The organism is Paraglaciecola sp. L3A3, assembly GCF_009796765.1.
Lineage (GTDB): Bacteria > Pseudomonadota > Gammaproteobacteria > Enterobacterales > Alteromonadaceae > Paraglaciecola.
Genome location: NZ_CP047023.1, coordinates 3,380,388 through 3,495,730, shown reverse-complemented (window position 1 = coordinate 3,495,730; position 115,343 = coordinate 3,380,388). Strand labels below are relative to the sequence as shown.

General features: G+C 38.7%; 99 protein-coding genes and 1 pseudogene (2 of these 100 cut by a window edge). 52 read left to right on the top strand and 48 right to left on the bottom strand.

Features of this window, described 5'->3' with window-relative positions; translation table 11 throughout:
• Nucleotides 1-838: the 3' portion of a serine hydrolase gene (locus tag GQR87_RS14510; RefSeq protein WP_158970521.1), read on the top strand. Its footprint begins 218 nt before the window's first position; the window shows 838 of its 1,056 coding nt (coding positions 219-1,056); its start codon lies beyond the left edge, outside the window; it ends in the stop codon at nt 836-838.
• 177 nt (nt 839-1,015) lie between these two features.
• Here the strand turns inward: GQR87_RS14510 and GQR87_RS14505 are convergent, their stop codons facing one another.
• From GQR87_RS14505 to GQR87_RS14475, 7 genes are all read right to left on the bottom strand, one after another.
• Nucleotides 1,016-2,179: a glutathionylspermidine synthase family protein gene (locus GQR87_RS14505; RefSeq protein WP_158970519.1), complete on the bottom strand. Its 1,164-nt coding sequence runs from the start codon at nt 2,177-2,179 to the stop codon at nt 1,016-1,018.
• A gap of 45 nt (nt 2,180-2,224) precedes the next feature.
• A complete protein-coding gene (locus GQR87_RS14500; RefSeq protein WP_158970517.1) occupies nt 2,225-2,839 on the bottom strand; it encodes a DUF1190 family protein in 615 nt (204 codons plus the stop codon).
• 8 nt (nt 2,840-2,847) lie between these two features.
• On the bottom strand, nt 2,848-3,264 hold the full coding sequence (locus GQR87_RS14495; RefSeq protein ID WP_158970515.1) for a DUF350 domain-containing protein: 417 nt from the start codon (nt 3,262-3,264) through the stop codon (nt 2,848-2,850).
• Nucleotides 3,265-3,306: 42 nt separating this feature from the next.
• Complete coding sequence (locus GQR87_RS14490) at nt 3,307-3,954, bottom strand: YjfK family protein (RefSeq protein WP_158970513.1); 648 nt, start codon at nt 3,952-3,954, stop codon at nt 3,307-3,309.
• Nucleotides 3,955-3,974: 20 nt separating this feature from the next.
• Nucleotides 3,975-4,979, bottom strand: a complete 1,005-nt coding sequence (locus GQR87_RS14485) for a potassium channel family protein (RefSeq protein WP_158973030.1) — start codon at nt 4,977-4,979, stop codon at nt 3,975-3,977.
• 85 nt (nt 4,980-5,064) lie between these two features.
• Nucleotides 5,065-5,745: a PspA/IM30 family protein gene (locus GQR87_RS14480; protein ID WP_158970511.1), complete on the bottom strand. Its 681-nt coding sequence runs from the start codon at nt 5,743-5,745 to the stop codon at nt 5,065-5,067.
• 29 nt (nt 5,746-5,774) lie between these two features.
• The gene (locus tag GQR87_RS14475; protein ID WP_158970509.1) at nt 5,775-6,164 is read right to left on the bottom strand and encodes a YjfI family protein; all 390 of its coding nucleotides are present in this window, start codon (nt 6,162-6,164) and stop codon (nt 5,775-5,777) included.
• Nucleotides 6,165-6,354: 190 nt separating this feature from the next.
• Between GQR87_RS14475 and GQR87_RS14470 the strand changes: the two genes are divergently transcribed.
• The 6 genes from GQR87_RS14470 (at nt 6,355) to GQR87_RS14445 (ending at nt 11,374) form a co-directional block, all read left to right on the top strand.
• Nucleotides 6,355-6,660 carry a DUF6471 domain-containing protein gene (locus GQR87_RS14470; protein WP_158970507.1) on the top strand — a complete coding sequence of 102 codons (306 nt, stop codon included), beginning with the start codon at nt 6,355-6,357 and terminating at the stop codon, nt 6,658-6,660.
• Nucleotides 6,661-6,885: 225 nt separating this feature from the next.
• Entirely contained in the window at nt 6,886-7,938 is a 1,053-nt protein-coding gene (queA, locus tag GQR87_RS14465) for a tRNA preQ1(34) S-adenosylmethionine ribosyltransferase-isomerase QueA (RefSeq protein WP_158970505.1), read from the top strand.
• Nucleotides 7,939-7,941: 3 nt separating this feature from the next.
• Nucleotides 7,942-8,148, top strand: coding sequence for a DUF1289 domain-containing protein (locus GQR87_RS22555; RefSeq protein WP_158970503.1), 207 nt, complete (start codon nt 7,942-7,944; stop codon nt 8,146-8,148).
• Between the two features lie 64 nt (nt 8,149-8,212).
• Entirely contained in the window at nt 8,213-9,139 is a 927-nt protein-coding gene (locus tag GQR87_RS14455) for a tRNA-dihydrouridine synthase (RefSeq protein WP_158970501.1), read from the top strand.
• A gap of 39 nt (nt 9,140-9,178) precedes the next feature.
• Nucleotides 9,179-9,625 (top strand): hypothetical protein, encoded by a 447-nt coding sequence (locus GQR87_RS14450; protein WP_158970499.1) that lies wholly within the window; start codon nt 9,179-9,181, stop codon nt 9,623-9,625.
• A gap of 117 nt (nt 9,626-9,742) precedes the next feature.
• Nucleotides 9,743-11,374 carry a DUF5060 domain-containing protein gene (locus GQR87_RS14445; protein WP_158970497.1) on the top strand — a complete coding sequence of 544 codons (1,632 nt, stop codon included), beginning with the start codon at nt 9,743-9,745 and terminating at the stop codon, nt 11,372-11,374.
• Between the two features lie 87 nt (nt 11,375-11,461).
• Here GQR87_RS14445 and GQR87_RS14440 read toward each other — a convergent pair whose 3' ends face one another.
• A complete protein-coding gene (locus tag GQR87_RS14440; protein WP_233267276.1) occupies nt 11,462-12,352 on the bottom strand; it encodes a sulfotransferase family protein in 891 nt (296 codons plus the stop codon).
• A 319-nt stretch (nt 12,353-12,671) separates the two neighbouring features.
• Nucleotides 12,672-13,430, bottom strand: a complete 759-nt coding sequence (locus tag GQR87_RS14435; protein ID WP_158970495.1) for an NAD(P)-dependent oxidoreductase — start codon at nt 13,428-13,430, stop codon at nt 12,672-12,674.
• 95 nt (nt 13,431-13,525) lie between these two features.
• On the opposite strand from GQR87_RS14435, the gene GQR87_RS14430 reads away from it, so the two are divergent.
• Both GQR87_RS14430 and GQR87_RS14425 read left to right on the top strand, forming a co-directional pair.
• On the top strand, nt 13,526-14,425 hold the full coding sequence (locus tag GQR87_RS14430; protein WP_158970493.1) for a LysR family transcriptional regulator: 900 nt from the start codon (nt 13,526-13,528) through the stop codon (nt 14,423-14,425).
• A gap of 985 nt (nt 14,426-15,410) precedes the next feature.
• Nucleotides 15,411-16,559 carry an HDOD domain-containing protein gene (locus tag GQR87_RS14425; RefSeq protein ID WP_158970491.1) on the top strand — a complete coding sequence of 383 codons (1,149 nt, stop codon included), beginning with the start codon at nt 15,411-15,413 and terminating at the stop codon, nt 16,557-16,559.
• Nucleotides 16,560-16,621: 62 nt separating this feature from the next.
• Here the strand turns inward: GQR87_RS14425 and GQR87_RS14420 are convergent, their stop codons facing one another.
• A complete protein-coding gene (locus tag GQR87_RS14420; RefSeq protein WP_158970489.1) occupies nt 16,622-19,810 on the bottom strand; it encodes a response regulator in 3,189 nt (1,062 codons plus the stop codon).
• A gap of 513 nt (nt 19,811-20,323) precedes the next feature.
• The gene (locus GQR87_RS14415) at nt 20,324-21,166 is read right to left on the bottom strand and encodes a sugar phosphate isomerase/epimerase (protein WP_158970487.1); all 843 of its coding nucleotides are present in this window, start codon (nt 21,164-21,166) and stop codon (nt 20,324-20,326) included.
• A 128-nt stretch (nt 21,167-21,294) separates the two neighbouring features.
• Here GQR87_RS14415 and GQR87_RS14410 point away from each other — a divergent pair, with 128 nt between their 5' ends.
• Nucleotides 21,295-22,803, top strand: a complete 1,509-nt coding sequence (locus GQR87_RS14410; RefSeq protein ID WP_158970485.1) for a sulfatase — start codon at nt 21,295-21,297, stop codon at nt 22,801-22,803.
• A 136-nt stretch (nt 22,804-22,939) separates the two neighbouring features.
• Nucleotides 22,940-24,331, top strand: a complete 1,392-nt coding sequence (locus tag GQR87_RS14405) for a S9 family peptidase (protein WP_158970483.1) — start codon at nt 22,940-22,942, stop codon at nt 24,329-24,331.
• 296 nt (nt 24,332-24,627) lie between these two features.
• On the opposite strand, the gene GQR87_RS14400 is transcribed toward GQR87_RS14405, so the two are convergent.
• From GQR87_RS14400 to GQR87_RS14390, 3 genes are all read right to left on the bottom strand, one after another.
• Nucleotides 24,628-25,320, bottom strand: coding sequence for a polysaccharide deacetylase family protein (locus GQR87_RS14400; protein ID WP_158970481.1), 693 nt, complete (start codon nt 25,318-25,320; stop codon nt 24,628-24,630).
• A 125-nt stretch (nt 25,321-25,445) separates the two neighbouring features.
• Nucleotides 25,446-25,736: a hypothetical protein gene (locus GQR87_RS14395; protein ID WP_158970479.1), complete on the bottom strand. Its 291-nt coding sequence runs from the start codon at nt 25,734-25,736 to the stop codon at nt 25,446-25,448.
• An 86-nt stretch (nt 25,737-25,822) separates the two neighbouring features.
• Nucleotides 25,823-27,094, bottom strand: coding sequence for a family 43 glycosylhydrolase (locus tag GQR87_RS14390; RefSeq protein ID WP_158970477.1), 1,272 nt, complete (start codon nt 27,092-27,094; stop codon nt 25,823-25,825).
• Between the two features lie 309 nt (nt 27,095-27,403).
• On the opposite strand from GQR87_RS14390, the gene GQR87_RS14385 reads away from it, so the two are divergent.
• Entirely contained in the window at nt 27,404-29,107 is a 1,704-nt protein-coding gene (locus GQR87_RS14385) for a sulfatase-like hydrolase/transferase (protein ID WP_233267275.1), read from the top strand.
• A gap of 78 nt (nt 29,108-29,185) precedes the next feature.
• Here the strand turns inward: GQR87_RS14385 and GQR87_RS14380 are convergent, their stop codons facing one another.
• Nucleotides 29,186-29,365, bottom strand: a complete 180-nt coding sequence (locus GQR87_RS14380; protein WP_158970475.1) for a hypothetical protein — start codon at nt 29,363-29,365, stop codon at nt 29,186-29,188.
• Between the two features lie 61 nt (nt 29,366-29,426).
• On the bottom strand, nt 29,427-29,999 hold the full coding sequence (locus GQR87_RS14375) for an arylesterase (RefSeq protein ID WP_370459638.1): 573 nt from the start codon (nt 29,997-29,999) through the stop codon (nt 29,427-29,429).
• 70 nt (nt 30,000-30,069) lie between these two features.
• On the opposite strand from GQR87_RS14375, the gene GQR87_RS14370 reads away from it, so the two are divergent.
• Both GQR87_RS14370 and GQR87_RS14365 read left to right on the top strand, forming a co-directional pair.
• Nucleotides 30,070-30,792: an ABC transporter ATP-binding protein gene (locus GQR87_RS14370; RefSeq protein WP_158970471.1), complete on the top strand. Its 723-nt coding sequence runs from the start codon at nt 30,070-30,072 to the stop codon at nt 30,790-30,792.
• 4 nt (nt 30,793-30,796) lie between these two features.
• Complete coding sequence (locus GQR87_RS14365) at nt 30,797-33,328, top strand: ABC transporter permease (protein ID WP_158970469.1); 2,532 nt, start codon at nt 30,797-30,799, stop codon at nt 33,326-33,328.
• Nucleotides 33,329-33,380: 52 nt separating this feature from the next.
• Here GQR87_RS14365 and GQR87_RS14360 read toward each other — a convergent pair whose 3' ends face one another.
• Nucleotides 33,381-34,280, bottom strand: coding sequence for a TIGR01777 family oxidoreductase (locus tag GQR87_RS14360; protein WP_158970467.1), 900 nt, complete (start codon nt 34,278-34,280; stop codon nt 33,381-33,383).
• Nucleotides 34,281-34,325: 45 nt separating this feature from the next.
• Nucleotides 34,326-34,691, bottom strand: coding sequence for a dihydroneopterin triphosphate 2'-epimerase (gene folX / locus GQR87_RS14355; protein WP_158970465.1), 366 nt, complete (start codon nt 34,689-34,691; stop codon nt 34,326-34,328).
• A 92-nt stretch (nt 34,692-34,783) separates the two neighbouring features.
• On the opposite strand from folX, the gene GQR87_RS14350 reads away from it, so the two are divergent.
• Entirely contained in the window at nt 34,784-35,833 is a 1,050-nt protein-coding gene (locus GQR87_RS14350; RefSeq protein ID WP_158970463.1) for an AI-2E family transporter, read from the top strand.
• Between the two features lie 4 nt (nt 35,834-35,837).
• Here the strand turns inward: GQR87_RS14350 and GQR87_RS14345 are convergent, their stop codons facing one another.
• The 9 genes and pseudogenes from GQR87_RS14345 to GQR87_RS14300 all read right to left on the bottom strand — a co-directional run bounded on the left by GQR87_RS14345 (nt 35,838) and on the right by GQR87_RS14300 (nt 49,603).
• Nucleotides 35,838-37,406, bottom strand: coding sequence for an arylsulfatase (locus tag GQR87_RS14345; RefSeq protein WP_158970461.1), 1,569 nt, complete (start codon nt 37,404-37,406; stop codon nt 35,838-35,840).
• A gap of 315 nt (nt 37,407-37,721) precedes the next feature.
• On the bottom strand, nt 37,722-38,813 hold the full coding sequence (locus GQR87_RS14340) for a FecR domain-containing protein (RefSeq protein ID WP_158970459.1): 1,092 nt from the start codon (nt 38,811-38,813) through the stop codon (nt 37,722-37,724).
• Entirely contained in the window at nt 38,803-39,363 is a 561-nt protein-coding gene (locus tag GQR87_RS14335) for an RNA polymerase sigma factor (RefSeq protein ID WP_255456436.1), read from the bottom strand. Before GQR87_RS14335 ends, GQR87_RS14340 begins: the two co-directional genes overlap by 11 nt.
• A 119-nt stretch (nt 39,364-39,482) precedes the next feature.
• Nucleotides 39,483-39,863: pseudogene (locus GQR87_RS22395) on the bottom strand (tryptophan 7-halogenase).
• 74 nt (nt 39,864-39,937) lie between these two features.
• On the bottom strand, nt 39,938-43,141 hold the full coding sequence (locus GQR87_RS14320; protein WP_158970451.1) for a TonB-dependent receptor: 3,204 nt from the start codon (nt 43,139-43,141) through the stop codon (nt 39,938-39,940).
• A gap of 630 nt (nt 43,142-43,771) precedes the next feature.
• A complete protein-coding gene (locus GQR87_RS14315) occupies nt 43,772-43,873 on the bottom strand; it encodes a PEP-CTERM sorting domain-containing protein (RefSeq protein ID WP_158970449.1) in 102 nt (33 codons plus the stop codon).
• A 118-nt stretch (nt 43,874-43,991) separates the two neighbouring features.
• Nucleotides 43,992-44,162 carry a hypothetical protein gene (locus GQR87_RS14310; RefSeq protein WP_158970447.1) on the bottom strand — a complete coding sequence of 57 codons (171 nt, stop codon included), beginning with the start codon at nt 44,160-44,162 and terminating at the stop codon, nt 43,992-43,994.
• Between the two features lie 127 nt (nt 44,163-44,289).
• Complete coding sequence (locus GQR87_RS14305; protein ID WP_158970445.1) at nt 44,290-44,838, bottom strand: hypothetical protein; 549 nt, start codon at nt 44,836-44,838, stop codon at nt 44,290-44,292.
• A gap of 25 nt (nt 44,839-44,863) precedes the next feature.
• Nucleotides 44,864-49,603 (bottom strand): Ig-like domain-containing protein, encoded by a 4,740-nt coding sequence (locus GQR87_RS14300; protein ID WP_158970443.1) that lies wholly within the window; start codon nt 49,601-49,603, stop codon nt 44,864-44,866.
• Nucleotides 49,604-50,423: 820 nt separating this feature from the next.
• On the opposite strand from GQR87_RS14300, the gene GQR87_RS14295 reads away from it, so the two are divergent.
• Nucleotides 50,424-51,368, top strand: a complete 945-nt coding sequence (locus GQR87_RS14295; protein WP_158970441.1) for a helix-turn-helix transcriptional regulator — start codon at nt 50,424-50,426, stop codon at nt 51,366-51,368.
• Nucleotides 51,369-51,455: 87 nt separating this feature from the next.
• Here GQR87_RS14295 and GQR87_RS14290 read toward each other — a convergent pair whose 3' ends face one another.
• Both GQR87_RS14290 and ygfZ read right to left on the bottom strand, forming a co-directional pair.
• Nucleotides 51,456-51,941 (bottom strand): peptidylprolyl isomerase, encoded by a 486-nt coding sequence (locus tag GQR87_RS14290; protein ID WP_158970439.1) that lies wholly within the window; start codon nt 51,939-51,941, stop codon nt 51,456-51,458.
• A gap of 35 nt (nt 51,942-51,976) precedes the next feature.
• Entirely contained in the window at nt 51,977-52,906 is a 930-nt protein-coding gene (ygfZ, locus tag GQR87_RS14285) for a tRNA-modifying protein YgfZ (RefSeq protein ID WP_158970437.1), read from the bottom strand.
• Between the two features lie 171 nt (nt 52,907-53,077).
• On the opposite strand from ygfZ, the gene GQR87_RS14280 reads away from it, so the two are divergent.
• The 3 genes from GQR87_RS14280 to GQR87_RS14270 are packed head-to-tail and all read left to right on the top strand — an operon-like array spanning nt 53,078 to nt 54,673.
• Complete coding sequence (locus GQR87_RS14280) at nt 53,078-53,329, top strand: succinate dehydrogenase assembly factor 2 (protein WP_158970435.1); 252 nt, start codon at nt 53,078-53,080, stop codon at nt 53,327-53,329.
• Nucleotides 53,316-53,756 (top strand): protein YgfX, encoded by a 441-nt coding sequence (locus GQR87_RS14275; RefSeq protein ID WP_158970433.1) that lies wholly within the window; start codon nt 53,316-53,318, stop codon nt 53,754-53,756. The genes GQR87_RS14280 and GQR87_RS14275 overlap by 14 nt, the downstream gene beginning before the upstream one ends.
• Before the next feature lie 2 nt (nt 53,757-53,758).
• Nucleotides 53,759-54,673: a MaoC/PaaZ C-terminal domain-containing protein gene (locus GQR87_RS14270; RefSeq protein WP_158970431.1), complete on the top strand. Its 915-nt coding sequence runs from the start codon at nt 53,759-53,761 to the stop codon at nt 54,671-54,673.
• On the opposite strand, the gene nadB is transcribed toward GQR87_RS14270, so the two are convergent.
• Nucleotides 54,666-56,264 carry an L-aspartate oxidase gene (nadB, locus tag GQR87_RS14265; RefSeq protein ID WP_158970429.1) on the bottom strand — a complete coding sequence of 533 codons (1,599 nt, stop codon included), beginning with the start codon at nt 56,262-56,264 and terminating at the stop codon, nt 54,666-54,668. The two genes, GQR87_RS14270 and nadB, sit on opposite strands and share 8 nt — an antisense overlap.
• A gap of 504 nt (nt 56,265-56,768) precedes the next feature.
• Here nadB and rpoE point away from each other — a divergent pair.
• The 12 genes from rpoE (at nt 56,769) to GQR87_RS14205 (ending at nt 66,728) form a co-directional block, all read left to right on the top strand.
• Nucleotides 56,769-57,350 (top strand): RNA polymerase sigma factor RpoE, encoded by a 582-nt coding sequence (gene rpoE / locus GQR87_RS14260; RefSeq protein WP_158970427.1) that lies wholly within the window; start codon nt 56,769-56,771, stop codon nt 57,348-57,350.
• Nucleotides 57,351-57,413: 63 nt separating this feature from the next.
• Nucleotides 57,414-58,019: a sigma-E factor negative regulatory protein gene (locus tag GQR87_RS14255; RefSeq protein ID WP_158970425.1), complete on the top strand. Its 606-nt coding sequence runs from the start codon at nt 57,414-57,416 to the stop codon at nt 58,017-58,019.
• A gap of 19 nt (nt 58,020-58,038) precedes the next feature.
• Nucleotides 58,039-59,043 carry a MucB/RseB C-terminal domain-containing protein gene (locus tag GQR87_RS14250; protein WP_158970423.1) on the top strand — a complete coding sequence of 335 codons (1,005 nt, stop codon included), beginning with the start codon at nt 58,039-58,041 and terminating at the stop codon, nt 59,041-59,043.
• A 7-nt stretch (nt 59,044-59,050) separates the two neighbouring features.
• Nucleotides 59,051-59,539 (top strand): SoxR reducing system RseC family protein, encoded by a 489-nt coding sequence (locus tag GQR87_RS14245; RefSeq protein WP_158970421.1) that lies wholly within the window; start codon nt 59,051-59,053, stop codon nt 59,537-59,539.
• A 176-nt stretch (nt 59,540-59,715) separates the two neighbouring features.
• Nucleotides 59,716-61,512 carry a translation elongation factor 4 gene (lepA, locus tag GQR87_RS14240; protein ID WP_158970419.1) on the top strand — a complete coding sequence of 599 codons (1,797 nt, stop codon included), beginning with the start codon at nt 59,716-59,718 and terminating at the stop codon, nt 61,510-61,512.
• A gap of 1 nt (nt 61,513) precedes the next feature.
• Nucleotides 61,514-62,422: a signal peptidase I gene (gene lepB, locus GQR87_RS14235; RefSeq protein WP_158970417.1), complete on the top strand. Its 909-nt coding sequence runs from the start codon at nt 61,514-61,516 to the stop codon at nt 62,420-62,422.
• Entirely contained in the window at nt 62,423-63,109 is a 687-nt protein-coding gene (gene rnc / locus GQR87_RS14230) for a ribonuclease III (protein ID WP_158970415.1), read from the top strand.
• On the top strand, nt 63,099-64,001 hold the full coding sequence (gene era, locus GQR87_RS14225) for a GTPase Era (RefSeq protein ID WP_158970413.1): 903 nt from the start codon (nt 63,099-63,101) through the stop codon (nt 63,999-64,001). The genes rnc and era overlap by 11 nt, the downstream gene beginning before the upstream one ends.
• A 39-nt stretch (nt 64,002-64,040) precedes the next feature.
• The gene (gene pdxH / locus GQR87_RS14220; RefSeq protein WP_158970411.1) at nt 64,041-64,682 is read left to right on the top strand and encodes a pyridoxamine 5'-phosphate oxidase; all 642 of its coding nucleotides are present in this window, start codon (nt 64,041-64,043) and stop codon (nt 64,680-64,682) included.
• Nucleotides 64,682-65,473 (top strand): TatD family hydrolase, encoded by a 792-nt coding sequence (locus GQR87_RS14215; RefSeq protein ID WP_158973027.1) that lies wholly within the window; start codon nt 64,682-64,684, stop codon nt 65,471-65,473. Before pdxH ends, GQR87_RS14215 begins: the two co-directional genes overlap by 1 nt.
• A 32-nt stretch (nt 65,474-65,505) precedes the next feature.
• Nucleotides 65,506-66,255: a DNA alkylation repair protein gene (locus GQR87_RS14210; RefSeq protein ID WP_158970409.1), complete on the top strand. Its 750-nt coding sequence runs from the start codon at nt 65,506-65,508 to the stop codon at nt 66,253-66,255.
• Nucleotides 66,252-66,728: a GNAT family N-acetyltransferase gene (locus tag GQR87_RS14205; RefSeq protein WP_158970407.1), complete on the top strand. Its 477-nt coding sequence runs from the start codon at nt 66,252-66,254 to the stop codon at nt 66,726-66,728. The genes GQR87_RS14210 and GQR87_RS14205 overlap by 4 nt, the downstream gene beginning before the upstream one ends.
• Nucleotides 66,729-66,935: 207 nt before the next feature.
• On the opposite strand, the gene hemW is transcribed toward GQR87_RS14205, so the two are convergent.
• The 4 genes from hemW to GQR87_RS14185 all read right to left on the bottom strand — a co-directional run bounded on the left by hemW (nt 66,936) and on the right by GQR87_RS14185 (nt 71,616).
• On the bottom strand, nt 66,936-68,096 hold the full coding sequence (gene hemW, locus GQR87_RS14200) for a radical SAM family heme chaperone HemW (RefSeq protein WP_158970405.1): 1,161 nt from the start codon (nt 68,094-68,096) through the stop codon (nt 66,936-66,938).
• Between the two features lie 4 nt (nt 68,097-68,100).
• The gene (gene rdgB, locus GQR87_RS14195; RefSeq protein ID WP_199271622.1) at nt 68,101-68,733 is read right to left on the bottom strand and encodes an RdgB/HAM1 family non-canonical purine NTP pyrophosphatase; all 633 of its coding nucleotides are present in this window, start codon (nt 68,731-68,733) and stop codon (nt 68,101-68,103) included.
• A complete protein-coding gene (gene srmB / locus GQR87_RS14190) occupies nt 68,733-69,992 on the bottom strand; it encodes an ATP-dependent RNA helicase SrmB (protein ID WP_158970403.1) in 1,260 nt (419 codons plus the stop codon). Before srmB ends, rdgB begins: the two co-directional genes overlap by 1 nt.
• Nucleotides 69,993-71,247: 1,255 nt before the next feature.
• Nucleotides 71,248-71,616 (bottom strand): RidA family protein, encoded by a 369-nt coding sequence (locus GQR87_RS14185; RefSeq protein ID WP_158970401.1) that lies wholly within the window; start codon nt 71,614-71,616, stop codon nt 71,248-71,250.
• Between the two features lie 147 nt (nt 71,617-71,763).
• Between GQR87_RS14185 and GQR87_RS14180 the strand changes: the two genes are divergently transcribed.
• The 3 genes from GQR87_RS14180 (at nt 71,764) to GQR87_RS14170 (ending at nt 75,478) form a co-directional block, all read left to right on the top strand.
• Nucleotides 71,764-72,330 (top strand): DUF2239 family protein, encoded by a 567-nt coding sequence (locus tag GQR87_RS14180; protein ID WP_158970399.1) that lies wholly within the window; start codon nt 71,764-71,766, stop codon nt 72,328-72,330.
• A 1-nt stretch (nt 72,331) separates the two neighbouring features.
• Nucleotides 72,332-73,720 (top strand): MATE family efflux transporter, encoded by a 1,389-nt coding sequence (locus tag GQR87_RS14175; protein WP_158970397.1) that lies wholly within the window; start codon nt 72,332-72,334, stop codon nt 73,718-73,720.
• Between the two features lie 855 nt (nt 73,721-74,575).
• Nucleotides 74,576-75,478 (top strand): YHYH protein, encoded by a 903-nt coding sequence (locus GQR87_RS14170; protein ID WP_233267274.1) that lies wholly within the window; start codon nt 74,576-74,578, stop codon nt 75,476-75,478.
• Nucleotides 75,479-75,971: 493 nt separating this feature from the next.
• Here GQR87_RS14170 and GQR87_RS14165 read toward each other — a convergent pair whose 3' ends face one another.
• Entirely contained in the window at nt 75,972-76,658 is a 687-nt protein-coding gene (locus GQR87_RS14165) for a YceH family protein (protein WP_158970393.1), read from the bottom strand.
• A 246-nt stretch (nt 76,659-76,904) separates the two neighbouring features.
• On the opposite strand from GQR87_RS14165, the gene GQR87_RS14160 reads away from it, so the two are divergent.
• From GQR87_RS14160 to GQR87_RS14150, 3 genes are all read left to right on the top strand, one after another.
• Complete coding sequence (locus GQR87_RS14160) at nt 76,905-77,834, top strand: family 16 glycosylhydrolase (protein ID WP_233267273.1); 930 nt, start codon at nt 76,905-76,907, stop codon at nt 77,832-77,834.
• A 49-nt stretch (nt 77,835-77,883) separates the two neighbouring features.
• On the top strand, nt 77,884-79,740 hold the full coding sequence (locus tag GQR87_RS14155; RefSeq protein WP_158970389.1) for a DUF5060 domain-containing protein: 1,857 nt from the start codon (nt 77,884-77,886) through the stop codon (nt 79,738-79,740).
• 140 nt (nt 79,741-79,880) lie between these two features.
• Nucleotides 79,881-80,792: a WYL domain-containing protein gene (locus GQR87_RS14150; RefSeq protein ID WP_158970387.1), complete on the top strand. Its 912-nt coding sequence runs from the start codon at nt 79,881-79,883 to the stop codon at nt 80,790-80,792.
• On the opposite strand, the gene GQR87_RS14145 is transcribed toward GQR87_RS14150, so the two are convergent.
• Entirely contained in the window at nt 80,785-81,345 is a 561-nt protein-coding gene (locus GQR87_RS14145; RefSeq protein WP_158970385.1) for an AAA family ATPase, read from the bottom strand. The genes GQR87_RS14150 and GQR87_RS14145 overlap by 8 nt on opposite strands.
• 292 nt (nt 81,346-81,637) lie before the next feature.
• Here GQR87_RS14145 and GQR87_RS14140 point away from each other — a divergent pair, with 292 nt between their 5' ends.
• The 3 genes from GQR87_RS14140 to GQR87_RS14130 all read left to right on the top strand — a co-directional run bounded on the left by GQR87_RS14140 (nt 81,638) and on the right by GQR87_RS14130 (nt 85,321).
• Entirely contained in the window at nt 81,638-84,442 is a 2,805-nt protein-coding gene (locus GQR87_RS14140) for a bifunctional aconitate hydratase 2/2-methylisocitrate dehydratase (protein WP_158970383.1), read from the top strand.
• Nucleotides 84,443-84,608: 166 nt separating this feature from the next.
• Nucleotides 84,609-84,842 (top strand): hypothetical protein, encoded by a 234-nt coding sequence (locus tag GQR87_RS14135; RefSeq protein ID WP_158970381.1) that lies wholly within the window; start codon nt 84,609-84,611, stop codon nt 84,840-84,842.
• Between the two features lie 35 nt (nt 84,843-84,877).
• Nucleotides 84,878-85,321, top strand: coding sequence for a DUF192 domain-containing protein (locus tag GQR87_RS14130; RefSeq protein WP_158970379.1), 444 nt, complete (start codon nt 84,878-84,880; stop codon nt 85,319-85,321).
• 73 nt (nt 85,322-85,394) lie between these two features.
• On the opposite strand, the gene GQR87_RS14125 is transcribed toward GQR87_RS14130, so the two are convergent.
• The 5 genes from GQR87_RS14125 to queC form a co-directional block, all read right to left on the bottom strand.
• Nucleotides 85,395-87,386: a YjbH domain-containing protein gene (locus GQR87_RS14125; protein WP_158973025.1), complete on the bottom strand. Its 1,992-nt coding sequence runs from the start codon at nt 87,384-87,386 to the stop codon at nt 85,395-85,397.
• A gap of 107 nt (nt 87,387-87,493) precedes the next feature.
• Complete coding sequence (locus GQR87_RS14120; protein ID WP_158970377.1) at nt 87,494-88,228, bottom strand: capsule biosynthesis GfcC family protein; 735 nt, start codon at nt 88,226-88,228, stop codon at nt 87,494-87,496.
• Nucleotides 88,225-88,914, bottom strand: a complete 690-nt coding sequence (locus GQR87_RS14115) for a YjbF family lipoprotein (protein ID WP_158970375.1) — start codon at nt 88,912-88,914, stop codon at nt 88,225-88,227. The genes GQR87_RS14120 and GQR87_RS14115 overlap by 4 nt, the downstream gene beginning before the upstream one ends.
• Nucleotides 88,915-88,985: 71 nt before the next feature.
• A complete protein-coding gene (locus GQR87_RS14110; RefSeq protein ID WP_158970373.1) occupies nt 88,986-89,399 on the bottom strand; it encodes a hypothetical protein in 414 nt (137 codons plus the stop codon).
• A gap of 111 nt (nt 89,400-89,510) precedes the next feature.
• The gene (queC, locus tag GQR87_RS14105; protein ID WP_158970371.1) at nt 89,511-90,170 is read right to left on the bottom strand and encodes a 7-cyano-7-deazaguanine synthase QueC; all 660 of its coding nucleotides are present in this window, start codon (nt 90,168-90,170) and stop codon (nt 89,511-89,513) included.
• 115 nt (nt 90,171-90,285) lie between these two features.
• On the opposite strand from queC, the gene queE reads away from it, so the two are divergent.
• Both queE and GQR87_RS14095 read left to right on the top strand, forming a co-directional pair.
• Nucleotides 90,286-90,960 (top strand): 7-carboxy-7-deazaguanine synthase QueE, encoded by a 675-nt coding sequence (gene queE / locus GQR87_RS14100; RefSeq protein ID WP_158970369.1) that lies wholly within the window; start codon nt 90,286-90,288, stop codon nt 90,958-90,960.
• A gap of 36 nt (nt 90,961-90,996) precedes the next feature.
• The gene (locus tag GQR87_RS14095; protein WP_233267272.1) at nt 90,997-91,875 is read left to right on the top strand and encodes a transporter substrate-binding domain-containing protein; all 879 of its coding nucleotides are present in this window, start codon (nt 90,997-90,999) and stop codon (nt 91,873-91,875) included.
• Between the two features lie 224 nt (nt 91,876-92,099).
• On the opposite strand, the gene GQR87_RS14090 is transcribed toward GQR87_RS14095, so the two are convergent.
• The 5 genes from GQR87_RS14090 to GQR87_RS14070 form a co-directional block, all read right to left on the bottom strand.
• On the bottom strand, nt 92,100-93,425 hold the full coding sequence (locus GQR87_RS14090) for a GGDEF domain-containing protein (protein ID WP_158970367.1): 1,326 nt from the start codon (nt 93,423-93,425) through the stop codon (nt 92,100-92,102).
• A 628-nt stretch (nt 93,426-94,053) separates the two neighbouring features.
• Nucleotides 94,054-97,398: a bifunctional amidotransferase subunit GatB/aspartate--tRNA ligase AspS gene (gene gatB/aspS / locus GQR87_RS14085; RefSeq protein WP_158970365.1), complete on the bottom strand. Its 3,345-nt coding sequence runs from the start codon at nt 97,396-97,398 to the stop codon at nt 94,054-94,056.
• On the bottom strand, nt 97,398-98,798 hold the full coding sequence (locus tag GQR87_RS14080) for an amidase (RefSeq protein ID WP_158970363.1): 1,401 nt from the start codon (nt 98,796-98,798) through the stop codon (nt 97,398-97,400). Before GQR87_RS14080 ends, gatB/aspS begins: the two co-directional genes overlap by 1 nt.
• Nucleotides 98,799-98,801: 3 nt before the next feature.
• Nucleotides 98,802-99,071, bottom strand: a complete 270-nt coding sequence (locus GQR87_RS14075) for a hypothetical protein (protein WP_199271621.1) — start codon at nt 99,069-99,071, stop codon at nt 98,802-98,804.
• A 1,297-nt stretch (nt 99,072-100,368) separates the two neighbouring features.
• The gene (locus tag GQR87_RS14070; RefSeq protein ID WP_158970361.1) at nt 100,369-102,015 is read right to left on the bottom strand and encodes a M28 family metallopeptidase; all 1,647 of its coding nucleotides are present in this window, start codon (nt 102,013-102,015) and stop codon (nt 100,369-100,371) included.
• Between the two features lie 83 nt (nt 102,016-102,098).
• Here GQR87_RS14070 and GQR87_RS14065 point away from each other — a divergent pair, with 83 nt between their 5' ends.
• A complete protein-coding gene (locus GQR87_RS14065) occupies nt 102,099-102,926 on the top strand; it encodes a DUF3025 domain-containing protein (RefSeq protein WP_158970359.1) in 828 nt (275 codons plus the stop codon).
• Nucleotides 102,927-102,935: 9 nt separating this feature from the next.
• On the opposite strand, the gene GQR87_RS14060 is transcribed toward GQR87_RS14065, so the two are convergent.
• The gene (locus GQR87_RS14060; protein WP_158970357.1) at nt 102,936-103,643 is read right to left on the bottom strand and encodes a YIP1 family protein; all 708 of its coding nucleotides are present in this window, start codon (nt 103,641-103,643) and stop codon (nt 102,936-102,938) included.
• A gap of 156 nt (nt 103,644-103,799) precedes the next feature.
• Between GQR87_RS14060 and GQR87_RS14055 the strand changes: the two genes are divergently transcribed.
• From GQR87_RS14055 to GQR87_RS14040, 4 genes are all read left to right on the top strand, one after another.
• Nucleotides 103,800-104,609: an ATP-binding cassette domain-containing protein gene (locus tag GQR87_RS14055; RefSeq protein ID WP_158970355.1), complete on the top strand. Its 810-nt coding sequence runs from the start codon at nt 103,800-103,802 to the stop codon at nt 104,607-104,609.
• A complete protein-coding gene (locus tag GQR87_RS14050; RefSeq protein ID WP_158970353.1) occupies nt 104,600-105,793 on the top strand; it encodes an ABC transporter permease in 1,194 nt (397 codons plus the stop codon). The genes GQR87_RS14055 and GQR87_RS14050 overlap by 10 nt, the downstream gene beginning before the upstream one ends.
• 369 nt (nt 105,794-106,162) lie before the next feature.
• Nucleotides 106,163-106,438 (top strand): BrnT family toxin, encoded by a 276-nt coding sequence (locus tag GQR87_RS14045; RefSeq protein WP_158970351.1) that lies wholly within the window; start codon nt 106,163-106,165, stop codon nt 106,436-106,438.
• Entirely contained in the window at nt 106,438-106,737 is a 300-nt protein-coding gene (locus GQR87_RS14040; protein WP_158970349.1) for a hypothetical protein, read from the top strand. Before GQR87_RS14045 ends, GQR87_RS14040 begins: the two co-directional genes overlap by 1 nt.
• Before the next feature lie 873 nt (nt 106,738-107,610).
• Here the strand turns inward: GQR87_RS14040 and gltA are convergent.
• Nucleotides 107,611-108,891 carry a citrate synthase gene (gene gltA / locus GQR87_RS14035; RefSeq protein ID WP_158970347.1) on the bottom strand — a complete coding sequence of 427 codons (1,281 nt, stop codon included), beginning with the start codon at nt 108,889-108,891 and terminating at the stop codon, nt 107,611-107,613.
• 424 nt (nt 108,892-109,315) lie between these two features.
• Between gltA and sdhC the strand changes: the two genes are divergently transcribed.
• From sdhC to GQR87_RS14010, 5 genes are all read left to right on the top strand, one after another.
• On the top strand, nt 109,316-109,690 hold the full coding sequence (gene sdhC, locus GQR87_RS14030; protein WP_158970345.1) for a succinate dehydrogenase, cytochrome b556 subunit: 375 nt from the start codon (nt 109,316-109,318) through the stop codon (nt 109,688-109,690).
• Nucleotides 109,684-110,031 (top strand): succinate dehydrogenase, hydrophobic membrane anchor protein, encoded by a 348-nt coding sequence (gene sdhD, locus GQR87_RS14025; protein ID WP_158970343.1) that lies wholly within the window; start codon nt 109,684-109,686, stop codon nt 110,029-110,031. The genes sdhC and sdhD overlap by 7 nt, the downstream gene beginning before the upstream one ends.
• Nucleotides 110,032-111,801: a succinate dehydrogenase flavoprotein subunit gene (gene sdhA / locus GQR87_RS14020; RefSeq protein WP_158970341.1), complete on the top strand. Its 1,770-nt coding sequence runs from the start codon at nt 110,032-110,034 to the stop codon at nt 111,799-111,801.
• A 12-nt stretch (nt 111,802-111,813) separates the two neighbouring features.
• Nucleotides 111,814-112,524 (top strand): succinate dehydrogenase iron-sulfur subunit, encoded by a 711-nt coding sequence (locus tag GQR87_RS14015; protein WP_158970339.1) that lies wholly within the window; start codon nt 111,814-111,816, stop codon nt 112,522-112,524.
• Nucleotides 112,525-112,640: 116 nt separating this feature from the next.
• Nucleotides 112,641-115,343, top strand: partial view of a 2-oxoglutarate dehydrogenase E1 component gene (locus GQR87_RS14010; protein WP_158970337.1) — the 5' portion only. The gene runs 117 nt beyond the window's last position; the window shows 2,703 of its 2,820 coding nt (coding positions 1-2,703); it begins with the start codon at nt 112,641-112,643; its stop codon lies beyond the right edge, outside the window.

The following is a 115,343-nucleotide window of genomic DNA, read 5'->3' as shown; positions in this document are numbered from 1 at the left end:
CTGGAAAGATCGAAAAAATAAAATACCAGCAGATCCTCAAGCCTTTTTTAAAATAGCCAGTATTAGTAAGTTATATATCGCCGTGGCTATCACCAAACTAGTTACCGATAAACGTTTGTATTTAGATCAAACCCTAGCCGATTATTTCCCAGAACTTTTGGGACGAATTGAAAATGCTGATAAAATTACAGTGAGATCTATGGTGCAACATCGTAGTGGTATTCCGAATTTAACCGATAGTGCTGGCTTTTGGGGCGATCCTCAGAACAGTAAAAATGCCCTTAAATTAGCACTTGATTTACCAGCGAGCTTTGCCCCTGATGAAGGCTATGAATATTCCAACACTAACTATTTATTGCTTGCTGAGCTGATTGATAAGGTGGTGGGGTATCATTATTTCCAATATATCAAGGAAGAAATTTTGATACCTCTTGGGCTAAAAAACACTTATGGTTCGCTATCAGAAGTGAATATAGACGATGTGATGAGCGGCTATTACGTGGGTTTTGAGTCGGATATAAAGACTAATGATTATGATTTAGATGGGTATGGGTCAATAATCGCAACAGCACAGGATGTGGGCATATTTTTACGGGCATTAAACGACGGATCTGTGTTTGATCAAGGTGAACAAGAAATCTATGCTTCTATTTATGTCTACGAGCACACGGGTTGGGTGCCCGGTTACCAAAGTATAGCTAAATTCTACAAAGACTTGGATACTGTGGTGATCCAATTTAACAATACTAATGGCGGGTATCACTGGAATACCGCAGAAATTGTCTATAACAGGATTGTGAAAATACTGGCTAATAGAGAAGATAAAAGCAGTAATTAGGAAATAGAAAAAGCATATAAGCAGTCGCTAGTTACGAGGAAAAGATAATAGTAAAGAGTAAAAAACCAAACCGTGTCCCAGAGTGACGCCGAGAAAAACAATAGAAGGTTAAAATCGCTATACAGAGAAAATAGCTAGTTTCTGCTATCAACTGCTTCATTCTGTCCTAGTCTGCCGTTAAATACAAATATGCGGCAAAAAGCGGCTGGAGTCTTGGGTGATGAGTGAGGAGTCTTCTCGCATAGAAATACCTGCTGGTTGATCGCCCACTAACCATGAGCCTATTAATGTATGGTTTTGGCCAAATTTAGGTAGCGCATAAAATTCTTGGTAAATAAACCCTTCTTCTCCATATGGCCCGTCAGCATGCATTATAGTTTTACCTTGCTCTATGATACTAACGTTGGCGCCCTCACGAGAGAAAATAGGCTTTCTAACCAATTTAGACTCAGTGGCTTTGGCTAGTTCATCTTCAAAATATGCTGCCAATAGATTCGGGTGGTTAGGAAACATTTTCCATAACATGGGCATTAGTGCTTTGTTAGATAAAATAGATTTCCAAATAGGCTCAATCCAGTTCACGCCTGCATCTTTAATGGCAGCACCAAAGTCTTCTCTTTGCATAAACTCCCAAGGGTATAGTTTAAACAGAGTGTCTATTTTGTTGTTTTGTAAATCACTAAAACTGCCACATTCTGCTAAACCGATATCTTCTATAAAAACAAAATCATTCAGTAAGCCAGATTCTTTGGCGCAATCTTGCAAATATTGTACTGTGCCTCGGTCTTCTTCAGTGTCTTGGCAACAAGCAAAATGCATATGTTCAATGCCATAGTGTTTAGCAATAACAGCTAACCTGTGCACTAACTTTTCTTGTAATGAATTAAATTGATCAGATTGTTTGGGCAGTATACCAGCGTTGACTTGTTCTTCTAACCACAGCCATTGCCAAAAACCTGATTCGTAAAGTGAAGTAGGAGTGTCTGCGTTATTTTCGTATAATTTTGCTGGGCCTTTACCGTGATAGGCAAAGTCTAATCTGGAATACAAACTGGGGTGTTTTTGCTGCCAAGAGTCAGCAATTTGTTGCCAAAACCCTTGAGGTATTTGAAATTTTTCAAGTAGCTGTTCAGAGTGAACCACTTCATCCACTACAGCTAAACACATTTGCTGAATTTCTTCTGTGGGATCTTCTAAATCTTGTTCAATCTGTTGCAACGAAAACTGATAGTAAGCGCTTTCATCCCAATAAGGCTCTCCATACATAGTATGAAATTTAAAGCCAAAATCGGCAGCTTTACGCTGCCAATTGGCGCGTTCCTTTATGTCAATTCTTAACATGGATTGGCTATCATCCTAAAAATTTTAGGAATAATAGATTGGGGGTTATCCACCCCAACCACCTTTTTTACTGCTGCTTCCCCAGCTTGATTTAGCCCGCACACTACTACCAAAACCACCACGTTTCATGGTTTTATTCACAGTAGGTTTAGGTTTAAGAGCATTTTCACTGACTTTCATAGAACGGCGACGATTATCACCAAAGTCAGCGCCATCAGCGCCAACCCAACGGTTTCTGTATGACGAATATCTCGAGTTGGAAGTGAACAGAGGTTGAGTATTATACCCCCTAGGAGACATCAAATTACTCAGCATGTATCCAGCCATAAATGGCATAAAAAACGACCCAGAACTATTTTGCACTGTGCGGCACTGGTTTGCACCAAACTCGATTTCACAGTCATATTGAGAGTTGTATTTAGGCCCTGTACGTTCAGCTTCTGCCACGGCTTTTTCGTAAGCGGCTTGGCATTGCGCTGCGGCTTCTGGATTGGCATTGGTACAATCTTCTGGACTAGTAAATACTGATGCATCTTGTTTATCGCCACAAGAAGATAAAAATATCGCTGTGATACCTAAGGCTAAAGGCTTTACACTAAAACCTTTGCGCATACTGGCAACATTGATTGAGCGAGAACGTTTACTTTTATTGGATTGCATATGCCCTCCTAGTAACTCATGCAGGCAGCGTTAAGCAACCCAACAGAAATAGAAACAGCAGCTAAAATTGTGCCAGCAGAGATTTCATTGTTATCAATTCTCTCGGCAATTTTAGGCATGAAGGTAAAGCGTAATAGAGCAAAAGCAAAGGTTTGCGCAATAATAGCCACAATGCCCCATATTACGTAATCGATTAAAAATTCTGAGTTCGACACCGCGCCTGCTAATGCAATACTGAAACCAATCATAGCCCCGCCAAAACCTATAGCAGCAGCTTGATTTTTATCTTCTTTGACTAACTTCCACTCGTCATGGGGAGTGACAAAGGCATAGACAATTTTAAACACAAATAACAATATAATTGAAACAGCAAAGTACAGGGCAAAATTACCTAAGCCTGATATTGAGTGGAGGATAGCATCCATTTTTTTTCCTTAATGACTTATTCTAAATAGTGGAGTGTTTGGTTAACCATTGATAGTGATATCAGCTTGGGCAATATTAAAGCCCGTACTAATCACTAAGCAACGATCAAAGTTATTATTTACTAATTTTTCTTCGGCACTGACTAACAACGTTTCTGTTTCATCATCGCTTAAATGTCTTTCATATAACATCAAAAATTGATCGGTTTCGCTGACATCACCGTCTTCTTCATAAGTTTTTTCAGTCATAGCTACAGGTGGAGACTCTTCACCTACTGCATCCCATACTCTTTGGTAGTGATTATTTTCAAGGGTGTAACTAGGAGTTGAAATACCGCGGGCTATAGTTTGTTTCCACTGTGCATCTGAACCAATGGTTTTGGTTTCGTAAAAATACCAAAGTTTGACATCTGTGATGTGATTTTCAGTATCACCGCCATCCAAAATTACTTGTAAAAAGGCATCGTCATCAGTGTAAAAACGTAAAATTTTACCGCCTGTGTCAAGGTTTACTTCACCTACAGCTTGAATAATATGCTGACTTGCGGCTTTTTCGATTACTAATTCTGGTTCGATTAAGCGCAGTTTTAAAGGATCAAGTTCAAAAGAGCCGCCTAAATATAAGCCCATAATCTCAGGAGCTTTAGGTTTGTCATCTTGCTTCTTTTTACCAAATAATTTACTAAACATGTTATTCCTCTTGTCGCGAATTAGGCCTCTGCAAATTCTTGCCAGTGTATATTGGTGATACGTTTTTCGGCTATATAAAATAATTTATCACCTGGATACAGCAGCATATCTAAATCGGGATTGACCACTAAATTTAACTTGTCATTGGCTTTTGCTGCAGCAATTAAGGTGGCGCTGTAGTGACGTTTTAATTGCTCAAATAATTTTTCTACTTTGATAGCGGGTAGGTGTTCAGGAATTTTGATGGAATATTGTGCTTGGCCAAGATTAACGTCTAATAAATCATAATGTAATGAACTCGAACCAGGATCGAAAGCGGATTTAGCTAACATTTCAACTGCTACGCTAGGTGTACATTCAACATTTGGACAATGTTTTTGTAATAAGCCAACTAAACTTTCATCGTTAAAATAGGCAACCATTTGTGCTGTAGGATTTCGCTGACTGCAATACAAGGCTGTAGTCATGGTTAAATCATCTTCTGGATTATCCATAATAACCACGCTGGCTTTTTCGATACAAGCTCTATCCATGTCTTCATCGTTGCTGAATTTAGTGACCTTTATAAACTCGATATCACCGGGCAGGGGATTAGTAATATCGGCTCTGACACATAATACTATGGTGGGTTTTTCAGCCAGTGACGCCCGTTCGCGAATAAGTAAGTTTAATAAACGTATGGTTCGGTTTCCGTTCCAACCTAAAACCAGAATATGACCATCAAGATGTAGACTTTTCAAACCTCTTGCTCCTTTTTGCCATTGATTAGAAACCCATGCTGCGACTCTGCCTAATACCAAGGCAAATATACTTAAACCGAGTGGGATGACATAAAATGAAACGAGATATTTTCCTGCGTCAGTGACGGGAGATAAATCGCCATAACCCACTGTAGAACTGGTCACAGCAAGCCAATAAATAAAATTTGTAGGTTGGGTTAATGCTGTTTCACCAGCAATTGATAATAACAGCCAACTGCTAAACCCATAAAAAAGAAGCGTTAGTACAATACTGTACCAACGCATCTCGGTGAATACTCGGGCGACTAATGCTCTTAATTTTTGAAAATGAAAAATCACTAATCCCCTTGTATTACTGTATCGCTAAAGACTATTTACCTAAAATACGACTGAGTTCATCATCGGCTGAAGTAGTTCCGCCAGCAATGCCTGCTTCAGCTAAACGCTTGGACAAGTCATCACTTGATTCTTCAGTAGCTAACTCTTCGGCCGCTTGTAATTCTGCATTACGTAAGTTTTGTTTTTCTTGAATACGTGACAAAGACTCAGTCGCGGTTTTCATCTTACTATTGGCACCTAAGTGACGTGATGATACGGCAACCTGAGCTTTTTGCACTGATTCAGTGGCCTTTACCATATCAACCTGCTGTTCTAATCGTTTAAGATTCGTTTTTGCTTGGTTAATATTACCCGCCAGTTGTTTTTCTGACGTTTTAAATTGATCAAGATATTGTTGCTCTGTATCTTGTTCTGCACGCAGGTCACTGACTTTTTGTGCACAATCTAACGCAAGTTGACGGTCAGTATCAATCGCTTTTCTAGCATGAGCTTCGTATTGCTCTATAGATGCTTGTAAGCTAGAGACTTTTTGCTGAGCTAGTTTACATTTAGCTAAAATCTGAGTTCTGGCATGATCTGACTTGCGTAGTTCATCTTTGGCTTCGCGAATTTCTTGTTCAAGAATACGAATGGCCTGGCTATCTACTACAGATTGCGCCGCTTCTGTTGCTCCGCCTTTTACAGCAGTGACTAATTTTCTCCAAACTGACATATTCTTTCTCCTAACTTATACAGTAAGTGCTATTTCAAATGATCTTGGTAAGCATCTAAAAATGCTTCGACATTTTGAAACAGTGTTGTTAATTCTATGACCACACTCTCAGCTTTTGACTGTGAGCTTAAAGAGCCGAATGCGGTGTAATACTCGTCACCAGCAATTTGTGATATTCCGACTGTTGTTAATGGAAATATCATGTGGGTTTTTAATATTTCTTCATTTAATGCTGCATTATCTTTGACTTCAGATTTAGCAAACAATAGTGATTCAACTAATATTTGTTCACCACTGATGGCGAGCCAAGCGTCGATACCATCGGTATTGGCAATCAATAAACAGTTTTCTTCTCGCGTAATCACTAAATCTTTGTGATCTGCGAATAGGGTCTCAAGTTGGTTAAGATCCCAAGTCATGGCTACTCTCCTGTAAGGCTAATGACTAATGTGTAATGTCATTTAAGTGATACACGTAATTGTATTACGTGACACAGTTTAGTCAGTTAAAAGTTAATATGTCAATTTATTTTTTGCAACATTTGCAATTAATATGTTTTAAATGTAAATTATAAGTCACGTTTGTTTGGTTTTAAGGCGCCCGTAAAATATGTCTACAACAGATAATAAAGCAGTTAATCATGCAAGTGCTAGTACTTCTGCTGATTGGCGACAATTAGTGCAACGTATCTTAAAAGCTGAAATGTCTAAGCGCGGTACTAAATACCAAGATCTTAGTGACAGATTAGCCCAAATAGGTATTCATCAAAGTGCAGATAATCTCAGAAATAAAGTCAATAAGGGTATAATGGGGGCAGATTTGTTGTTACAAATCATGTACGTGTTAAATATGCGACGAATTGAACGTGATGATATAGTGGATATTTTCGCTGATTTAGGTCATCCGTTAGAATAAATTTACTTTTATGGTCTTTTTTAAGCGTAAAAAAAACCCGGTCACATTATGATATGTTCCGGGCGAAATACAGTTTGGGAGAAAACGTCAATAATCTAACTGTGAGTTAATGATAGGGCAGTAAATTTATTGCCGCAATACGACTTTGGTATGTAGTGCGCATTGCAGGTATTAAAAAACATACGTAAAATAGTGGCGAAAAATATAGGTATGAATGAGAGCAGTATGAAATTATCCGATTTTCAATTTGATTTACCCGAGTCGCTTATTGCGCGATATCCCACAGAACAGCGTACTGCTAGCCGTTTAATGCACCTTGATGGAAACTCAGGAAATATTACTCACAGCCAGTTTAGCCAAATGGTGGAATTACTCAATAGCGGTGATTTACTTATCTTTAATAATACGCGAGTGATACCTGCTCGTTTGTTAGGCCAAAAAGAGTCGGGTGGTAAAATTGAAGTATTGGTAGAACGTGTGTTAGATGAGCATCGAGTGTTAGCGCATGTTAGAGCCAGTAAATCGCCTAAAGTGGGGACTAAACTGATCCTTGAAGGTAAAGTTGAAGTTGAAATGTTAGCTAGGCACGACGCCTTGTTTGAGCTGAAATTTTTGGCGGAATCACCTGTATTGGCTATTTTAGAAGAATTTGGGCATATGCCTTTACCGCCTTATATTGATCGCCCAGATGAAGATTCAGATAAAGAGCGTTATCAAACTGTTTATAACCAAGTACCTGGTGCGGTTGCCGCACCTACTGCCGGTTTACATTTTGATGAAAACATCTTAAAAAAATTAGCAGACAAAGGGGTGAACTCAGAGTTTGTGACTTTACATGTGGGAGCGGGGACGTTTCAGCCTGTACGTGTGGATAATATTCTCGATCACCAAATGCATTCTGAGTATGCTGAAGTATCACAACAGGTTGTTGATGCCATATTGGCCACCAAAGCGGCGGGCAAAAGAGTCATAGCTGTGGGTACAACATCGGTACGTTCTATTGAGTCTGCGGCGCAACATGCAGTGAAAAACAATACACAACTCAACCCCTTCTTTGCTGATACAGATATATTTATTTATCCAGGTTATGAATTTCAAATTGTCGATGCTATGTTTACTAATTTTCATTTGTCCGAATCGACATTATTAATGTTAGTCAGTGCTTTTGCCGGCAAAGAAAATATCTTTAATGCATATCAGCAAGCAATAGATAAAAAGTACCGTTTTTTCAGTTATGGTGATTCTATGTTTTTGACTAAGAAACAAAATGAGTCATAAATCATGATACAAACACCTCAGCTAATTTCACCTTGTGTGAGCAATTGTTGCCTAGATGACAAAGACATGTGTCTGGGCTGTTTTCGGATGTTAGACGAAATATTAAATTGGTCTCAATCGGATGATCCACAAAGGCAACAGGTGCTCCATAATTGCGAAAAACGCTGTGAAGAATATAAAAAGCAGCATAAACATTATTTTCCTTCCTAGATAGGTTCTGTGCCTTAATTTTGTTACCATTCCGCCTTTAATTTTGAACGGTTATTTTTCTTCGATGCAAATTACTCTAGCACCCATGGAAGGGGTAGTAGACCACTTAATGCGAGACATGTTAACCCAAGTGGGAGGATTTGACCTATGTGTCACTGAATTTGTCCGTGTTGTTGATCAACTGATGCCTAAAAAAGTGTTTTACCGTTTAGCACCAGAGCTAAAAAACAATGGTTTTACCGCAAGTGGTGTACCTGTCAAAGTGCAATTATTAGGTCAACATGCCCAGTGGTTAGCAGAAAATGCCGTTAGAGCGATTGAATTAGGCTCCCATGGGGTCGATTTAAACTTTGGTTGTCCGGCAAAAACGGTGAATAAAAATAAGGGTGGAGCTATATTATTGCGCGAACCCGAAACCATTCATCAAATAGTTAAAGCTGTACGTTTAGCGGTGCCTAAAACGCAACCCGTTTCGGCGAAAATGCGTTTGGGATTTGACGACACTTCTTTAGCCATTGAAAACGCACAGGCCATTGCTGATGCTGGAGCTGACTCGTTAGTGATCCATGCTCGCACTAAAGTGGATGGTTATAAACCTCCCGCATACTGGGACTGGATTGCTAGAGTTAAACAACAAGTCGATATTCCAATAGTGGCCAATGGTGAAATTTGGAACGCAGCCGATGCCTTAAATTGCCAACAACAATCAGCTTGTGAAAACATCATGTTAGGTAGGGGAGCATTAGCTTTGCCTAATCTTGCCAGGGTGATTAGAGGTGAGCAAGAACATATGCCTTGGCAACAAGTTAAAGAATTATTAGTTAAATATTCAGGTTACGAGTTGTATGGCGACAAAGGTAAATATTACCCTAACCGAGTGAAACAATGGTTTGGTTATTTAAGCCGTGAATACCCAGAAGCCAAAGAATTATTTACTCGTATTTGTCGTTTAAAAGACTCAGCTAGCATTCTAGAGCATATTCAAAGTTAGACTTTTTAAAGCATAAGCAAACCTGAGGAAGTTATCAGCATGAAATATACATCAAGTGTTTATATTGGCACTGAGGACAGTGTTGATTTTTCAATTTTAGAAGCAACTTTGTTACCTAAAGGTTTTAAAGTAGAGTACAAAAGTGTCAATTCTATGGTGCTGACTCGATCTGTTATGCAGAGCATTAAAAAAGCCTCCATTCGCGGTGTTACACGTATCTCTGTGAAGTTAGAAGCAGGCTTGTTAAAGCTGGATACCAATCTTACAGGTGTTTTAAGTCTGTCACTTTTTGTCTGTTTATTTCCCCCTTTACTGCTGCTTTTTATATTGAGTCCCAGTATGTCTTATGTGACGATTGTCTGGTCTTGGTTGCTTATTGGACCTGCTATGTCTTTTTGGCTTAGGCATAGAACGGTAAAAGCATTAAATACTTTTTTAGAAAATACTGCTTACCCGACGCAAGAAGCGACAAATAATACGCATTAGCCTGTTTATATATAAAATTTCTATTTATCGTATAAAATTACTTCTTGCTTAAGCTGACAAAACTCTACATTATCTTCATATTGTTAACAAAATGAAAATAATGGGAGAATAATCATTATGAAACTGATCCGTCACTTCATTAAAATACAACTGTTTGTTGTGCTTTGTATGACTCAATCGGCCTTTGCACAATCTAATCAGGTGGCTAAGTGGGAAGTATTAGATATCCCCATTACATTAGCTAAAGATATCGACCAACCTTTTCAACAAACAGCTAATGCTATTTTTACCCACACTAGTGGCAGCACACAAACAGTACCTATTTTTTATAATGGTGACAAACAGTGGTTAATTCGTTTTTCGGCGGCTAAAACAGGAAACTGGAGCTATCAAACTGAAAGTGACATTGCAGCATTAAATGGTTTACAAGGCTCTGTTTCGGTTACCAAAGGGCTAGATGATAACCATGGATCGATTGGTTTAAATAAAGATTACCCGCAGCATTTTTTCTATGAAGATGGCACGCCTTATTATGCCTTAGCCTTTGAGTTAGATTGGTTATTTGCCCTAGATTATCAAAACAAAGATGCAGTACCTAAGACAGATCATATGTTGTCTCTCTTAAAAGATAACGGTTTTAATCAAGTGGTCATGACGGTTTATTCGTACGATGTACGGGCTGAATCTGAACCTTTGTATTGGCGAAAAGACGCTAAATTAGCACAACATCCAGAGCATGAATTTGGTGCCCCCAAAGATATATTTCCGTTTTTAGGTAACAACCAAAATCCCGATTTTTCATCCCTTAATGTTGAGTTTTTTCAAAAGTTAGACCGTACTATTCAGTCCTTACATGACAAACGAATTGCGGCTCATTTAATGATTTATGTATGGAATAAGTTAGTTAATTGGCCTGCACCAAATTCTGCTGCAGACAATATGTATTTAGATTATGTGATAAAACGGTATCAGGCTTATCCGAATATTATTTGGGATATCGCTAAAGAAGGTTTGTTTTATGACAGAGATGAAGATTACATAAAAGGTCGTTTTAAACGAGTTAATGCTCTGAACTATGCCGATCGTATGTTAACCATTCATGACTATGGTTTTTGTAATCGTAACCCTGAACTAGTTGATTTTATTTCGATTCAGGATTGGAAATGGAATATCTACAGCAATACCGCAAAAGCGGTACAAAAATTTAGTCATAAACCTGTCTTTAATATAGAACATGGTGGCTACGACGAATCACCATATCGTGTGTTTACCGGTGATTACACTGATCCTGAAGTGAATCTAAGAAGAAATTGGCATATTATTTTTGCAGGGGCTTATAGTACTTATTATTGGCAAGCCGCAGCCTGGAATGTGATTGTTTATAATCCTTTTGAACAGCCTGCTTCATTTATTAAGCCTAAGTTTAATTATTATCAAAATATCGCCAAGTTTTTTGCCAAATATCCATTTCATCAATATGAATCTATGCCTGAAAAATACGGCAGTGCTTTTGGTTTAGCCAGCAAAGACGGTAACAGTCATTTAATTTATGTGCATAAAGATATTTTTCAAACGGGTAAAGGACGCAGTTTATTTAAACCTAAAGACGGCCATAAATATCAAACTCAATGGTTTAATACTTTGACCGGTGAGTTCACTGCTTTAAAAACGGTGAATGCAGAAGAACAGTTTATTTCACCTTGGCGAGGCGAAGCTGATGCTGTGTTGGTGGGGACTAAAATTAAATAACCTATACCGAATAGGTGGAAAATAAAATGCTGGTTTATCCTAGGATATACCAGCATATTTATTTTTGGCTTACTCTTACCCTATAGGCTACTTAGAAAAAGACTTGATGGGATTCGCTAGCTTTAAAACTCGTTTTTTTGCATCATCATCTAACAAGCTGTCTTTTACATAACTCTTTAGCAGTGTATTGATTTCTTTGATATGAGGCATTAACCGCTCTTTATCTTTTGCCTTTAAATTGTAGTAATTGATGCTTTTTAGCATTTTGATAGACGCATTGTTTAAGCTGTTATTTTGTCTTGGGGTAGGGTTGTCGTGTGGGGTGGCTAGGCCCAATCTTTTACTGACTTGTTGCACTACATCCCCTTGATATTCAAAGGCGTAAACGCTATTTTCGCCAAATATTGTCTGGCATTCATTGACAAAACCTTGGTAATTTAAATGTTGAGAAAACCAATTAATCTCCAGCATTTCTGCAAAACTCAGGTCTTTGCCATAACAAGGATTACTTGCCACTTGTGGGTTACGAATACATTGTTTGTAATAACTTTCGATAAATTCCAAAGGCTGGCGAAACCAGGCCCAAATTTGTATATCAAATATTTCTGCTAGTTCAGACAAAATGACTTTTGATTGCTCCGGAAAATCCCACCAATAATTATAAATACCTTCAGACGATAAAATAATAGTGTGTGTATCTGTTTTAACTTGGCTGATGATGTTTTTAAAATTAGCTAAAAAATTATCTATATGTGTGGTGAGTAAATTTTTTTCAAACCATTGATGGAGTGGGGTATTTGGATTAGGAAGAGTCTCAAGATTGTGTGGGTAAAGAATTCCTAAACCTCTCAGTTTACGCTGCTTTTTAGCTAGGTAAGTTTGTAAGCTAGTGGTGCCAGTTTTAGGGGTGCCGACATGAATGATTAACTTGAGTTTTTGACCATGAATTTGCTCTAAGGGAAGCAGTAGCTCTGCCAATTCATCAGTAAAATTGTATTCTGGTTTGTTTACTTTGATATGTGTAAATCTCTAAAAATAAGGAGCAATCAAAAGTTTATTTTATTCCAAATTACGCTTGAATACTAATCTATAAATAGGGAAATACCTCTAATTGGTTTAAGTCTTGTTTTATTAAATGACTTATAAAAGCGGCGAAAGATGTGATTGTATTTATAATACCAGCTCCAATAAATGTTCACCCAGCGAGAATTTAATGGAATTGGTATAGAAAGGCGTTGAGGCAACAAAATGAGTAGAGCTAAAAAGATGATAATGCGCTACGTTATATTTGTTTTATTCATTTTCTATTTCTTGTGATTGAGGGGGTATTATAAAGTACAGGCATTTGGCTTTTCCATTTATCCCAAAGCTCATTGTTGCTGCCCAACTGCGACATAAAATGCGCTACGTTGATCCGACTAGTTTTACCCGCATCAAAAATTGCACTACGGATAGGACTTGGGTAGATATCGTACTCTGTCACCGTTGGGCTATCGGTTAAACTATCAGGGCGAATAACTACCCATTCAATTTGATTATTCTGCCTGCGTATATGGTTTTGCAAATATTCCGCGGCCTTTTCATTATCATTATGAGGCGGTAATAATACTCTGATAAAACTCATTATTATTGATTGTAAAGTAGATACTTTTTCACCTGCTAATGAGTTTTGATTACCCGTTGTATTCATTAGAATAAATTTAACTGGTGCGTTTTGCGGAGAGCAGTAGCTTATAGCTAAACAAAGTCGTTGTACCGCATTCGTCACTAAAAGACGAGGGTGACCAAACATACCTTTTAACGTTAAATTGTGACCTAGGCATGAAACCACTACATGACAATCTTTTACTTGGGCGACTAATTCATCATTAGTTAAGCTTAATAAGTCAGCCTCAGTAATCACTAACTTACTATTTTCTATTATTTCAACCGGTAATCTTTCACGTAAAACAGAAGCAGATCGTATAATTATTTTTACGGTTTCATTTTTTTCGAGTAATTGTTGAACCAATAAACTGCCTGTTGCGCCACTCGCGCCTACGATAAGAGTTGTCATTGTTATACCTTTAAATGTATTTATGTGTGGCTATTTTATCTATACAATATCAGGATAGATACTTAGGTAATTGTATTATAGGTATACATAACTGTATGAAGTGGCGTGCATTAAATTTTGACTGGAATCACATTCGTGCATTTTTGATTACCGCCGAAGAAGGAACTCTCTCAGCGGCAGCTAAAGCTTTAAATTCAACTCAACCTACATTAAGCAGGCAAGTAGCGGCACTTGAAGCTGAGTTGAAAGTCACCTTATTTGAGCGTGTTGGGCAACGTCTAGTCTTAACCCAATCTGGATTAGAATTGTTAGAGCATGCTCGAGAAATAGGTGATGCCGCTTTAGCCTTTTCGTTAACGGCTTCAGGACAATCAAAACAAATAGAAGGTACAGTTGTTGTGTCTGCTGGCGAATTAACGGCAACATACATTTTGCCAAAAATCATTGCAAAGTTAAGACGCTCCGAACCTGGTATCACCATTGAAGTAGTGGTTACCAATGATCCTAGCGATTTAAAACGCCGCGAAGCTGATATTGCTATTCGTAGTTTTCACCCTAAACAAAGTGATTTAATTGCAAAAAAAGTAGGAGAGGAAGTTATTTGGCTTTACGCTGCAGCTGAATATTTAGAAACACTGCCTGCATTTACTGATTTTTCTGAGCTTACAAATATTCAAATTATTGGCTTTGATCGAAGTAGCGTAATAACAGATATATTAAATAAACAAGGCTGGAACTTATCAAAGAAAAACTTTTCAATTATTACCCCATTCCAATTATTGCAGCTTGAACTGTGTAAAGAAGGAGAAGGGCTAATATTTCTCCCTGAACAAATGGGGGATAGAGAACCAAAATTGATACGTGCATTTGAAAATATGGGGTCGATAATGACTTTACCGGTTTGGCTAGTTTGCCATCAAGAATTGCGAACAAGCTTAAGAGTAAGGCGGGTTTTTGATTTCTTTTCCTTGGAATTACAAGATATTTATTTTTGATTTGTCAGTACTTTAGTCGTTTATTGTATTGGCTCGTTTTAATTATTTTTCTATATTATGGTCCTGTACTTTTAGCTTAACCAGTACCTCAAAATGTACCGTGTAACCTATCCTAATTCATTTAATGATAACTCTTACAACGCCAGTTTTAAGATGATCTAAATCCCTTGTTATATTTGATATTGTTTTAAAAACATACCCACAGCTGAAGATATGATTTTTTGTTGTTGGACTAAGTCTGGGAATGCTTGGTCTTGAAACATTTGTTGTTCTGTTAGGATTGGAGAGAGACATAGTTGATTGGGGAGTTGAGTCAAATAATATTTTAGAATTAGATTGGCAGCAGTCGGTTTAATGTTGGCGAACTAACACTAACCTCAACGTCTGCTCAATACTTTTCTGGCATAGGGCTAAGTGATGGTAATTAAACCCTGTGGAGTTCTTGGGTAATTAAATATCAAGAATACTCATTTGTTTTATAGTGGAGACAGCGGTTACTTTGATGGTTTTACCAAAATAGGCGAAAAGTACGGGCCGTTCGATTTAACTCTAATTGAAACCGGTGCTTTGACAAAGATTGGCTAGATGTGCATATGACACCAGAGCAAAGCTTACAAGCGCATATTGAAGTGAAAGGTAAATAATGTTGCCTGTTTCAATGGTGCTTTTGATTTAGCTTTTCATCCTTGGCACGAACCTTTTGAGCGAATCATTCGTTTGGCTGAACAAGCTAATGTGGATATTATTATGCCTATTGTTGGTGAACCTATTGATATTAAAACCAGTCATTGCAGAAGGGCTTGGTGGCGAGATTTGAATTAACAGACAAATAGCAAAGATTTGACAGATAATTTAACTAAATCAAAGGGATATTTATTTTATGGCATGGTAATCTTTAGCCATGAAAATGACACTCAGTATAATATGATTATATTTGTATTAAACTGAGATATTGAATCTTGATTCTGTTGGATTGATTTGAAGCATGTTTGAAAAATTAATATCACGCCTTTTTAGACGTAAGGGATTAACGAATACCCAAAATAGCGACAGTGGTGTTGATTCCCTTGAATCTAGGCCTATAAATACGCAAAAAGAAATAATAGGTGCTTCGAGTAATACTAACCTAGCAAGTAAGGTTGAAAACGGTGTGAGTCAAGCCTCGGACCAATCAATCGTAGATAATATAAAAATTCCTAAAAGTACTGTTACTATTACTGTTAATTCCTTAAATCGATTAGATTTTTTGTTTTACGATTATTTGCTCGGACCATCACAGACTAGCACCACTTTAAATCCAATTGAACAATATATTTTAACTCGGGTGAATCATGCTCTTAAATCTCCCGAACATGTGTTAACTCATTTCCCCGTGTTGCCACAATCAGTGATGGCTTTAACCAATTTATTGAATGATCCTGACTTTGATCTGCAGGCGTTTATTAAGGTGGTAGAAAAAGAGCCAAGTATTGTCACCGAATTAATGAAAAAAGCTAATAGCCCAGCTTATAAACGAGGTGATAAAGAGATCACTAACTTGCAACAAGCTTTTATGTTTATAGGTGCGAACGATATCAAAGAATTTGTGCTTAATCGATTCATCAAGAATATTTGTCAACAAAAGCCAATTTATTTTAAAACCTTCGGTGAAAAAATTTGGTCTCATAGCCAAGATGTCGCTAGTATTGCTAAAACATTAGCCAGACAGCGCAAACAAAATGCGGATGCTGCATATACCATAGGTTTAATGCATGATTTGGGTAAAGTGGTAATTTTTCAGTTTATGGTTGAAGCTTTCAAAACTATCGACCCAAATTTTAAACAAGATTCTCTAGTCTTTAAGAAATTTCTGAGTGAAAAATCCATGCGTTTAAGTGTCGAGTTAATGAAAATATGGGATATGCCCTCGATGATCATTAATGTAGTACAAGAGCAACTTGATATGCATTCCACTATGGATAAACTCGATCCTCTTGCTGCAACCTTGTTTGAAGCCAATCTTATTAGTGAAATTAGTTTGTCTTATCAAGATGGTCACATTGAGCCTAGCGAACTCACTGAGTTGTTGGCAGAGACTAAACTTCGAGATGACGCAAAACAATTTTTACTGCAAAGTTTAGACCTACAGCAATAATTTCAGCCTAGCAATTATAAACTTGCTAAGCACTCCTAATTACCAGCAAAATTAGGGGGGACTCAAGCCTGATTTTTCGGTAACCATTGCTCCAATACTTGTTGAAGCCTTATTGTTTCAACTGGTTTGGAGATAAAGTCATTCATACCTGCTGCGAGACATTTATCTCTATCGCCTTGCATAGTATTGGCGGTCATGGCTACGATTGGGATATCACAATCGCAAACTTTTGATTTTGGGTTTCGAATGTTACGGCTAGCTTCAAATCCATCCATCACTGGCATTTGACAATCCATAAATACTAGGTCATAAGGCAAGGTTTTTAATGCAATTAAGGCCTCTTCACCATTTGCAGCTACATCAGCTCGGATCCCAAATTGTTCTAATAAAGATTGCGCAACTATTTGGTTAATAACGTTATCTTCAACAACTAATACTCTAGCTTTAAATTGTGGCTTTTTCCTTGTGTTATATGATGTGAGTAGTGGGGCGTCATCATTTGTTAGCCCAGCAACTTGCATAAGTGAATTGTGTAGAATAGATTGATCGACAGGTTTTTTTAGATATGCGCTAAATCCAGCTTCTTTGAGTTTTTTTCCATCTCCTTTTTGTCCCTGAGATGTCAACATCATCAGCAGAGTGGCAGATAATTCTGGCGTGCTTTTAATCATTGCACCTAATTGAGCACCATCCATATGTGGCATTTGCATATCAATGATTGCGATATCGAAAGGTTGTTTTTGCTCAACCGCAGCAGACAATGTTTTTAAAGCGGCTTTGGCACTGTCGACTACAGTATGCTCGACTTGCCAGTTTGTCAGCAAATGATCAAGTAAGGTACGGTTGGTAAGATTATCATCTACGACTAATACTTTTTGGCCGCCAAGCTCTACCTCTGGCAACTCGGTTGCAACGGACGCATTTTCAAGGTCTAGTGTAAACCAGAATGTAGAGCCTTTACCTTCTATACTTTTTATACCGATCTCTCCGCCCATTAGTTCGACTAATTGTTTACTAATAGCGAGACCTAATCCAGTGCCACCATATTGGCGAGTTGTTGTCCCATCGGCTTGACTAAAGCGTTCAAAAAGTCTTGCTTGTTGCTCAGCTTTCAAACCTATACCAGTATCGGTCACTTCAATCAGCATCTTCGTATTGGTTTCAGTTTTTTGCTGAACGCTATAATAAACGGCTATCTCTCCCTTTGAAGTAAACTTAATAGCGTTACCTACCAAATTGTTGAGAACCTGCCTAATACGTCCGGGATCAGACTTGTACCATTGATCTTGTACTGGGTTTGCGGGGCAGACAAATTCTAGTCCTTTGTCGTGAGCACGAATAGCTATATTACTGCCAAATTCAGCCAGTAATAACCCCATGTCGAATTCTATAGCCTCCATTTCTAACATACCGGCTTCCACCTTGGAAAAATCAAGAATATCATTGATGATCGCAAGTAGTGATTTGGCGCTGCTTTGTACTATTTTCGCAAAGTCGAATTGTTGCGAATTTAACTTAGTATCGAGTAATAGATTGGTCATGCCTATTACTCCATTCATTGGGGTACGTATCTCGTGGCTCATATTCGCCAGAAATTCACTTTTTGCTAAGCTCGCCTGTTCAGCTGTCTGTTTAGCTTGATTTAAAGCCATTTCTGCTTCGTGACGCTCAGTTGTATCGCGTGTGATACCAACAAAGTGTTTAGCATTGTCGATAACAAGCTCACTCACGCCTAGATCCATAGGAAAAGTTGAGCCATCTTTACGTTGCCCAATAACAACTCTTGCGATCCCAATAAGTTTCTTTTCACCAGTTCTAAGGTGGTTATCTAAATATTCATCATGTTCACTGTGATAGGGTTCAGGCATTAATATTTTGACATTTTGACCTACCACTTCTTTTTCGGTATAGCCAAACATTTTTCTAGCCGCGGGATTGATAGATTCAATAAGCCCTCTTTGATTAATGGTAATTATGCCGTCTACAATGTTATCTATAACAGCAGATAATCGTTTGGTCTGCGCACTCACTTCATTATTCAGTAGGGTAGTGGCTTGTTGTTGATTTTCTACAAAGGTATTAATACCTTTATATAAAGTTAGAATTTCGTCATTAACAGTTGCAGTATCTAAGCGTACAGTTAAATCGCCTGCCTTAAAGCGTTCGCAAGCTTTCGCCATAGTCACCACTGGGGTTAATATTTTTCGTGAAACATACCAGATAAAAAAAACGATTGATAAAATACCTATGATCAAACTGAATATTAATATGTTTTGTAAAGATGTAGTGATCTTTGAAAATACTAGGTGTTCTGGAATATGGAAAGTTAGCACCCAATAACGTGATCTATCATGGGGTGAAAAAAATATTTTATCAAACCCTTCCAATTCTTTATCACTTTCGTCATAACGTATGAACGAATCCTGACTGAGGATTGCTTCAGCCATATAAGGCTCTTCGCTACTGAGTTTGTAGTCAATGCCTAGATCTTTGCCGAATGTTTTTGATGTGTCGGAATTTTTTATAAAAATACCTTGCTCGTCAACTATTGCTCGTCTGGAGCCATTGGTTTCAGAAATAATGTTTTGAAAAAGTTGTTCGGTAGATAAGTTTAAAACCATAACAGCAGCCACTTTACCATTAGCGCTAAAAACAGGAGTCGCCATCCTTAATACTGGCAAATAGGGGAGTTGAATGACACCATGTTCTCGGTTTAAGCTGACATCGGCATAGTAGGTTTCAGCTGATGCTAATTTTATTGCTTCTTTAAAATAAATAGAGTCAGCTTTGTTTTGAAGTTTATTGTCTGCGAGGACTTCTACCACATCATTCAAAACGTGCTGAACATTAACTAGCTCATTGCCATTTATATCAATGAATCTAATTTGTTGATATTTTGCATGATTGTTGACAAAACCGGTTAAAATAATAGCTAAACGTTGACGCCAGTCATCTAAAGTATCTCCACTCATTGGGTCAAGTCCGTTATTGGCTTTAGCCCTTATAATAGCTTGTACCGGAGGCACATCACGTAACGCTAGTAGGTTATGTCGATGGGTTTCTAATACTAATTCAATCGTATCTTTAAGAACTAAGTTTTTACTTTGTTCTAATTCAAGCAAACTAGTTTCGGCAAGTTGCTTTGATTGCCAGTTACTGGCATAACTGATTACAAGGAGTGCAGAAACTAATAGACTACCTAATATCAGTGTTGTTTTAGCCCTGAGTCCGAACGTAAAATTTTTTGCCATGATTAATGTCCTATTAGGACTAAAGCAGCACGTTAGTATGAGCTATAGAATTATATGGATAATTAGTATAAATGAATAGTGAATGACAGGCAAAATTGTAATTTGTTGACGATGGGCATTAAGACCTTCTGAAGCACTATTAGTTACCGGCGGTATTGGGTCGTAAACCAATATTTATACCAATCCACATTGATAAGTGTGCACTCAGCGAGAGTTTAAATGAGCTTAATCAAAGCGCTTGAATGAATCTTTTTATTAAAGAAAAGCCAGTGCTCTTTTGAGTTCGATCAACCCAGAGTAAGCTCATTTAAAACTCGCCTGTAAGGAATGCCCCAGCGGCTGGGGCCCTGCGTTTTCGGTATTTAAAAGCGAGCAACCATTCCTACACAAAAATGTCTGGAACACTTTTGCTCGCTTTAGCGAAAGGCAGGATGCCTGAAGTACACCGACGCCTTGTTCTAAAGCCGCGGAATGCATTCTGAGAGATCAACTATCAATGTGGATTGGTATTTATCAATTATTAAATAAGCCGCGTATCAACTTAAGGCCACCAACAGCAGCATCTAATTCGTTGTCAATTAATGGGCGGGTGATATGTAATGCACTGGCTAGTCCTTCTACTTTATTTGTGAAAGCTTCGATTGTTACCCAGCCATCGTATCCAATACTTTTCAACGCATGCACGTTAGTCTGCCAATCTACTAATCCTTGGCCTAACATTCCTCGGTGGCTTTCGGAGAAATGCACATGCTTGATACTACTAGCACCCGTTTGAATTGCTGTTGTAAGGTTTGACTCTTCTAGATGAGCATGGTGAGTGTCGTAATGAATACCCACAAAAGGGGAGTTAACCCTATCGGCAATAAATTTGGCTTGAGCGGTGGTATTCATCAAGTAACATTCAAATCGATTTAAAAATTCTAGGCAAAGTGTGACATTGGCTGCTTCTGCGTAACTGGCTGCTTTAGTCAGGTTTTCTATACACCAGTCTTGTTCTTGAATACTTGCTGCCATACCGCTAAAAACTCCTGGGGAGGAATGAATAGGTCCGCCTAATATTTGACTGCCTAAGGCTTGATTACAGTTAATCGCCCACTTTAAATGATCTAGGCCTGCTTGCCTGATTTTAGCATCAGTAGAAATGAGGTTTTTGTCTGGGCAGCAATTTGAGGTTGTAGTACAGGCTAAACCTTCATCAGCTAATACTTGTTGTATTTTTTGGTAATGAGCGGTGTTACCAATAGTTAAAGGTATTTCAACACCATCAAAACCGGCTTTTTTGAGTAATGGAAATAAGTGAAAATGTTGTTCTGCAACATGTGTTGTCCATAACAAAAAGTTAATTCCGAATTTCATTTATCCTCCAAGCGAGTTAGTGAGCTGATGCACAATGTAAAGGAATGTAAAAATTATTGATAGTTACTTTTAATGATTTATATTTAATTTACTTTTTTTATATAAGAAATTTATCTTGGGGGTAAAATATGATTAATTTAGCAACTAAACTGTTTTCAGTTTTGTGCCTGACAACATTTATTAGCACTGCCAGTTTTGCAGCAACCGATACTCGTCCGAATATTTTGGTGATTATGGCAGACGATCTAGGTTATGCCGATTTAGGTTTTACCGGGGCTAAAGATATTTTTACTCCAAACCTAGATGCATTGGCTAACAATGGCGTAAAAATGACCAATGGTTATGTGACACACCCTGTATGTGGGCCTTCTCGTGCTGGGTTGATTACTGGCCGGTATCAAGCTCGTTTTGGTATGGAAATTAACGTCACCAATTCTTTTTATGATGAATTTAGTGGTTTGCCTTTAACCGAGCAAACTTTTGCCACTCGCCTGCAGAAGGCAGGTTATAACACGGGAATTATTGGCAAATGGCATTTAGGTGGTAATCAAAAGTATCATCCTCACAATCGTGGATTTGATTATTTCTTTGGTTTCTTAGCCGGTGGACATACTTATTTTCCTAAAAACGTCACCACAACTACGCCTCTTTGGTCAGAAAAAAATCCAAGCCAAACGCATTACTCTGCCAACGAAGGTAGTATTTGGCCATTACAACGCAACGACAATACTGCTGAGTTTACCGAGTACTTAACCACTCAGTTAAGCCGCGATGCTGCTAAATTTGTTTCACAAGCAGACAAGCCGTTTATGCTTTATTTGGCATATAACGCACCGCACTTACCTTTAGAAGCGCCAGCCGAAACTATCAAAAAATATAGCCATATCAAAAACAAAACCCGTCAAATATATGCAGCTATGGTAGATGAAATGGATAGAGGTATAGGCATGGTTGTAGATTCGTTAAAAGCTTCGGGTAAGTTTGATAATACACTTATATTCTTTTTATCAGACAACGGAGCGGCTGCGCCTCTAGCGGGTATGGATTACAAAAAGAAGAGTAAAGGCAAGCTATTTAGTGATAGTGGTAAATTTCGCGATGGTAAAGGCAGCATGCGTGAAGGGGGCTCACACGTGCCGTTTATTGTGCACTGGCCCGCAGGTATTAAAAAATCAGGAGAATTTGACGGTTTAGTGTCGTCTCTAGATATCGCTGCGACTGCTGTTGCTTTAGGTAAGGGAGATACCTCTGGTCATAAACTTGAAGGTAAAAACCTGATCCCTTATGTCAATGGAGAAAAGCAAGGATCACCACATGATGCGCTATTTTGGCGCCGAGAGGCGACACAATGGGCAGTACGCACATTAGATGCTAAATATTTGATGAATGCCAAAGATCAAGGTATTGAACTGTACGATATGGAAAATGATCCATACGAGAAAAACAATATTCTGCAAAACAACCCTGCTAAGCGTAAAGAGTTAGCTAAGCTTTGGAATAATTGGAATGACAATAATACTAACAACGTTTTGTTGGATGCAGGGCAATACCAAAAAGTGCGGTTGAATTTCTATAAAGATTTACATCAAGAATTAGTAGAAAAAGCTAAAAAAGTGGAAAAAGTGGTGATCGACTAAAAGAGATTTACGACTTACTTACAGGTACAAAAAAAGCAGAAGTCGATTACCCACTTCTGCTTTTCTGTAAGTCGCTTAGATTGTTAAATATCGAGGCCTGTTAAAAATATGCTTCTCGGCATAAATAAGGAATAGCATGAAAATAGCAAACATAATTTTTATCATCACTATGGGTTTATTGCTTGGATTTTTAACTAAGTCAAGTGCAGCCGCCGAGTCAACGGTTAAATTTAAAGAGATTAAAGGCGAACTGCCTATACGAAAAACCGAGTATATGATCCGCGTGCCAGAAAACTGGAATGGCGTATTAATTAACGATTTTGATTATATAAAGGGGGCTGATTCAGTTAAAAGTATGTATTTACTCGATCATGGTTACGCTTTGTCGGGCACTAAACGTCGAAAAGGGCGTTTTCAAAACTACGACCCTGCTCATGAAATTCATGATTTTATTACCATTTTTGATATATTCGAAGAATCTTTTGGTAAAGCTAAAACCATTATTCAAATGGGGTGTTCGGGGGGCGGCACAGTCACTTTGGGTATGGCAGAAATTCATCCTGATAGAATCGACGGAGCCATTGCCATGTGCGCTTCAACTAGTCATTGGTTGGCCAATACCCACTTGGATGGCATGTTTGTCTTAAAAGCCTTAATTGCTCCTGATTTACCTATTGCAGATCTGGGTGCTTATAGCCGAGAAGAATTAGATGCTTTAGGTAAAAAATGGATTAAAGCAATTGATGACGCCCAACAAACGCCAGAAGGGCGAGCACGAATTGCATTAGCTATCACAATAGGCCAATGGCCTGCATGGGGTGGTAAGGGGCAGGCTCCAGTGGAAAAGCCTGATCCAACTGATATTGAAGCGCTACAAAATAGTATGTACCAAAGCATTGTCCGTTTAGTACCTATGAAAGGTACAGGCGGTACCACTATGTTAGAACTCGCCGCACCAGGGCAGTTAAAATCGAACGTTGGAGTAGATTACAAAGAGTCTTATAACAACGGAGCTAAACTTTATAAAAAAGCGGTCGAAGCTTTATATGAAAATGCCAATGGGAGCTTAGAAAGTGACTTAGCTAAAATAAATGCTTTTGAGCGAGTCGCTGCTGATCCCGAAGCGATAAAATGGTGGAGTGCTCCAGGACGTACCCATATTGGTAAGCCCAAAGTACCCATGTTGCGCATGAATACAGCGGGTGATGGTTTAGTCTACGCCAGTCTAATCCAAGGTTACGAAGACTTAGTGGTCAAAAATGGTTATTCTGATTTTTTCCGCACGGCTTATGTAAACAATTGGGGCCACTGTACTTTTAGTCTTGCTGAATTAGTGACCAGTATTGAGGTAGTACTAGAACGTATTGATTCGGGTAAATGGCCTGATACTTCTGCTGCCGCCCTTAACAAAAGAGGAAAATCCATCGCTCCTCAAAGTAAAGTTAACTTTTTCAAATATACAGGTGTACAAAAATACAATCGAGCTTGGGTACCAAGTGCTAAAGATTTTTTGGGTTCATTTCAATAAATCATCAATAAATCATATCTAAAAGGCGAGTCTAATGTTACTCGCTGCTGTTGTCTTCAGCGCCTTAGAATGTATAGCCCCCGATCCTTAAACGAAAATGTCGGCTACAGGTTGGAGGAGTGGTTGTTTAAATGGCGAAACATCATGGTTAAAAAATGATTAAGCTATGTCAGCTATTTTTTACGGCTAAAAATTAATTGCTAGGGGTTGTTGATCTTTGCTGTATATATTTCACTCAACAATACTAGGAAAAATCACTTTGTTATTTTAAGTGATTGTTCCTGAGACTATCAACCTTATTCTATCGCCAGCATTTGTGACACTGTCATAAAGGTATAGCCAGCTTGTTTATAGTACTTGATGATAGCTGGCAATACGTCTGCTGTTTTTTGCACTTCATGTAACAGAATAATTGAACCATCTGTCAATTTGGGTGATTGGGTCGCCGTGTTTAAAATATACTCTCGAGTGGTTTCAACGGCAAAATCTCTAGTACCAACAGTGGCATTGATTGGCACCAAATTGAGTGCGGTTAATATTTTCATCACACGTTTATCGTAGCGCAGCTTAGGCGCACGAAACACTTTTGTTTGATAATTAAATTTGTCTTGCATGATGGTTTGAAACCCTTGGATTTCTTCAAGTATTTGTGCATCTGATAAAGAGGGAAGCACAGGGTGGCTCATGGAATGATTTCCAATTTCATGGCCTTCTTTTATGGCCCGTTGAATCAGTTGCAGTTCATTGGTGTTATTACCAATTAAAAAGAAGGTTGCCGGTACTTGTTCTTGTTTAAGTATATCAAGTATTTGTTTATGGATGACTGGCGCTATGCCGTCGTCAAAGGTTAGAGCAATGGTTTTACCTGCTTGCGGCACTGACTTTATCGGCTTGAGAACTTGGCCTTGGGTTAGCGGGACAGACAGTAAACTAACAGTTAAACAGAGTAATAATAATCGACAGGTTTTATACATTGGCAACAGACTCATTTAAAATTGGTACCCTGTAGCGGCAAATAGTAAAGTTCTACTGTTATGCCTGTAATTTGTGCGCAGATCCAAGCCCTTAATGACCAAGTTGACTTGTGAGCTACGTATCATTTCATCATTTTTCTTTAGATGACTATATAAGAAAAGCTAATTTTGCAATCTAGATATTTCAACATGCGATTGACTATAGTGGGAGCGCTGGTAATACCTTGGTTTTCATTTGAGCTGACTGAGACAAGAATATCGCAGGTGTCGATATTAATTCTTTGTCGCACATAAAAATTATTAATATCTTCGAAGGTGTCTTGGTTAATAGGTACTTCACCTACATAACAGTTTTTGTTTTCATCTAAATAAAATGTAGACCCCGCTATTTCACGGGGTAAAGTATAAGCTTGAAATTTATCTAGCTGCAAAAACCTAAAACAAATATTAACGTCAGTATTGATAACTTTTTCTCTCTATAGCTTGAGGTAATTTGTTATCAGTATTTTACACTAATTTATTGCTTAATAGCGCGCTGTATAGCTCTTTGTTTTTGCTCCTTGTTTAGCCCTCTACTGAAGTAAAAGTTAGAGTTTAAACCCATCCAAGTTTGTTTTAATTCAGTCTCATTAACATCTAAGCTAAGGTCTGTATCAAATCGACTTAGCACTGAATATTGTTTACCTTTTCCACCTTCATAGAAGAAGTTAAGTCCCCAAGATATGCCGCGACCATAAGATGTATTGGTGAAGGCATCAGGGGTATAAGGCGCACCAGCGTGAGGAGGAAAGGAAATGACAGAGGCAATATTAAAATTCACTCCATCTTCAGCATATTGTACTGTGTTACGTTCATTACCATCAGTGGTGATGACAGTGGCAACCCCTTCTTTGTAAGGAAAATACATAGCTTCGTGGCCCGAGTTCGAAATAGGGTTCATTGGGTGCTTTTTGAATGGACCTAAAGGGTGTTCTGCAATGGCTAAGCCATGGGCAACCGCGTAATTTTTACGGTTATCAGGCCATTTGTTGTAGGTTGATTTAAAGTACAAGTAGATCTTGCCCTTATAGACTATGGGCATAGGATCGTGGATCAAGTTTTGATCCCAATCACCTTGTGGTCCTGGTCCTATAATGGTTTTGTGCACAGGCTGCCAAGGGCCATTGGGTGAATCGGCAACCGAGGCTGTGACCACACATAAGTCGCCATTTAAGCCACTAGGCTCATCGAATGCTTGATAATATAAATAGTATTTTCCTTCCCATACTAGAATGTCTGGGGTAGCCACCGAGCGTGATCCCGGATGAGGTTTAGCAGGTCGTGGCACTGCCACACCTTGTTCTTGCCAGGTAAATCCATCGCTACTAGTGGCATACCATAAATCGGCCAAATCCCAATCTGTAGAAGGGATTTCGTCTGTAGCTTGAGCTGCATTTCTAGATCCGATGGGGGGCGTTTTGGTATGGCGTTTGGTGTACCAAACGTAATATTTCCCGTCTACCAAAATAGGCCGAGTAGGATCGCGACGTGAAATAGTACCGTCACCGCCGTTGTAATCAAAACCTTCTGGTCTGGTAAACCTGAATTGACTGTAAAGTTCGTTGTCTTGTACCCGCGGGGCAGGGTAGTCAAACATTCTATCCATGGCTGCACTTAGAGGAAAATCAGGTTTTTTGTCAGGCATTGTGTGGGGGAATACTTGTCGTTTTTGATTATCCTGTTGTGCATTCACGTGGGCATTGAGCACAAAAAAACAGCTTAAAAGTAACAGAACCCTAGGGTAGGCCATAAATTTATCCTATTGTAGATGAGTGTTTATTGTAAATTGTTATCAGTATAGCCATAAAAACATCTTGATTCTATAATAGCAACGTATGTTTTTAAGTTTACGTTTCACTTTGGCAATACAAATCGTTCTCTCAGCCTTGAGGCTCACATTTCTTCAATCTTAAAGGATGTGACAAAAGATAGTTTTCGAAAAGATTTACCGTGACATGTGCATTTACAGATCCTTTACACAGGCTAGCTCTGGCTATTTGATTAATTGTGGTAATGTTTTTATATAAAATTGTTAATTTGTATATAAATTGGAGGGTGGATGAATTTCATCTCAAAACAAAAGTTAGTTGAAGTGATAAGAATATCTGGATTGTTGGCTTGTGCTTTTAGTGCCAGTGTTATGGCTGATAATAATGTAAAGCAGAAGCCAAATGTAATTGTTATTTATAGTGATGACATTAGTGCTAGGGAATTTCCAAGCTACGGTAGTGCACAATGGTCAGGTAAAAAAGGAAAAACAGGATCTGATCATCAATATCGTGCGGCAACGCCGGTATTAGACCAATTGGTAGAAGAGGGGGTTCAGATCGATAATGCATGGGCTGCGACTATTTGTTCTCCTAGCCGCGCCATGATGATGACTGGGCGTTTTGCTCATATTCATAAGTGGTGGCATAACGGCGATTATGGAAAAAGTTTTACAGGTGAGAATAATAACAAAGGTAAAACTGTCGAGTTGTATCAAAGCTCACCTAAGTTAATTGGTCATATTGCTAAAGAAGCGGGATACGCCACTATGTGGTCAGGTAAAACCCAGATGAAAGATGCTGATTTAACCAAATTCGGTTTTGACGAAGGCTTATTCTCAGCTGGAACCGAATTGGAACACCTTGGAAAGTTAGCTAAAAATCCTTACACAGATTTTAATGTCGTCGCCCGTGACATGACCCAACAAGAAAAAAAGGCAAAACAGCAAGCTTTGGCAAAGCTAAAGAAAAAACCTAAAAAACAAGTGGGAGTAGGTAAAGGCCAAATGGCTATCAACCAAGTTACAGGCAAAGAGGTGAATACATTTGTTCGAACCACTTGGTTATTTAAGCCTAGTATTGCCCTGATGAATCACCCTAGCAGTAAAACGACGTATGAGTGGTGGCCAAATACTGAGGAAGGTAAAAAAGATTACAGTATTAACACCTACGGTCCTGATATTGAGCTGAACTATATTTTTGATTTTATGGATCGCCAACATGCTCAACACAAACCGTTTTTTGTTTACCACACAACTCATCTGGGACACGGAATGTTTGATTTCTTGTTTCCTGAATCAGGTAACACTTGGCCAGGCACACCTAAAATTAAGTGGGACGGCGAAAAGTACACACGTGTTCAGCCAAATATTACAGGCAAAAATGGCGTGTACAACACCCATGGTACGGTAACGCCAGCGGGAATGAAATATCATGTAGAGTATTTGGATTATCAGATTTGGCAATATCTAGAAAAGTTAAAAGCGATGGGGATTGAGAACGACACCATTCTTATTTTTGCTTCTGATAATGGCACGAGCAAATATGGAAAAGGCAGTGATGACAGACAAAAGGGTACACATGTCCCCTTAATTATATATGCGCCAGGCGTGGAAATGACTAAAAAAGGCAAACAACCTGTATTGGCTTCTATGGCAGATATTTTACCTACACTGGCAGATATTATGGGGGGTAATTTACCTAGTGATTACGTTATAAATGGTGAAAGTCTATGGCCATTTTTGACCACCAATAAAAGTAAGCATAGGGATTGGATATACGCATATAAGAAGGATTTACAACTGATCCGCGGAGACAAAGTACTTAAAGACGGAACTGACACTTGGTGGGATGTGGAAAATACACCGGACGATTTGATTAGTTTTGATAAAATTACTGATTGGTCGAAAGTCTCTGAGGCTCACCGACTTGAGCGAGACCAGCTTAACAAGGTATTACCTGAGTTTGACTTGTACCATAGCCAACACGACTTTTAGTGAAATGCCAATCCACTAAAAACTAAAAAACCTGAACTCATTCGAGCTCAGGTTTTTATTATTACTTAACTGCAAAACTTATACGCTAATATTAATTTGTGAACCTACTCTTTCACCATCTTGTGGTGCATTTTCATTAGTAGAATTTGATGTTAACGTTTCTTGCTGCTTTTCGGCTTGCACCACTTGTGGTTGTGAGCCTGTTTGAGTCGGCACATTTTGGGCAATTGAGCCAGCGCCAGCTGAACCTACATCCATACCTTAACTCCTTATCAAATTTAATCTGTACACAGAGTCTAGTTGTTTATCATGCATTCTGCTAGGGTAATATCATTGTACCTAGTCTTTGTTGCATGTCTTTTGCTATGATTTCTTGGGCTTCAGCTGTGGGATGTATGCCATCTTTTTGCATAAGATTTTTATCTAACGCTATGTTTTCTAAGAAAAAAGGTAGTAGTATCACTTCTTCTTCTTCAGCCAAATTAGTATATGTATCAGAAAACATACGAGTGTATCGTTTGCCATAATTTGTCGGTATCTGCATTTGTTGTAACAAAACTGTGATGTCATTCTTTTTTGAAAATTGAATGATTTCAGTTAAGTTATTTTTCATCTTAGTAATTGGGTGCCCTTGCAGACCGTCGTTGCCTCCCAATTCTACAAAAATGTGACTGGGTTGATGTTGCTCAATTAGTCGAGGTAATCTAGCTAACGCACCATCAGTGGTCTCGCCACTAATAGCTGCGTTAATAATGGTAATAGGTTTATTCTGCCACGCATTTTGTAACAAACTTACCCAACCTTGTTCTTGCTTTAGACCATAAGCTGCACTTAGGCTATCACCTAGAATAAGTAATGTTTTTTGTTTGGCTTGTAAGTGATCTGAAATCATTAACAAGGGTATAAGAAGCAGTATTAAATAAATTTTATTTCGTAACGACTTGGTAATAAGAAACAACACTATGACTCCAAAAAATATGATTAGTACAAAGGGTATCAGTAAAACAGTTTATACGACACAAGGTGAATTACAGATCCTTCAACCTATTAGCTTTGATGTCAAGGCTGGTGAGTCAATTGCCATAGTGGGTGCGTCGGGTTCCGGTAAATCCACATTATTAAGTCTGTTGGCTGGTTTAGATGAAGTCAGTTCTGGAGAAATTTATTTAGACGGCCAAGCCATGCACAGTATGGATGAGGAACAAAGAGCACAATTACGTGGTGCTAAAGTAGGCTTTATTTTTCAAAGTTTTATGTTGGTGCAAAGTTTAACGGCTATCGAAAATATTATGTTGCCAGCGGAAATTGCTGGGCATGATGACGCTAAACAAAGAGCTGAAAAAATTCTAAGACAGGTTGGCTTAGATCACCGGGCAGATCATTACCCCAATCAATTATCTGGTGGTGAACAGCAAAGGGTGGCGATTGCGAGAGCCTTTATTTCTCAGCCAAAAATTTTGTTCGCTGATGAACCCACAGGTAATTTAGATGCAGCTAACAGTGACAAAATTGAAAAGTTATTATTTGAACTTAATCAAAATTCTAATACCACCTTGGTATTAGTCACCCATGATCAAACATTAGCTAATCAATGTGAACGTCAGTTGCATATGCAAGCAGGAGTGTTAACTGAAGTTTTTTCTGAGTTAGCAAGCTCTGCAGATCTTGCCGCTAAAGCAGGGTGATTTGATGAAAAATTATACTTTTAGTCTAGCTTGGCGACTTTTTCGACACGAAACAAGGCGCGGCGAATTAACCATTATTTTATTGGCCATTATTTTGTCTGTGGCCTCGGTTTTGTCTCTTTCTTTATTTAGTGAACGTTTACAACAAGCTTTGACAGATAAAAGTGCTGAATTTATCGCTGCTGACAGAGTATTAAATGCCGATAAACCTATTGACCTAAACTGGATCGAACAAGCTAAAAGCATGGGCTTAAAAACGGCCCATCAGGTTTATGCTCGTTCTATGGTGTTTGCAAATGAGCAAATGGACCTAGTGGATTTAAGAGCTGCTGATAGTGGTTATCCTTTAAAAGGTAAGGTCAAGATAGCAGATAAACCTTTTAGCCCAGGCCAAGTGACTGAGTCGCTACCTGCGACAGGGCAAGCTTGGGTTGAATCCCAATTATTTCAAACTTTATCCATTGTGATTGGCGATAAAATTGAAGTTGGTGACAAAATATTTACAGTCAGCAAAGTGTTAAGTGAAGTCCCTGATGCTGGCTTCAATGTATTTGGTGGTGATCCTAAAGTACTGATCCCAAGAGCGGATTTAGCTGCAACTAATATTGAAGGGCCGGGCAGTCGAATTGGTTATAGCTATTTTTTCACTGGCTCAAATGGTGACTTAGATGATTATTATGATTGGCTGAAACCACAACTCGATAGTGAGATCCATGATTGGGATTCAGTTGAAGATGATAATTCAGCGATTGGTCGCTCAGTTGGTCGAGCGGGGCAATATTTTTTATTGGCCAGCTTGTTAGCCATTGTACTGGCTGCTGTGTCTATTGCGGTTGCTGCTCAGCGTTATAGTCAAAGACATTATGATCCTGTGGCTATCCTTAAAACATTAGGGGCACCAAAAAGAATGGTGCAAAAAATATATCTGTTACAAATTTTATTCATTACGGCATTAGGCATCACAATAGGAGCAATATTGGGTTATGTGATCCAGTCTTTAGTGGTTAGTGCTATTTCAGATACTGTTAATGTGTCTATGGATGCATGGCATTGGCGCCCTCTTGTTATCGCTATATTTACCGGCACAGTTTGTGCTGTATTATTTTCTTTATATCCATTGTTAAAATTATTTTCGGTCTCACCGCTGCGGGTATTAAGACGCGATCTTGGTGCCAATTTAAGTTCTAGAGTGATCCAGTTTATTGCTTCGGGCGGCGCAATTTTTGTGTTGATGTGGGCTTACAGCCAAAACTTGAAAGTCAGTGCCATTATATTTTCCTCAGGTGTGGCATTAGTGATTGGTTTATTGTTTGTGACCTATGGCTTGATTTGGGCTGGGCGAAAATTGGGTAAAGGTAAAATGGGTCCTTGGCAGTTAGCTTGGGCTCGGATCCATAGACGGGCCATGGACAATAGTGTGCAACTCATTAGTTTTGCCGTGACCATAATGTTATTGCTTATCGTTTTAGTTATGCGCAACGATATGGTACAGCAATGGCAAGATCAGCTACCTGCAGATACACCTAATTATTTTATGGTGAATATTAGCCAGCAACAACAGCCTGCGTTAGCGCAACATTTTGCTGAAAACTCAGTCGAAGTGAAAAAGTTTTATCCTATTGTGAGAGGCCGTTTTGCCGCGATTAATGGCGAAAAAGTGCGTACAGCTGTATCTAAGGATGATCCAGACGAAAACAATAATGGTCGTAGAGGTTTGGGGCGAGAGGCGAACTTAACCTGGAGCAATGAATTACAAAAAGGCAGTAAAGTAGTGGCTGGTGAATGGTTTGGTAATAAACCTTTACCTGCAGATGATCCTTCGCCTTATCAAGTATCTGTTGAAGAGCAGTTAGCTGACCGTATTGGTATTCAATTAGGTGATGAACTGACCTTCAATATAGGCAGTGAATTGGTGAAAACTCAGGTGACCAGTTTTAGAGATGTGCACTGGCAATCAATGCAGCCTAATTTCTATTTTGTCATCGAACCTAGAGCACTACAGCACTATACGCCTACTTACATCTCTAGTTTTAACTTACCGACAGAGCGTAAGTCTGATGTAACAAAATTGATGCAACCTTTTGCTAATGTGACTTTGATTGATGTTGATGCGCGGATTAATCAGTTGCGTTCTATTGTTGAGCAAGTTTCATTGGCAGTTGAATTTATTTTGGTCTTGGTTTTGGCTGCTGGCTCCTTAGTTTTAATTGCTCAAGTACAAGCCAGTATGGATGAAAGGCAACAAGAGTTAGCTATATTGCGTACTTTAGGTGCCAAAGGGACACTCATAAGGGCCAGCGTGATTTTTGAATTTGTGATTATTGGTTTGGTAGCTGGACTGATGGCCGCTTTGGCCAATGAGTTAAGTCTGTATATGTTACAAACTCAAATCTTTCAGATGCCGGCTAGTTTACATTGGCAATATTGGGGGATTGCACCAATAGCTGGAGCGATTGTTGTTGGTATATTAGGTGCTTTAGGTTGCTGGCGTTTGTTGTCGTTAAATACCAGTCATTTGCTCAGACAAATGGTGTAATAGTCATTCAGTAAAATAAACACCACATTGCTTAATCAATGGGTGTTTGTTTTTATCTGATTTTTTGAACGCAGTTAAATACTTCTGATAATTCTGGATAGACAAATTGATAGCCACTGTCGAGTAGACGTTGCGGAATCACTCTTTGTCCATAAATAAGTAAGTCTGACATTTCTCCCAAGAGCATTTTTAATAAAGCGGAGGGCATTCTTAAGAAACAAGGGCGGTGTAATGTATTCGCCAACTGCTGGCTAAATTCTTCATTAGTGACAGGGGTCGGAGCGGTGAAATTATATATTCCGCGACAACTCTTGTTTTTGATAAGGTGAACAATGCCTTGCAACATGTCTTCTAAGTGGATCCAAGACATGTATTGTTGCCCATCACCAATTGGCCCACCTAAACCTAATTTGAATGGCAATAACATTTTTTGCAGTGCTCCACCACGTTTACTGATCACGATCCCCGTTCGAAGAATACATACCCTTGTTTTATCTGATTCAGCCTGTTTCGCTAAAAACTCCCAACGTTCACATAATTGGTGACTAAATTCAAAATGAGGTTTAGTAAATGATTCATCAATGGGGGTATCGTCTTGGCGTCCATAAAAACCGATAGCCGAGCCACTAATTAATACTTCAGGTGGGTTATCACTGGCTTTTATTAAGTCGACAATTTTTTCTGTGGTAGCCCAACGACTCTGTTCAATAAGTTGTTTTTGTTCTGTGGTCCATTTTTTGTCGGCAATGGGTTCACCTGCAAAATTTACCACAGCATCATATTCATTTAGATTTTCTAGTTGATCTAAATTCGAAATGAAGTGGATTTTATAACCCAGTATTTTTTCAGCCATAGCTACATTTCGGGTATAAACGGCTACGCTACTAGGTCTAAGAAGTGGGATTAAATTGGAACCAATTAATCCTGATCCACCTGTGATAAGTATATTCAATTGCTGTCCTTGTGATAAATTCCAAACATTTGGTTGAATTGTAAGCTATTGCTTGGTGCAAGATAAGCATAAAGATACAGAATCAGCAAAACGTAATGCATGTGGCTTGTCTACTTCAGCTTCTGCGTAAGTAACCCATGGATGTTCTGCTGCTATATTTAATACATCTGAGGTTAATTTTTCTAATAAAGAAAATCGATTATTTTCTACTAACTGGATAATTCTTTTGGTGATGGTTTTGTAATTTAATGCATCATCCATATTGTCTGAATCGGTTGCTTGGTCTGCTTTGTAGTGCATTTTGACGTTGACTATCACGTCTTGCATATTGACTATTTCGTCTTCGTTGATACCGATATAAGTGCGTAATCTTAAGTTTTTAATCCGAATAGTGGCGGGATTTAGCGTCATTATTTTTCCTTGTTTTTTCTTTTAATTCAGCGCTATAAAACACGATACAGATCTGTTAGTTTGCTCACAAGGAATTAATGCAGAATTATACTATGCAAATCAAATCTCAAACATCAGTAAAAGTTTTATTAGTGCTCGCTTCAATCGTCATCATTTTGGCAGGGATCAAAGCCGCAAGTGCCATAGTGGTTCCTTTTTTATTATCTGTATTTATCGCTATGGCTTGTAGCCCAATTATTAGTTGGGCCAAACAGTATAAACTACCTAGAGCTTTAGCTGTGGTCTTTGTTATTTTGATCATTGTTTTGTTTGGCTTGGTATTAGCTGGGTTGGTTGGGCAGTCGATGAATGAATTTAGTCAAAATATACCTAAATACAGAGCCCAATTGGTTGAGGAGTTTTCTTGGGTATTAGGCAAATTAGAGGCCTTCAATATTAGTGTTGATAAACAGCAATTATTGTCTTATTTGGATCCTGGGGCTGCGATGAATATGGCCACCAATTTATTATCTAGTTTAGGTGGCGTGTTAACCAACTTTTTGTTGATCTTGTTAATTGTGGTTTTTATGTTGTTTGAAGCTGAGTCTATTCCGAAAAAAATACATATTGCTTTAGACGATCCAAGCATGAAAATGCAGCAAATTGACAAGTTTTTAGTGTCGGTGAAAAACTATTTAGCGATTAAAACCTTAGTGAGTTTAGGCACGGGGTTAATTATTGGTATATGGCTTTATGTGTTGGGTGTGGATCACTTTTTACTGTGGGCGGTATTGGCTTTTTTACTTAACTATATTCCTAATATAGGTTCCATTATTGCTGCAGTACCCGCTGTATTATTAGCTTTTGTGCAACTTGGCGCAGCGAGTGCTGGTTTAACTGCCTTAGGTTTTGTGGTGTCGAATATGGTGATGGGCAATGTAATTGAACCAAAATATATGGGCAGGGGATTAGGCTTGTCTACTTTAGTGGTGTTTCTATCATTAATATTTTGGGGCTGGTTGTTAGGCACAGTAGGAATGTTGTTGTCAGTGCCATTAACCATGATTGTAAAAATTGCTTTAGAATCGAGCCAAGATACGCATTGGATAGCTTTGTTGTTGGCCAGTGACGATGGCCAACAACAAAGCTCAGAGACAGAGTAAAGCCTTAATTTAAGGTTTTAATGGCCTCTAGTTGAGCATGTAACTCTTTTACTTTATTTGGGAATTTATCAGCAATATTGTTTTGTTCCTGACTATCGTTAGATAAATCGAACAATTGTGGTGTTAATTGCAGGCCATTCTCAATTGCTGTTTTATTGGCTAACCAACCGGGAGTGGTGCCATCGAAAGGGGCGATATATTTCCACTTGCCTTGTCGAATCGCCAGGGTAAAGGATTCTTCTAACATTAGGTCACGGCCTTTGGCTTGATTATCTAATAAAGCTGGCAGTACATTTTGGCTGTCAATGGCTTCATCTTTTTCAATGTTTTGGCCAATTAATGCAGCGAAAGATTTATAAAAATCGATATGACTAATTAGAGCGGTACTTTCTCCTTTATTTACTAATCCATTCGGGTAAGTGACTATCATAGGTACCCGGGTGCCAGCTTCATAAGCGCTGTATTTACCGCCTCTAAAGCCACCGGCAGGATCGTGTTCACCACGTAATTCTTCAGCTTGGTCGTTATAACCATCATCCATCACCGGGCCATTGTCGCTGGAAAATACAATCAGAGTATTGTCGTATAAACCTAGTTCTTTTAGCTCATCAACTATACGTCCAGTCATCCAATCCATTTGTAAAATTGCATCGCCCCTTGGCCCCATACCTGATTTACCGGCAAACATTTTATTCGGTACACGAGGTACATGAATATCGTGAAAGGGAAAATAAAGCATGAACGGCTGATCTTTATTTTGTTGGATAAAATCAATCGCTTTGTCGGTAAATACAAAAGGAAAATCTTCATCTACCCATTCTGCTGACTTACCACCGGCCATCCAACCAATTCGGCTAATACCGTTAACAATAGTGGCGCTATGCTGTAAATCTGCCGTTTGTTTTAATAACTCTGGAGATTCAGTACCTACTGGTCTGTTGCCAATGCGGCCTTCATAACTCACTGTGATGGGGTCATTCGGGTCTAAATTCACTACATTATGATTTTCTAAATATACGGTAGGTACTCTGTCACCAGTAGCTGGCATTAAAAAACTGTAATCAAAGCCTAATTCTATTGGTCCTGGTTTTACATCGTGATTCCAATCAACAAAACCATCCCCAAGGCCTAAATGCCACTTACCCACTACTGCAGTTTTGTAACCTGCTTTTTGAAACATTTTAGGTAATGTTGGCTTGGTGTGATCTATGATTAATGGTGCATCACCGGGTAAAATTGCTGCATTATTGCGAAACGCATATTGCCCGGTGAGCATAGAATATCGAGAGGGAGTACAAGTTGCCGCAGAGCTGTGAGCGTCGGTAAAGCTAATGCCGTCAGCTGCCAATGCATCCACATTAGGGGTATTGGTGGTTGTCATTCCATAACGACTGATATCACCATAACCTAGGTCATCTACATAAAATATCACCACATTGGGCCGTTTTGTTACAGCCTCTGCTTTAGCAGGGGTGATATCTACCACCTTATTGGTTGGCTCTGTACAAGCTGATAATGTGGCAATAAGGCTGAATGATACAGCTAAAAATAAAATGTTCTGTTTTGTTTTCATATTTATTTTAAATTCCAATATTTAATGGCTTTGTATTGATAATTTGCATTTGTAATATGTCATACATCCTACCTATTTTATATTGGTTTGGCCAACTTAAAACATAATCTAATCAACCAAAATTTATCGATAGTGGTTATTTCTTGTTGTCATTGCGCAGCGGAGTATTGCTGAATTTTATTCACTGGTTAAAAGATTTAGTTCATTCAATGTCAAGTAAGGGGGATTCATTAAGCCAGATAAAATCATTAGGGGGCTTGATATAATCTGATGATTAGTTGCGCCCCAGTTATTTTGAATTTTTATGCTTACTCTTTAATGGGCTGCAGTTAGAATAATTTTTTGGGTATCAGTGTATTCCGCATCAATATTAAAGTTTTTCTTTAATATTTCTACCAATAGTTCGATATTACCAGTTTGAAAACGACCGACTATTTTACGTTTTTTAAGTTGTTCACCCTTTAGCTCTAATGTCCAGTTTGAGTAACGGCTGATTTCTTTTATGGCTTGCTCTAAGGGCTCGCCGTTAAATATTACTTTGCCTTTCATCCATGAAAGTTTAGATTCCATAACATGAGTAGCTTTTTCTATAGTAATTTCCGACTGCTTTACTTTTTGTCTTACATTTAAATGAATTTGCTCCCCAGCCGTGACGGAAATTTTTTCATTTGCCGAAGACTGACCTATAAATTGACTGACGCTGTTTAAGATAGGGTTAGTCGTTACCTCCTTAATCGCTTCTGATACTAGTACTGTTCCTTCCGTTACAATTAGCTCAATATCTAAGGCATTATGATGCAGTACGTTAAAAGCAGTACCTACCGCTTCAATCACTTTGCCACCAGCTTGAACGTAGAACTTGCGGTTATTATCGTGAGCAACCTCAACATGTACCTCGCCATGAAGCAGATGGATGTTTCTTTGAGTATTAGAGTACTCAACATTCACTTCGCTATTAGTATTTAAGGTTAGCAGTGAATTATCAGGCAGTTTAAAGGTGCTGTGTTCGCCGACTTTAGTGCGATAGGTAGCAACAAGTTGTCTATCATCTTTGACGTTATTAGTTTCTACCAATTGCGGATCCTTGGTGCCGGCATAATAAAAGCTCAACAATAAGCATACTAATATAGTTGCAGCAATTGGGTACAACCCCGTGGTTTTATACCAAGGTCGATTAGTTGTTTTATACGGAAACACATCAGACAAATTAGATAATACATCTAAATCATCCCATAGCGCTGTCACTTCTAAGAATACTTCTTTATGGGCAGGAGAACGAGCTAGCCATTCTCTTAATAATACTTCTCGTTCAGGTGATAGTCCGCGCTCAAGCTCAGTGAGCCAGTGTAGAGCTTGGTCCAAAATTGCGTCTTCGTTGTTTATCAATTGCACTACATTATTGTTCATACTTTCCACCCACCATTTTACGTTTGTATTGGGGAGTGCCTACTTTTGATTGATCTACATGGGCTTTGACAAGTTTCATTCCATTGACTACATGGCTATCTACAGTTTTAATATTAATACCTAATTCTTGCGCTATTTCTTGTTGACTAAAACCATATACTTTTTTTAATACAAATACTTTTTGACATTGCTTGGGCATACTGCGGATTACTTCACAAAAATGACCAAACCTTTCATGGGTTGCTGCATAGTTATAAGTAGAGTCGTTCTCTTCCGTTATATATTCTGACTCATCATTAACGCCATCTGCCAGCCTCACTTCAGCGCGTTTGTTGTGATCTAATGCTAAATTTTTAGCGATTACATACAGCAGAGCGTTTTTACGCTGCATGGTTTCTTGTTCAGTATGCTCTAGTTGACACAGTTTAACATAGGCCTCTTGAACAATATCTTCTACTTCCGCAGGAGGCGCAATTTTGGAAATATAACGCATAAGATTTGGCCTTATGGATAGAACCGAGTTCACAAAACTGAAATTTTTACCTAGCATTGATTCGCTTTCTTCAACTTCATACTAGTTATTAAAACGATTTAACATCATTTATACCCTAAGTTTATTTTCACTGTGAACAAAACAACTAAATATGGCTAGCTAATAGGTTCTGCACATTAGTGGTGGCCAATGAATCTTTCAATAAATTCATCATGACTGAGTAACGGCTTAACGTTTTCCTCTAGTCCGATTTTACCAAAAGGATGCCAGTAGATTGTCCTTTTTGCCCTGCAATCTACAAATTTAATAGCCAATTTAAAAGTAGCATTGGTTTTAGCAATAAAAGTCTGTTTAGAAATATTCAAAATAATAATGGATCAACAAAAGAGGGGATCGTCGCTTCACCGACACCCACTGGTGGATTTCGGTGATTCGACTAATGTAACCAAGGCCTCACTATTATGTAATACGTGGCAGAGTAAAGCCGCAGAAATCCAACCAGCAGTTTCTCCACCCACAATGACATAAGATTTGAGTGGTTGATGATTGATAGACATAAATTCCACATGAATTAAATTGGTGAAATAAAAAACAGAGGCTAAGTGCCTCCGTTTTTATATCCAATAAAGTGTTAGAACTTGGCTCTTATTCCCATTTGATAACGTACGCCTGAATATTCAACTATGCTCACACGTTCACGTATGTCCACATATTCTAAGCGGCTTTCATTAGTTAAATTAATTGCCTCTGCAGAAATGGTGATGCGTTCGTTAATGTCATAAGAAACACTAGCGTCTAATTGTCCATAAGCATCGGTGTGAACCGGTAAACTGGCCGCTATACTATTTGCAGCCCCATCTCTGGCATGCAAAAAGTTATTTCGCCAGTTATAGGCAAGTCGAGCTTGTATGCCACCTTCATCGTAAAATGCAATTAAGTTATACGAATTTTTAGCAAAGCCTTCTAATGCGTTACCGGGTTCAGTAATTCCGGGTTGATTAACTAAACTTGCGCCATCATCACTACTGTCAGCATAGGTATAATTGGCCTGCACACCAAATCCAGATAAGAAACTAGGAAGGTAGTCAAAATAATGTAATACGCTCAACTCAAGGCCAGATACCGAACCGCCAGAACGATTTTCTTTTGAGGTACTGGTTTCAGGTAGCGCGTTACCTGAAATACGAGCTAATACATCCGCATCGACATTTCCAATAAAATCTTGCTGGGAACTAAATGTCGAAATAAAGTCAGTAATATCTTTGTAGAAGTAAGCGACAGAATAGGCGTTACCGTTCTCTTGATAATATTCTAAAGACAAATCAAATTGGTTAACTTTGTAAGGTTTTAATTGTGGATTACCTGCTAAACGTGTGACCTGCCCAGTGTTATCTACAGCTATACTTTGATTTACGCCGGTATCAGCAATAGCTGGACGAGAAATAGTTTGAGCTATTGCTGATCTTAAAAACAGTCCATCATTAAGATCAAAATTTACATTAATACTAGGTAATAAGTAACTATTACTAGAGTCTTCTGATACCGGTAATGCTTCGGTTCGATTTACATCTAAGCGTAACTCAGAGGCATTCGAACTAGGGTTGATTGAGATATTAGTGATACTTTGTGAAAAACCTAAAGAAGTGTTATCAATATTTATATAACGCAGACCTGCGTTACCTGACCAACTGATGTTACCTACTTCACCCACAAGGTTTGCTCGTGCGTAAAAAGAAAAAGTCGTCTCTTGATTTTCGTATGATGCCGCTAAGTCTTGGGTTTCTGTATTCCACATCTGACCAGGAGCTACAAGAGGTGAACCTAATGTTCCATCATCAGTCTGCCACACACCGTTACCGTCTACATACCAATTTTTTTCAGCTAAAGCTTGGGTGGCATCTACATATGCATTAATGTCTTTAATTATTACCCAGTTACGAGGAAATACACCAGACTCATCTCCTAGGAAGTTACTAAATGAACTTAATTCAAATATTTCATTGGCATTAGGATAGATAGCATTGAGTTCTCCCCCACAAGGTGAACAGTAACCACCACCACCACCAATATTAAATGCATTATTGGTATTGGTTCGATCTAAATATGCTGTACCCACTTGAATTGATTCAAGAAAATCACCATCAAACTGGTAAGTTGCATCTAACTTTAATTCAGTTACTTCGTCTTCGATTTCATTATGACTAGCGCCATTCCAATGAGCTCGAATGTTATCTATATCTGTGATATCAATCGTTGCACTAGTGTTTAGAACATCGCCTGCTCCGTAATCAATATCAATTTCACGACCAGCTAGGTTATCAGGCAAGGTAAAATGTGGGACATATTCTCTTAGGATTGGCGTGGATTCAGAATTTGAGTATGAAGCATCAAATTCTACGGTTAAATTGTCTTTATTGTATTCAGTATTAAAACCGTAGGCCCAAGTGGTTGATTCTTGCCCTAACTGACGGGTTAAAAGATCAATATTATTGTCGCTAATAGTGGCAGACAATAATGTGTCATTTTCATTGACCACAGCATTACTATACTGAGTTGCCTGAGTCGGTATTTGATACCCTAAGCTCATAACTTCGCGATTTAAGTCTGTATATAGGACATCAAAAGTTGATACGATATCGTCGTTAGGGGCCCATTGTAAAACTAAATTAGCTCCGGTACGTTCACGTTTTTCTTCGTGAGCATCAAAAGCTGCTCGGCCAGGACGACGAAAACCGGCTACATCAACTACGTCTCCATTTTCATTACGCACATCACCAGTTAAATTTTCTGGGAAAGCATACAGCTCATGCCAACGGTTGGTGCGGTATTTATCAATGCGACTATTGGTTTCTTTAACAGAAAAGCCAAACAATACCCCAAAAGAATCATCATTGAATGTATTACTAATGACACCTGAATATTGAGGGTCAAATTCTTCTGATAAATCATTATACTTTGCGTTTACTGATCCCAATGCGTGAAAACCTACACTGTCAAAAGGCCTAGCTGTGGTGATATTCACGTAAGCGCCTATGCTACCAGCGGTTAGATCAGCAGTGGGGGTTTTTACTACATCTGCACCAGAAATTAATTCAGATGCTAAAACTTGGAAATCAAAATCTCGGCCGCCGTCTGTAGTTGCTAATGTACGGTCATTGACTTTTACAACGTTAAATTTAGGGCCAAAACCGCGAACTGTAATTTTTGAACCTTCGCCATTTTCTCGGGAAATAGTCACCCCGGTAATACGTTGTAGTGACTCTGCTACGTTTTGATCGGGAAATTTACCTATGTCTTCAGCGACTATACTGTCTTGTATGCCAGCTGCGTCTTGTTTAATGCCCATGGCTTTGGTTAGACTGCTTTGAATGCCTCTAACTTGAATAACTTCAAGATTCTCTTGGTTTGCCTGGTCATTAGCTGATGCATTAGCGCTTAATAATGTAGTGGATGTTAAAGCAGCAATAACTGCCGCTGATAATTTGTTTTTTTGTATCATGTTTATGGTCTCATCGTTTTGATCATTTATAATTATTAACTGTCCTTGATCATCTACATGAGCTTGCAAACCGGTATTTTTTAGCATGATACTCAATGCTTCGTTTACCGTATATTGCCCTCTTACCCGACGTACTTTTATTCCTCTAAGTGCATCAAAAGGTAAAATGAAAATAAGATTTGCTTGTTCTGCAAATTCAATAAGTGATTGGTCAGCGTTTTTTAAATGAATATCAAAATCAAATTTCCTTTTTTCTTGAGGTCCTTGCCCGTAAGTCAATGTCGAAACTGTCAGTAGCGCAGCGCAAGAAAGACTGAAAATAATAGACTTTGCCATTCCACTTTTACCTTTCAGTAAAGGCTTATATTTATAAACGAGTGAGATAATTAAATACCTTAACTTTTTTTTTACATGATTGATTTACGTTTGTTTAACATAATACATTTTATTAACCCAATACCATACAACTGGAAGATTTTTTTCGAATCTATCACGCTTCAATAAATGGCGAATATTGTATCATTAAAGAACTTTACTATTTTTTTTTACGGCTTTTAGGTCATTGCTTTATCTTTTCCTTGTAGCATGAATCTAGTAATTAGCACCTGTTCTCAATGGATTCCTGCTAGCTGTATGTTTGAATATAACAGGCTTTGAGGGCGGGGGATGATCTTGTAGCAAATCTATTTTTTTAAACTATTTCCTACCCCAATTTACTAGGTTCTGCTGTTGTTTTTCTCTGTTTCCCCCTGTGTCAGGCTATTGATCAGCTTTTAATTTTAATAATATTATGACTCTTCTCTGTGTAACTCGGTGACACGCTTTTGCTTTGTCTTTTCTGCTTTATGCTCCTCAGTCTGCACCGTTCAGCTTCACGCTGCGTTACTCTGTTTCAAGGGCAAAAAAAGCCGGCTAAAGGTAATTAAACCTTATTATGAACGATTTAAGCCGTTCTTATTTTTATTATTAACGTTTTTTACGTACACCTACAGCTGCTAATAGACCTAACATTAATAAGCTAAAAGTGGGTGGTACGGGTACTTCAGTAGAAGGGCTGCTGTAAGTCACGCAGCACCTTGTACGTCAGCGGTAAACACCTTGTCATTATGATTAAATGCTGTGTCATTTAAATCGGCTACTAATTTGTCAAAGGTAATAGTACCTAATTCAAATATGCCAGTGGGTGCTAGAGCCGGGTTAAAAACATATCACTCCAGTAAGTATCAACAAATACACTTGCTGCCATATCGAAAGCATCAGATATAAAATCGTCTGCTAAGGACTCAGCAAAGTTAAAACTAAAATCACTAAAAGTCAGTTGACTGTCGTCATAATCAAAAACCGTATTGCTATCCACGAAAAAAATTCGTCATTGAGAGGTTCGGCTGATCCAGTATTCAGGTTAAATATAATTATTCCTATTTTTTACAAAAAAAAGGCGACACTCAAGTCAGTGTCGCCTTTATCTTTTAAGTCCTTTTTAGTTAGGCTTTACGACGTAAAGCGCATATGCCAAATGTGGCAAGTGCGAATAAGCCCAAAGTAGCTGGGGCTGATACTTCAGTCGATGTAGTGCTATCAGCGATGGCTATAGAAACATCAAGGTTAGCTTCTTCAGCTGCGTCTATTGGAGCAAAATAGTCATATGCCTCTATGTTGGCTAACTCAAAGTCTGTATCACCCTTTGCCATGGCTGTTAGGTCAAAGGTGGCGATAGTAAAATCTCCACCTACAAAGGGGATAAAGTCTATAAATGAGATCGCTATCCCATAGGCTTGCTCAGTCACCTCAAATATAAAGGGGATGGCGTCGAATAAGTCGCCTCCCACAGATAATGGGTTAAAGGAGAACAAGCTAGTATCAAACTCTACTTCTAAGTTGAATGTATCAAAAGCGTCAAACCCAGTACCTGATAAAGTTACTTGTACGTTTTCTCCTACATTGGTATTGGTATCACTTAGCTCTAAGCCTATGATGCCTGCATTTGCTTGTAAGCCTACGAATAAGGCTAATGTCGCTATAAATTTTTTCATTATTTTTTCCTATTTATTAATAAGGTTATTCAGTTACGCAACGGGCGCGAGTACATATGCTCATCATCACGCGCGAATCTAATATGTTCACAACACCGTCATCATTCATATCAAAGGCCATATCGATGGTTTCACGACTTTGAATCGCGCCAACCAGCCCTCTGACATCATTAATGTCCACATCTCCATCGCTGTCATAGTCTCCGGTAACCATAACGGCCCCCCCTTCATCTGCTGTTTTGGTAAGAGTGTAGTAATCAGCATTCCACTGCCAATAATTTGCAGCACCTACACTCTTGATACGTAAGGTGTAAAGACCGGTCTCAGTAATTTCAATATCATTACCTAGATCGAGAGGTTGATAATCTTCCCAAGCAGATTGTGCTGGATTCAAGGTTTTACTGTATACAGGTGTATCACTAGCATCACGAAGTGATACTTCAATACCCGCAGCATCACCATTCACCCCCAGTAATGTGACTAATTGATAAGTACCCTTAGCCGTAAAGTTTACTGGGTAATCTGCCCAGTCACCGGTTTGGTTATTATTGATACCTACTTCTGAAGCGATAAAACCTTCATGAGTCCCGCCAGTGTTGGCAAAGCTTTCGGCTTGAATAACCACCGAGTCATTTACCACTGCTGGTGCTTGATGAATATCTGCAGGGTCTACTGGGTCCGTTGGGTCAGTAGGGTCTACTGGTTCAGCTGCTAGGCCTGCTAACAAGATAAAGGTGAGTTTGTCTGCATTCCACTGCCATTTAGCATCTGCACCAATACTCATTATACGAATGGTATGAGTGCCAGCTGTTGCTACTAACAGGTTGTTAGTAATAACTGTGCTTTGCATCACATCCCAATCACCTGTGGTGGGGATGTTGGCAGTACCGGCAGAGACGCCATCAATAAAGACTTCTACACCGTTTACTGGATCCGTTGGAGTACCGGCATCTAAGATAACGCGATAAACCCCTGCTTCAGCAAAATCAATGTTGAAGTCGGCCCAGTCACCAGATTGGTTATTATTGATACCAAATTCACCGGTATCAAATCCACCAAAGGCACCACCGGTTGCGCTGACTGTTTCTGCTTCTACATCTACAGGTGTGGCAGTGATAGCTGCTTCTTCAATCACACTTACTGTGATTGTTTCTGTAAACCCACCATCTGCAGAGGTGGCAGTAATAGTTGTAGTACCTGCGGCAACACCGCTAATTAAGCCTGCATTACTAACTGATGCAATACTAGGGGTAGCTGATTGCCAAGTGACATCTTGGTTAGTGGCATTACTTGGAGTGAAACTAACGTTTGCTTGATAGTTACCAGGTAAAACAATAACAGCAGTTGAAACAAGTTCGATATCTGTTAATGCAATATTGGTTACGTTAATAGCAACTGTATCACTTGCTCCACCATCCTCAGCTTCTGCTGTAATTGTGGCACTACCTGCTGCTACTGCAGTGACTAAACCTGAAGCACTAACAGTGACTACAGCTTCGTTAGAAGAAGACCAAGTCAATGATTTATTGCTGGCATTAAACGGAGCAATACTGGCATTCAGTAATACTTGGTCATTGACACCTAAATCAGCACTGTCCATATTTAATTCAACACTTGAAGGCTGAATAGTGCTTACTGTAACTTCTTGGGTTGCAGTAATCGAACCATCAGCTGTTTTTGCGGTAATGGTTGCGGTACCTGTGCCCGTTCCTGTTACCAAACCATTTTGATCGACAGCGGCTATTAGTACATTAGAGCTGGTCCATTCAATCACCATATTGTCTGCATCCATAGGTAGGACATTAGCTTTTAAGGCAATGGTTTCTTTTATAAACACAGCACTGTTGCCAGTAATACTCATGCTCGATGCTGCAGTACAAGGATCACATTCAGTACCGCTACTTCTAGCTGGCGCTTTGCTCATATCCCAAGTAGAAATACTCATGGCAGTAAAGGCTTGCCCTTGTCCGATCTTAGCAGTAATCACGTTATCTTCTTTTAGATATTCTAAAGGAATAGGGATTTCGATAAAGTTCATCGCCACACCTTGACCTGTTGTATCTGCGCCCATTAAATCTAAATGCTCAGTGGCAACACCTTGCGTATTCGGATCTGTTTGTTTACGAACCGCTAAGGTATGGCCATTGATAGTAAAGTTATTTAAATCAGAGCGAGGATTAGAGGCGTGGAATGGGTAGAAACGTGCCGATATACGTAAGCTAGCTTCACCTTCTGTTGGTACTTCAACACCATTAACATTGGCGGTAACAGAGTCACCTAGTACTCGGTGAATCTGACCTTTGGCAGCTTCTCCCTTACCGGCACCTGATAAACTTTCTGCGAAGTATTTATTTTCTTTAGATACCGCAGTGATGGCTACATCATCGTTAAACTCAATATCTAGAATGATGGTTGAGCCAGCCTGTAAAGTGACCGATTCAGGCAACTCATTCAACATTGCTTGGGCCAATACAGCGCGGCCTAAGTTGGTTGGGCTCAATCCTTCAGCTAAGTAGGAGTGTTTCATGTTAACACTTTTAACGTTGTTACCATTGGCACCCATAAAGGATAAATCAACAGGAATATTAAAATATTCAAGGTTGTTCAAAATAAGATAGGTGTGATTACCATCTACATAGGCGTCTACTTGTACATCAGGATCATTTGAATGGGTATCAACACGTGTCCCTTTTACGTCTGACCATAATTCATACCATTGAATTTTATCGGTCACAAACCATTCTGATTCTTCAGTGAAGAATGTATCGGCTCCTGCTTCAGATTGAATTAATGCAGGTTCATAACGTACTACATCATCACCCACCGCATAAGCACCCCATTTAGCTTTTGCTACTATAAACGGCATAGATTTCACAATTTGTGAAGGACGTTTTAGTAATTGCATAAACATTTGGTTAAAGGAACGAATATGTAACCAATCTGCGTAACGATAATCTTCTTGTAGAAATGGTAGTGTGGAATGACCAGACGCAATGGCGCCGTATTCTGAAATTACCCAAGGTTTTAGATTTTCTTTACCATTTACTTGAGCGTCATACCATTCCACCATGTCTAATATGGCTTCTGTGGTCATTCCGCTGCGAATTTTACTGCCTTTTTGGGGGTCATTATCCATACCCGACCAGTCATACAAATGGATTGAATAGAAATCCATATTGTCACCGGCTGCATCCATGAAGCCTTTCCACAAGTAATCCCATTGATAGAATTGATCAGTACGTGTAGCCCAATGTTCTGAAGTGGTAATGTCTTGTAAAAAGTCTTCTAAAGCTAAACCTTCTGGAGAATCATTCGGTGCAGCATAACGGGCTCTAATAGCACTTTGTTGATCTTTAAAACGGGTGGATAAGTCCTGTGCATCTAAGTCATGTAAACCCCAGGTCATGCCACCCACTAAGGGGCGTTCACCTTCGGGTAGTTTATCATTAATTTGCTCGGCCACTAAATTATGGTATTCAAATATTTGCTCGAAACTCGATACCATAAACGTGTGGCCCACGTTGACATCCATATCAGGCTCGTTAATCACTTCCCAATATTTAGGCATAGGGTAGCCACTTGTTTCGTCTGATTTACGCATGAATTTATCGAGGTACTCACCTACGTATTCAGCGGCAACTTCAATATCACGTAAAATATATTTACCAGGATCTTCGTCTTTACCTGCTAAATGAGCGGGCCAATATGATTGGGTGGGGAAAGGACCGTGTGGTGTGATACCCATGATCATTTCATCAGCACGGTCTTCATAGGCCCGTATAGATTCAGGTAAGATGTCGTACATATTGTCTTTATGCCACTGACCAAAATTTGCCACCTCGTCTAAATCAGGTGTACCCAAGTTATCAGGATCTTGTGCTGTGGCTCTGAATATCCAGCCAGCCATGCCGTTGTCACGGCCAAAATAAACGTCTAGGTCGTTCATTAAGTAATTCATGGTATCCGCTTGGCCATTCCAATCTGCTTCAGTGTAGTTAGAGTGGATAGTAATGTGTTTCTTACGGTTAAAGTCGGATATACCTTTAACTTCGTGTCTCATATCTAAGTTGATATCTACTGTTACCGTATCAGATTGGTAGGCGGTATTCGTTTCACCGCCGCCAGTTTCACCGCCGCCAGTTTCACCGCCGCCAGTTTCACCGCCGCCAGTTTCACCGCCACCAGTTTCACCGCCACCACTAGAACCATCTGGTTTGCCATCAACAATTGCTGGGCCGGCATCAAAGTCTTCTCCGCTTGAATTTAGTGCTGTGAAAGTCACTGTATCTGCTGCCCAAGCCCAACCTGTGGTCTGTGACTCTAAGCGCACATTGTGCTCACCAGCTTCAATATAAATGCCGTCTGTGATGGTAAGATCATGCCACCCATTAGCCCCAGACTCTTCTTCTGCGAGTTTATTTTTACCTACATAAAGTAAGATTTTTGCCGTTGGATTATTATGGGAGGCAATTTGTGTGTGTACACGGTAATAACCTGTTGTCGGGAAGTTGATTGTATAGTCAACCCAGTCGCCACCTTGATTACTAAATGTAACGCCATCTCGATTGCCCCAGGCTTGGTTTATCATCCCTTGCAGGTGAGCTTGAGGAACTGTACCACCGGTACTTTCAAAGCTTTCAGCTTCAAAGGTAAAAGCATCGCCGTCAGTGGCTAATGCAGGATCAAAAGGCACAGCCAGAGCCGAGCTTAAGGGCAGCCCTAATGCTATGGCAAGTGTGAGCTTGCTTAGTTTAAATATTTTCATATAACACCATTTCTTCTTTATGTGTGTAACCCAAAAATAGGCAGCAATATTTTGTTCAGCATTCTTTTAAAAGAATTTTATTACTGCCCGACATTGTCAATTTATTGTTGTAAGTTGTTAACAATTTATTGGCGAGTTGTTAAGTTACATGAATGAAGTGGCAAAAGGAACATGGTATCTAGACCAATATAATATCGAGTTATAGGTGGTTTTTTTATTTAGTTATATTTGTTGTTTAAAAAGCTGACACTTATAAATTGATAATAAAAACAATGCATTATGTTTTTGTTTGTTCAATATACCAAATGCCAAGTTCAATTTTGTTGAACTTAATCATTCCAAATGGTGAATGCTTTGTTCATTTTTATTGTGTTGTTGGCCATTTATAATCCTCATTTTTGAGTGAGAACTATGTATTGTTAAATTCAGGATATTAGAAGGAATAATTGATTAATAAATAGGATGATTATCTATGATTTTTGTAATACTCTATTGTTAATTGTTTTCAATCTGATAGGTGCCTTAGTTTAGGCAAGCTTTTTATCTATAACGGTAATATATGTTTTCAATCCCATTAGAGACCATTCTTTATCACATCACTCCTATAATGACAGGGTTGTTTTTACTGCTAACTTTGACTTATTTGGTGGTAATTAGACAATATAAAGGGGCTGATTTTCCTTTTTATGTATGTTTTTTGTTATGTTTTATTATTTTTTTGTTTGGTAGACCTTTACAGTTTTATAGCGGTCATACACTCGCGCACCTTATATTATATATACGATTCTTCATCTTGTTTGCTATTGGGTTTCCTTCCTTATTGATCGCCAACAAAATGCGTTGTGGCTTAACATTAAAAACTTTTAGTTTTGTTGTTCCTTACATATTAGGTATTTCTGGGGCTTCGGTATTTGTCATGGTTAGGGATGGTTGTACTTACCAAATATTGTTTCCTATAGAGTACGGATCTTTACTACCGTTAATGTTTACCGAAGCTACATATAGCGATATGTTAATGATTACCACTGCTGTTTTATTGGTTTTTCCTAGTGTGTACCTGATTTATTATCATTTAAGGCATAATCTGCAAGCTAATACATTAATGATATTACTCAGTACCTTAGTTCTTGGTGGCTCGTATATTATTGGGGAAGTGTTCGATCTGTATTGGTTGTTTTATGCAGTGGCATTTTTATTGTCTGTATTCTGGCTATCTTTGGGATACGAAGATATTCAATCCGTTAAAAAACAAGCTGAAGAATTAAAACAAGAGTTGAATGATATATTATTGGTTAACCCCAAAGTAATCCCTACACAGGACAGAAGAGTTGCCAATCATCAATCCTTAGAGACTCCTCTACAAGATGAAGACTTTGAACAACTTTATCATACCAATACAGGTGACACGGTTGGTTTAACAAAAGCAGATTCTAATCAACCGACCATAAAAAATAGAGAGTTAGTTGATAAGGCCATAAGTTACATTAAGGCAAACTTTAATAAAGAAATTGAGTTAGCTGCAATTGCGCATTATACAAAAGTGAGTGATTCTTATTTAATCAGAACCTTTAAAAAAGTGACAGGTAAAACCATTAATCAATATATTACTTGTTATCGTTTGCAACGAGCTCAGCAATTATTAAAAAATCATTCAGTGGTTGAAACGTCTCACGCTGTTGGCTTTAAAAATGCTAGTTATTTCAGTACTGTCTTTAAAAAACATACAGGTTTAAGCCCTTTACATTATCAACAAAAATTACATTAACGTTAAATCACTTTACTATTTATTGGATTTTTTAAGGGGTAATAAGTGCCTATTAGGTATTAGGCACTTATGATTTTATGCTTTATTTTAGTGCGTGTGGCCACAACCACCTTCGGAATGTGGATGGCCATGTACGAGTTCTTCTTCTGTTGCTTCTCTTACTTCTAATACTTCTACATCAAAGTTAAGTGTTAAACCTGATAGGGGATGATTTCCATCCACTACCACTTCATCTTCGGTAACATCAACTATCATTACTGATTGTTCACCGTCATCAGTGGTCGCTCTAAAAGTCATGCCTGGTGTGACATCCATATCTTCAAACATAGATTTAGGCACAGTTTGTACCAATTCATCATGACGAACTCCGTAAGCCATTTCAGGTGGAATATCGATAACAAATTTATCACCTACACTTTTACCTTCTAATTCATTTTCTAAACCTTGAATAAGAAAATGACTACCTTGCAGAAAAACCATTGGTTCACGCTCTTTAGATGAGTCAATTTGTGTGCCATCTGCTGAGCAAACAGTAAAGTGGATTGTTGCAACGGTTTTGTTAGATATATTCATAATTTTCCAAAAGTTTTAAAATGACTAAATTGTGCCTAAGTTAATTCATAGGGTAAAGGTTGAGTGGTAAATAATACGTCAGTATTGGACTTGAGTCTAAATTCTGTGTGAGTTTCTGTATCATTAGACAACACCGCAAATGTCCAAGTTAATTTACCATTTGTGGCACTTCGCAAAATTTTACCACCAGGACGCCAGTTTCCTTCAATTTGATATTCAATCAGCTCGCCATCTAATGGCATGTTGGTGGTCGGTGAGGTGAGGATAAACCCTGCTTTTTTGTTACGACCTAAATATTTAGTTCGAGCAATAACTTCTTGCCCCATGTAACAACCTTTCTCAAAATCTATCGCCCCAAGTGTCTGTAAGTTAAGCATTTGAGGCACAAATTCATTAGAGCTTTGCTGACGAATATCTGCCAGTCCTGCTTTAATTTCATCTATTTCCCATAATTCAGCACTGTCAGTTGATGGAGATGTAAATTGTGTAGTGGCATTTGTTGGTTGTAGCACTAAATAACGTTTGGCAGTTTTATCAACACATAATACTAAACCTTGTTCACTACTTAGGGTGGCTAAGTTTTGTTTAGGCAAGTCACCAAAAAATTGGCTAATAGTTTGTTCCATTTTTTCCCCACAGCCACCAATTAGCTGCCAATTTGGGGTTTGGTCGGTGATTTCCACTTTGGCAAATACGCCATATTTGTTTAGTTCAGCTAAGGATTTTTCTAATACGGATTGGTGAGGTAGCAATAAAATAGAGTCTTGCCAGCTAAGGGTGTAAAACACACTCCATATCTTGCCTTTAAAATCACAATGACAAGACAATAATGCATTATCTGCTTGAAGTTTGTTGATATCAGCGGTTACTTGACCTTGTAGATATTTAACCCTTTCCTCACCACTTAACTGGATAACCCCTTTGTTAGATATTTGGGTTATATATTCATTATTTGACGCTGACATATTTGATTCTCTATTTGCCTTTGGTTGAATGTTATTTATATGGGGTAATAGTTTACTTTCCCAAGGAAAGAGCTGAAAAGAACTAATTATACCTGCTATTATGTTGGCATATAAAATATCTGAGATAATTATCTTATCTTGGTAAGAAATGTTTTTGGTTTGAGGTTTACTATGTTCGATAAAAAAAGGTATGGGCGATTAAAATGGGCATGTCGTCGAGGGATGTTAGAACTAGATGTATTATTTATACCTTTTGCTGAAACTGGTTTTTTGCAACTGTCAGATGAAGAGCAGTTGATTTTTGAACGTTTACTCACGTTTGATGATCCCGATTTGTATGCTTGGTTTATGGGCCATCAAGCTTGCAACGATCCTGTTATCAAAGGAATGATTGAGCATATATTGAGTCGTGTCAAAGTATAGAATTGAGTTTTCCTCGTCACGTCTAGAAAGGATACTTGTTAGTGTCCTTGCTATTTTATTTGTGCTTTCAATTTGGAGTTGGAAACCACAAATTATTGTTTGGCAATGGTTAATCCAAAGTGTTTTATCCATCATAGTTGTGCTGAGTTTTTTTTATTTGTCTCGGCAGTTAAAAAATAAAAAAATACCGTCGGTGACCTTTAGCCAAGATGGACAATGGATCGAAGTAGGGCAATTAGAACAAAGTAGTTGGCTAATCAGTGGGCAATCTCGTATGACTAGCTTAGTTTTATTTTTAAAGTTAAGTTCAGTGGTGAATGCAAACGATGCTAAATGGTTACTTATTTATCATGATCAGGTATCAGAACAAAATTATCGACGTTTGTGCCGAGCTATTATTTTTCAGCAACAAAAAATGGTTAATTAGTAATGAATCCCCATGCGATACAAACTGTTGAATTAGAAAAGGCATCGAATATTAAATTATTGATGCTTAAGTTTTTGTTCAAAAAAGCGAATAAAACCACCCCCATAAAGTTACCTAGAACAGAATTTTGTCTGCCAGATATTTGTATACAAAGTAACAAAGTAGCTTTGTTTCAGAAGGTGGTTAATTGGCAAGGAGAACACTTACATCCTTGTTATATTCATACTTTAGCTTTTCCTCTACATTTACAATTATTGTTACAGCCTGAATTTCCTTTTCCTTTGTTGGGTTTAGTGCATGTAGAAAATAGTATTCAGCAATATAGGCCTATTGAGCTTAGCGAAAACCTTGAATTAACCTGTCGTTTAGCTGATTTAACCGCGCACCACAAAGGTTGGTTGTTCTCGGTTATTACCGACTGTACTAGCAATGATGAATTGGTTTGGAGTAGCGTAAGCGTGAATTTATATCGCACTAAACATCAAATTCAAGTGGATGAGATCGCTAAAAAGCCTGTCCCAGAATTTTCTGTTGATAGCTTGACTGTAGATTGGAATTTAGCGACAAATTTAGGCCGTTTATATGCTAAATCTTCCGGTGATTATAATCCGATTCATTTAGCTAAATGGTCTGCTAAATTATTTGGTTTTCAACAACATATTATTCACGGTATGTGGACTAAATCACGGTGTTTATCTGAATTACAAAAGCAGTATCCTGCGGCTTTCGCTAAGGCGTTTTCAGTGCAAGTAGGGTTTAAGTTACCTTTGTTTTTACCTGGAAAAGTGTCTATGTTGCAAACAAGTACAAGTAACAAAAGTAAGGGTGAAATTGACTTTAAAGTGCAGACGCAAATTAATCAGAATGAATCGAGCCCACATTTGATAGGCTCAATTCAATTTACTGATATTATTTAGTTAAAGGACCAATAATGGTCGGTTGGGGATCATCAACTTGATAGGGGTAATCAACATTGAAATGTAATCCTCTGCTTTCTTTGCGTTCACGGGCACATTCAACTATCAACTCTGCGACTGTGAGTAGATTACGCAATTCAAGTAAGTTATTACTGACTTTAAAGTTAGAATAGTATTCGTTAACTTCTTGTTTTAATAGGTTGATCCTATGATGAGCGCGCTCTAGTCTTTTATTAGTACGAACAATCCCTACATAATCCCACATGAATAGCCTTAATTCGTGCCAGTTATGTTGAATAATCACTTCTTCATCTGAATCACTTACCTGACTTTCGTCCCATTCTTCAATTGGCTCCTGCTGGTAGTCTTTAGCCAAATTTGCCTTTATATATTCAGCAGCTGAATGGGCATAAACAATACATTCTAATAATGAATTACTGGCCATTCTGTTTGCGCCATGTAAACCTGTATAAGCGACTTCACCAATAGCAAATAAATTTTGTAAGTCGGTTTTGGCGAATTTATCGGTGACCACACCTCCACAACTATAGTGGGCTGCTGGTACTACAGGGATTGGATCTCTAGTGATATCAATGCCTAATGCGCGGCATTTACGATAAATATTAGGAAAGTGTTTAACAATAAAGTCGCTAGGTTTGTGACTTATATCAAGGTACATACAATCAGCGCCTAAACGTTTCATCTCAAAATCAATGGCTCTAGCGACTATATCTCTTGGCGCTAAATCACTTCTTTCATCAAATTTATGCATGAAAGGCGTGCCATCTGGGTGACATAATTTAGCACCTTCGCCTCTTAATGCTTCAGAAATTAAAAAGTTTCGCGCTTCTGGATGGTATAAACAAGTGGGGTGAAATTGATTAAATTCCATGTTGCCGACTCGACAGCCTGCGCGCCATGCCATCGCAATACCATCACCGCTGGAAACATCTGGGTTAGATGTATATTGATAAACTTTACTTGCACCGCCAGTGGCTAGGGTTACAAATTGACTGCGAATTATTTCAACTTTTTCTTTTTTTCTGTTCCAAACATAAGCACCCAGTAACAAATCTTTTTGGGTTTTACTCTTAATTAAGTCAATAGCGTTATACCGCTGAAACAGATGAATGTTAGGATGTTGTTTAACCGCTTCTATTAATGTGACTTGTACAGCAGCACCTGTTGCATCAGCTGAATGTAAAATGCGTCTATGGCTATGACCGCCTTCTCTTGTTAAGTGAAATTTGGACTCGCCATTACCATCTTTCTCTTGATCGAAAGGCATACCAAAATCAATTAACCATTCCATACAAGCCTTAGCTTGAGACGCGGTAAATCGAACCGCCTCTTCATTACATAGACCATCACCAGCAAGTAATGTGTCAGATACATGGTATTCAATAGAGTCATTTTCATCGAAAACTGCGGCTATGCCACCTTGGGCATATTTTGTCGAGCCTTCAGAAAGCTCACTTTTACTTAATACAATTACCTGACAATTGTCTGCAATTTTAAGTGCGAGGCTCAGTCCAGCTGCGCCGCTGCCAATGATGAGTACGTCACATTGGTGTTCAATAGTTGAGTGCATAATGTAAACTAGTCAAATAATGAGTCGATTGTTAGGCCATACTAATTTACGCTACGCAAATATCAATGTATTTAATTGCCTATAATATGCGAAAATTCATTGGGGCTGTTGAACTTCTCTAGATGTTTTACAGCGAGTTGTGCGGTATTTATACAATGAAGCGCGATTGTGGTGTAGTTGTTCGACATGAATGAGTGCTGAGGCAGTAGAAATGCCGCACAAACGCTGCCCGAAGGGTTCGTCCTAAACGCTTTTTACTCTTTGTTGCTGATTTTTGACTTAATCCATTAGGCCTGTAAACCAGCGCCGCGATTAAAAAGCGTTTAGTTAGAACAAAATTTATACAGAAAAGATCAACAGTCCCAAATGTTAGGGTGGTTATTTTACCTTTTTATATGTTTGTTGAAAAAAGATCATTATTTATCGAACTTTTTTTAATATGGTTAGTCAATATTAGTGCTTGCATGAGCTGTAGTATATTTTCGTAAAGGAGTAATAGCTCGAATGAGCGAGCAGTTAACAGATCAACAAATTGTTGAACGAGTACAAAGAGGTGACAAAAACGCATACGGGCTGTTAGTTGTTAAGTATCAGCATAAAGTATCGTATTTAGTTTCTCGGTATGTAAAAAATTCAGGCGATGTAGCCGATGTGGCACAAGAAGCATTTATAAAAGCATATAAAGCTTTACCCAATTTTAGAGGTGATAGCGCATTTTATACTTGGCTATACAGGATCGCAGTAAATAGTGCTAAAAATTATTTGGTTTCTCAAGGGAGGAAACCACCGGCAAATGATATTGACGCCGATGAAGCGGATTTTTATGATGGCAGCGATGCATTAAAAGAAAATAATTCGCCAGAAAAAAGTTTAATGTCAGAACAAATGGAAAAGCTATTGTTTGAGGCAATGGATAAATTACCCGAAGATTTACGAATGGCTATTAGCTTACGTGAGTTAGAAGGATTGAGTTATGAAGAGATAGCTGAAGTTATGGATTGCCCTGTAGGTACTGTAAGATCAAGAATTTTCAGGGCTCGTGATGCGTTAGATAAAGTGATTCAACCTTTGCTTATGAACGACTAAGTTTAAGTTGATAAATCTATTATTTATCAGAAATAAGAACTAAATTAGCGGGAACCATATTGTATGTCGCAAAAATTTGAAAATTTATCAGCTTTTATTGATGGTGAAGTATCATCAGATAATGTTGTTGACGCTGTTAAACGTGATGCCGATTTGATGCAAAAATGGAAAAATTACCATCTAATTCGTGATGGTTTACGTCAAGAGCTACCAACAGAGTTGAACTTCGATATTGCAGCTAAAGTGGCTCAAGCTTTAGAATCAGAACCCGCAATTTTAGCCCCTAAGAAAACATGGCGAGATATTCCATTGATTGGCAATGTGATACCCTTTGCTAAGCAGGGGGGACAGATGGCAGTTGCTGCATCTGTTGCTGTAGCTATGATTTTAGGGGTGCAACATATGAATCAAACTGAGGTTGAACAACCTTTCAGTGCTGCAGCGCCAATTTTAGGTATTAATGGTGGCTTATCACCTGTTAGTTTTGATGCTACTCGTTCTTTACCGCAAACGGATACTGCAGAACAAAAACGTCGAATTCATGCTTATATACTTGATCATAAACAGCAAATGCGTTTTAAAACATTTGAAGTCACTGCAACACCCACTGCAGAAGATACTATTAATGAAGAGGCAGTGCCTGAAGTTGTTGAAAATATCCCTGAATAGAAGATACAGCAGAACCTTAATGGTTCTGCTATCTGGCCTAGTTTTTCCTAGCTATACCTTTGCTCAAGAAGAGCAAACTCTCATAGAACCAGCACAATCTTCTGACGTTCAGTATGTTGCAGAACAATATACTGATGATAGTGCCGAAGCCTGGTTACATAAAATGTCTCGGGCTGTGCAATCTCTTAATTATTCAATCTCATTTGTTTTACTGAAACCCGGTGTTGACTCTCAACCTTACCTCTGGCGCCATGGAATAAATGCAGATGGCATTGAAATGGAGCAGTTGAATTTACTGAATGGGCCGGGTAAAGAAATCGTACGAATTGGCAATAAAGTCAGCTATTTTGAACCCAATGTGCCCCCATATAGTTTGATTTCGTCAGCTATTAATGGACCATTTCCTAGTGAATTTTTTCAACATCCAGAAAAGCTATTTACTGGATATGATTTTGTGATGGTCGGGAGAAGTCGTGTTTCTGGCCGTGCTGCTCAGCAAATCAGAATAATTAGTAAAGACCAAACAAGGTATGGTTTGAATGTTTGGTTAGACCAAGAGACTGGTCTATTACTGAAATTAAATATGTTTAATCTAAAGAACCAATTGCTAGAGCAAATTCAAGTGACGGGCCTCGAAGTAACTGAAGAACTGGCCCCTTTTTTTGCAAAAATTGAAACCTCTATGTTGCCAGCGGCTGTCAGTTTAGGTCAAAACCAGTTGACCCGTTCTCCGTGGAAAATTGGTTATATCCCTGTTGGTATGGAATTAGTGAAAAGAGAACTTAGACGTTTGTCTATCACTGGTCAAGTTGTTGAATATGTATTGTTAAGCGATGGTTTAGTGGATGTTTCCGTTTATATTGAAGAGCGGAGTAATGATACCTTAATGGATAATGTGGTAGGGAAAAGTCAATCTGATACTTTCTTTACCTTACAAAAAGGCCCATTAAACATCACTATTATCGGAAAGTTACCTGCATCGACTGCCAGTTCTATTGCTGCTTCAATCGTAAGAGGAGAATAATCCTTTTATGTTAGAAGAAATAGGCGTAGTAAGTAATATTGAAAACCAAACGGGGGCACAAGTTATCTGGGTTGAAACACAAATTAAATCTACTTGTGGTAGTTGTGAGGCCCAGTCAAATTGTGGAACGGGTGCTATCGCTAAAGTATTTGCTAATAAACGTGAATCAATTAAGTTTCAATATGATGGTGCCATTGATATTGGGCAAGAAGTTAAATTAGGTATTGCTGAAGAGAGTGTACTGAAAGCCTCTATTTTAGTTTATATATTACCTTTGTTAGTGTTGATATTTTCTGCTGTGATTGCACAAAGTGTATTACCAATAATTGGCTTAACAGCAGAAATTTGGCTGATAATAGTGGCGTTTAGTATGGCAGGGGTTACTTATAAATTGATCCATATTTATATGAACAAACAAAGTTGCGATAAATTCCAGCCTAAAATCCTCTCAGTTATACCTCTAGAGTCCCAGAATATTCATTTTAAACAAGTGTAAATTTAAGTTTCTGCAATAAAACAGCTAATGATTGGTTTTCTGTGTCGCAAAGTGGCTGATAAAACTGTAAAATCGCCGCCTATTTAATCATTTTGTTCCCCGAGTTATTTGATCAGTAGGCGTTATTGGTTTTGGTGGTGGGAAAGCAAACACACTTGGTAATTTTCTAAAACTTTATGCAACACAAGCACATACGAAATTTTTCTATTATTGCTCATATCGATCACGGTAAATCTACTCTTTCAGATCGCTTAATTCAACACTGTGGCGGACTTACCGCTAGAGAAATGTCAGAACAAGTTCTCGACTCTATGGATATTGAAAAAGAGCGCGGGATCACAATTAAAGCTCAGAGTGTCACTTTGGATTATAAAGCCAAAGATGGTGAAACGTATCAGCTGAACTTTATCGACACTCCAGGCCACGTAGATTTTTCTTACGAAGTCTCCCGTTCATTAGCTGCTTGTGAAGGTGCATTATTAGTTGTTGACGCCGGACAAGGAGTAGAAGCACAAACTTTAGCAAACTGTTACACCGCCATTGATATGGATATGGAAGTGGTACCTATTCTGAACAAGATTGATTTACCTCAGGCTGAGCCAGATCGTGTAGCAGAAGAAATTGAAGACATAGTAGGCATTGATGCTATGGATGCTGTGCGGTGTTCAGCTAAAACAGGTATTGGTATCGAAGATGTTTTGGAGGTGATTGTTCGTCAAGTTCCTCCTCCAGAAGGCGAAATTGATGCGCCATTAAAAGCATTGATTGTAGATTCATGGTTTGATAATTATCAAGGTGTTGTCTCACTTGTGCGCATTATGCAAGGTGAGTTACGCAAAAACGAAAAGATAAAAATCATGTCCACAGGTGGTATACACCAAGCTGATAAGGTTGGTATTTTTACTCCCAAAGCAAAAGACACAGGTATTTTAAGAGCTGGCGAAGTAGGATTTATTATTGCTGGAATTAAAGAAATTCATGGCGCGCCAGTAGGGGATACAATCACCTTAGCTAGGGATCCAGCGGTAGAACCTTTGCCTGGATTCAAAAAAGTTAAACCGCAAGTTTATGCGGGTATGTTCCCTATCAGTTCTGATGACTACGAAGATTTTCGTGATGCTTTAGCCAAATTAAGTCTGAACGATGCTTCGTTATTTTTTGAACCAGAAAGTTCTTCTGCCTTAGGTTTTGGCTTTCGTATTGGTTTCCTCGGCATGTTACACATGGAAATTATTCAAGAACGTTTAGAGCGTGAATACGATTTAGACCTGATTACCACTGCGCCTACTGTTGTTTACGAAGTAGAAACTAAAAGTGGTGAGGTTATCTATGTAGATAATCCTTCTAAACTTCCTGCAGTTAATGATATTGAAGAAATTCGCGAACCTATAGTTGAAGCTCATATTTTAGTGCCCCAAGAATTTTTAGGTAATGTGATTACCTTGTGTGTTGAAAAACGTGGCATGCAAACTAATATGACATATCACGGCAAACAAGTGGCTGTCAGTTATGATCTACCTATGGCTGAAGTTGTGATGGATTTCTTTGATAGATTAAAGTCCACAAGCCGTGGGTTTGCTTCCCTAGACTATAATTTCAAGCGTTTCCAAGCTGCTGAAATGTCTCGTTTGGATATTCTAATTAATACCGAGCGTGTTGATGCCTTAGCTATGATCACCCATAAAGATAATGCTGTGACTCGTGGTAGACAACTGGTTGAAAAACTTAAAGAGCTTATTCCAAGACAAATGTTTGATATTGCTATTCAAGCAGCGATCGGGAATCAAATTATTGCCCGTAGTACCATTAAACAGTTACGTAAAAATGTAATCGCTAAATGTTATGGTGGCGATATTAGTCGTAAGAAAAAGCTGTTACAGAAACAAAAGGACGGTAAAAAACGTATGAAGTCTGTTGGTAACGTAGAACTACCTCAAGAAGCATTTTTAGCATTACTTAAGGTAGGAAAATAATATGGCGAATTATTTCTCAATTTTTTTAGTAATTTTGACTGTTGCCTCAGGCATCATTTGGTTAGTGGATAGTTTATTGTTTGCGCAGAAACGTCGTGACCGTATGGCTATTGCCAGTAGTGCTTCAGGTACTTCTTCTGCCTTAGAGCAAGATGCTGAACTACCTTGGTTAGTGGATACAGCGCAACAGATATTTCCTGTGATTGCTTTTGTATTGGTATTACGTTCGTTTTTGTATGAACCTTTTCAAATTCCATCAGGCTCTATGATGCCTACCTTATTGGTGGGGGATTTTATCTTAGTTGAGAAATACGCATATGGTTTGAAAGATCCAGTCATGCGTAAGAAATTTGTAGACTTAGGTGCGCCAGAACGTGGTGATGTTGTGGTATTTAAGTACCCCGTTAATCCTTCATTAGACTATATTAAACGTGTTGTTGGGTTACCTGGTGATACTGTAATTTATCGTGATAAACAAATTAGTATCAAGCCTGCCTGTGATTCAGTAGAAAACTGTTTACCAATAAAAAAAGTAGATTTGAAGTTTGAAAATCGTGGGGAAGTATTCCAACAATTTGCACCTCTTGAGAAATATACAGAAAAACTAGGTGAAATAAGCCACCAAATTTATCGAACCGCCAGTCGAAGTAATCCTAGTAGTCGTTATTATCAACAGCCTGGTACACAGGTCGATGAATGGATAGTACCTGAAGGTCATTATTTTGTAATGGGAGATAATCGTGATAACAGTGAAGATGGCCGTTTTTGGGGGTTTGTACCTGACGATAATCTAGTAGGTAAAGCCGTCGCTATTTGGATCAGTTTTGAATTTGAACGTGCAGAAGACAGCTGGTTACCAAGTTGGGTACCGACAGATATAAGATTTGAACGAGTGGGCGGCATTATATAAATGCAAATTGTTGACCCTTATTTACCCTTATATAGAAAGTTAGGATATACCTTTAAAGATCCGGCGAACTTAGCTCAGGCGTTAACTCATAGAAGTGCCAATAAAATTCATAATGAAAGGTTAGAATTTTTAGGTGACGCTATTTTAGGCATGGTTATCGCCAAAGTGTTGTTTCAACGTTTCCCTAAACAGCCTGAAGGCAAACTCACTCGTATGCGTTCTAGTTTAGTGAAAGGAGACACTTTAGCTGAAGTTGCCAGAGAATTTGAGTTGGGAGAGTTATTATTACTTGGCCCAGGAGAATTAAAAAGTGGTGGTTTTAGACGAGATTCAATTTTGGCTGATGCAGTAGAAGCCATTATAGGGGCTATCTATTTAGAATCTGGCATGGAAAAAAGTGAAGCCTTAATCTTAGATTGGTTCGCTGAACGTATAAATGCTTTAGATCCTGATGCTGTGTCTAAAGACGATAAAACTCGTTTACAAGAATTTTTACAAGGTCAAAAACAGCCATTACCTATATACGAAGTGATCGATATTAAGGGTAAATCACATGACCAGATATTTCATGTCAACTGCACTGCTAATGGCTTAAAAGAGCCAACTATAGGTGTGGGAAACAGCCGCCGGAAAGCCGAACAAAAAGCTGCAAGACAAGCTTATAAGAGACTAACAAATGGAAAATAAAACACACTGTGGAATGATTGCCATTGTTGGTCGCCCGAATGTGGGTAAATCAACATTATTAAATAAGTTACTGGGACAAAAAGTCAGTATAACTTCGCGCAAACCACAAACTACTCGCCATAGAATTATGGGCATAGATACTGAAGAGAATCGTCAAGCAGTTTATGTTGATACCCCAGGCTTACATATCGAAGAAAAACGTGCGATTAATCGTTTTATGAACCGTGCTGCCGCGAGCTCGATTGGCGATGTTGGCTTAGTTTTGTTTTTGGTTGAAGGCACAAAATGGACTGATGATGATCAGATGGTGTTAACCAAAATTCAACAGTCTGGCGCACCTTGCTGGTTGATTGTGAATAAGTCTGACAATGTAAAAGATAAAGAAACTATGTTGCCCCATTTAAGATGGTTAGGCGAACAACATACTTTTCAGCAAATCATGCCTATTTCAGCTAAAACAGGAAAAAATGTTGAAGAGTTACGTTCATTAGTTTTAGCGACTTTGCCTGAAAGTGAGTTTTATTTTCCTGAAGATTATATCACTGACCGTTCAAGTCGTTTTATGGCGGCTGAAATTGTTCGTGAAAAACTCATGCGTTTTACTGGCGATGAATTACCTTATTCAGTGACAGTGGAAATAGAACAATTTTTATTGGCTGAAAATGGCATCTATAGAATCAATGGCCTAATTTTGGTCGAACGCGACACCCAAAAAAGCATGGTTATTGGTAAAGGTGGTCAACGCCTTAAAACCATAGGCGCTGAAGCTCGTAGAGATATGGAAGCCTTATTTGAGACTAAAGTGTATCTAGAACTTTGGGTTAAAGTTAAATCTGGGTGGGCTGATGACGAACGAGCTTTGCGCAGCTTAGGTTATGGGTTAGATAATTAATCCAAGCTTGACTAAGTCATTCATATAGGAGAACTAAGTTTGTCATCTATTAGCGATATCCGTCGTCAATATTCTAAAGCAGGACTTAGTTCTGCCGACTTGACCGAAGAACCATTTACCTTGTTTGAACAGTGGTTACAAAATGCGGTGGATGCAGGTTTGACTGATCCTACAGCTATGACAGTAGCAACTGTCGATGCAAGTGGCCAGCCTTCGCAACGTATAGTGTTACTCAAAGACTTCTCAACAAAAGGTTTTGTGTTTTACACTAATACAGAAAGTAAAAAAGCTGAAGACTTAAAACATAATGCTAAAATATCACTACATTTCCCTTGGCATTCTTTAGAACGACAAGTAAAAGTGTGCGGTGTGGCTCAAGCTTTGAGTTCCACTCAAGTAGCTAAATATTTTATGTCACGGCCTAAACCCAGTCAATTGGCTGCTTGGGCTTCAGCACAAAGTAGGCCAATTCAAAGTCGACAATTATTATTAGAAAAATTTGCCCAAGTGAAAAATAAATTTGCTAAAGGCGAAGTACCACTGCCATCATTTTGGGGAGGCTATCTGGTGGTTCCTCATAAAATTGAATTTTGGCAGGGTGGCGATGATCGATTGCATGATCGATTTATGTACAGCAAAGACAGCCAAGGTGTTTGGCACACAGAACGTCTCATGCCCTAATGAATCAAACTCAGCCCGTTTTAATCGATAGCCACTGTCATTTAGATTTTAGCTGTTTTGATCAAGACAGGTTGGAGCTGATAAAAAGGTGTAAACAACTGGCTATTAGCCAGTTTGTAATACCTGGTACCCAAGCCTCTGGTTGGCAAAAACAAATTGAATTAGCACAACAATACCCTTCGATTAAATTTGCATTAGGTTTGCATCCCTACTTCTTAGCTGATTACCAAAACGAACACTTAGAGCAATTAACTCAACTTCTTAATACTCATAAAAATCATCTAGTTGCTTTAGGAGAGATTGGACTTGATTCAGCTATTGCTGTGGATTGGCAGCTACAAACTGAGGTATTTACCAAACAGTTGAGTTTAGCCAAATCATTTGATTTGCCGGTGATATTGCACCACAGAAAAAGTCATAATGAATTATTGCGGATACTTAAAACAGAACAGTTTGCTAATGGCGGCATCATTCATGCTTTTAGCGGCAGTCTGCAACAGGCTGAAACCTATATTCAGCTAGGCTTTAAAATTGGTGTAGGTGGCAGTATTACATATCCTAGAGCAAATAAAACACGGCAAACTATTAGTCAATTACCTTTATCCAGTTTAGTGCTAGAAACCGATGCGCCAGATATGCCTGTTGCCGGTAGGCAAGGGCAAAGAAATAGCCCCGAATATTTAGTTGATATTGTGCAAAGTTTGCAACAAATAAGAACTGAATCGGCAGAACAGTTAACAGCAGCTTGTTTACACAATACCTTAGATGTATTACGTAACATTACAGCTTAGGCATTAATCAAAGTCTTTAAAATTGGAGTGTTATGTCAACCTCTGCTCACATTATCTTACAGCTTAAACAGCAACTGATTACTGTTAGTACCCCAGAAAAAGCAGAATCCGTAAGACGATATTTCCCTCATGGTATTCACTGTCTTGGCGCTAACGCCGTGGATATTAAAAATATCATCAAACAGTTTCATCTGGATAACTCCCAGGTAAGTCCTGAACAAGTATTAGTCATCAGTGAAGACTTATTGCAACAAGCTACTTATAGTGAAGAAGTGATGGTGGCCTACGGATTAATTAATAAATTTGTCAACAAACACTATGATGACAACTTGCTACTAAGGTTTGAATTTTGGTTAGAGCACTATGCCAATAACTGGGCATTAGTAGATGACTTGTGTATGAAAACCTTGTTTAAATTTTTGCTGGCTCGACCTCATTTAATTGAACACACGCAAAAGTGGGCCTATTCAGATGTGTCATGGTGTCGACGTGGCAGTAACGTAGCTTGGGTTAAGTTTATTAAGCGGCCAATGGGCAAGTCGGTTTATTTTTTAGATAAAAATTTAGTCTTCAAAAGTTGTGATCTATTGATTACTGATGCAGATGAATTTGTGCAAAAAAGTGTTGGCTGGTTACTTAAGGTGACTGCTATTCATGATCCAGATGATGTAGTGAAATACTTACAATTGAATTATCAAAATATGCAAAAATCGACTATTCGTTATGCCTTAGAAAAAATCGATAAAAAGCTTAGACTACTTTTACTAAAGGATTTTAGATGAGCAGACAATATGACTTTAGGCTGGCTACTTTAGATGATGCAGCTGTGATTGCTGAATTGGTTTGTGCTCTCACCCAAGAGATTACTGCCGCTACGGGGGCCGAGCTGGTGGAACAGGTGAAACAAACTAGTGAACTTTGTGAAAAACTCATGGCACAAGGTGAATATGCAGCTTTTTTGGCATTAGCTGGGCAAGAGGTGGTGGCGATTGCTACTTTTACTGAAACCTATGCATTATATGCCGGTGGTAAAATGGGCGTTATCCAAGAATGTTATGTACGTCCTGAATATCGCGGCACTAAAATTGGTGCGCAGCTTTTAACGAAAGTAAAGCTATATGGTAAACAACAAGCCTGGGCCTGTATTGAGTTATGTACCCCACCTTTGCCTGCGTTTTCTCGCACTGTAGAGTTTTATCAACAAAATGGCCTAGTACCAGTAGGCGGCCGCAAAATGCGAGAAATGCTGGAGTAATAGCAAAAATGCAGCATACAGCAGACTAATCAGAATAAAACAGCATAATGCAGATCAAAGCTGAGAGGGGCAGAATGACCAGCGAAAAATAGTAGCTATTTAAGAGCCAAAACAAAAGAATGGATTCCTGCTAACAACTTGTTTTTCTCTGTGACAAATGCTGTTGTCTTTTTCTATTCACTAGTCCCTATCTATTATTTACTGCTTCTACACCATCATCTCCAAAAGAGTATTCAGGTAACGTCGGCCCAAGGCTGTTACTTGCCAGTACTCTGCAGTCTCAGTAATTAAACCTTTTTTTATCGCACTTTGTAGATTTGCTAAGGTATTTTTATCTAATGCTAATCCTGTGAATTTTTGGTAATCAGCTTTAGGGCAGGGTTCAACTAAACGAAATCGATTCATAAAAAATTCGAAGGGTAATTCGTCTGTGAGTACAGCTCTCTTTTCGCTTAAATATGGGCGAGTTAAATCCATATAGCCTTTAGGATGTTTAACCTTAACCGTGCGAATAATTTGCTGTTCATCGACTAGGGTGATTTTTCCGTGAGCGCCACAACCTATGCCTATGTAATCACCAAAACGCCAATAGTTGAGATTATGTTGGCATTGATTACCCGGTAAGCTGTACGCAGAAATTTCGTACTGTACGTAACCTGCTGCTTGTAATAATTCATCACCTTGTTCCTGAATATCCCATAACAATTCGTCTTCAGGCAACTTGGGAGGCTTAGAGTGAAATTGAGTATTTGGTTCTATGGTTAACTGATACCAAGACAAATGTGGTGGTGTTTGTTGAATAGCTTGGCCTAAATCGAACAGTGCATCGCTTAATGACTGCTTAGGTAAACCGTGCATAAGATCTAAATTGAAACTGTTCAAACCGATTTTTTTAGCCAAAGTCGCTGCGGTTAAGGCTTGTTGATCATCATGAATACGGCCTAAGTCTTTGAGTTTGTCAGCTTGAAAACTTTGTACTCCAATGGAGATACGATTCACTCCAGCGCTCACATAGTCGGCAAACCTTTGGCTTTCAACTGTGCCAGGATTGGCTTCCATAGTGACCTCAGCATCTTTGGCTAAGTTGACTCGTTGTTTTACCCCATCCAATAATGATTTAATGGCTTGGGCTGAAAATAAGCTTGGGGTGCCACCGCCAATAAAAATACTGTGGATAGGTCTGTAGCCCACTAAATTAGCATCTTGTTCTAAGTCATCTAGTAGATGGCTGACGTACTCGGTTTCTGGTAGAACCTGTTCTTTTTGGCCGTGGGAGTTAAAGTCGCAATATGGACATTTTTGCACACACCAAGGGATATGAATGTATAAGGATAGTGGTGGCAGAGTTAAATCTAGCTGTGATGACAAGTTCTTATCCGAGTAAATTTTTAAGTTGTACCACTAGTTGCTGTAATGCTTGACCACGGTGACTTAAGGCATTTTTTTGTTCTTTAGTGAGTTGTGCAGAGCTACAGTTTTTTTCTGCGACCCAAAACACCGGATCGTAACCGAAGCCATTTTCGCCATGTTGGACTGTAGTGATTTCACCAGCCCATTCACCTTGACAAATAATGGGGGTGGGATCGTCTGAGTGACGCATAAAAACTAATACACATAAAAACCTTGCCTGGCGTTTACCTGCTGGTACATCTGCCATTTCCGTGAGTAACTTAACAATATTAGACTGATCGGTGACTTCTTTGTCTGTTGTTGGGTCATAGGAATACCGAGCTGAATATACGCCCGGTGCACCACCTAAAGCGTTAACCGCTAAACCAGAATCATCAGCAATGGCTGGTAACCCTGTGATTTTAGCGGCATGCCTAGCTTTGATTATGGCGTTTTCTACAAAAGTACTACCGGTTTCTGCTACTTCGCTGACATTGAATTCGCTTTGTGCCAGCACATCCATACCTAAATCAGCCAGCATACTGCTTAATTCTTTGACTTTACCTTGGTTGCCTGTAGCGAGTACTAGTTTGTTCAATGCTAGCTCTATTGCCATTACGCTTTTTTACCTCTGCCTTTTTTCTTGTTCTTTTTACTGGTGGCGGTTTTTTTAGCTTTTAATGCTGCTTTTTTAGTTTTTGTACTGATTTTCTTTTTAGTTGGTGGTTTCGCTTCTTTATTTTGTGGGCGAAGTTCAGCAATGACACGACGTTTTAAAGGTTGTTCTGTGTATCTTTCGATTTTAGGCACAATGGCGATATCGTGAGCCTCGACTAAAGAAATAGCGGTGCCTTTGTTACCTGCACGACCAGTGCGGCCAATTCTATGTACGTATACATCTGCAGTACGTGGCATATCGTAATTAATGACATGGCTTATGTTGTCTACGTCGATTCCACGGGCAGCGACATCGGTTGCCACTAATATTTTCACTTCGCCGCTACGAAAACGTTCCATGGCTGCATTACGTTTATCTTGGGGCATTTCACCTTGTAACCAACCACAAGGGATTTCAGCTGAATTAAGCTGACCTACTAAAGTCGCTAAACGCTCACGGGTTTTGACAAACACTATGGCTGTTTCAACTTGATTGCTAAGTATATGGATTAATAAGGCCAATTTATGATTGGCGTTATCAGCCAAGTGGATCCATTGATGGATCACACCTTTTTCTTTACGACTTGAGTCTGCCTCTAGTTCAACAGGATCATTTAATAATTCTTTAGAAAAACGGGCAATACCAGAACCTTCCAAAGTGGCCGAAAACAACATAGTTTGTTTACGCCATCTAGCTTCACCAGCAATTTGATTCACCACCGCTGAGAAGCCCATGTCTAACATGCGATCAGCTTCGTCTAAAATCAGGCATTCAATATCGCGGCAATCAAAACTTTCTGTTTCGATATGTTCAAATAAGCGACCTGGAGTGGCAACAAGAATATCCAGATTTTTTTCCAATAAATCACGATCTGTACCGTAATTAATGCCACCGGTGATCACGCCACAATTAATATGGGGAATATATTTACAAATGAGTTTAGCTTGTTCAAAAATTTGTAAGGCTAACTCTCTGGTTGGCGTTAAGATTAAAACCCGTGTAGAGCCTGGCTGGCGTCTTGGATAATCTAATAAAAACTGACAAACGGGTAATAAAAACGCAGCCGTTTTACCTGTGCCTGTTGGTGCAGAGGCTAATATATCTCTACCATTCATGGCTTCTGGTATCACTAGTGATTGAATACTAGTAGGGGTTTTATAACCCATATCCACTACTGCGTGGACTAAGTCGTCATCTAATTCTAACTGTTCGAACATGTAAACTGCCTAAGCGTTATTTATTGAGCATTCTATTGGTGCGGATTATAAAGGAGATAGTAGATAGTAGATAGAGGATAAAAGTAGTAGATAAGAAATAGTGAATAGGATATAGGAAAAATTTTAACTGCAAAAAGCGCCGAAAGTACAGCGTTTTGGGGGTATTCAATTTGTTTTATCTATCTTCTCGCACGAAGCAGTATGTCGTTTTAGTCCTATGCCGTTTACTTGTCTGTCATGGTCATCGATAAAAACCTCATTTCTCGTAAAAAATGACAACTAAAATCTAGAAAATAGCTACGTCCGCTTACTTGTTATCTTCGCAACTGCGGAGTTTGTTGGAAATAGTAAGCAATATTGATTTTTTGCAAGCTATTTTAGCTTTCAAAATCAAAGTGATCGGCTTAAGACCAAAAGAATGGATTCCTGCTAACGACATGCAGGAATGACGGAGTTGTTGAGTTTTTTGAGCCTCGTTATTTACTATCTACTATCTCCTGCTTTTACCTTTTGTAGATCGTCCATTTATGGCGTCTGTTGTTTGAATTTGACGGGCTAAAGCCACGACCTACATCGCTTTTATCTTTTCTGCTTCATTCAGCGCCATTCTGATTTAGTCTGATTCATGCTGCTTTTCTTCTTTTGTAGGTCGTCCATTTATGGCGTCTGTTGTTTGAATTTGACGGGCTAAAGCCACGACCTACATCGCTTTATCTTTTCTGCTTCATTCAGCACCATTCTGATTTAGGCTGCTTAATGCTGCTCTTTTTTTGTAGGTCGTCCATTTATGGCGTCTGTTGTTTGAATTTGACGGGCTAAAGCCACGACCTACATCGCTTTTATCTTTTCTGCTTCATTCAGCGCCATTCTGATTTAGTCTGATTCATGCTGCTTTTCTTCTTTTGTAGGTCGTCCATTTATGGCATCTGTTGTTTGAATCTGACGGGCTAAAGCCACGACCTACATCGCTTTTATCTTTTCTGCTTCATTCAGCGCCATTCTGATTTAGTCTGATTCATGCTGCTTTTCTTCTTTTGTAGGTCGTCCATTTATGGCGTCTGTTGTCTGAATTTGACGGGCTAAAGCCACGACCTACATCGCTTTATCTTTTCTGCTTCATTCAGCACCATTCTGATTTAGGCTGCTTAATGCTGCTCTTTTTTTGTAGGTCGTCCATTTATGGCGTCTGTTGTTTGAATTTGACGGGCTAAAGCCACGACCTACATCGCTTTTATTTTTTCTGCTCCACTCAGCCTTATTCTGATTTAGGCTGCTTCTGTGCAGCAATCACCGATATTTCCACTAACAATGCAGGTCTGGCCATTGCGGCTTGTACGCACGCTCTGGCAGGGGCATGGCCTGCTGGTACCCAGTTATCCCAAATATCATTCATGGCAGCAAAATCTTGCATGTCTTTCAGGTAAATGGTGGCCGACAAAATATGTTCTCTGTCACTGCCTGCATCTAATAATAAGCCATCGACTTTGTCTAACATGGTTTGAGTTTGTTCTTCTATACCTTTACTGGCGTCGGCTGCTACTTGACCACACAAGTAGACTGTACCCTGGTGGATCACAATTCGGCTCATGCGTTGTTTGGTTTCTTTACGTTGAATATCGGTCACGTTAATCCTTATTAATCATTTTTCTGAATAATATCAGTCTGATCTTTCCTAGTCTTGAATTACTAAATTTTTTATTTTTACCATGGTTTTATTGTTATTTATTTTTATCTGGGTAATAATTGCCGTAAACATTATAAAGGATGAATTATGAGTGCCCAATATTTAGCTATTTTCCAACAGCAATTGTTAGCCAGAGGCTCGTTGCAACAAGTGGTAGAAAAAGTCAAAACCATAGACCCACAACTAGAGCCTATTGTGATTGATGTGGATACTTGTCAGCGAATTGATTTTAGTTGGCATGGCGATACACAGCAGGTATTGGCCAGTTTACCATTGACCGAACCAAGCCAAGTGGCAAAAAGAGGCAGACCTAAATTAGGGGTGAAATCTAAAGAAGTTACTTTATTACCCAGACACTGGGAATGGTTAGCCACCCAAAGAGGCGGCGCATCGGCCACCTTAAGGCGGCTAGTAGAAGAGGCGCAAAAAAATCCATCAATAGAAGAACAAATTCTGTTGAAACAACAGCAACTAGATAAATTTATGCTGATATTTTTAGCAGATGAAGTGGGGTATGAAGAAGCCAGTCGAGCACTGTATCGCAATAGTCGAGTGGGGTTAGAGGCGGCCATCGGTTCTTGGCCTGATGAGATAAAAGCCTTTGTGTTAGACAAATTTATTGAAATTAGTCAATTGCATAATGGAGTCAGTTGATATGCCACACACAAGTTTGGCAAAAGTAGATAATCAATTTACTCATGGCTCTTTAGCTAAGGTGTTTTTTAAAACCGCGGCGCCCATTATTTTTATGATGTTAGTCAATGGCTCTTTCAATTTAGTGGATGCCTACTTTTTAGGACAATTTGTTGGGGCTGATGCATTAGTGGCGGTGACCTCGATGTTCCCGGTTTTTATCTTTTTAATTGCTATGTCGACATTGGTGTCGAGTGGCTTTTCTAGTGTGATGGCAAGGTTATTAGGGGCAGAAAAGTTTGATAAGGCGAAAGAGGTGTTCGCCCAAGCTATTACCTTGTCTTTGTTAGTTTCGGTCGTGTTGATCTTACTCTTTCTATTGCTGGGAGAGTCGCTGACACTGGGGTTAAATAATGCAAATGTAGACTTGGCTAATATGAGTTATCTTTACGTTTCTATTATGATCTTTGGCTCACCACTGATGTTTTTATTAACCATCAATAGTGACAGTTTGCGTTGTGAAGGGCATATACCCGTGATGGCCATGGCGTCGTTGATGTCGGTCTTGTTAAATGGCGTATTTAATTATGTGTTAATAGTGCAGTTAGATTATGGAGTGGCGGGGTCGGCATTAGGTACTTTGCTGGCTCAGTATTGTGCTTGTTTACTCATTATTATTTTTAGATACAGAGAAAGTAGTCAGTTAAAAATTCCGTTTATTACCTTTTCTAAAGGGCGGGATTATTGGGCTGAGTTTTTAGCCATAGGTGCGCCTTCTAGTTTGACCCATTTGGGCTTTGCTTTGTCATCGGGTGCTATTTTTTATAATTTACAAATTTGGGGAGAAGGCAATTACGCCGATACGGTAGGGGCTTACGGCATTTTGACAAGGCTAATGACGTTTATTTATTTGCCCCTTTTAGGTCTAAGTTTAGGCTTTCAAACAATAGTTGGAAATAATATTGGCGCGCAAAAATTTGAACGGGTTAATGCCAGTATTAAAATCGCTTTATGGGCATCTTTGCTGTATGGCTTAGCTTGGCAACTGATTATCTTGCTTTATCATCACAAAATAGGCGGTTTATTTGTTGATGATCTGGGGATTATTCATCAAGTGAGTCGTATATTCCCCACCGCTACTTTAGCCTTGAGTCTTTTAGGGCCATTGTTGATCATTACTATGTATTTTCAAGCCATAGGTGATGCGAAACGTGCGGGCTTATTGAGCATGGCAAAAACCTATGGGTTTTTATTACCCCTACTATTTGTTTTGCCATGGCAGTTTTCAGAATGGGGAATTTGGTACGCAGGCCCCACAGCTGAGGTGTTAGGGTTATTATTAACCTTTGCAGTGTTGTACCAAAGGCAACAAAAAAATGTTTATCGTTACGGGTTGTTTAAAGTTGAATGATAAAGTAAGTGCTACTTGTGTGCTTTGTACTATCCTTACTTTATGCGCTGCGCGCACTAAGATTATTCACTTCATTCACAAAGCATGCACTGCGTTTATGGCATCCATCGATGCCTTTTCTTAAGCTGTATCTCGATAACTGCGTCTTGCGTTATTCTACCTTCCGCCATCCTTGGCGGTCGCCTGCCAATTGCCCTATTGAGTTTTTAATAAAAAATAGCGAACTTGAAGTCGCGGGGTAAATCAAAATCTTGGCTTCGCCACTGAAAAACGGCAGTTAGATGAGTGAAAAAAACACCAGTCAAACACCATTCACTATTTCTTTAAAATACTAATTCTATTAGCATCAACAATATCAATAAATATAAGGGTAGGGTCTCGGCTTTGTCTTACATGGAGATTATTCGTCACACAAGGCGCGACTGGATAAGCCGAACCTCTCGATAACGCTCTTTTTGTGCCTAGCGGCGTTGGGCTGCCTAGCCGCGATGGAGGAGAGTCTAGAAATAACACGTTATTACGTACGACAATCCGCCTTGCTATACACGAAAAATTTCGTCACCGAGTAATCATTCAGATGAGGTGATTTTGGGGAACGTTATTAAGTTATTGAATTGTAGTGATAAATTCAGATTAGACGATACTTCTTATCCAGAACTCAGGTTAGTGATAAAATTCAGCTCTAAACTTGTAGCTTAAAAATAGCTGAATATAAGGATAAAACTCATGAGCGTATTAAAAAGTCGATCATTAATCTGTGTCGCTATATTTGGTGCATTAACTATTTCTGGTTGTAATGGCTCCACTGACAAGTCAGAGAAGAAAGTAACTGTATCCAAAGGCATGGATATTTCATTGTTTACAAAGGAGGCATTTACTCAAGAGCCTAAAATTGTTGACTGTGAAACAGCTGAAGGTACAAAAACGCGTTGTTACCAGCTAATCACTGATGGTGCGCCAGCCGGACGAAAACCAGGCCCGTTTTGTCCTAGAACAACCAGTGATGGTGCTGATGTTGGTGGCGCTTGGTTTAATAAAGAAGGTACAGGGGACTTGGTGGATATCACAGGTGAATTCATTCTGAAACTTGGTGAATATTATGGTGACGAAAAATGGATGGTTTATGACGCGAAGACAAATAAGGTACGCTATACGGCCACGAAAGAAGCTTGTTTAGGTGCCGCCAAACCTGATGTTGAAGAGGAATATATGCAAAATTGTATTGAGTGCGAATTGTCTTATCTTGATGATAACTTCTCTCGCACCTTCCTTATTCCAATCACGCCAATCACTGCTGCGAAGACCGGCCGAGCGCGTACTGTAGGCATTGCTCTTGATGGAACTGAGTTATCGGCTGCAGCACCTGTTGATGCCATTTTAGGGGCTTATACCATAGCTGCCTTTGATGATTGTGGCGGACACATCAACGTCCACCAAGGTTATCACTACCATTCTACGACAGGGTGTACTGATAAATTGACAACCGACGATGGACACGCTCCATTAGTAGGCTATGCTGGAGACGGGTATGGTATTTATGCTTTGAAAAACGCTAAGGGTGAGGAAGCTAAATCACTTGATGAATGCCGCGGTCAAACTGATGAAGTCAGAGGTTACCACTACCACGCAGCAAGCCCAAGCGAGAATAAGTTCATTGGGTGTTTCCACGGGGAAACGGTTCTCCCTGAAGGCCCACCTCATGGACCGCATCCAATAGGACGGCCACCTCTCCCAGCTAAATTAGAAGAAGGTCATTAGATCTCATCAAACAGGCTTTTATCATCGGCTAGCCAGCGGCATCTAACGCCCCCACAACACCCTGTATGCGGCTCTGCACAGTGAGTGTCCTAAGGATGTTCAAAACAAGCTAGCCAATTAGCTCCAACTTATCCCAATAACTGCAGGATCAGGTTTGTTGAAAATAGTGAGCAATATTCTCTTTTTTGGGGCCTACTTTAGCTTTCAAAATCAAAGTGAGGGGCTTAAGACCAAAGGCATGGATTCCTACTAACAACATGCAGGAATAATAATAATGGTATGGACCCACCCACTTTATAACGACTTCGTAATGAGCCATGATTGACGGGACTGTAGGCTGTGGTTTTTGAGCCGAAAGAGTCTCACTCGGGAATGTGCAAATCTGGCCGGTAAGGTCGTCCATTTATGGCGTCTATTGTTTAACCTTGACGGGCTAAAGCCACGACCTACATTACTTTGATCTTTACTTGCTTCATTCTGCTTTTAGCTGTTTTTATTCCGCTAAAAGCTCTACTAATTCTTTCATTTCGGCTAGCTGGCTGGTTAACTCGGCTACTTGTTGTTCTAATGTTTCGATCCTTTGTATCGCGTCATTGTCCTGTGAATGGGTAGATGTAACAGTACTAGCTGTATCAGTAGACGTCGTTTGTGTTGTGGTTGCCATGTCTGGTTGGCCGCAAAATAAGTGGGCGTATCGGGATTCTCGTTTGCCTGGCTCTCTGGCTAATTTTATTACTAGTTGTTCACCGTTCAAATCTTGTAATTGAGTTAAGGCTTGCTCGACTTCGTCTACATTGGCAAATTCAGCCAAGCGGTTAGTACGGGTTCTTAGTTCTCCCGGTGTTTGTGGTCCTCTTAGTAACAACACACAAACTATGGCAAATTGCTGACGATTGAATTTTAGCTCGCTGAATTCAGTATTACAAAACCTGTGTTTATATTTAACCACGCGGCTACCCACGCCTGTATATTCGAAAATCAGCTTTTTTTCTTTGAGTTCATCCAAAATATTTTGTACATCAGACTCAGTCAGGTTTAAAACAGGCTCTCTATTACTTTTTTGATTGCAGCCTAAAGTTAAGCCATTTAATGAAAGGGGATATTGGTCAGGAGTGGTCACTTCTTTTTCTAGTAATACACCTATCACTCTTGCTTGTGGTGCAGTGAGTTGTAGTAACATTTTTGTGTAAGCCTTAGTGGTGTCAATTTATGGCGTTAATTTAACCCTAATCTTAAGCATTTTAAAAGAATCGAATAGGATAATTGATATTCACCGTGTATGACTGTTTACTTTTAACAATATTATATTACAATAAATTCGTTAAATATTTGAATTTAAATATGCATTATTTAATTTGCATTTAAATTGAAAGTTTTTTCAATTTGTTTAACATTGTTAACAATTTTACTGTGGATGATGATTAATATGAGATTGAATAATTTATTTGTAGTTATGTGTATGTCTGGATTGAGTGCATGCTCGCTTTCTGAGTTAACTAAGTCGGAGAAAGCAGATTGGCATGATGTGCCTTTACCTAGTCAGATGCAGGCAGCACAAAACTGGCAATTGGTGGATGATTTTAGTGACAACTTTTCATACACAACAAAAAATGCGGCGTTTTTTAGTAAGTGGCATGACAACCATATACGCGGCTGGAAAGGCCCTGGTGCTACCTATTTTAGTGCCAAACACAGCGACTTGGTAAATGGCCGTTTGGTGCTAAGTGCCGAGTCGGTGCCTGAATCAGCTCAAGGTAAGGTTGTTAATTATGGTGACTTTAAGTCTAAAAAAACTATTTACACTGGTTTTGTAACGGCTAAAAAGAATATCGAATATCCAATATTTGTTGAAGCTAGTATGAAAATATCAGGCCTAGCTTTAGCCAGTAATTTTTGGATGTTAAGTGATGACGATAAATACGAAATTGATGTAACTGAAACTTATGGTGACACAGACTACAACGCTAAACAAATGTCGACTAACTACCATATTTTTAAACGAGATCCGGTAACAAATGATTATTTAGAGGATTACGGACATAAACCTAAACACTACACTACGCCCAACAAAGCTTTATTAAATCAAGATTTTCATCGATTTGGTTTTTATTGGAAAAATCCCAAGCACATGGAATTTTATCTAGATGGTGAATTGGTGCGTACTTTGTCTAGTAATACAGATTTAACCGATCCTGACGGCCATTTTTTTGGAAGACCCATGCGTCTGATTTTTGATATGGAAGATCATGTATGGCGAGCTAAAAATGGCATTACACCGAGTCAAGAGCAGTTAGATAATCCTAACTTGAATAAAATGTATGTAGACTGGATACGAGCTTATCAGCCAAAAAACTGATAGGTATATAGAATAATTTTAATTTGTAGTAATTTTTAATGGAGGTTAAATGAATACAATAAAATCAAAATGGTTTGCATGTATAAGTGTGTTATCGCTGGTCGTTTTTACAGGTAATACATTTGCTGATACAAAAGTGGAATTAGACGGCGAGCTAAAAAAATGGCACGCAGTTTCGTTAACTTTTGATGGCCCTGAAACCTCCGAGAATGATGATTATAACCCTTTTGTTAACTACCGATTAAATGTTGAATTTACCCACCAAGTGTCTGGTAAACAGTATGTTGTTCCCGGCTATTTTGCCGCAGACGGTAACGCTGCAAATACTGGTGCTACAGCGGGAGATAAATGGCGAGTTAACTTTTCTGCTGATGAAGTAGGGCAGTGGAATTGGCGAGCTACCTTTAGAAAAGGTAGGTTTGTCGCTGTATCTAATAAAGGCTTAACGGGTGCTACTGCGGGGTTTATGGACAACCAAACAGGTAGCTTTGATATAAAAGCCACTGATAAATCTTATCCTGATTTTCGTGAGCGTGGTCGTTTAGATTATATCAATCAGCCGTATTTACGTTTTGCTGAAACAGGCGAGTATTTTATTAAAGCAGGCCCTGATGCTCCTGAAAATTTGCTGTCTTATGTGGATTTTGACGGTACTTTTCACAATGATGGACACAAAGACAACTTAGTAAAAACTTGGCAGCCACATTTAAAAGATTGGAATAAAGGCGACCCTACATGGCAAAAAGGTAAGGGTAAGGCATTAATTGGTGCGTTGAATTATTTGTCTGAAAAAGGCATGAACTCTATTTCGTTTTTGACTTTAAATATTATTGGCGATGACCAAAATGTGTTTCCTTACGTGGACTACGATACCTTGGATCGTATGGATGTGTCTAAGTTAGATCAGTGGAATATAGTGTTTAACCATGCACAAAAAAAAGGTCTATTTTTACACTTCAAAACCTCTGAAGTTGAAAACCAAGGTTTATTGGATAACGGCGGTTTAGGTTTACAACGTCAATTGTATTATCGAGAGTTAATCGCACGTTTTGGCCATCACTTAGCGCTAAATTGGAACATGGGTGAAGAAAATGGCGAATGGGTGCCTAACCATAAATCTATGCCTCAATCGACTATTCAACGTTTAGCTATGGCGAAATATTTCCATAATAATGACCCATATCATCATCATGTAGTGATCCATAATGGCAATGATTATGACGACTTAACTGGACCAGATAGTTATTATACTGGGGCTTCAGTGCAAACTAGCCGAACTGATTTTAGCAGTATTCATGGTGCAGTTAAGCGGTTACGTGAATGGCCACTAGTGAATGGTCGTCCTTTTGCTGTGTCGGTTGATGAACCGGGCGATGCCCAACATAGTTTGGTGCCTGATAGTGTCGATGCCAAACATGATGACGCTAGGAAGAATGGTTTATGGGGCGCATTAACTGCCGGTGCTTGGGGCACAGAGTGGTACTTTGGTTATGCACATCCTCATTCAGATTTAACTGCTCAAGATTGGCGCTCTCGTGATTTGTTTTGGGACCAAGCTAAACATGCATTAGATTTTTTCAAAATGGCTAATGTGCCTTATCAAAAAGGTAAAAACTTAGATAACTTGTCTAATGGCCATTGGGTATTAGGTGAAGAAGGACAGTTCTATATTGTGTTTGTCAAAGATGCCTTAAAAGAAATTAATTTGAACATTTATTTTGGTAAAGCGGATTATTCAGTGCAGTGGTACAACCCGAGACAAGGTGGGAAGTTACAGACGGGGAGTGTGAAACAAGTCACTGTTACTCAAAACCGCACGAGTTATAAAAAATATGAGCGTCTTGAGCTAGGTGCTCCACCATCAGATAAAAACCAAGACTGGGTGATTTTAGTTAAACGTAAATAAGTTGAATTTTTTATTTTTAAAGCTTTTGTAAAAATATCAAGGGCTTTTTAGTTGCTTCAATTTAGATCTAATCAAAATGATTGCATTGTTAGGGGGAGTGATATAGTATTTTATCATCGAATCATTATGAGTTTATCTATATGTCCACTAAACCTATTCATTCAACTTTGCATCCAAATATTGCTCAAGTACTTTCTGAGTTGACCCATGCACAAAAGGATCGCTTAGCCTTTATCGACTTTAGTTTGCAATACTTTGGGCATGTGGCTCGTACTGATTTAATTCAACGGTTTAAAACAGGCCTTGCTGCTAGTACCCGAGATTTTAGTGCTTATAAAGAATTAGCTCCTGATAACCTAGTGTTGAAACATCAAACCAAGAGTTATCATAGAACTGACAGTTTTACGCCTGTGTTTAACCATGATCCAGAGGTGATATTGACTTCGTTAAGTCGCGGGTTTGGTAATGGCATTTCAACCGGTGTTCAACCCTCAGAACAGTGTTTTGATGCAGTGCGTTTAATTCACCCTGATCCTAAAATTATTGCTGGGATCATGCGTGCCATTCATAACAAAAAAGCCATTAAAGTGGGTTATGTGTCAGTGTCATCTGGTGAAACTGAAAGAGCCTTAGTCCCCCATTCTATTGTGAATAATGGGCATCGTTGGCATGTGAGAGCTTATGATCGTAAAAATAATAGTTTTAGAGATTTTGTGTGTACGCGTTTCACTCAAGTAGAAGTGATGGCTGAAGAAATACATGCACATGAAGGGAGTCATTACGATGAACAATGGCAAAAGATAATAGAGATTATTTTGATCCCTCATCCAAGTTTACAGCATAGTAAAGCGATTGAAATGGATTACGCTATGGTGGAAGGGAAGCTGATTTTACAATTACGGGCGGCAGTGGCAGCTTATGTATTGCGTCAATGGCAGGTCGATTGTTCTATTAAGCATAATGCCAACCAACAAGGTTGTCAGCTAGCATTGGCTAACAACCAAATAGTGAGCCAGATCGACAGTGGCGGATTAGTGTTGGGAATTAACTAACCGTTAAAACCGGTACTTGCAGTCTTTTAAATTTTTCTAAAGTAGGGCTACCGTTTATTTCTAATAGGCTGAGTACATTTTGTTGTGACAATATTTTGCAAAAATGACTGACCTCCATGTTTGCATATTTGTCGTGAGTATTTAGTATTTTTGTGCGTTTACCAAATAGTGCATCAGCTTCGTCAAAAAATAAAATCCAGTTTTTATTATCAGCTTCAGCAATTAATTTGACTAAGTTTTTTTCAGTCTCTCCAATATAGTTTTTGGCTAGAGAACTGCAATCTACTACGCATATTATTCGTTCTATTTTTACTTTTTCAAGCTCTCTAATAATTTGATTGAGCAGCAAGGATATATCTCTTTTAGATTGTCCGTTTAAAATCACCTGTGTGCTGAGATGTTTAGCCGTTTTACTTAATATATCTTTTACTAAATCGCTGCTCTCGCTGTTTAGTGCAGGACTATTTTTAATATCTGCAGGTCTGGTTAAAAGATGCAAAGGCGCAATGTAACCTTGTTGATATTCGCTAAATGTTGTTCGGTAAATTTTCATTTTATCTATCCGTATAACAAACCCCGTTTAAATTAGTTTTAACCATGATGGTTGAAGATGCCAATTTTTATCATTTAATTGCAGATTACTGCACAGAACTCATAGCAATTTTTGCAAGATAGATTATGTTTTAAGCGATTGCGTGAATAGTGAAATAGCAATATAACTAACTCGAATAGTCGTTATACATTTAAATGATGAATATTGGATCGGAAATCAGGTAAACTAGCGGAAATTTTGACCCTGCTAATTATAATGTTATTAGTATTTTGTAGCCCTAAAAGAGGTGTATATGAGTTTGTTTTTAGAATACATGGACGAAATCGAAAGTCGTAAAAAAGATCTAGGATTGGCGCCTAAGCCAATTGATAGTGCTGAGTTATTGGCTGAAATTATCGAGCAAATTAAAGATCCAGCTCATGCGCATCGTGCTGAGTCACTTAATTTTTTCATCTACAATACATTGCCTGGTACTACTAGTGCCGCGGGTGAAAAAGCTAAATTCTTAAAAGAAATTATCTTAGGTGAAGCTGTTGTTGCTGAAATTTCTGTAGAATTTGCTTTTGAATTACTTTCTCATATGAAAGGTGGTTCTTCTATTTCGGTACTACTTGACTTAGCATTATCTGATGATGCATCACTTGCCGTTCCTGCCGCTAAAGTATTAAAAACTCAAGTATTCTTGTATGACGCGGATACAAGCCGTATTAAAGCCGCTTATGAAGCTGGTAACGCTATTGCTAAAGAGCTTCTTGAAAGTTACGCTGAAGCTGAATTCTTCACTAAACTACCTGACGTTGCTGAAAAAATTGAAGTAGTTACTTATATTGCGGGTGAAGGTGATATCTCAACAGATTTACTTTCTCCGGGTCATCAAGCACATTCACGTGCTGACCGTGAGTTACATGGCCAATGTATGATCACGCCAGAAGCTCAAAACGAAATTAAAGCATTACAAGCTAAGCACCCTGAAGCAAAAGTGATGCTTATTGCTGAAAAAGGCACAATGGGCGTTGGTTCATCTCGTATGTCTGGGGTGAATAACGTGGCACTTTGGGCAGGTAAACAAGCAAGCCCATATGTTCCTTTTATTAACATTGCACCTGTAGTTGCGGGTACTAACGGTATTTCTCCAATTTTCTTAACGACTGTTGATGTGACTGGTGGTATTGGTCTTGATCTTAAAAATTGGGTTAAGAAAGTAGATACAAATGGTAATGCGGTTGTTGACGCAAATGGCGATGCGGTTTTAGAAGAAGCCTACTCAGTAGCGACTGGTACGGTATTAACTATCGATACCGTAGCGAAGAAATTATTAAACGGTGATGAAGAACTTGTTGATATAGCTTCTGCATTTACACCACAAAAAATGGAATTCATGAAAGCGGGTGGTTCTTACGCGGTAACATTTGGTAAGAAATTACAAACATTTGCAGCTGAAACACTTGGCATAGTAACAACTCCAGTATATGCGCCTTCAAAAGAGATTTCGCATGAAGGCCAAGGTTTAACGGCTGTTGAAAAAATCTTTAATAATAATGCTGTTGGTGTCGCTTCAAAAACTGCATTACATGCAGGTTCTGACGTTCGTGTTAGAGTAAACATTGTTGGTTCTCAAGATACTACGGGTCCAATGACTTGTCAGGAACTTGAAGCAATGGCTGCTTCTACTATTTCTCCATTAGTTGATGGTGCATATCAGTCTGGTTGTCATACGGCATCAGTTTGGGATAGCAAAGCTAAAGCGAACATTCCTAAGCTAATGAGCTTCATGAATAAATTTGGTCTTATCACTGCACGTGACCCGAAAGGCGTTTACCCTGCAATGACAGATGTTATCCATAAAGTATTAAACGATATTACCGTTGACGATCGCGCTATCATCATTGGTGGTGACTCACATACGCGTATGTCTAAAGGTGTAGCCTTTGGTGCTGACTCAGGTACTGTTGCAATTGCACTTGCAACTGGTGAGTCTGCAATGCCAATCCCTGAGTCTGTAAAAGTGACGTTTAAAGGTCACATGCAAGCTCACATGGATTTCCGTGATGTTGTACATGCAACTCAAGCACAAATGCTTAAGCAATTTGGTGGCGAAAATGTATTCCAAGGTCGTATCATTGAAGTACACATTGGTACTTTATTAGCTGACCAAGCATTCACCTTTACTGATTGGTCTGCAGAAATGAAAGCAAAAGCTTCTATCTGTATTTCTGAAGATGAAACATTAATTGAATCACTTGAGCTTGCTAAGAGCCGTATTCAAATAATGATCAACAAGGGAATGGAAAACGAAGCTAAAACCCTTAACGGTTTAATCACTTTAGCTGACAAACGTATTGCTGACATTAAGTCAGGTACTATTCCTGCGTTATCTCCTGATGACAATGCAAAGTACTACGCAGAAGTTGTGATTGATTTAGACGTTATCGACCAACCAATGGTTGCTGACCCTGATGTAAACAACGAAGATGCATCTAAGCGTTACACCCATGACGTGATCCGCCCTGTTTCATACTACGATGGTAAACCGGTAGATTTAGCATTTGTTGGTTCTTGTATGGTTCACAAAGGTGATATGCAAATCATCGCGCAAATGTTACGCAACATTGAAAAGCAAAACGGCAAAGTAGAATTTAAAGCACCATTAGTTGTAGCTCCACCCACTTACAATATTGTTGATGAACTCAAAGCTGAAGGCGATTGGGACATTTTACGTAAGTATTCTGGTTTTGAATTTGATGATGCAAATCCGAAAGGTGCTGCACGTACTAAGTACGAAAACATCATGTATTTAGAACGCCCTGGCTGTAATTTATGTATGGGTAACCAAGAGAAAGCTGAACCTGGGGATACAGTTTTAGCCACATCAACTCGTTTATTCCAAGGCCGTGTTGTTGCCGATTCTGCTGAGAAGAAAGGCGAATCATTATTAGGCTCTACACCTTTAGTGGTACTTTCATCTGTACTTGGTCGCTTCCCTTCTATCGAAGAGTACAAGGCGGCAGTAGAAGGTATCGATTTAACTCGATTTACACCTCCTACACATGCAATGACTACTGCAACCGCTGCAGTGAGAATTGCGGATCCTAGCTAAAGAAAGTTGAACTAAATAATTAAGCTCCCCTTAATTACATAAACCGGAATAGAGCAATCTACTCCGGTTTTTTTATGACCTTTTGTTTGAAAGTAATAATGCCAAGGAGGAACTTTTAGAGGATATTTAGCTCTTAACACCAACATTATTGCTGAAATTACAAATTATGAAAAAACTGATTAATTTGGGTGCTGTATTCGTAAGTATTACACTTATTAGTGCTTGTACCACAAAACAAGCACAACATTTTGTGGGTACCGCCATTGCCGATGGGGCTGATACACAAGTACGTTATAACCCGTCTCAGTGTCGAACGTTACACATGCAATGTGTACAGGGTGACTTTCAAGAATGGCAAACCAGTGAAAAAGATATGGGCTGTTCTTGTAAAAAGTTGTAGTCTACTGACATCCATCATTTTTATTTTGATCCCCGATGTTTAATAAATTTTTCACAACTTGTTTAATTCTGGTTTTTAGTTCTTCATTTTTCAGTCTCTCAGCCAAAGCTGTTGGTGTAGAATTTTCAGATATTCAAGTAACTGTCAATCAGCAGACATACTCCCTTGAATACGCTGTTTCTTTCGAACAAAGAGCACAAGGATTAATGCTTAGAAAGTCCATGTGTGCTGATTGTGGTATGTTATTTAACTTTCAAAAGGTACGTGGGGTGGGAATGTGGATGAAAAACACCTTGATCCCATTAGATGTGGCATTTATTCGAGAAGATGGGGTAGTAGTGAATATTGAAGCAATGCAGCCTCATGACCTATCGACTACTAGTTCTTTAGGTAAAGTCCTTTATGCTTGGGAAATGAACCAAGGCTGGTTCCTTAAAAATGGTATTACTGTTGGCGATAAAGTGCTGCTCAGAGAGTAAGACCAATTAACATTTTGAATGTAGTTTGGTCTTATTCATATTTTCTCAGCAGCCTCAGTAGTATTTTTTTATATCAATTAAATGATGATCTCTCACTGGTTAAGCTTCTCAGTTTTACTGGTCTATTAAGTGCTTGACCACCATCACGAGAAATCGGCACCCAAGGTATTTTGGCTTGCCCTTTGGCTGGAGTGAGTGAAAACAGATCAAATGGTATGGATAAATAAAAACCTTTAGTGAAACTACCTTCGCCATAATCTTCAGCGCTAGCATTGGTGATTGATGCGTATGCTCCAACTACGATGCCACTATCGAAACGTTTGGCAAAGTCTATGGTAACCCCTTTATCTCTCGCTAGATATTGTCCAATATTGAAGGTTAATAAGGAGTCTTTTAAGAATTCAGGCTGCCAGTAGATATTAGCGTGCCCAGTTAACACTTTATAATCAAAAAGCTCATAGTTGTTTTCATAAGAGCGTTGCTGTACGTAGTTAATGTCAAAACCAAAAGATAAATTACTATCAACCGCGCTATACAGTAATTCAGTACCTAAGCCAGCATACATACTTTCTAGATAGCCTCCATACACTTGAGCATACAAATTAGTCGCTATTCTATCGTTCCAGTGCAAGAACAGATTTTCCATCGTTATATTTCGGTTCGATACATATTCACGCACATTTGTACGTACCCTTGGTAAAGTACTTTCTCCGCCATCTGAGGTGTAATTAAATTTGTCGAAATTTTCAAACAAATTAACTTTTAAAGTACCTGATATTGCAGATTTGCCGTTAAAACTGTAGCCACCATTGAGTAATACACCTGCTTGATATAGGTAAAAAGCTTCAGGATTGCCGAAAGTTTGTATCCAGAATGTTTCTAAACCAGTAAAAAAACCACTGTTATTAGTTGGATTGTAATTATCGATACTGTCTTGACTCAGACCTTGACGCCAATAAGTTGATTTAATATCCGGTTTGACAGTTTGATATTTGGCATGCTTTTTAAATTCATCTGCATTTATTACTGTTTCAACTATAGGCACAGAGGCTGAAGTATTGACTATCTTATATTGATTAATTGATTCTGGTAGTTCTGATGCGATAATTCTCCCGACTCTTTGGATAGCTTCATCTTTATCTCTATAGCTAGTTTGTTGTCCGTAGAGGGTAAAAGTATCTGCAGTAATATGAGATGTACTCACTGCAAATCCTCCTTGATAGAGTAAATCTTGTGTTAGTCGAGTTCGGTCTACTCTATCCATATTAAAATCATTTTTAATTTTTGTTATATCTCTTGGGGGGCGATCATATTTTACTTGTTTAATGGTATGTAAGTTAAAGTTATAATTAACTCCAAAGCCAATAGTATTTCCTCTTTGGTAATTAACACTAAAATCAAAACCATTCCAAAGGTAAGCCGCGCCTATATTCCACTTACTATCTTGAGATAATTGACCTGCTCTGTCGGTAACATAATTATTGCCTTCATATTCTAGTTTTAAGCGTAGAGGCTGCCATGGAGTTTGATATTCAATTCCTCCAAATATGGATGTTGTTCCTTTGAAAAATCTTTGGTAGTCAATTTTACCGCCATTACCTGTATAGCCAAGCGGACGATGACAAAAGGTATCTTTTAATTCACACAGAGGATTAGAAATATTATTATCTGTCCCTAGGTACCCCCAGCCCATATTCAAGTGGAAATCAATTTTTCCAACTTGTTTACTTAAGCCTATAAATTCACTTTCGAAAAAGCCAGTGCCACCAAAATCTCTAAAACCTACAGATAACTCTGGAAAGTAAGATGATTCTTTTAACAATCTAAACTTAACATCTATACCTTTATCTTTTAATGTTTGGTTACCGCTGAAAGTGTCAACTTGACTATATAATTGAGTACGAACATCGGTGTACCTTACAGTTGTTTGCATCCAAGGAAATAATTGTATTGTTGCCGACATAAACCGATATTCATCATTATCTGTATAGCTGGCGATTAAATCTCCATCGCTAAGCATGCGTGACGTAGGTGTTTGAATTAATCCCGTTCCGCCATGCACCATTAAGGAACTACCTAAAGGTATTTGGTTCCACTGAATTTGGGATTGTTCTGCTTTTGTATGAAAAACAGCGAAAAGTAATGTGAAAAATAATATGACTCTGTGGGATATCATGGCATTACTCTGTTAACTGCTAGGGTTATTATTTGTTGATTTAGTAACTTCATTTTATTATCCCCAAAAGATACTTTAAATGGGATATAAATCTGGCTACCAGGCATAGCTTCTATGGGGGTTTTATTCCAATCTAAAGTATCAACTTCTATGATTCTCCCATCTGCCTGAATTAACACCATCTGTTCAGTGTCTGCTAAAGAAGACAACATATCATCTGTTATATAATCTGCGGCTAGAGTGTGGTTTTTATGGGGGATAATTAGTTCAGTTTTGTCTTTTAAGGCGCCAAATATAATGACACGGCTACTTCGGGAATACGCCGATAAAATATATTGACCTGCTGTGATAACTGGGTTGTGAGCATTGACTGTTCTAGCTAGATCATAATTAATTTTGATGGGTAGCCTCTCTGCAATATGCCAATTCAATAGTGTTCGTTTAAGACTATTTATAATTTCGTCTGTTTGTTTATTTTTAGTTATTGCTGACAATCTTTTGAGTATTATATTTCTAGTTATTTCAATATTTTTATCTGAAATTGAATAAAATGTTGCCGCAGGCCAATAAATGTTTTGTTTATTCTCAATATTAGCGAGTACTTCAGCCAACAAAGGGGCTTTATCGAACTTTAGGTATTGTTGGTTTAACAGAATTTCTGTATTTGCTGAACTTTTACCCGTAAATAGGAATAAAAGTAAAAGGTAAAAAAGTGATGGGATTTTTTTCATAAATTTCTTTCGGTAACATTTGAATGAATACGTGCGATACGACTTAGATAAACTAGTTCAATCGTTTCTGATAGCGGAACTAATGTTTGAACACTTTTTATTAAGGTCCCACTATTTCTCTCAAACCAAAATGTATTGCTCCAAGAACGATTTGGTTGGATATATGTTGAGGGCGTTGTATAGGTCACATATTCAGTATATTTAACAGTATCAAGTGACACTGATAGCTCAGTTAAAATTTCATTCTCACCAGAAGAAAAAGTTGATTCAATCGCATATCCATATTGATCCCCAGTCCAGTCGGCTATCCGGGACCAACTTTTATTATTGTTTAAGCTTTTAAGCGGATCTTCTGCGGTATTTGATAAAAACAGTAAGTTTTCATTGAGCCCTAATGTGCGAACAATTCGGCCTTTTTCAATGACGAACATTGCGTTATCTGCAGAAACCCATTTATGTTGGGTATCTTCCAAATAAGCTAAGGCTAAAATTGCTTTTGGGCGCTTCCCACGTCTAATGGAAGCAAGATCAACTTCGGAATCTTGTACTTTTTTATATGAAACTATTGCATCTGGTGTATTTTCAAAAGCTATACGCAGGGTCTGATAATAAGCTCGATAAGTGCCACTACAACTTGTTAAAGCAAATAGTGAAAATACTATAAAAGGAATTGTGCTTAACTTCATTAAAGACGGTTCACCCAAATTAATACAATAAAAAAGCCGCCTAAAGGCGGCTTTATAAAATTTAAAACATATTAAGCAGAAGGTATGCTTGGTAGGTAAGTAACAGTTGTATTAATTTCAACTGTACTAGTGTTAGTACCAGTACCCGTTACTGTAGTGGTAGTACCTGTACCAATACATACACCATCAACAAGAGGATCACTGCCAGTACATTCTGGTGTTGGTTCTTCAACACAAACACCACCGACTAATATTTCACCGTCTTGACATTCATCAGGTGGCAGAACAACTGTGGTTGAACCACGGTTGTTAGAAACCATGGCTACAAGTAAAGTTCCACCGACCGCTGCCGCTGCAACTGTTTGTTTGGCCACTGCGCCAAAAGCGTTACCTGAAGAGTTTGAACCCCCAGGAGTTTCTTGAGCTATGGCAGGAGTTAAACCTACACATAATGCCGCACTTGCAGCTATAAGTAATTTTTTCACTGTATTTCCCTTGAGCATATTAAACCAAACTAACTTAATTCTAATCGAATAGTTCTGCGAGCTCAATAGAGATTAGTTAATTCAGCTATTAAATTTTCTGTAGAGGACAATTTAACCTTCGTATTCTAAAGGATCTGTTATTTGGTTTTCGGTAAAAGCTTCTAAGCGTTCTTGGCAAGCTCCACATTTACCGCAGGCTTGTTCTCGGCCGTTGTAACAGGTCCATGTTTTTCCATAATCTAAACCCATTTCTATTCCTGCTTTTAAGATTGCTATTTTACTCACTTCTAAGTAAGGGGTGACTATTTCTACCGCTTCGTAATTGGCTATGGCACATACATCATTCATTTTATGGACAAACTCAGGACGACAATCAGGGTAGATAGCATGGTCGCCTGAATGGGCGCCGTAATACACTTTATTCGCCTCAATTGACACTGCATAACCCACAGCCATAGAAAGTAGGATCATATTGCGGTTAGGCACTACTGTGGTTTTCATACTGTCTTCTGCATAGTGACCTTCTGCGACTTCAATATCAGATGTTAGGGATGAACCACCTATTAATTGGTTTATTGCAGAAATATCGACAATTTTGTGATGAATAGCTAACTCTTTACAGGCACGGCTGGCATAATCTAATTCTTTTTTATGTCGTTGCCCGTAATCAAAAGACAAGGCATAGATTTCATGTCCTTGTTTATGGGCAAGATTGAGCACTGTGAATGAGTCCATGCCACCTGAAAAAATAACCACTACCTTTTGAGACATTAAGTTTGCTTCTCTATAATCAATTAATTGGTGGTAATGTTAAGTGATCCAGCTATAAATTCCCATATCTGTGACAAAATATGATTGGTAGGTCTTTAGACCCAAAGGAGAGTTTTTGAGTTCTTATAAAATTAATGAAGTATTTGAGTCATTACAGGGGGAGGGCAGTTACACCGGTCTGCCATCTATTTTTGTACGTTTACAAGGTTGTCCTGTTGGCTGTCCTTGGTGTGATACCCAGCATACTTGGACAGTAGATCCTGAATTCAAACGTTCTAGTACTGTAGTGATGGCTGAAAATAGTGAATCTAACACTTGGTTTGAACAAACTATCGAGCAGTTATTATCTTTGTTTTCTGTCCAAGGTTATATGGCTAAACATGTAGTGATTACCGGTGGAGAACCATGCTTATATGATTTAACTGCTATCACTAGTCGTTTACTTGATGAAGGTTATTCAGTTCAAATTGAAACTAGTGGTACCTACGAGATATTAGCCCATGCTGATACTTGGGTAACAGTTTCTCCTAAAGTGAATATGCCTGGTGGAAGAAAGGTGTTAAAAAGCGCCATGCTAAGAGCCAATGAGATAAAACATCCTATCGCCATGGAAAAACATATAGACGAGCTGGACCAAGTATTAAGTTTATTGGATGATAAGCCTATGCCTAATGTGTACCTACAACCGATAAGCCAGCAAAAAAGAGCAACTGAACTTGCAATCAAAACTTGTATAGCGCGTAATTGGCGTTTGTCATTACAAACTCATAAATTTATTGGTATAGAGTAGCCTTAATTATTTTGTTCAAATGGAGTGTTAATTCGTATGCAGGGTAAACAAGGGCGTAGAGTCTTGTCGATATTAAGCGGGCTGTTATTATTGACAGTTTGTGCAGATGTTTTGTCGGCAACTTGGAAGATTACTTATCCTAGGCCTAGTTCAGACAGTGATAAAAGTTCTGAGTATCCGCTAAAAGTATTGGCTTTGGCTTTACAACAAACGGGGGTCAAATACGAGCTTATTCCTTCCAGAAAGTTTTATCCTCAAGGAAAAAATCTAAATCGATTAAAAGATAATAGAGAAATTAATGTTGTATGGAGTATGACAGATAAACAGCGAGAGAAGGAACTTTTACCTATTCGAATACCTATATACAAGGGACTGGTGGGTTGGCGTTTGTTTTTAATCCGTGATGATATGTCTGAGCGTTTTAAGTATATCCAAAAGTTAGAGCATCTACTTAAACTCACTCCAATTCAAGGAAGTGACTGGCCAGATACCAAAATTTTGCAATCTAATGGTTTTGATGTATTGACTAATTCAACGCCAGCAGAGTTAGCTAAAATGTTAGTAAGCGCGCAAGGAGATTTTTTTCCGCGTTCTATGCTGGAGATTAGAGAAGAGTTAAGTAACTTTCCTTCTAATAAAAAAATTATAATACAGCCTACTTTAGGGCTGTATTATCCTGCTGCTGTATATTTTTTCGTGAACTCGAAGAGCACTCCCTTAGCCCATTTGATTAATACGGGCTTGGAACGAGCAATAAAAAATGGTGAATTTGACGCTCTTTTTGTTGAAACTTATCAGGATTTTATTGATAAAAGTAAAATTAACAATAGAAACATATACACATTAGAGAATACTTTCTTACCAATTAATACACCTATAAACAGAAGTGAATTATGGTTTAACACTGGTTATTAGTTAACCAGACTCGGGATGATGAGTGTCGTATTGAATTTTACCTACAATTCAAACACTTAAAAATATGATCTAGTTATATTTGGGGTAATGTTTATTCGATGACGAAATTTTTCGTGTATAGAAAGGCGGCTTTTCGTACGTAATAGCGGGCTATTACTAGAAAATCCAACGCAGCTAGGTGCAAAAAGAGCCTTTCGAGAGGCTAGGCTTATCTCGAGCTAAGGTTAGTTATATTTATCTAAGAAATTTGGGGTCATAACACAACAATTTCTACCTTTTTCTTTTGCTTTAAATAAAGCGTCATCCGCCAATTTAAATGCCCGTTCGAAATCGATAGAATTTTTTATGGCTGAAATACCCACACTTACCGTTATTTTTAAGGTTTTGTGTTCGGAAAATTCAAATTGACTGATTTTTATCCGAATTTTTTCTGCTAAAGCTAATAACTCAGGACCATCTGTATTTGGACAAACCAATACAAACTCTTCTCCTCCCCAGCGTGAAATAACATCGGTAGTCCGAGTTGAATTAAGTAATAAACCTCCAATGTTACTTAATACCTCATCTCCTACATCATGACCGAGTGTATCGTTAATCCTTTTAAAATGGTCGATATCTAAAACTATGAGACCTATATCCTGGTTATTATTTAAATTGTGACATAACAATTGCAGCTGTCTCTGTAAACCATATCGATTTAAGGTTTTTGTCAAAACATCGGTTACTGACATGTTTTTATAGGCTGCGGATTCTTGTTTTAATGCTTCTGCGTAATTTGTCATTTCGGTAAGCCGAATTTGTCCATGTTTCGAGTGTTTATAGAGTTTATTTAATTGATAAATTACTCGAAAGGAAATCCCTAACATCCATAAAATTAAGATACCAAGATACCAATGTTCTTTTTCAATATAAGCGCCACTGAGAGCTATTTTATTGATTTGGAATAGATGTTCCCCTAAGGGAGACCTTTCGTTAAAATCGAGTCCAAACTCTATTACATGCTCATAGTTTAGCTTTGCTAATTTATTGGGGACATCAAATTCATTCAGCCACCATTGCGCAAGACTTAGTTCTTTAAGGTCAAATTCTAGTGGCTGGTTGAAATCGATTTTTCTGATAGTTGTGCTAATAAATTGAGCACTATTAAAGTCATTTTGTTTGCTGAAATCAGGGTCGAAATTACGAAAATATATTCGAAAAAAAGAAGCCGGTCCTTGGTATTCGACATCAAAAATTAGCTTTTGATATTGACTCAAATCAATTCCAGTAAACCAGCTGTTGACATCTTGATTGTAAAATTGGCCAAAACTACAAGAGGGAATACTTGAGCCTGCTTTTATATGGCAATACCATTTTGAGTGATCTTCGGTAAGCCATCTTGCTTCGCTGTTAAAAGGGGCGTTTTTATCTATTCTATTAAATGTTTGATAGGCTAAATTAGGTAATAGCTGTATTTCTCTTTTGGGTATAAGCGGGTAACTTAATAGCGCTATGATTGTTATTAACAACAATATAGATAAATAAATCAAATTTGAATGTTTAGAATTCAAGAAAACCGCCTTTAAAAATAGATTTATACCATGCCATGATTACTGTTTTCACTATAACTAATCTGAGTTGGGGTTAACCGAATCTCATTTTTAATGATCTCATTGCGTCTAGCGGTGTTATAGATTATCTAGTCAATAACTGTTCATTACTAGAAAGTCCGTCTTACTATACACAAAAATATCATCATAGAGTGAGCATTAATGAGAACTGAAAATGAAAAACTATTTTCAAGGTATTGAGTTATCGATAAAAATCAAGTATCCACAATATATAAAATCCGAGTTCAGATTAACTAAAACACATCCCAGTGCCTGCTTCTTATATAAATTTATACATACTAACGGAGGGGCGGTGGATGGACTCATGTTTTGTAAATAATGATGTTTTGTTTAGAAATTATCAAAATGGTAGTCCTGAGATAATTGCTTTTACTTTTAATTGATATTGTAGGAATAAAAACCAGAGGTATGCTCTGATTTCTATCTTTGTAGATAGGTTACTGATTATACCGAGTTTGAGAACAGAATTAATTGCCCAGTATTTAGTTGAGCACTAAAGAGTGAAAGTGGTTATGACAAAAAGCGGCTGTTGTCAGCCGCTTTGGGGTTATATCAAGATGGATTGGTATTATTGCTTTCTGATTATCTTAACGTTCATTTCTTCAACCTTTTTATCAGATAATTTCGAAGGAGCGTTAAAGAGTAAATCTTCGCTGGATCCCGTTTTAGGGAAGACCATCACCTCACGAATAGAATTTTTCTTACCTAACAACATCATTAGGCGATCGATACCCCAGGCGATCCCACCATGTGGCGGCGCGCCATAATGGAATGCTTTGTACAAAGTGCCTACGCTTTTCAGCATATCATCTTTGTTGTATCCCATATTTTTGTAGGTAGCCTCTAAGATCTCAGGTTTATGGGCACGGACTGAGCCACCACCAATTTCGTAACCATTGAGCACTAAATCGTATTGCTGGGCAATGATATTGCCTATCTCTTCTTCTTTACCATTCATGTGTTTTTCTATGTCAGTAATAGCAGGCATAGAGAAGGGGTTGTGAGTAAAGGTCCATCTGCCGTCATCCGTTTTCTCAAACATAGGGAAGTCTACGACCCAAGCAGGTCGAAGCTCCTTAGGATCGATTAGCTTGAGCATCTTACCTAGCTCTTGACGCACCACATCTAATGCCTTGTTTGCCACGGCATAACTGGCAGCAGAGAAAAACACCACGTCGCCAACTTGCGCGTCGCTTGCAGCAATAATTTTCGCAGCAATGTCTTCGCCCAAGAACTTAATAATGGGTGACTGCAAATCGTTTTCGTTGACAAATATATACGCCAGTCCACCCAGTCCGTTTTGCTGAGCAAGTGCTGTAAGGTTTTCGATTTGCCCTTTAGATAGACGCTTACCACCTTGTTCTTCTGCAGAGACTTTAATACACTTAACAATACCACCTTGTTCTATTGGCTTACTGAATACTTGGAAGCTTGTATCTTTGACAATATCGGTAATGTCTTGCATTTGTAAGCCAAAGCGCAAGTCTGGACGGTCGCAACCGTATTTATCCATAGCATCTTTGTAGGTGATGACTGCAAAGTCATGTAATTTCCATTTTTTGCCATAAATTTTTCTCACCACTGTATTGAACATTTTAGTATTCAAGTCGATGATGTCTTGCATGCTGGCATAGGCCATTTCAATGTCTAACTGAGTGAATTCTGGCTGACGGTCACCTCTTGAGTCCTCATCCCTGAAACAGCGAGCGACTTGGAAATACTTTTCGTAACCACTGACCATTATCATTTGCTTAAACTGCTGGGGCGCTTGAGGCAAAGTATAAAATGCCCCTGATTCTTTACGGCTGGGTACGATAAACTCACGTGCACCTTCATCGGTTCCAGCACTTAAGATAGGCGTTTCCATTTCTAAGAAGCCTTCGTCATCAAGCATATCTCTAATAAGTTTAATCACCTTGTGACGGTCAATAATGACCTTACGCACTTCTTTGTTTCTGTGATCGAGATACTTATATTGGAAACGAATATTTTCGCTTGTTTTAGTTGCCCTGGCAATTTCGAAGGGCAGGCTTCTCGCTAGATTTAAAATCTCTAGAATGGTTGTTTCAAGCTCAATGGTACCGGTTCTTAGGCCTGGGTTGTAATCGTCTTCTCTACGCTGAACAACGATCCCCGTGACGGCAATGACAGACTCAGCTTTTAAAGTCACTAATTCATCAAAATTAGGGAAGCTTTCACGACTCAGGCGTACTTGGAAAATTTGGTAGCTAGAATCACGTAAGTCGATAAACATCAAATCACCGTGATCACGTACACTGGCCACCCAACCTGACAGGGTGACTTGTTGAGAGATTGATTGCTCTGATAATTCAGATATTTTATGGGTGCGATAGTGATCTTTAACGATAAGCGGTGTTTCTGGCAGTTTTTCTTCTACCTGTTTAGCACTTTGCTTTGCGGCTTCTGTGGCTGCGGGTAGTTCTTTATTACTAGAGCCTGAATTACCGCTGCTTCCAGTAGCATTAACCGCTTTTAAAATCCCTTCGCGAATGACTTTACCTGATGCGCCTTTACCAATGATGGCAATCACTTTGCCAACTAGAATACCGGCCTTACCCTGATTACCCGCTTTTATTTCAGCAGCAACGGCTTCATTTTGAGTAATAACGGTATTGATGGCATCAGTTATTTGTTGTTCCGAAATACTGTTTTCTTGGAAATATTTTTTATAGTCAAAAGTCGCATCTTTTAAATATTCACTAACGGCTTTCTGCACCAATACCGAGTTGACTTTGCCGTCTTTAAACTGGGCGAAAATATCGGTAATGACTGCTGTATCTTGAATATTGACATAGTCGTCCGCAGGGATAACATTGACTAAAGTACGGGCAATAAACAAAGGATCTTTCAGGACATTGTTGATATCCATAAAGGTTTGAGCACGTACTGATTCGGCTGTGAAAAACTTAGCATCTTGGGGAACAACGCCGCCTTCGATCAAGATGGACTCAATGGCAAAAGGTAAAGTGGCTAAATCCACTTCTATGCCTTGCACCGTTTGTGAAATATCCACAAAAGGTAAATCAGGTTCAGAGATAAAACGATAGTCAGCTTCATACTCTTTTTTACGCATGACTTTAGTTTGTTTTAAATCTTCATCCCACAACACTGTGGTTTGATCAGGACGGAATTCCTCATGTTCAAGATAGTAGTTAAGTTGCTTTTCAACTTCTTCTTTTAATGACTCCACCATGAATTTGAAGGAGTTCAAATTTTTAATTTCGGTACGTGGATTTAGGCCGCTGGTGTTTCTTTTACGCAAAGACACAGACACATCAGACTTAAATTCGCCTTTTTCTAAGTTCGCTTCAGAGATACCAATGCTTTGTACTATACGCTGAATATACTGGGCATAGATGGATGCATCTTCGATGTTTCTAACACAAGGATCCGTTACAATTTCAATTAACGGCACACCGGCCTTATTGAAATCAACCAAAGAGATGTCTTTTTCATGCATTAACTTGGCCGCATCTTCTTCAATATGCACCTGAGTTAAACTAACGGTAAACTGTGAGCCGTCTTTGCGGAAGCAAGAAATTTCACCATCTGGTATAATAGGGTTGTGAAACTGGGTGATTTGGATATTTTTTGGGTTATCCGGATACTCGTAGTGTTTACGATCCCAAGAAATGACCGAATTGCTAAAGCTAGAATTAACCGCTTTACCAAAATAAATCGCTTTGCTGATGGCTTCTTTGTTAAGAGCTGGTAGTACACCCATTTGTCCAGTACATACGGAGCAAATATTTTGATTAGGGGTGTCTGACTCTTTGTTTGGACAAGCACAAAACAACTTAGTTTTGGTGTTTAATCGCACATGGGTTTCAAGACCTATAACAAGTTCTAGGTCGTGTTTTTCGAGTAAATCGTTTAAATAATCCAAATCCATTATAGTGTTTCTTCTAGCAAGTGAGCAAACTGTAAAACACGCTCATCATCGGTTTTAGCTGCTGTAATTTGAATACCGGTTACTGTACCTTGTGGCACGGTTAGTGTGGGTAATTGACCAAGACTAAATCCAACCGTGAAGGCATCTGACAAATACATTGCCATAGGGTCTTTAAGGCTATCCCCTATTTTAGGCGGTAAACCAGGCGTAACAGGTGACAAGATAAGATCAACCTGAGCAAAAAATCCTTCGAAATCGGCGGACAACTTATCTCGTATCGCTAAGCTTTTTAGGTAGATATCATCAGAAAAACCTTGAGATAAAACTTGGTTTCCGCCAACAATTCTGCGCTTGGTTTCTTCTGAAAAGTTTTCTGAACGAGTCACGGCGTAACTTTCGATTAGGTTTTCAGCGTTAATACGGTTACCGTAATTGGTGCCGTCTAGTCGCGAGAGGTTAGAAGCCGTCTCTGCCATAGCAAGGATGTAGTAGGTGGATACTAAGGTGTCGGAATCTAAGAAATCGAGGGCTTTAACTTCAATTCCTTGGGCTTTAATTTTTTCTAAAGCAGACATAAAGTCAGCTTTTATGGAAGGTTCCATCGCATCGTTTTCCAGCAGGTTTTTAAAGTAACCTACAGTTTTAATGCCGCTAGCCTTTTCTAAAAAATCTTCAGCAATTTCAGTCGATTCATAAGTAGTTTGATCTTTTACGTCTTTACCACTTATGGCGTTCAGCACAATACGAATGTCTTCTACAGATTTAGCTAAAGGGCCGACACAATCTGTGGACGATGCATAGGCCATCAGTCCATAACGTGAGATACGACCATAAGTTGGTTTTAAGCCATATACTTGGTTGTAACCAGCAGGTTGGCGTACCGAACCACCAGTATCACCACCAATAGAAAACACAGTGTAATCTTTGGCTACATTCACAGCCGAACCGCCACTGGAGCCACCGGCAACTAATGCTGGATCATGGGCGTTACTCACTGGGCCAAAAATAGTATTTTCGTTAGATGAACCGTGTCCAAAACTATCGCAGTTTTCTTTAACAATAGGAATTGCCCCTGCATCTAACAGCTTTTGAATAGCACTTGCTGTATAGGCCGATTTATATTGCTTTAAAAAATCAGAGCTGGCAGTGGTCTTGGTTCCCTGCAACATAAACACATCTTTTACGCCAAAAGGAATGCCTTCAAGTAGTCCGATGCTTTCTCCCTTAGCGATTTTTTCATCCACCGCTTGCGCACGTTCAAGAGCATAAGAATCAAGTAATGCGTTAACACTGCCGTGGGAATTTTGTTTAAGCAAGTCTAGCCTTTGCTGAACTAAATCAACACAGCTGATTTGTTTGCTGGTTAATTGTTGATGTATTTGTTTTATTTGAGATTGCATAAATTAGGCTTCTATCACTTTTGCCACGACTAAATAGCCATTTTTTTCTTGAGGAAAGTTTTCTATTATCAGTTGTTTTTCAAGTTCACTTGCTTCAACAACAGTATCCTCTCTGAGATTATCAACGACCACGGCATTTTTACTAATATCACTCACTGTATCCTTGGTAGATAAATCAGCGTTATTAATCACGTCGAACAACTTGTTTATTGTCTCTGAGGGCTTGGCCCCTTTAATACTCGACAAGACATCAACCGTCATGATTTTATTCATTGTTATTTCTTTACCTTGTGTGACATTTTCGTGCTAACCGCACATCCAACTAAGCAAAAAAAACCTTCCGATATTAGGAAGGTTTTTTGTTTGTTAATTTAATAAACCTTCCGAACCTAGTAGTTTAGATTATTGCCATTCCAATTATTATTTTGCGCGTTATTTGTCATTGAAATGAGTTCTTTAGGTCATGGTAAGATTAAATTTCGCGACAGTATACACTAATTTCTACGCCAACTTTATAATTTTTTAATGGCTATTTGGCGTAAAGGTTATTCACTAGGCAAGCGCTACGCGCAACAGGTATTCACTTCGTTCATCAAGCATGTGCTGCGCGCACTAAGCATTCGCAGAGCTCATTCTACATCCATATAGATTTTTAACTCGAATCCCTTCGAGCTAGTGACTCTTTCTTCAACAGCCAAGAAAGAGTAACCAGAAAGAGGCCGCGCTCCAGACAAATCCCTGTTCCATAAAATAATTGCCTTTTATGTCAGAACGGCAATATAAACAAACTTTGAATTGATAAATCACACATCTCTGATGATCGGTAACCAATCTCAACTTCCTTGTTGAGCTGTTCAAGCTGGCGGAACTTCGTTCCTAAATAATCAGCTTTCACCCAAACGTCCATATCTGGCCATCCGACAAGCCAAATTTTGTATGGGGGATTTGTAGTCGCAGGTACGTCAAAAGCATGGCTGCGCCACGAAAATGACGACTGAATGCCTTTTACCGTCTAGATAGGCGTAAAGCAATAGTAATAAACATGGCTGTCCTGTTAGTATGGCTGTCCTGTTAGTAGTGGTATGGCTGTCCTGTTAGTAGTGATAAACATGGCTGTCCTGTTAGTAGTGGTGTGGCTGTCCTGTTAGTAGTGCGGGATCAGGTCTAGCATTTTGCAAGAACTCTTCTTGTCCCGTGCTTCCTACTAATCAACTAGAACTTTACGGATAGTCAGTTACTTTGATTAAAAGATCTGACTATCGAAAATGTGTTTATTTATAACCTTTGACAGAAATCATAATTACCTTGGTCGCTGAAATTCGCTGGTTTCTGTCAGTAATAAACATGGCTGTCCTGTTAGTAGTGTGGCTGTCCTGTTAGTAGTGCAAATAATTTAGTGAAAACAATTAGATAGAAAAAAAAGCGGGGGCCGGTCTAGCATTTTGCAAGAACTCTTCTTGTCCCGTGCTTCCTACTAATCAACTAGAACTTTACGGATAGTCAGTTACTTTGATTAAAAGATCTGACTATCGCAAATGTGTTTATTTATAACCTTTGACAGAAATCATCATTACCTTGGTCGCTGAAATTCGCTGGTTTCTGTCCACTTTGGCCAGTCGTTTGAATTAACTAGGTCGTGACCCACTTTAAATAGAAGTTGAGCATCTTGTTGAATACCTGATAAATCCCAATTTTCACGGAATTGATCACATACTTGGTGGTAACAGCCTGTGATGATCACGTTTGTTCGTTTGCGATAATCAGCGGTGACTTGGTCAATAGGTTCGTTTCCGCCTTTCGCATACAGTGCTGGCACGCCTTTTTTAGCAAAGTTGAAATGATCGCTTCGATAATAATATCCGGCCTCGGGTTTGCCTTCTTGAACAATATGTCTATTTTGGGCCTTTGCCGCTTTTCTTAAATAGGTTTCTAGTTCAGATTTACCCATGCCCACCACCGCCACATCTTTGGTTTTACCTAACACATTCATGGCATCCATATTGATATTGGCTACGGTTTTATCTAATGGAATAAGTGGGTGTTCGGTATAATATTTTGAGCCTAATAATCCTTGTTCTTCAGCTGTGACCATTAGAAAAGTTACAGTTCGTTTAGGTTTAATAGTTAATTCTGAGAATGATTTTGCTATAGCTAAACTGGCTGCTATTCCTGTGGCATTATCGTGGGCGCCATTGTAAATTTGGTCACCCTGTTTAGTTTCATCTTTTCCTAAGTGATCCCAATGTGCGGTATAAATAAGGTGTTCATCTGCTGCACTGGTACCGGGTAATGTGGCTATCACGTTATAACTAGTGGATTTTTTAAAGGTGTTATTTATTGTGACGGAGGCTGTTACGCCCATACGTCTATTGTAATTGGCTGCTTTGGCTTTTTGTTTTTCGGCGAAAAAATCTAATCCTGCACTGGCAAATACTTTTTCTGCACTGTCTAATGTTAGCCAGCCTTCTACCGCTACTTTATCTGCATTGCTATTTTCTGATACTAAGTTATATTGCGGGCCGCTCCAGCTATTGGCTACTACGGACCAACCATAAGATGCAGGTTTTGTTTCATGCACAATTAATGCAGCTGCAGCACCTTGACGGCTAGCCTCTTCATATTTATATGTCCATCGACCGTAATAGGTCATAGATTTACCTTGAAATAAGCCACTTTCAGGTGTTTCAAAACCAGGATCATTGACTAATATGACCACGGTTTTACCTTTGACGTCTACGTCTGAATAGTCATTCCAATCATATTCAGGGGCATTGATCCCGTATCCAACAAAAACTAATTCAGACTCTTTTAGCTCAACTTGACTTTGCTCTAGTTTGCTAGATGCCATCATTTGTTCTTTGTAATTGAGCTTGTTGTCACCAATAGACATAACCATATTTGGATCTGCTGTGATTTCAATTAAATCAACCGCTTGTAAATAGCTATCGCCGTTACCTGGCTGATAACCGAGTTGCTTAAACTCCTTGAGCAAATAATCTAATGTTTTTTGTTCACCAACAGTTGTCGGTAACCTACCTTCAAATTCGTCTGACGATAGGGTTTTAATGTGTGTTTTAATATCTTCGACATTAATATTTTTATATACCTGAGAAAAATTGTCAGTAACAACAGGTTCTACTATTTTTTTGTCTTCGCAGGATGAAAAAATCATGACAAGGGGAATACATAAGGTGACGAGTTTATGGCAAATTTTCATAGGCTGACTCTTGTTGTTGAAAATAATGTCTTCATTATGAGGCTAGGTATAAATTATTACATGTTTTTTTGGAGCGGTAGGGAATGAGTGATAAGTGGCATAAACAATATGTAGAACAATTGGCTATGTTACCCATGGCAAAGCTGGAGCAACTATTTTCCCTAAGTGAGATTAATCACTGGCCAAATGCTGATGGCTTAAATAAGTTGGCACTCCAAAACAATATGACTGATTTACCAAACTTCGTATGCCAGTCAAAAATTCCTGCTAGCGATGCCTATTATGAACAAATTATTTTTCAACAAAAAATTATACCTACTCGCCCCAATAGCTGGCATGACTTATTTAATGGTTTGGTCTGGTTACAATTTCCACAAACAAAAGCTCTGTTAAATCAATTGCATGTAGAAGATATTGAGCAATATGGTTTAACGCCGAGAACGTCTCGACGAAATAACCTTACTCACTTTGATGAATGTGGGGTGATAATTACTTACCAGAAGTCTCAATCAGAAAATTGCGCAACAGAGCAATTACTTGCTCAATTACAAAATCATCAGTGGCAGGCCGTTTTTGTTGAACATAGGGCGATGTGGGGAAAACAGTTAAATTCCTTTATATTTGGCCATGCTAATTTAGAAATGTTGTTGCAGCCATTTATTGGTTTAACCGGAAAATGGTTGGCTGTAGAAGTAGAGCAGGGGTTTGCAGATTTAACCTATCAACAACAGGTATTAAGTTTGGATCAAGCCTTGGTTAATAAAATTCAACAGGAAGCGTTATTTTCTCAAAAAAAGCCACTTTATCCCTTACCTTTATTGGGCATCCCTGGAGTTTGGAATGCCAATAATAATACGGAGTTTTATGATAATACTGATTACTTTAGGCCTGCGCCTAAGGCCAAAGTATAGATTGACTCGTTAGCTGAATAATAACACTGCTGTCCAAACACCCCATATAAGCAAGAAAGGAGCAACCGCAATAATATAGGTTCTATTTGCTGGTAATTTTGTCCATTGGCTGACACCTACTGCAATGAGATACATCACCCAAAAGCTTTCTAATCGGATTGCTTGAGCTAAGGAAAACCATGCTGAGTCCATTGCTACTGATAATAAGAACGCTAGAGAGGTTGGGCCTAAAGTAATAGGTGATAATTGATTGTCAGAAGCAAATAATACAATAAGTAAACTTATGAAACTGGTGACAATTGTCGGCATGCTAACCCACCAACTAAAACCGTACCAATCTGTAAATCCTTGTACACATTCTTCATCTGCTTTTGTGGCAAAATTAAGATACAGTGCTAAAACTGCATTTGCTATGATGCCAGAAAATATCACGCCAAAAATGCTAACCCATAAAATTTGTGGTTGTTGCATTGCTTGTCGCATCACATCTATTTCTGCAGGACTTAAATCGCCAGCAGAGGTTTCAATAATGAGATTTCTATACCAGTCAAAATCTACAAAGTTAAAGTAATAATACAGTGGTAAAGCGGATAAAATTGAAATAAGGATAAAAGGTAGCCAAGACCAATTGTGAGTATCAGCTATAGTGGCAAATACTCGATTGGGTTTGATAAATATATCCTGCATTGCTTGAACTGGATTATTAACTTGCTGCACTGCACACCTCTAAAAAATTTGTTTGTAACGAATATCTATTTTGCTAATCGTGTATTGTTACACATTATTTTTTAAGAATCCCCTGTAATAGATTTACCATTGGTTAGACTATAAATTGTTGGTGATCAGAATGTTTAAATTGATTAGGAAAATGGAATGATACAAATAAAACAATTGGCAAAAAAATTTGCTGTGGAAAATCCTAAAAAACTCAGTGAACAAGAGAAAAAAGATCCCAGACTAAAAGGACGTTTTTTTCATTCAGTCAGAGATGTCTCTTTTAGTTGTAAAAAAGGAGAAGTATTGGGCTTGCTTGGCCCAAATGGCGCAGGTAAAACCACTACCTTACGTATGCTGTCTACCGCTTTAAAACCTGATGCCGGCAGTGTCATTATTGGTGGTGAAAACGTACTTGAAAACCCTATAATCGCGAGACGTAAAATTGGTTTTTTATCGGGTACAACAGGTTTATACGGGCGTTTAAGCGGACGTGAAAATATTCAGTATTTTGCCAAACTGCATGGTATGCAAGACAATGCTATCGAAACTCGTATTCAGGAACTAGCTGATTTATTGGATATGCACAGCTTTTTAGATAGACGCTCAGAAAACTTCTCTACCGGTATGAAACAAAAGACGGCGATTGCTCGAGCTGTTATTCATGAACCTGAGTTAGTGATTTTAGATGAACCTACCACTGGTCTGGATATTATGGCGGCACAAACCGTGCTGAATTTTATTCGAGGGTTAAAAGACAAAGGTACCCCAGTTATTTTTTCCACTCATCATTTAGATGAAGTGCAAGAGTTATGTGAAAAAGTAGTGGTAATTGATCAGGGTATTAGTAAATTTGACGACAGTCTTGCCAATTTTATCGGCTTAGCAAATGGCTCATTGAATCAGGCATTTATGGCCGCTATTCAGCAACCAGTAAATGGATTAAAAGGAGAAAATCTATGTGGTTAGTCTTTTCAAAAGAGCTTAAAGAATTATTAAGAGACCGTAAAACGTTGTTTTTTATGATTGCTTTACCCTTGCTTATTTTTCCGGTGATTTTTGGTATTGCTGGGTTCGTGGGTAAACAAGCCATAGACAAAGCTGAAACTAAGGTGCTTAAGTACGCGCTAGTAGGTGGCATACATGCTCCTGCAATAATTGAAGATTTAAAACAGCCGGATAAGTTTCAACAAATTGAGATCGCCCTTGACGCCGATTATAAAACTATCATTAGAAATGGGCTGGTGGATTTTGTTTTAGTGATCCCTGAAAACTATTCTGCTGATGTACTTAAAAATGGACAAACTAAACTAGCATTACATTTTAATGATGCAGGGTTGAATTTGGTCTACCGCAGGGTGAGTGAAATAGTAAAGAACCAATCAGAGAAGTTTAAACACATTGCATTTGATTCCTTAGGCTTAGATGAGAGTCAACAAACTGCATTATTCAAACCTATATTACTAGAAAAAGTGAATACCGCTGATAATCGAGAAAATTGGGGCGAAAAAATTGGCGGTATGTTGCCTTACCTGTTGTTTATTCTTTGCCTACAAGGGGCCATGATGCCAGCTGCGGATATAGGGGCCGGAGAGAAAGAGCGAGGCACATTAGAAACATTACTCATTTCACCCATCGATAGAAATAAAATTGTATTTGGTAAGTTTTTAACCATAGCATTTGCTGGGACTATGACCGCCCTAATTACTGTAGCCAGTATGGCTTTATGGGGTTTTGTGTTAAGTCAAGGTATGGCCATTAAATTTGTGGCTGATTTTATGGCGCAAATCGGTTTGATTGATTTTGTGTTGATATTTTTAATGTTAGTACCTGTTGTGGCCATTTTTGCTGCTGTTTTGTTGAGTATTTCGATTTACGCAAAAAGCTTTAAAGAAGCTCAAAGCTATATGGGTCCCATGATGATTTTTGTAATCATCCCCATTATGTTATCCATTCTGCCTGGTGTTGAATTAAAAGGCGGTTGGGCTTGGGTTCCCATTACCAATGTATCGTTAGCCATGAAAGAATTGGTAAAAGGCACCATGGACTATTTTCAATTATTCGCCATATTCGGTTCAACAGTAGTTATAGCCGGCGCGCTTTTTGCGTTTTGTATTTATTGGTTTAATAAAGAAAAAGTGTTGTTTAGATAGAATCAGTGGATAGTAAATAGGGGTTAGTAGATAGCAAAAGAAGCAGAGTGGTGCAGACTAAATCAGAATGAAGCCGAGTGGGCAGTAAAAGCAAAAAAACAAAAGAGATTCACCACAAAGAGCTACGCTGCACAGAGGAAAACAAAACAGAAAAATAAGGTTGAGTAACTCAGTATGGAAATAGGTGGAGTAGAATAACGTGGCCTGCTCCCAGTTAACTCGCTACAAAAAAGTGATACTTTTGTTGGTTTTAAAAATGGTGTAGGTTGGCCTTTAGGCCATCGGTTTTAAAAGCTAATAAAATTAAAGCAACCAGAGTCTTTTGGTTTTTGTTGATGACATACGGCACACAGTGCTACACTTCGATACATGAAAATATTTGATTGGAATCCTGATAAAAACAAGCTCCTGATTGAAGAGCGCGGTATCTCATTTGAAGATGTTATATATTATCTTCAAAATAATTGTCTATTAGATGATTTGAAACACTCAAATCAGAAAAAATATCCTAATCAGCGTATTTTCGTCATTAATATTGAGAACTACGCATATTTAGTTCCATATATTGAAACTGATATAGAAATTTTCTTAAAAACAGTTATTCCTAGTCGCAAGGCTACCAAGCTATACATAGGTGATCAGTGATGAATAAAGAAAAATTGGATCAAGAAGAGCAAGACTTACTCAATGAGTTTGAGAATGATAACTTCACTTCTTCACTAACAGGAAAGCGTAAGTCTGAAATTCAAGCATCGGCAGAAGATACTTTTAAAAAAGACAAACGTATTAATATTCGTTTGTCTGGGCATGATTTATCCGCAATTCAACGTCGTGCGTTGGAAGAAGGTATCCCATATCAAACTTTGGTGGCTAGTGTTCTTCACAAATATGTATCTGGTACCCTGCAAGATATTACGGTTAAAAAATATAGTAAGCCGACATGATAACACTGCGTCATTTCTAAAAGTGTTAATTTGTTACTCGGGTGGAAAATTTTGTTTTTCCGTCAACCCAGTAAGATACAATCATTGATATTTCAAGGATTATTAATAATCTTCCTCGGATTAGGTCCCTTTGAATTTCCATTAAAGGGTGTTGGAGCTGGTTTTCAACTTTAGCTTCAATAATTTAGAATAAATGGGTCAAATTAAATTGCGACGGATGCCTTTGGCAATGTATTGGATGCAAGGTAATCGAATCAAAAATTAGTTGATTATTACACTCTTTGTTTTTGTCGGCGAAGCCGATGCTTTTGATTTTGTCGCAACTCAAAGTTCGCTATTTTTTATTAAAAACTCAATAGGGTAATTGGCAAGGATAGCCAATTGAGTGGTGCTTTATCGGGAACCTTACGTTTAGAAAGTGCACGACCTGTTAAGTTTATAAAAAATAGGGGCAGAGCTTTGTTGGAGACCGGCTTCTTTTGCTTACTTTTCTTAGCTGTTGACTAAATTTAATGGATAAATTTAGAACGCACTTTAGTGCGGCCTGAAGGGTAAAATATAGGGAAGTATTTCATAACATAAGTGAGTCGGGCCTCATGGATGAGGCTTGAAAAAAGACATGGATGTCATAAGCGAAGCGCATGCTTTAAGTTGCGAATCTATGCTTTGTTCGCGAAGCGAATACTTGAGTGACGAAGTCATACTTGCGTGGCAAAGCCATGCTCTTGCACGCGAAGCCTAAGCTCTGAGCGCTCAGCACATGCTCTAATAACCAATAAAAAAGCCATGCTTTTCAGCATGGCTTTTTTTATTTTCATTAGCAGTTAAAAGTTGTCTAACTGGAAACTCTTTTATTTGGGAAAAGAGTGAAAATTACTTTTCAATTTTGTTATATGGGCGTTTCGCTTCACCTGTATATAATTGACGAGGACGGCCAATTTTTTGACCTGGTTGACTTAACATCTCATGCCAATGTGATACCCAACCTACTGTACGTGCTAATGCAAAGATACAAGTAAACATGTTTGTAGGAATACCAATTGCTTTCAGAATAATACCTGAGTAGAAATCTACATTAGGGAACAATTTTTTCTCTGCGAAGTAAGGGTCGCTTAATGCAATTTTTTCAAGTTCCATAGCGACATTCAGTAATGGATCGTCTATTTTTAATTCAGTTAATACTTCATGACAACTTTCACGCATTACAGTGGCGCGAGGATCAAAGTTTTTATAAACCCTGTGACCAAAGCCCATTAATCTGAATGGGTCGGCTTTATCTTTTGCTCTAGCAATAAATTCAGGGATACGATCGACTGAACCAATTTCTTGTAACATGTTTAAACAAGCTTCGTTTGCTCCACCATGTGCAGGTCCCCATAAAGAAGCCACACCAGCAGCAATACATGCATAAGGATTAGCACCAGATGAACCAGCTAAACGTACAGTAGATGTTGAAGCATTTTGCTCGTGATCTGCATGCAGAGTAAAAATCCTATCAACAGCACGAGACACTGCTGGTGTTATTTTATAATCTTCAGCAGGGACAGAGAACATCATATTCAAAAAGTTTTCTGCGTAACTAAGTTCATTTTTTGGATAAACAAAAGGTTGGCCAATATTATATTTGTAACACATAGCAACTAAAGTCGGCATTTTAGCTACAAGTCTATAAGCGCTGCGAAGTCTTTGTTCAGGATCTGTAATGTCTAAATCATCGTGATAAAAAGACGCCATTGCACCCACTGTGCCACATAACATTGCCATAGGGTGTGCATCACGTCTGAAACCACGGAAGAAGTTATTAACTTGGTCATGAACTAAAGTGTGACGAGTAATAGTATCTTTAAATGCTTTGTATTCTTCTGCATTTGGCGTTTTGTCATGTAACAACATGTAGCACACTTCTAGATAGTCTGCGTCACGAGCTAACTCTTCAATGGAGTAACCTCTATGTAACAATACGCCTTTGGCTCCATCTATAAACGTAATTGAGGATTCACAAGAACCCGTGGCCATAAAGCCTGGGTCATAGGTGAAGTAACCACTGCTACCTAAAGTTCGGATGTCTATTACATCGTTTCCGGCTGTGCCAGATAATATAGGTAGTTCAATTTCAGCATCACCTGCTTTTAAAATGGCTTTATTATTTGCCATATATCGTTCTCCTCAGAATCGTTTTTATGTCGATAAACAGAATTTAATCTGTTTTACGGGGCGGAAATTGCCGCTATTTGTACTGACAATGAGCAATTATGTCAATTTTTAATACAGTAAATCCTTTCTAATATCACTTTTTTCTATGAACAAAGGCAAATAAAATTTTAGACTAGCTTGGTCTAGTTTCAACTTAGTAGTTATAAGCCTATAAAATAGAACAATATTGTATTTATTCTTTGTGCTGGATATACTCGTCTAGCTTGCAGAGCTTGGTTATTAATAGAGATACAAATTAATAACGCTATATTTACAGTTTTGTAACAATCTTATGGAAGAGCATCTTTTTTTAACAATTAAGTAACATTTAAAGTGTTGTAAGTTTAAATGTATAAATGACCTACGGGTATAAAGAGCGAAAAACGTGAAAAAACAAAGACCAGTTAATTTACAAATAAATACTATTAGTTTTCCTCCCGCCGCTATAACTTCCATCCTCCATCGTATTACAGGCGTTGCATTATTTTTTGCACTTATGTTTGTAATTGGTGCATGGGCAATATCGGTTTCTTCTGCTGAAGGGTTTGATTATATTAAAGATCAAATGGCAGGACCATTAGGTAAATTTATCGCAATCGGTACTATATCCGCATTAACTTATCATATACTTGGTGGCTTGAGGCATATGATGATGGATATGGGACATTGGGAAGAATTAGAGTCGGGTGACCTAAGCGCCAAGGCGATTATCGGTCTTTGGATCATATTAACTATCGTAGTAGGAGTTGTATTATGGTAACTGGACAAGCAAGTTTAAAACGTAACGGTGTACAAGATTTTGTCACTATTCGTGGCACTGCAATCATTATGACCGCGTTTTCTTTGTTTATGGCATGGTTCTTTATTTCTACACCTGAAATTACCTATTCAATTTGGCAAGATTTATTTTCTGGTTTGGCAATGAAAGTGTTTACTTTTCTTGCTCTAACTTCTGTTATGTTCCATGTAAGAGTTGGAATGTGGCAAGTATTGACTGATTATGTCAAGGCGCCAGGCCTAAGAGCGATCATTCAATTTATTCTTAATTTAATTGCATTTGTTTATGTAGTTATCGGTTTATTTGTTTTGTGGGGTGTGTAAATGAGTATTCCTGTTCATGAGTATGATGCAGTAGTAATTGGTGCTGGCGGTGCAGGTATGCGCGCAGCATTACAAATTTCTGAGTCTGGCAAATCTTGTGCCTTGTTATCTAAAGTGTTTCCTACACGTTCGCATACTGTATCAGCCCAAGGTGGTATTACTGTTGCCCTAGGTAATGCCCACGAAGATAATTGGGAATGGCACATGTACGATACAGTCAAGGGTTCTGATTATATCGGTGACCAAGATGCTATCGAATATATGTGTAAAACCGGTCCTGAAGCCATAATTGAAATGGAAAACATGGGATTACCATTTTCACGTTTCGAAAACGGAAAAATTTATCAACGTCCTTTTGGCGGTCAATCACAAAACTTCGGTGGTGAGCAAGGTGCTCGTACTGCAGCAGCAGCTGACCGAACTGGTCACGCACTTTTACATTTGTTGTATCAACAAAATGTTAAAAACAAAACTAAAGTATTCAGTGAATGGTATGCCTTAGACTTAGTTAAAAACCAAGACGGTGATGTAGTAGGTTGTACTGCTATCGATATTGAGTCTGGTGAAGTCGTTTATTTCAAGTCTAAAGCGGTTGTTTTAGCAACCGGTGGTGCGGGACGTATTTTTGCTTCAACTACCAATGCTCACATTAACACTGGTGACGGTGTTGGTATGGCACTACGTGCAGGGGTTCCTGTGCAAGATATGGAAATGTGGCAATTTCACCCAACGGGGATCGCAGGTGCTGGTACGCTTGTGACTGAAGGTTGTCGTGGTGAAGGTGGATATTTATTGAATAAAGATGGCGAACGTTTTATGGAACGTTATGCGCCTAACGCCAAAGATTTAGCGGGACGAGATGTTGTTGCTCGTTCCATGATGACAGAAATTCGTGAAGGTCGAGGATTTGATGGTCCTTTAGGTCCACATTGTAAATTAAAACTTGATCATCTAGGTAAAGAAGTACTTGAATCACGTTTACCGGGCATTCTTGAATTATCTCGTACATTTGCGCACGTTGATCCCGTTAAAGAGCCTATTCCTGTTATTCCTACTTGTCATTATATGATGGGCGGTATTCCCACTAATGTTGATGGTCAAGCACTAAGCGTTGATGCTAACGGCAAAGAAAAACCTATTAATGGTTTATTTGCTTGTGGTGAGATTGCTTGTGTATCTGTGCACGGTGCAAACCGTCTAGGTGGCAACTCATTACTCGATTTAGTGGTATTTGGTCGTGCAACTGGATTACATCTTGGTGCAGCAATCGACGGTATAAATTCAAGAGAAGCATCGACTGATGATGTTGATGCAGCTCTAACTCGTTTTAATCGTTGGGAAAATTCTGATATTGGTAAAGGAGAAGATCCGGTACAAATTAAGAAAGATCTGCAGCAGTGTATGCAACTTAACTTCTCCGTATTTAGAGAAGGTGATGCGATGGCAACTGGCTTAAAAGAGTTAGGTGAAATTCGTGAAAGATTGCAAAATGCTCGCCTAGACGACAAGAGTAATGATTTTAATACTCAACGTATTGAATGTTTAGAATTAGATAACTTGATGGAAACTGCTTACAGCACAGCTGTTGCCGCTAATTTCAGAACAGAGAGTCGTGGTGCGCATAGTCGCTTTGACTTCCCTGATCGTGACGATGCTAATTGGTTATGTCACTCTGTCTATTTACCGGAAGATAGCTCAATGATAAAACGTGAAGTAAATATGTCACCTAAACTTCGTGAAGCTTTCCCACCTAAAGCCAGAACTTACTAAGGAGTAACGATTATGCAATTGAATTTCTCTGTTTACCGTTATAATCCTGACGTAGACAACGCGCCGCGCATGCAAGATTACAAACTTGAAGTTGACGAAGGCCAAGACATGATGGTGTTGGATGCCTTGATTGCTTTGAAAGAAAGCGATCCTACTTTATCTTTCCGTCGTTCATGTCGTGAAGGTGTATGTGGATCTGATGGTGTCAACATGAATGGCAAAAATGGCTTAGCATGTATTACACCTTTGTCAGCCCTTAAAGGCTCAAAAATCGTTATTCGCCCATTACCAGGTTTACCAGTAGTGCGTGATTTAGTGGTTGATATGACACAATTTTATACTCAGTATGAAAAAATTAAACCGTTTTTGATTAATGACGATAATCAACCACCGGCAAGAGAGTTTTTACAATCTCCTGAAGAAAGAGAAAAATTGGACGGATTGTACGAATGTATTTTATGTGCATGTTGTTCAACTTCTTGTCCTTCATTCTGGTGGAATCCTGATAAATTTATCGGTCCTGCTGGTTTATTACATGCATACCGTTTCTTGGCTGATAGCCGAGATACGGCGACAGAACAACGTCTTAGTGATTTGGATGATGCATTTAGTGTATTCAGATGCCACGGTATTATGAACTGTGTCAGTGTTTGCCCTAAAGGACTCAATCCAACTAAAGCGATTGGTTCTATCAAATCCATGTTGTTAAAACGTTCTGTGTAAAATAACTAGCCGATAATACTTATCGGCTTTGTTTTACGTTTTAGTTTTATCAATAATTAAAGTGACGTGTGCAAATGCACATTTAATTGTAAGTCTTATTCAACCAAGGGACGACAATGCAACAACGCGTGATGAAAGCATGGTGGGATACTTCTCACATGGCTGGTGGCAACGCTACTTATATAGAAGAAATGTATGAATTGTATCTTGATGATGCGCAAAGTGTATCTGAAGATTGGCGCGACGTATTTGATAAACTGCCAAAGTTAGAAGGCATCGAGGTTGAATCAAAACATAGTGTATTGCGCGAACAATTCCGTAGTTTAGCTGCCCTCGGGCCTGCCGGTAGAGCAGGTGCTGCAGCACCAGTATCTGCAGCTGGTGACGATAAACAAGTTAAAGTTCTACAACTGATCAATGCTTTTAGATTTAGAGGGCATCAACACGCCAATCTCGATCCTCTTGAGTTGTGGAAACAGCCTAGAGTAAGGGATCTAGAACTTTCCCATCATAATTTGTCTGAAAGCGATTTCGATACCAGTTTTAATGTCGGCTCATTTGCCATAGGTAAAGACTCAATGCCGTTAGGAGAATTATTTAAATCTCTTAATCGTACATATTGTGGCTCTATCGGTACTGAGTACATGCACATTACTGATACTGAGCAAAAACGTTGGTTACAAGACAGAATTGAATCTGTACAAGCCAAACCAGAAATTACCCGTGATGAGAAAGTCGGCATTCTTAAAGGCTTAGTGGCTGCTGACGGCATGGAAAAATACCTAGGAGCTAAGTTTCCTGGAGCCAAGCGTTTTTCTCTTGAAGGTGGTGATTCTTTAGTTCCTATGCTGAAAGGTTTGATCAGTCATGCTGGCACCAAAGGAACAAAAGAAGTCGTTATTGGTATGGCTCACCGTGGTCGTCTTAATGTACTCGTCAATGTATTAGGTAAAAATCCTTCTGTTTTGTTTGATGAGTTTGCTGGTAATCACGATGATTCATTAGGTGCAGGTGATGTTAAATACCATGCTGGTTATTCATCTGATTTTGCTACCCCTGGTGGAAATTTACACTTGGCATTAGCCTTTAATCCATCTCACTTAGAAATTGTTAATCCAGTGGTTATTGGTTCTGTTCGAGCTAGATTAGACAGGCGTGGTTGTGATGATGGCTCAGTTGTTTTACCTATTACTATACATGGTGATTCTGCTATCGCTGGCCAAGGTGTGGTGCAAGAAACCTTTAATATGTCACAAACTCGTGGCTTTAAAGTGGGTGGAACAGTCAGAATAGTTATCAATAACCAAGTTGGTTTTACAACCTCTAAAACTGAAGATACTCGTTCAACTCAATACTGTACTGACATTGCTAAAATGGTTCAGGCCCCAATATTACATGTTAATGCGGATGATCCTGAAGCTGTGATGTTTGTCACTAAATTGGCTCTCGATTACCGTAACCAATTTAAACGTGATGTGGTGATTGATCTAGTTTGTTATCGACGTCATGGTCACAATGAAGCTGATGAACCTAGTGCCACTCAGCCTTTAATGTACAAAAAGATTAAAAAACACCCTGTTCCTCGTCTATTGTATGCCAATCAGTTAATTGCCGAAGGCACGATTGAAGAGCATGAAGTCGAGAAGCTTGTAGCAGAGTATCGTGCTGCACTTGATCATGGTGCATGTGTTGTTGAAGAATGGCGTCCTATGACAGAGCACTCTGTTGACTGGACTCCGTATCTTGGCCATGACTGGGATGTTAAATACGACGGTGCAATCAGTGTCGAAAAACTCACTGAGCTTGGACAAAAGTTATGTACTTTCCCTGAAGGTCATAAACTTCAATCTCGTGTAGCTAAGCTATATCAAGACAGAAATGCCATGATAGCGGGTGAAAAACAATTAGATTGGGGCATGGCAGAAAATTTGGCTTATGCATCAATTGTTGATTCTGGTTCTAACATTAGGATGACAGGCCAAGATTCTGGTCGTGGTACTTTTTTCCATCGTCATGCTGTTTTACATAATCAAGCAGATGGTTCTGATTATATGCCTTTACAGCACTTGCATGCTGAACAAGGCACAATGGAAATATACGATTCAGTATTATCCGAAGCGGCAGTATTAGCTTTTGAATTCGGATATGCCACAGCTGAACCTGGTACTTTGACAATCTGGGAAGCTCAATTTGGTGATTTTGCCAATGGTGCTCAAGTCGTAATTGATCAGTTCTTAAGTTCAGCAGAAGCAAAATGGGGACGTTTGTGTGGCTTAACCATGTTGTTACCTCATGGTTACGAAGGACAAGGTCCAGAACATAGTTCTGCTAGGTTAGAGCGTTTCTTACAAATGTGTGCGGATCATAACTGGCAAGTATGTATCCCTTCTACCCCTGCACAGGTTTTCAATATGTTACGCCGTCAGTCGATCAGACCTATGCGTAAACCTTTGATTGTAATGTCACCTAAATCATTACTTAGGCACCCACTTGCTGTATCAAGTCTGGAAGAATTGTCTGAAGGTGTGTTTCACAATGTGATTGATGAAGTAGATAACATCAGCCCGAGCAAAGTGAAACGTGTTGTGATGTGTTCAGGTAAAGTGTATTACGATCTATTAGAGCAACGTCGTAAGAATGAACAAGATGACATAGCGATTATTCGTATTGAACAATTATATCCTTTCCCTCATGCAGAGATTGGTCAAGTTGTGAGTAAATACAAAACCGTTAAAGATTGGGTTTGGTGTCAAGAAGAGCCACAAAACCAAGGTGCTTGGTATTGTAGTCAACACCATTTTTGGTCATCTTTACCAAAA

What these genes read in the sequence shown, in the direction of transcription:
- GQR87_RS14500 (WP_158970517.1), bottom strand. Translation starts at nt 2,839, where the DNA reads ATGCAATCCAATAAAAGTAAACGTTCTCGCTCAATCAATGTTGCCAGT.
- GQR87_RS14070 (WP_158970361.1), bottom strand. Translation starts at nt 102,015, where the DNA reads ATGAAAATTTGCCATAAACTCGTCACCTTATGTATTCCCCTTGTCATG.
- folX (WP_158970465.1), bottom strand. Translation starts at nt 34,691, where the DNA reads ATGACGCTAAATCCCGCCACTATTCGGATTAAAAACTTAAGATTACGC.
- GQR87_RS14475 (WP_158970509.1), bottom strand. Translation starts at nt 6,164, where the DNA reads ATGACTTGGGATCTTAACCAACTTGAGACCCTATTCGCAGATCACAAA.
- lepB (WP_158970417.1), top strand. Translation starts at nt 61,514, where the DNA reads ATGGCGAATTATTTCTCAATTTTTTTAGTAATTTTGACTGTTGCCTCA.
- GQR87_RS14435 (WP_158970495.1), bottom strand. Translation starts at nt 13,430, where the DNA reads ATGACAACTCTTATCGTAGGCGCGAGTGGCGCAACAGGCAGTTTATTG.
- GQR87_RS14045 (WP_158970351.1), top strand. Translation starts at nt 106,163, where the DNA reads ATGAAAATATTTGATTGGAATCCTGATAAAAACAAGCTCCTGATTGAA.
- GQR87_RS14400 (WP_158970481.1), bottom strand. Translation starts at nt 25,320, where the DNA reads ATGAGTCTGTTGCCAATGTATAAAACCTGTCGATTATTATTACTCTGT.
- GQR87_RS14350 (WP_158970463.1), top strand. Translation starts at nt 34,784, where the DNA reads ATGCAAATCAAATCTCAAACATCAGTAAAAGTTTTATTAGTGCTCGCT.
- GQR87_RS14145 (WP_158970385.1), bottom strand. Translation starts at nt 81,345, where the DNA reads ATGAAAATTTACCGAACAACATTTAGCGAATATCAACAAGGTTACATT.
- GQR87_RS14255 (WP_158970425.1), top strand. Translation starts at nt 57,414, where the DNA reads ATGTCGCAAAAATTTGAAAATTTATCAGCTTTTATTGATGGTGAAGTA.
- GQR87_RS14075 (WP_199271621.1), bottom strand. Translation starts at nt 99,071, where the DNA reads ATGAATAAAATCATGACGGTTGATGTCTTGTCGAGTATTAAAGGGGCC.
- GQR87_RS14455 (WP_158970501.1), top strand. Translation starts at nt 8,213, where the DNA reads ATGCAAATTACTCTAGCACCCATGGAAGGGGTAGTAGACCACTTAATG.
- sdhD (WP_158970343.1), top strand. Translation starts at nt 109,684, where the DNA reads ATGGTAACTGGACAAGCAAGTTTAAAACGTAACGGTGTACAAGATTTT.
- gatB/aspS (WP_158970365.1), bottom strand. Translation starts at nt 97,398, where the DNA reads ATGGATTTGGATTATTTAAACGATTTACTCGAAAAACACGACCTAGAA.
- ygfZ (WP_158970437.1), bottom strand. Translation starts at nt 52,906, where the DNA reads ATGTCAGCGTCAAATAATGAATATATAACCCAAATATCTAACAAAGGG.
- GQR87_RS14210 (WP_158970409.1), top strand. Translation starts at nt 65,506, where the DNA reads ATGTCAACCTCTGCTCACATTATCTTACAGCTTAAACAGCAACTGATT.
- GQR87_RS14130 (WP_158970379.1), top strand. Translation starts at nt 84,878, where the DNA reads ATGTTTAATAAATTTTTCACAACTTGTTTAATTCTGGTTTTTAGTTCT.
- GQR87_RS14175 (WP_158970397.1), top strand. Translation starts at nt 72,332, where the DNA reads ATGCCACACACAAGTTTGGCAAAAGTAGATAATCAATTTACTCATGGC.
- GQR87_RS14445 (WP_158970497.1), top strand. Translation starts at nt 9,743, where the DNA reads ATGAAACTGATCCGTCACTTCATTAAAATACAACTGTTTGTTGTGCTT.
- queA (WP_158970505.1), top strand. Translation starts at nt 6,886, where the DNA reads ATGAAATTATCCGATTTTCAATTTGATTTACCCGAGTCGCTTATTGCG.
- nadB (WP_158970429.1), bottom strand. Translation starts at nt 56,264, where the DNA reads ATGCACTCAACTATTGAACACCAATGTGACGTACTCATCATTGGCAGC.
- GQR87_RS14385 (WP_233267275.1), top strand. Translation starts at nt 27,404, where the DNA reads ATGAATTTCATCTCAAAACAAAAGTTAGTTGAAGTGATAAGAATATCT.
- GQR87_RS14055 (WP_158970355.1), top strand. Translation starts at nt 103,800, where the DNA reads ATGATACAAATAAAACAATTGGCAAAAAAATTTGCTGTGGAAAATCCT.
- GQR87_RS14215 (WP_158973027.1), top strand. Translation starts at nt 64,682, where the DNA reads ATGAATCAAACTCAGCCCGTTTTAATCGATAGCCACTGTCATTTAGAT.
- GQR87_RS14490 (WP_158970513.1), bottom strand. Translation starts at nt 3,954, where the DNA reads ATGTTTAGTAAATTATTTGGTAAAAAGAAGCAAGATGACAAACCTAAA.
- GQR87_RS14410 (WP_158970485.1), top strand. Translation starts at nt 21,295, where the DNA reads ATGATTAATTTAGCAACTAAACTGTTTTCAGTTTTGTGCCTGACAACA.
- GQR87_RS14480 (WP_158970511.1), bottom strand. Translation starts at nt 5,745, where the DNA reads ATGTCAGTTTGGAGAAAATTAGTCACTGCTGTAAAAGGCGGAGCAACA.
- GQR87_RS14290 (WP_158970439.1), bottom strand. Translation starts at nt 51,941, where the DNA reads ATGAATATATCTAACAAAACCGTTGCAACAATCCACTTTACTGTTTGC.
- GQR87_RS14165 (WP_158970393.1), bottom strand. Translation starts at nt 76,658, where the DNA reads ATGTTACTACAACTCACTGCACCACAAGCAAGAGTGATAGGTGTATTA.
- rdgB (WP_199271622.1), bottom strand. Translation starts at nt 68,733, where the DNA reads ATGGCAATAGAGCTAGCATTGAACAAACTAGTACTCGCTACAGGCAAC.
- GQR87_RS22555 (WP_158970503.1), top strand. Translation starts at nt 7,942, where the DNA reads ATGATACAAACACCTCAGCTAATTTCACCTTGTGTGAGCAATTGTTGC.
- GQR87_RS14180 (WP_158970399.1), top strand. Translation starts at nt 71,764, where the DNA reads ATGAGTGCCCAATATTTAGCTATTTTCCAACAGCAATTGTTAGCCAGA.
- GQR87_RS14245 (WP_158970421.1), top strand. Translation starts at nt 59,051, where the DNA reads ATGTTAGAAGAAATAGGCGTAGTAAGTAATATTGAAAACCAAACGGGG.
- GQR87_RS14135 (WP_158970381.1), top strand. Translation starts at nt 84,609, where the DNA reads ATGAAAAAACTGATTAATTTGGGTGCTGTATTCGTAAGTATTACACTT.
- GQR87_RS14120 (WP_158970377.1), bottom strand. Translation starts at nt 88,228, where the DNA reads ATGAAAAAAATCCCATCACTTTTTTACCTTTTACTTTTATTCCTATTT.
- GQR87_RS14040 (WP_158970349.1), top strand. Translation starts at nt 106,438, where the DNA reads ATGAATAAAGAAAAATTGGATCAAGAAGAGCAAGACTTACTCAATGAG.
- GQR87_RS14430 (WP_158970493.1), top strand. Translation starts at nt 13,526, where the DNA reads ATGAAGTGGCGTGCATTAAATTTTGACTGGAATCACATTCGTGCATTT.
- era (WP_158970413.1), top strand. Translation starts at nt 63,099, where the DNA reads ATGGAAAATAAAACACACTGTGGAATGATTGCCATTGTTGGTCGCCCG.
- GQR87_RS14340 (WP_158970459.1), bottom strand. Translation starts at nt 38,813, where the DNA reads ATGAACAATAATGTAGTGCAATTGATAAACAACGAAGACGCAATTTTG.
- GQR87_RS14420 (WP_158970489.1), bottom strand. Translation starts at nt 19,810, where the DNA reads ATGGCAAAAAATTTTACGTTCGGACTCAGGGCTAAAACAACACTGATA.
- GQR87_RS14380 (WP_158970475.1), bottom strand. Translation starts at nt 29,365, where the DNA reads ATGGATGTAGGTTCAGCTGGCGCTGGCTCAATTGCCCAAAATGTGCCG.
- GQR87_RS14125 (WP_158973025.1), bottom strand. Translation starts at nt 87,386, where the DNA reads ATGGTGCATGGCGGAACGGGATTAATTCAAACACCTACGTCACGCATG.
- GQR87_RS14115 (WP_158970375.1), bottom strand. Translation starts at nt 88,914, where the DNA reads ATGAAGTTAAGCACAATTCCTTTTATAGTATTTTCACTATTTGCTTTA.
- GQR87_RS14305 (WP_158970445.1), bottom strand. Translation starts at nt 44,838, where the DNA reads ATGAAAAAATTTATAGCGACATTAGCCTTATTCGTAGGCTTACAAGCA.
- GQR87_RS14470 (WP_158970507.1), top strand. Translation starts at nt 6,355, where the DNA reads ATGTCTACAACAGATAATAAAGCAGTTAATCATGCAAGTGCTAGTACT.
- rnc (WP_158970415.1), top strand. Translation starts at nt 62,423, where the DNA reads ATGCAAATTGTTGACCCTTATTTACCCTTATATAGAAAGTTAGGATAT.
- GQR87_RS14505 (WP_158970519.1), bottom strand. Translation starts at nt 2,179, where the DNA reads ATGTTAAGAATTGACATAAAGGAACGCGCCAATTGGCAGCGTAAAGCT.
- GQR87_RS14160 (WP_233267273.1), top strand. Translation starts at nt 76,905, where the DNA reads ATGAGATTGAATAATTTATTTGTAGTTATGTGTATGTCTGGATTGAGT.
- GQR87_RS14365 (WP_158970469.1), top strand. Translation starts at nt 30,797, where the DNA reads ATGAAAAATTATACTTTTAGTCTAGCTTGGCGACTTTTTCGACACGAA.
- GQR87_RS14205 (WP_158970407.1), top strand. Translation starts at nt 66,252, where the DNA reads ATGAGCAGACAATATGACTTTAGGCTGGCTACTTTAGATGATGCAGCT.
- GQR87_RS14370 (WP_158970471.1), top strand. Translation starts at nt 30,070, where the DNA reads ATGACTCCAAAAAATATGATTAGTACAAAGGGTATCAGTAAAACAGTT.
- GQR87_RS14320 (WP_158970451.1), bottom strand. Translation starts at nt 43,141, where the DNA reads ATGGCAAAGTCTATTATTTTCAGTCTTTCTTGCGCTGCGCTACTGACA.
- GQR87_RS14080 (WP_158970363.1), bottom strand. Translation starts at nt 98,798, where the DNA reads ATGCAATCTCAAATAAAACAAATACATCAACAATTAACCAGCAAACAA.
- GQR87_RS14140 (WP_158970383.1), top strand. Translation starts at nt 81,638, where the DNA reads ATGAGTTTGTTTTTAGAATACATGGACGAAATCGAAAGTCGTAAAAAA.
- GQR87_RS14270 (WP_158970431.1), top strand. Translation starts at nt 53,759, where the DNA reads ATGAATCCCCATGCGATACAAACTGTTGAATTAGAAAAGGCATCGAAT.
- rpoE (WP_158970427.1), top strand. Translation starts at nt 56,769, where the DNA reads ATGAGCGAGCAGTTAACAGATCAACAAATTGTTGAACGAGTACAAAGA.
- GQR87_RS14155 (WP_158970389.1), top strand. Translation starts at nt 77,884, where the DNA reads ATGAATACAATAAAATCAAAATGGTTTGCATGTATAAGTGTGTTATCG.
- GQR87_RS14335 (WP_255456436.1), bottom strand. Translation starts at nt 39,363, where the DNA reads ATGCTAGGTAAAAATTTCAGTTTTGTGAACTCGGTTCTATCCATAAGG.
- GQR87_RS14375 (WP_370459638.1), bottom strand. Translation starts at nt 29,999, where the DNA reads ATGATTTCAGATCACTTACAAGCCAAACAAAAAACATTACTTATTCTA.
- GQR87_RS14015 (WP_158970339.1), top strand. Translation starts at nt 111,814, where the DNA reads ATGCAATTGAATTTCTCTGTTTACCGTTATAATCCTGACGTAGACAAC.
- GQR87_RS14425 (WP_158970491.1), top strand. Translation starts at nt 15,411, where the DNA reads ATGTTTGAAAAATTAATATCACGCCTTTTTAGACGTAAGGGATTAACG.
- GQR87_RS14390 (WP_158970477.1), bottom strand. Translation starts at nt 27,094, where the DNA reads ATGGCCTACCCTAGGGTTCTGTTACTTTTAAGCTGTTTTTTTGTGCTC.
- GQR87_RS14495 (WP_158970515.1), bottom strand. Translation starts at nt 3,264, where the DNA reads ATGGATGCTATCCTCCACTCAATATCAGGCTTAGGTAATTTTGCCCTG.
- GQR87_RS14415 (WP_158970487.1), bottom strand. Translation starts at nt 21,166, where the DNA reads ATGAAATTCGGAATTAACTTTTTGTTATGGACAACACATGTTGCAGAA.
- GQR87_RS14150 (WP_158970387.1), top strand. Translation starts at nt 79,881, where the DNA reads ATGTCCACTAAACCTATTCATTCAACTTTGCATCCAAATATTGCTCAA.
- gltA (WP_158970347.1), bottom strand. Translation starts at nt 108,891, where the DNA reads ATGGCAAATAATAAAGCCATTTTAAAAGCAGGTGATGCTGAAATTGAA.
- GQR87_RS14250 (WP_158970423.1), top strand. Translation starts at nt 58,039, where the DNA reads ATGGTTCTGCTATCTGGCCTAGTTTTTCCTAGCTATACCTTTGCTCAA.
- GQR87_RS14300 (WP_158970443.1), bottom strand. Translation starts at nt 49,603, where the DNA reads ATGAAAATATTTAAACTAAGCAAGCTCACACTTGCCATAGCATTAGGG.
- lepA (WP_158970419.1), top strand. Translation starts at nt 59,716, where the DNA reads ATGCAACACAAGCACATACGAAATTTTTCTATTATTGCTCATATCGAT.
- GQR87_RS14065 (WP_158970359.1), top strand. Translation starts at nt 102,099, where the DNA reads ATGAGTGATAAGTGGCATAAACAATATGTAGAACAATTGGCTATGTTA.
- GQR87_RS14405 (WP_158970483.1), top strand. Translation starts at nt 22,940, where the DNA reads ATGAAAATAGCAAACATAATTTTTATCATCACTATGGGTTTATTGCTT.
- GQR87_RS14450 (WP_158970499.1), top strand. Translation starts at nt 9,179, where the DNA reads ATGAAATATACATCAAGTGTTTATATTGGCACTGAGGACAGTGTTGAT.
- queC (WP_158970371.1), bottom strand. Translation starts at nt 90,170, where the DNA reads ATGTCTCAAAAGGTAGTGGTTATTTTTTCAGGTGGCATGGACTCATTC.
- sdhA (WP_158970341.1), top strand. Translation starts at nt 110,032, where the DNA reads ATGAGTATTCCTGTTCATGAGTATGATGCAGTAGTAATTGGTGCTGGC.
- srmB (WP_158970403.1), bottom strand. Translation starts at nt 69,992, where the DNA reads ATGTTCGAACAGTTAGAATTAGATGACGACTTAGTCCACGCAGTAGTG.
- GQR87_RS14050 (WP_158970353.1), top strand. Translation starts at nt 104,600, where the DNA reads ATGTGGTTAGTCTTTTCAAAAGAGCTTAAAGAATTATTAAGAGACCGT.
- GQR87_RS14345 (WP_158970461.1), bottom strand. Translation starts at nt 37,406, where the DNA reads ATGAAAACAAAACAGAACATTTTATTTTTAGCTGTATCATTCAGCCTT.
- GQR87_RS14485 (WP_158973030.1), bottom strand. Translation starts at nt 4,979, where the DNA reads ATGCGTTGGTACAGTATTGTACTAACGCTTCTTTTTTATGGGTTTAGC.
- GQR87_RS14280 (WP_158970435.1), top strand. Translation starts at nt 53,078, where the DNA reads ATGTTCGATAAAAAAAGGTATGGGCGATTAAAATGGGCATGTCGTCGA.
- GQR87_RS14095 (WP_233267272.1), top strand. Translation starts at nt 90,997, where the DNA reads ATGCAGGGTAAACAAGGGCGTAGAGTCTTGTCGATATTAAGCGGGCTG.